Annotated in this window: 112 protein-coding genes, 1 tRNA gene and 1 pseudogene (2 of these 114 running past the window's edge); 63 read left to right on the forward strand and 51 right to left on the reverse strand. The window is 63.0% G+C overall.

Annotated elements, in window-relative coordinates:
- A protein-coding gene (locus O7A60_RS08480; protein ID WP_337105857.1) for a hypothetical protein crosses the window boundary here: on the forward strand, positions 1–1,677 show its 3' portion. Its footprint begins 396 nt before the window's first position; only the last 1,677 of its 2,073 coding nucleotides appear in the window; its start codon lies off the left edge, out of view; it ends in the stop codon at positions 1,675–1,677.
- A gap of 136 nt (positions 1,678–1,813) precedes the next feature.
- Here O7A60_RS08480 and clpS read toward each other — a convergent pair whose 3' ends face one another.
- The 4 genes from clpS to O7A60_RS08500 form a co-directional block, all read right to left on the reverse strand.
- Complete coding sequence (clpS, locus tag O7A60_RS08485) at positions 1,814–2,119, reverse strand: ATP-dependent Clp protease adapter ClpS (protein WP_027143390.1); 306 nt, start codon at positions 2,117–2,119, stop codon at positions 1,814–1,816.
- 129 nt (positions 2,120–2,248) lie between these two features.
- Positions 2,249–2,563, reverse strand: a complete 315-nt coding sequence (locus tag O7A60_RS08490; RefSeq protein WP_027143391.1) for a hypothetical protein — start codon at positions 2,561–2,563, stop codon at positions 2,249–2,251.
- A gap of 163 nt (positions 2,564–2,726) precedes the next feature.
- A complete protein-coding gene (locus O7A60_RS08495) occupies positions 2,727–3,020 on the reverse strand; it encodes a hypothetical protein (protein ID WP_140770006.1) in 294 nt (97 codons plus the stop codon).
- Positions 3,021–3,058: 38 nt separating this feature from the next.
- Positions 3,059–3,358 (reverse strand): hypothetical protein, encoded by a 300-nt coding sequence (locus O7A60_RS08500; protein ID WP_015316050.1) that lies wholly within the window; start codon positions 3,356–3,358, stop codon positions 3,059–3,061.
- Between the two features lie 281 nt (positions 3,359–3,639).
- Between O7A60_RS08500 and O7A60_RS08505 the strand changes: the two genes are divergently transcribed.
- Positions 3,640–4,356, forward strand: a complete 717-nt coding sequence (locus O7A60_RS08505; RefSeq protein ID WP_337105858.1) for a response regulator transcription factor — start codon at positions 3,640–3,642, stop codon at positions 4,354–4,356.
- Positions 4,353–5,762: an ATP-binding protein gene (locus tag O7A60_RS08510; RefSeq protein ID WP_027143394.1), complete on the forward strand. Its 1,410-nt coding sequence runs from the start codon at positions 4,353–4,355 to the stop codon at positions 5,760–5,762. The genes O7A60_RS08505 and O7A60_RS08510 overlap by 4 nt, the downstream gene beginning before the upstream one ends.
- Positions 5,763–5,786: 24 nt before the next feature.
- Here the strand turns inward: O7A60_RS08510 and O7A60_RS08515 are convergent, their stop codons facing one another.
- The 4 genes from O7A60_RS08515 to O7A60_RS08530 all read right to left on the reverse strand — a co-directional run bounded on the left by O7A60_RS08515 (position 5,787) and on the right by O7A60_RS08530 (position 9,226).
- On the reverse strand, positions 5,787–6,065 hold the full coding sequence (locus O7A60_RS08515) for a hypothetical protein (protein WP_337105860.1): 279 nt from the start codon (positions 6,063–6,065) through the stop codon (positions 5,787–5,789).
- Between the two features lie 58 nt (positions 6,066–6,123).
- Positions 6,124–7,305, reverse strand: a complete 1,182-nt coding sequence (choV, locus tag O7A60_RS08520) for a choline ABC transporter ATP-binding protein (RefSeq protein ID WP_027143396.1) — start codon at positions 7,303–7,305, stop codon at positions 6,124–6,126.
- Positions 7,302–8,156, reverse strand: coding sequence for a choline ABC transporter permease subunit (gene choW, locus O7A60_RS08525; RefSeq protein ID WP_337105861.1), 855 nt, complete (start codon positions 8,154–8,156; stop codon positions 7,302–7,304). The genes choV and choW overlap by 4 nt, the downstream gene beginning before the upstream one ends.
- 134 nt (positions 8,157–8,290) lie before the next feature.
- Positions 8,291–9,226 (reverse strand): choline ABC transporter substrate-binding protein, encoded by a 936-nt coding sequence (locus O7A60_RS08530; protein WP_140504874.1) that lies wholly within the window; start codon positions 9,224–9,226, stop codon positions 8,291–8,293.
- A 261-nt stretch (positions 9,227–9,487) separates the two neighbouring features.
- On the opposite strand from O7A60_RS08530, the gene O7A60_RS08535 reads away from it, so the two are divergent.
- From O7A60_RS08535 to O7A60_RS08575, 9 genes are all read left to right on the forward strand, one after another.
- Positions 9,488–10,099, forward strand: coding sequence for a thymidine kinase (locus O7A60_RS08535; protein ID WP_337105862.1), 612 nt, complete (start codon positions 9,488–9,490; stop codon positions 10,097–10,099).
- 129 nt (positions 10,100–10,228) lie between these two features.
- Positions 10,229–10,615 (forward strand): c-type cytochrome, encoded by a 387-nt coding sequence (locus tag O7A60_RS08540; protein ID WP_337105863.1) that lies wholly within the window; start codon positions 10,229–10,231, stop codon positions 10,613–10,615.
- A 317-nt stretch (positions 10,616–10,932) separates the two neighbouring features.
- A complete protein-coding gene (locus O7A60_RS08545) occupies positions 10,933–12,021 on the forward strand; it encodes a hypothetical protein (RefSeq protein ID WP_027143401.1) in 1,089 nt (362 codons plus the stop codon).
- A gap of 40 nt (positions 12,022–12,061) precedes the next feature.
- Positions 12,062–13,207, forward strand: coding sequence for a hypothetical protein (locus O7A60_RS08550; RefSeq protein ID WP_337105864.1), 1,146 nt, complete (start codon positions 12,062–12,064; stop codon positions 13,205–13,207).
- A gap of 48 nt (positions 13,208–13,255) precedes the next feature.
- Positions 13,256–14,047, forward strand: coding sequence for a Fic family protein (locus O7A60_RS08555; RefSeq protein ID WP_337105865.1), 792 nt, complete (start codon positions 13,256–13,258; stop codon positions 14,045–14,047).
- Positions 14,048–14,049: 2 nt separating this feature from the next.
- On the forward strand, positions 14,050–15,960 hold the full coding sequence (locus O7A60_RS08560) for an AAA family ATPase (RefSeq protein ID WP_337105866.1): 1,911 nt from the start codon (positions 14,050–14,052) through the stop codon (positions 15,958–15,960).
- 219 nt (positions 15,961–16,179) lie between these two features.
- Positions 16,180–17,484: a DUF6638 family protein gene (locus tag O7A60_RS08565; RefSeq protein ID WP_337105867.1), complete on the forward strand. Its 1,305-nt coding sequence runs from the start codon at positions 16,180–16,182 to the stop codon at positions 17,482–17,484.
- Between the two features lie 106 nt (positions 17,485–17,590).
- A complete protein-coding gene (locus O7A60_RS08570) occupies positions 17,591–18,715 on the forward strand; it encodes a DUF2333 family protein (protein ID WP_027143407.1) in 1,125 nt (374 codons plus the stop codon).
- 313 nt (positions 18,716–19,028) lie between these two features.
- Positions 19,029–20,708 carry a formate--tetrahydrofolate ligase gene (locus O7A60_RS08575; RefSeq protein WP_140504860.1) on the forward strand — a complete coding sequence of 560 codons (1,680 nt, stop codon included), beginning with the start codon at positions 19,029–19,031 and terminating at the stop codon, positions 20,706–20,708.
- Between the two features lie 66 nt (positions 20,709–20,774).
- Here O7A60_RS08575 and O7A60_RS08580 read toward each other — a convergent pair whose 3' ends face one another.
- Positions 20,775–21,419, reverse strand: coding sequence for a cysteine hydrolase family protein (locus O7A60_RS08580; RefSeq protein ID WP_337105869.1), 645 nt, complete (start codon positions 21,417–21,419; stop codon positions 20,775–20,777).
- 125 nt (positions 21,420–21,544) lie between these two features.
- Here O7A60_RS08580 and O7A60_RS08585 point away from each other — a divergent pair, with 125 nt between their 5' ends.
- The gene (locus O7A60_RS08585; RefSeq protein ID WP_337105870.1) at positions 21,545–22,573 is read left to right on the forward strand and encodes a GlxA family transcriptional regulator; all 1,029 of its coding nucleotides are present in this window, start codon (positions 21,545–21,547) and stop codon (positions 22,571–22,573) included.
- Here the strand turns inward: O7A60_RS08585 and O7A60_RS08590 are convergent.
- Positions 22,560–23,117, reverse strand: coding sequence for a sugar O-acetyltransferase (locus O7A60_RS08590; protein ID WP_337105871.1), 558 nt, complete (start codon positions 23,115–23,117; stop codon positions 22,560–22,562). The genes O7A60_RS08585 and O7A60_RS08590 overlap by 14 nt on opposite strands.
- Positions 23,118–23,361: 244 nt before the next feature.
- Between O7A60_RS08590 and O7A60_RS08595 the strand changes: the two genes are divergently transcribed.
- The 7 genes and pseudogenes from O7A60_RS08595 (at position 23,362) to O7A60_RS08625 (ending at position 31,868) form a co-directional block, all read left to right on the forward strand.
- A complete protein-coding gene (locus O7A60_RS08595; RefSeq protein ID WP_337105872.1) occupies positions 23,362–24,006 on the forward strand; it encodes a glutathione S-transferase family protein in 645 nt (214 codons plus the stop codon).
- A gap of 112 nt (positions 24,007–24,118) precedes the next feature.
- The gene (locus tag O7A60_RS08600) at positions 24,119–24,580 is read left to right on the forward strand and encodes a DUF4126 domain-containing protein (protein WP_337105873.1); all 462 of its coding nucleotides are present in this window, start codon (positions 24,119–24,121) and stop codon (positions 24,578–24,580) included.
- Complete coding sequence (locus O7A60_RS08605; RefSeq protein WP_337105874.1) at positions 24,577–25,953, forward strand: FAD-containing oxidoreductase; 1,377 nt, start codon at positions 24,577–24,579, stop codon at positions 25,951–25,953. Before O7A60_RS08600 ends, O7A60_RS08605 begins: the two co-directional genes overlap by 4 nt.
- Positions 25,954–26,123: 170 nt before the next feature.
- Positions 26,124–27,302 carry an MFS transporter gene (locus tag O7A60_RS08610; RefSeq protein WP_337105875.1) on the forward strand — a complete coding sequence of 393 codons (1,179 nt, stop codon included), beginning with the start codon at positions 26,124–26,126 and terminating at the stop codon, positions 27,300–27,302.
- A 148-nt stretch (positions 27,303–27,450) separates the two neighbouring features.
- Positions 27,451–28,505 (forward strand): annotated as a pseudogene (locus tag O7A60_RS08615) (M14 family metallopeptidase).
- 220 nt (positions 28,506–28,725) lie between these two features.
- Positions 28,726–30,915: an anthranilate synthase gene (locus tag O7A60_RS08620; protein WP_337105876.1), complete on the forward strand. Its 2,190-nt coding sequence runs from the start codon at positions 28,726–28,728 to the stop codon at positions 30,913–30,915.
- A 5-nt stretch (positions 30,916–30,920) separates the two neighbouring features.
- A complete protein-coding gene (locus O7A60_RS08625; RefSeq protein WP_337105877.1) occupies positions 30,921–31,868 on the forward strand; it encodes a cation diffusion facilitator family transporter in 948 nt (315 codons plus the stop codon).
- A gap of 111 nt (positions 31,869–31,979) precedes the next feature.
- Here O7A60_RS08625 and O7A60_RS08630 read toward each other — a convergent pair whose 3' ends face one another.
- Positions 31,980–33,077 (reverse strand): hypothetical protein, encoded by a 1,098-nt coding sequence (locus O7A60_RS08630; protein ID WP_337105878.1) that lies wholly within the window; start codon positions 33,075–33,077, stop codon positions 31,980–31,982.
- Positions 33,078–33,173: 96 nt separating this feature from the next.
- On the opposite strand from O7A60_RS08630, the gene O7A60_RS08635 reads away from it, so the two are divergent.
- From O7A60_RS08635 to O7A60_RS08645, 3 genes are all read left to right on the forward strand, one after another.
- A complete protein-coding gene (locus O7A60_RS08635) occupies positions 33,174–33,611 on the forward strand; it encodes a DsrE family protein (RefSeq protein ID WP_337105879.1) in 438 nt (145 codons plus the stop codon).
- 72 nt (positions 33,612–33,683) lie between these two features.
- On the forward strand, positions 33,684–34,469 hold the full coding sequence (locus O7A60_RS08640) for an SDR family NAD(P)-dependent oxidoreductase (RefSeq protein ID WP_337105880.1): 786 nt from the start codon (positions 33,684–33,686) through the stop codon (positions 34,467–34,469).
- A gap of 58 nt (positions 34,470–34,527) precedes the next feature.
- A complete protein-coding gene (locus tag O7A60_RS08645; RefSeq protein WP_027146406.1) occupies positions 34,528–34,836 on the forward strand; it encodes a putative quinol monooxygenase in 309 nt (102 codons plus the stop codon).
- Here O7A60_RS08645 and O7A60_RS08650 read toward each other — a convergent pair.
- Entirely contained in the window at positions 34,833–35,723 is an 891-nt protein-coding gene (locus O7A60_RS08650; RefSeq protein ID WP_337105882.1) for a LysR family transcriptional regulator, read from the reverse strand. The genes O7A60_RS08645 and O7A60_RS08650 overlap by 4 nt on opposite strands.
- A gap of 148 nt (positions 35,724–35,871) precedes the next feature.
- Here O7A60_RS08650 and O7A60_RS08655 point away from each other — a divergent pair, with 148 nt between their 5' ends.
- Positions 35,872–37,407: an MFS transporter gene (locus O7A60_RS08655; protein ID WP_337105884.1), complete on the forward strand. Its 1,536-nt coding sequence runs from the start codon at positions 35,872–35,874 to the stop codon at positions 37,405–37,407.
- A 39-nt stretch (positions 37,408–37,446) separates the two neighbouring features.
- On the opposite strand, the gene O7A60_RS08660 is transcribed toward O7A60_RS08655, so the two are convergent.
- Together O7A60_RS08660 and O7A60_RS08665 are read right to left on the reverse strand one after the other, a co-directional pair.
- Complete coding sequence (locus tag O7A60_RS08660; protein WP_337105885.1) at positions 37,447–38,223, reverse strand: esterase family protein; 777 nt, start codon at positions 38,221–38,223, stop codon at positions 37,447–37,449.
- Between the two features lie 5 nt (positions 38,224–38,228).
- Complete coding sequence (locus O7A60_RS08665; RefSeq protein ID WP_337105886.1) at positions 38,229–39,395, reverse strand: ATP-grasp domain-containing protein; 1,167 nt, start codon at positions 39,393–39,395, stop codon at positions 38,229–38,231.
- Positions 39,396–39,789: 394 nt separating this feature from the next.
- On the opposite strand from O7A60_RS08665, the gene leuA reads away from it, so the two are divergent.
- The 4 genes from leuA to O7A60_RS08685 all read left to right on the forward strand — a co-directional run bounded on the left by leuA (position 39,790) and on the right by O7A60_RS08685 (position 45,266).
- On the forward strand, positions 39,790–41,529 hold the full coding sequence (gene leuA / locus O7A60_RS08670) for a 2-isopropylmalate synthase (protein ID WP_337105887.1): 1,740 nt from the start codon (positions 39,790–39,792) through the stop codon (positions 41,527–41,529).
- A gap of 239 nt (positions 41,530–41,768) precedes the next feature.
- Positions 41,769–43,541, forward strand: a complete 1,773-nt coding sequence (locus O7A60_RS08675) for a tetratricopeptide repeat protein (protein ID WP_337105888.1) — start codon at positions 41,769–41,771, stop codon at positions 43,539–43,541.
- A gap of 199 nt (positions 43,542–43,740) precedes the next feature.
- Positions 43,741–44,541 carry an alpha/beta fold hydrolase gene (locus tag O7A60_RS08680; RefSeq protein WP_337105889.1) on the forward strand — a complete coding sequence of 267 codons (801 nt, stop codon included), beginning with the start codon at positions 43,741–43,743 and terminating at the stop codon, positions 44,539–44,541.
- Between the two features lie 110 nt (positions 44,542–44,651).
- The gene (locus tag O7A60_RS08685; protein WP_337105891.1) at positions 44,652–45,266 is read left to right on the forward strand and encodes a hypothetical protein; all 615 of its coding nucleotides are present in this window, start codon (positions 44,652–44,654) and stop codon (positions 45,264–45,266) included.
- On the opposite strand, the gene O7A60_RS08690 is transcribed toward O7A60_RS08685, so the two are convergent.
- Complete coding sequence (locus O7A60_RS08690) at positions 45,250–46,179, reverse strand: metallophosphoesterase family protein (RefSeq protein WP_337106052.1); 930 nt, start codon at positions 46,177–46,179, stop codon at positions 45,250–45,252. The genes O7A60_RS08685 and O7A60_RS08690 overlap by 17 nt on opposite strands.
- 53 nt (positions 46,180–46,232) lie before the next feature.
- On the opposite strand from O7A60_RS08690, the gene O7A60_RS08695 reads away from it, so the two are divergent.
- On the forward strand, positions 46,233–46,730 hold the full coding sequence (locus O7A60_RS08695; RefSeq protein WP_337105892.1) for an NUDIX domain-containing protein: 498 nt from the start codon (positions 46,233–46,235) through the stop codon (positions 46,728–46,730).
- A gap of 1 nt (position 46,731) precedes the next feature.
- On the opposite strand, the gene O7A60_RS08700 is transcribed toward O7A60_RS08695, so the two are convergent.
- Complete coding sequence (locus O7A60_RS08700; protein WP_337105893.1) at positions 46,732–47,724, reverse strand: glutathione S-transferase family protein; 993 nt, start codon at positions 47,722–47,724, stop codon at positions 46,732–46,734.
- A gap of 267 nt (positions 47,725–47,991) precedes the next feature.
- Here O7A60_RS08700 and O7A60_RS08705 point away from each other — a divergent pair, with 267 nt between their 5' ends.
- The 5 genes from O7A60_RS08705 to O7A60_RS08725 all read left to right on the forward strand — a co-directional run bounded on the left by O7A60_RS08705 (position 47,992) and on the right by O7A60_RS08725 (position 51,675).
- Entirely contained in the window at positions 47,992–48,516 is a 525-nt protein-coding gene (locus tag O7A60_RS08705; RefSeq protein WP_027146394.1) for a GNAT family N-acetyltransferase, read from the forward strand.
- Positions 48,517–48,616: 100 nt separating this feature from the next.
- A complete protein-coding gene (locus O7A60_RS08710; protein WP_337105894.1) occupies positions 48,617–49,378 on the forward strand; it encodes a 3-hydroxyacyl-CoA dehydrogenase in 762 nt (253 codons plus the stop codon).
- A 106-nt stretch (positions 49,379–49,484) separates the two neighbouring features.
- Positions 49,485–50,252, forward strand: coding sequence for a HugZ family pyridoxamine 5'-phosphate oxidase (locus O7A60_RS08715; RefSeq protein WP_337105895.1), 768 nt, complete (start codon positions 49,485–49,487; stop codon positions 50,250–50,252).
- Between the two features lie 164 nt (positions 50,253–50,416).
- Entirely contained in the window at positions 50,417–50,761 is a 345-nt protein-coding gene (locus O7A60_RS08720) for an ArsR/SmtB family transcription factor (RefSeq protein WP_027146391.1), read from the forward strand.
- Between the two features lie 119 nt (positions 50,762–50,880).
- A complete protein-coding gene (locus tag O7A60_RS08725) occupies positions 50,881–51,675 on the forward strand; it encodes a TrmH family RNA methyltransferase (RefSeq protein ID WP_337105896.1) in 795 nt (264 codons plus the stop codon).
- 40 nt (positions 51,676–51,715) lie between these two features.
- On the opposite strand, the gene O7A60_RS08730 is transcribed toward O7A60_RS08725, so the two are convergent.
- Both O7A60_RS08730 and O7A60_RS08735 read right to left on the reverse strand, forming a co-directional pair.
- A complete protein-coding gene (locus O7A60_RS08730; protein WP_337105897.1) occupies positions 51,716–52,870 on the reverse strand; it encodes a coiled-coil domain-containing protein in 1,155 nt (384 codons plus the stop codon).
- 155 nt (positions 52,871–53,025) lie between these two features.
- Positions 53,026–53,562: a DUF1134 domain-containing protein gene (locus O7A60_RS08735; RefSeq protein WP_245262388.1), complete on the reverse strand. Its 537-nt coding sequence runs from the start codon at positions 53,560–53,562 to the stop codon at positions 53,026–53,028.
- A gap of 384 nt (positions 53,563–53,946) precedes the next feature.
- Here O7A60_RS08735 and chpT point away from each other — a divergent pair, with 384 nt between their 5' ends.
- Together chpT and O7A60_RS08745 are read left to right on the forward strand one after the other, a co-directional pair.
- Positions 53,947–54,576 (forward strand): histidine phosphotransferase ChpT, encoded by a 630-nt coding sequence (chpT, locus tag O7A60_RS08740; RefSeq protein WP_027146387.1) that lies wholly within the window; start codon positions 53,947–53,949, stop codon positions 54,574–54,576.
- 244 nt (positions 54,577–54,820) lie between these two features.
- Positions 54,821–55,189: a response regulator gene (locus O7A60_RS08745; protein WP_027146386.1), complete on the forward strand. Its 369-nt coding sequence runs from the start codon at positions 54,821–54,823 to the stop codon at positions 55,187–55,189.
- A gap of 147 nt (positions 55,190–55,336) precedes the next feature.
- On the opposite strand, the gene ctrA is transcribed toward O7A60_RS08745, so the two are convergent.
- Positions 55,337–56,032, reverse strand: a complete 696-nt coding sequence (ctrA, locus tag O7A60_RS08750) for a response regulator transcription factor CtrA (protein WP_006203583.1) — start codon at positions 56,030–56,032, stop codon at positions 55,337–55,339.
- A gap of 451 nt (positions 56,033–56,483) precedes the next feature.
- Here ctrA and O7A60_RS08755 point away from each other — a divergent pair, with 451 nt between their 5' ends.
- Positions 56,484–56,861: a flagellar export protein FliJ gene (locus O7A60_RS08755; protein WP_027146385.1), complete on the forward strand. Its 378-nt coding sequence runs from the start codon at positions 56,484–56,486 to the stop codon at positions 56,859–56,861.
- A 111-nt stretch (positions 56,862–56,972) separates the two neighbouring features.
- On the opposite strand, the gene O7A60_RS08760 is transcribed toward O7A60_RS08755, so the two are convergent.
- A complete protein-coding gene (locus O7A60_RS08760; protein ID WP_140770061.1) occupies positions 56,973–57,371 on the reverse strand; it encodes a winged helix-turn-helix transcriptional regulator in 399 nt (132 codons plus the stop codon).
- 89 nt (positions 57,372–57,460) lie between these two features.
- Here O7A60_RS08760 and O7A60_RS08765 point away from each other — a divergent pair, with 89 nt between their 5' ends.
- Positions 57,461–58,387 (forward strand): NADP-dependent oxidoreductase, encoded by a 927-nt coding sequence (locus O7A60_RS08765; RefSeq protein WP_337105899.1) that lies wholly within the window; start codon positions 57,461–57,463, stop codon positions 58,385–58,387.
- Between the two features lie 62 nt (positions 58,388–58,449).
- Here O7A60_RS08765 and sciP read toward each other — a convergent pair whose 3' ends face one another.
- A complete protein-coding gene (sciP, locus tag O7A60_RS08770; protein ID WP_006203587.1) occupies positions 58,450–58,725 on the reverse strand; it encodes a CtrA inhibitor SciP in 276 nt (91 codons plus the stop codon).
- Positions 58,726–59,011: 286 nt separating this feature from the next.
- Between sciP and mnmA the strand changes: the two genes are divergently transcribed.
- On the forward strand, positions 59,012–60,202 hold the full coding sequence (mnmA, locus tag O7A60_RS08775; RefSeq protein WP_027146757.1) for a tRNA 2-thiouridine(34) synthase MnmA: 1,191 nt from the start codon (positions 59,012–59,014) through the stop codon (positions 60,200–60,202).
- Positions 60,203–60,244: 42 nt separating this feature from the next.
- On the opposite strand, the gene O7A60_RS08780 is transcribed toward mnmA, so the two are convergent.
- Positions 60,245–61,210 carry a Gfo/Idh/MocA family protein gene (locus tag O7A60_RS08780; protein WP_337105901.1) on the reverse strand — a complete coding sequence of 322 codons (966 nt, stop codon included), beginning with the start codon at positions 61,208–61,210 and terminating at the stop codon, positions 60,245–60,247.
- 239 nt (positions 61,211–61,449) lie between these two features.
- On the opposite strand from O7A60_RS08780, the gene O7A60_RS08785 reads away from it, so the two are divergent.
- Positions 61,450–61,526, forward strand: a tRNA-Met gene (locus O7A60_RS08785).
- Positions 61,527–61,882: 356 nt separating this feature from the next.
- Here O7A60_RS08785 and O7A60_RS08790 read toward each other — a convergent pair.
- The 15 genes from O7A60_RS08790 to O7A60_RS08860 all read right to left on the reverse strand — a co-directional run bounded on the left by O7A60_RS08790 (position 61,883) and on the right by O7A60_RS08860 (position 79,161).
- Positions 61,883–62,860 (reverse strand): hypothetical protein, encoded by a 978-nt coding sequence (locus O7A60_RS08790; protein ID WP_337106054.1) that lies wholly within the window; start codon positions 62,858–62,860, stop codon positions 61,883–61,885.
- Between the two features lie 266 nt (positions 62,861–63,126).
- On the reverse strand, positions 63,127–64,488 hold the full coding sequence (locus O7A60_RS08795; RefSeq protein WP_337105902.1) for a hypothetical protein: 1,362 nt from the start codon (positions 64,486–64,488) through the stop codon (positions 63,127–63,129).
- Positions 64,455–65,306 (reverse strand): hypothetical protein, encoded by an 852-nt coding sequence (locus tag O7A60_RS08800; RefSeq protein ID WP_337105903.1) that lies wholly within the window; start codon positions 65,304–65,306, stop codon positions 64,455–64,457. Before O7A60_RS08800 ends, O7A60_RS08795 begins: the two co-directional genes overlap by 34 nt.
- 12 nt (positions 65,307–65,318) lie before the next feature.
- The gene (locus O7A60_RS08805; protein WP_337105904.1) at positions 65,319–66,899 is read right to left on the reverse strand and encodes a PAN domain-containing protein; all 1,581 of its coding nucleotides are present in this window, start codon (positions 66,897–66,899) and stop codon (positions 65,319–65,321) included.
- Between the two features lie 61 nt (positions 66,900–66,960).
- Positions 66,961–67,851, reverse strand: coding sequence for an SH3 domain-containing protein (locus O7A60_RS08810; protein ID WP_337105905.1), 891 nt, complete (start codon positions 67,849–67,851; stop codon positions 66,961–66,963).
- 41 nt (positions 67,852–67,892) lie between these two features.
- Positions 67,893–68,960 (reverse strand): OmpA family protein, encoded by a 1,068-nt coding sequence (locus tag O7A60_RS08815; RefSeq protein ID WP_337105906.1) that lies wholly within the window; start codon positions 68,958–68,960, stop codon positions 67,893–67,895.
- A gap of 579 nt (positions 68,961–69,539) precedes the next feature.
- Complete coding sequence (locus tag O7A60_RS08820; RefSeq protein WP_337105907.1) at positions 69,540–70,610, reverse strand: helix-turn-helix transcriptional regulator; 1,071 nt, start codon at positions 70,608–70,610, stop codon at positions 69,540–69,542.
- Positions 70,611–70,883: 273 nt separating this feature from the next.
- Complete coding sequence (atzF, locus tag O7A60_RS08825) at positions 70,884–72,683, reverse strand: allophanate hydrolase (RefSeq protein WP_337105908.1); 1,800 nt, start codon at positions 72,681–72,683, stop codon at positions 70,884–70,886.
- A complete protein-coding gene (locus O7A60_RS08830; protein WP_337105909.1) occupies positions 72,680–73,030 on the reverse strand; it encodes a cupin domain-containing protein in 351 nt (116 codons plus the stop codon). Before O7A60_RS08830 ends, atzF begins: the two co-directional genes overlap by 4 nt.
- Positions 73,023–73,691, reverse strand: a complete 669-nt coding sequence (locus tag O7A60_RS08835; protein WP_337105910.1) for a cysteine hydrolase family protein — start codon at positions 73,689–73,691, stop codon at positions 73,023–73,025. Before O7A60_RS08835 ends, O7A60_RS08830 begins: the two co-directional genes overlap by 8 nt.
- Complete coding sequence (locus tag O7A60_RS08840) at positions 73,691–75,220, reverse strand: ABC transporter ATP-binding protein (protein WP_337105912.1); 1,530 nt, start codon at positions 75,218–75,220, stop codon at positions 73,691–73,693. Before O7A60_RS08840 ends, O7A60_RS08835 begins: the two co-directional genes overlap by 1 nt.
- 10 nt (positions 75,221–75,230) lie before the next feature.
- Positions 75,231–75,932 carry a biuret amidohydrolase gene (biuH, locus tag O7A60_RS08845; RefSeq protein ID WP_337105913.1) on the reverse strand — a complete coding sequence of 234 codons (702 nt, stop codon included), beginning with the start codon at positions 75,930–75,932 and terminating at the stop codon, positions 75,231–75,233.
- A 14-nt stretch (positions 75,933–75,946) separates the two neighbouring features.
- A complete protein-coding gene (locus O7A60_RS08850) occupies positions 75,947–76,873 on the reverse strand; it encodes an ABC transporter permease (protein WP_337105914.1) in 927 nt (308 codons plus the stop codon).
- The gene (locus O7A60_RS08855; protein ID WP_337106055.1) at positions 76,873–77,988 is read right to left on the reverse strand and encodes an ABC transporter permease; all 1,116 of its coding nucleotides are present in this window, start codon (positions 77,986–77,988) and stop codon (positions 76,873–76,875) included. The genes O7A60_RS08850 and O7A60_RS08855 overlap by 1 nt, the downstream gene beginning before the upstream one ends.
- Positions 77,989–78,033: 45 nt before the next feature.
- Complete coding sequence (locus O7A60_RS08860) at positions 78,034–79,161, reverse strand: BMP family ABC transporter substrate-binding protein (RefSeq protein ID WP_337105916.1); 1,128 nt, start codon at positions 79,159–79,161, stop codon at positions 78,034–78,036.
- Between the two features lie 309 nt (positions 79,162–79,470).
- Here O7A60_RS08860 and O7A60_RS08865 point away from each other — a divergent pair, with 309 nt between their 5' ends.
- On the forward strand, positions 79,471–80,145 hold the full coding sequence (locus O7A60_RS08865) for a GntR family transcriptional regulator (RefSeq protein ID WP_337105917.1): 675 nt from the start codon (positions 79,471–79,473) through the stop codon (positions 80,143–80,145).
- 80 nt (positions 80,146–80,225) lie between these two features.
- Here the strand turns inward: O7A60_RS08865 and O7A60_RS08870 are convergent, their stop codons facing one another.
- Together O7A60_RS08870 and O7A60_RS08875 are read right to left on the reverse strand one after the other, a co-directional pair.
- A complete protein-coding gene (locus O7A60_RS08870) occupies positions 80,226–80,828 on the reverse strand; it encodes a general stress protein (RefSeq protein ID WP_337105918.1) in 603 nt (200 codons plus the stop codon).
- A 21-nt stretch (positions 80,829–80,849) separates the two neighbouring features.
- A complete protein-coding gene (locus tag O7A60_RS08875) occupies positions 80,850–81,593 on the reverse strand; it encodes a DUF4142 domain-containing protein (RefSeq protein WP_337105919.1) in 744 nt (247 codons plus the stop codon).
- Between the two features lie 365 nt (positions 81,594–81,958).
- Here O7A60_RS08875 and O7A60_RS08880 point away from each other — a divergent pair, with 365 nt between their 5' ends.
- Together O7A60_RS08880 and O7A60_RS08885 are read left to right on the forward strand one after the other, a co-directional pair.
- Positions 81,959–82,135, forward strand: coding sequence for a DUF982 domain-containing protein (locus tag O7A60_RS08880; protein ID WP_337106056.1), 177 nt, complete (start codon positions 81,959–81,961; stop codon positions 82,133–82,135).
- Between the two features lie 65 nt (positions 82,136–82,200).
- Complete coding sequence (locus O7A60_RS08885; RefSeq protein ID WP_415926810.1) at positions 82,201–82,518, forward strand: hypothetical protein; 318 nt, start codon at positions 82,201–82,203, stop codon at positions 82,516–82,518.
- Positions 82,519–82,547: 29 nt separating this feature from the next.
- Here the strand turns inward: O7A60_RS08885 and O7A60_RS08890 are convergent, their stop codons facing one another.
- The 7 genes from O7A60_RS08890 to O7A60_RS08920 all read right to left on the reverse strand — a co-directional run bounded on the left by O7A60_RS08890 (position 82,548) and on the right by O7A60_RS08920 (position 86,545).
- Positions 82,548–82,880: a hypothetical protein gene (locus tag O7A60_RS08890; protein WP_337105920.1), complete on the reverse strand. Its 333-nt coding sequence runs from the start codon at positions 82,878–82,880 to the stop codon at positions 82,548–82,550.
- 2 nt (positions 82,881–82,882) lie between these two features.
- Positions 82,883–83,242: a hypothetical protein gene (locus O7A60_RS08895; RefSeq protein WP_337105921.1), complete on the reverse strand. Its 360-nt coding sequence runs from the start codon at positions 83,240–83,242 to the stop codon at positions 82,883–82,885.
- Positions 83,242–84,462 (reverse strand): NRAMP family divalent metal transporter, encoded by a 1,221-nt coding sequence (locus tag O7A60_RS08900; RefSeq protein ID WP_140712588.1) that lies wholly within the window; start codon positions 84,460–84,462, stop codon positions 83,242–83,244. Before O7A60_RS08900 ends, O7A60_RS08895 begins: the two co-directional genes overlap by 1 nt.
- On the reverse strand, positions 84,459–84,920 hold the full coding sequence (locus O7A60_RS08905) for a hypothetical protein (RefSeq protein WP_051442699.1): 462 nt from the start codon (positions 84,918–84,920) through the stop codon (positions 84,459–84,461). The genes O7A60_RS08900 and O7A60_RS08905 overlap by 4 nt, the downstream gene beginning before the upstream one ends.
- A 390-nt stretch (positions 84,921–85,310) precedes the next feature.
- Positions 85,311–85,538: a hypothetical protein gene (locus O7A60_RS08910; protein ID WP_337105923.1), complete on the reverse strand. Its 228-nt coding sequence runs from the start codon at positions 85,536–85,538 to the stop codon at positions 85,311–85,313.
- A 290-nt stretch (positions 85,539–85,828) separates the two neighbouring features.
- Entirely contained in the window at positions 85,829–86,122 is a 294-nt protein-coding gene (locus O7A60_RS08915) for a hypothetical protein (RefSeq protein WP_337105924.1), read from the reverse strand.
- A gap of 204 nt (positions 86,123–86,326) precedes the next feature.
- Positions 86,327–86,545: a hypothetical protein gene (locus tag O7A60_RS08920; protein ID WP_027144351.1), complete on the reverse strand. Its 219-nt coding sequence runs from the start codon at positions 86,543–86,545 to the stop codon at positions 86,327–86,329.
- 201 nt (positions 86,546–86,746) lie between these two features.
- Between O7A60_RS08920 and O7A60_RS08925 the strand changes: the two genes are divergently transcribed.
- Positions 86,747–89,047, forward strand: a complete 2,301-nt coding sequence (locus O7A60_RS08925) for an FdhF/YdeP family oxidoreductase (protein WP_337105925.1) — start codon at positions 86,747–86,749, stop codon at positions 89,045–89,047.
- A 302-nt stretch (positions 89,048–89,349) separates the two neighbouring features.
- On the opposite strand, the gene O7A60_RS08930 is transcribed toward O7A60_RS08925, so the two are convergent.
- A complete protein-coding gene (locus O7A60_RS08930) occupies positions 89,350–89,616 on the reverse strand; it encodes a hypothetical protein (RefSeq protein ID WP_337105926.1) in 267 nt (88 codons plus the stop codon).
- A 254-nt stretch (positions 89,617–89,870) separates the two neighbouring features.
- Here O7A60_RS08930 and O7A60_RS08935 point away from each other — a divergent pair, with 254 nt between their 5' ends.
- Positions 89,871–90,365 carry a hypothetical protein gene (locus O7A60_RS08935; protein WP_337105927.1) on the forward strand — a complete coding sequence of 165 codons (495 nt, stop codon included), beginning with the start codon at positions 89,871–89,873 and terminating at the stop codon, positions 90,363–90,365.
- 21 nt (positions 90,366–90,386) lie between these two features.
- Here O7A60_RS08935 and O7A60_RS08940 read toward each other — a convergent pair whose 3' ends face one another.
- A complete protein-coding gene (locus O7A60_RS08940) occupies positions 90,387–90,764 on the reverse strand; it encodes a response regulator (RefSeq protein ID WP_140503998.1) in 378 nt (125 codons plus the stop codon).
- Entirely contained in the window at positions 90,761–93,871 is a 3,111-nt protein-coding gene (locus O7A60_RS08945) for a CheR family methyltransferase (protein WP_337105928.1), read from the reverse strand. Before O7A60_RS08945 ends, O7A60_RS08940 begins: the two co-directional genes overlap by 4 nt.
- A gap of 211 nt (positions 93,872–94,082) precedes the next feature.
- Between O7A60_RS08945 and O7A60_RS08950 the strand changes: the two genes are divergently transcribed.
- Positions 94,083–94,802, forward strand: a complete 720-nt coding sequence (locus O7A60_RS08950) for a response regulator (protein ID WP_337105929.1) — start codon at positions 94,083–94,085, stop codon at positions 94,800–94,802.
- Positions 94,803–94,989: 187 nt separating this feature from the next.
- Here O7A60_RS08950 and O7A60_RS08955 read toward each other — a convergent pair whose 3' ends face one another.
- Positions 94,990–95,262: a hypothetical protein gene (locus O7A60_RS08955; protein WP_337105931.1), complete on the reverse strand. Its 273-nt coding sequence runs from the start codon at positions 95,260–95,262 to the stop codon at positions 94,990–94,992.
- 213 nt (positions 95,263–95,475) lie between these two features.
- On the opposite strand from O7A60_RS08955, the gene O7A60_RS08960 reads away from it, so the two are divergent.
- From O7A60_RS08960 to O7A60_RS09000, 9 genes are all read left to right on the forward strand, one after another.
- Positions 95,476–96,582 carry an NAD-dependent epimerase/dehydratase family protein gene (locus O7A60_RS08960; protein ID WP_337105932.1) on the forward strand — a complete coding sequence of 369 codons (1,107 nt, stop codon included), beginning with the start codon at positions 95,476–95,478 and terminating at the stop codon, positions 96,580–96,582.
- A complete protein-coding gene (locus O7A60_RS08965; protein WP_337105933.1) occupies positions 96,579–97,658 on the forward strand; it encodes a GDP-mannose 4,6-dehydratase in 1,080 nt (359 codons plus the stop codon). The genes O7A60_RS08960 and O7A60_RS08965 overlap by 4 nt, the downstream gene beginning before the upstream one ends.
- Positions 97,655–98,947, forward strand: a complete 1,293-nt coding sequence (locus tag O7A60_RS08970) for a TIGR04295 family B12-binding domain-containing radical SAM protein (protein WP_337105934.1) — start codon at positions 97,655–97,657, stop codon at positions 98,945–98,947. Before O7A60_RS08965 ends, O7A60_RS08970 begins: the two co-directional genes overlap by 4 nt.
- The gene (locus O7A60_RS08975) at positions 98,932–100,032 is read left to right on the forward strand and encodes a glycosyltransferase family 4 protein (RefSeq protein WP_337105935.1); all 1,101 of its coding nucleotides are present in this window, start codon (positions 98,932–98,934) and stop codon (positions 100,030–100,032) included. Before O7A60_RS08970 ends, O7A60_RS08975 begins: the two co-directional genes overlap by 16 nt.
- 2 nt (positions 100,033–100,034) lie before the next feature.
- Positions 100,035–101,165, forward strand: a complete 1,131-nt coding sequence (locus O7A60_RS08980) for a CgeB family protein (RefSeq protein ID WP_337105936.1) — start codon at positions 100,035–100,037, stop codon at positions 101,163–101,165.
- Entirely contained in the window at positions 101,162–102,256 is a 1,095-nt protein-coding gene (locus O7A60_RS08985; RefSeq protein WP_337105937.1) for a CgeB family protein, read from the forward strand. Before O7A60_RS08980 ends, O7A60_RS08985 begins: the two co-directional genes overlap by 4 nt.
- Positions 102,253–103,356: a CgeB family protein gene (locus tag O7A60_RS08990; protein WP_337105938.1), complete on the forward strand. Its 1,104-nt coding sequence runs from the start codon at positions 102,253–102,255 to the stop codon at positions 103,354–103,356. Before O7A60_RS08985 ends, O7A60_RS08990 begins: the two co-directional genes overlap by 4 nt.
- A gap of 23 nt (positions 103,357–103,379) precedes the next feature.
- A complete protein-coding gene (locus O7A60_RS08995) occupies positions 103,380–104,426 on the forward strand; it encodes a UDP-glucuronic acid decarboxylase family protein (protein ID WP_337105939.1) in 1,047 nt (348 codons plus the stop codon).
- 95 nt (positions 104,427–104,521) lie between these two features.
- Complete coding sequence (locus O7A60_RS09000) at positions 104,522–104,707, forward strand: hypothetical protein (protein WP_337105940.1); 186 nt, start codon at positions 104,522–104,524, stop codon at positions 104,705–104,707.
- A gap of 10 nt (positions 104,708–104,717) precedes the next feature.
- Here the strand turns inward: O7A60_RS09000 and O7A60_RS09005 are convergent, their stop codons facing one another.
- Positions 104,718–106,460: a hypothetical protein gene (locus O7A60_RS09005; protein WP_337105941.1), complete on the reverse strand. Its 1,743-nt coding sequence runs from the start codon at positions 106,458–106,460 to the stop codon at positions 104,718–104,720.
- A gap of 156 nt (positions 106,461–106,616) precedes the next feature.
- Here O7A60_RS09005 and O7A60_RS09010 point away from each other — a divergent pair, with 156 nt between their 5' ends.
- The 8 genes from O7A60_RS09010 to O7A60_RS09045 form a co-directional block, all read left to right on the forward strand.
- Entirely contained in the window at positions 106,617–107,720 is a 1,104-nt protein-coding gene (locus tag O7A60_RS09010; RefSeq protein ID WP_337105942.1) for an inositol-3-phosphate synthase, read from the forward strand.
- Entirely contained in the window at positions 107,717–108,313 is a 597-nt protein-coding gene (locus O7A60_RS09015) for a histidine phosphatase family protein (RefSeq protein ID WP_337105943.1), read from the forward strand. The genes O7A60_RS09010 and O7A60_RS09015 overlap by 4 nt, the downstream gene beginning before the upstream one ends.
- Positions 108,314–108,327: 14 nt before the next feature.
- On the forward strand, positions 108,328–109,428 hold the full coding sequence (locus O7A60_RS09020) for a CgeB family protein (protein WP_337105944.1): 1,101 nt from the start codon (positions 108,328–108,330) through the stop codon (positions 109,426–109,428).
- Positions 109,428–110,231, forward strand: coding sequence for a sugar phosphate nucleotidyltransferase (locus tag O7A60_RS09025; protein WP_027144331.1), 804 nt, complete (start codon positions 109,428–109,430; stop codon positions 110,229–110,231). Before O7A60_RS09020 ends, O7A60_RS09025 begins: the two co-directional genes overlap by 1 nt.
- 2 nt (positions 110,232–110,233) lie before the next feature.
- Complete coding sequence (locus O7A60_RS09030; protein WP_337105945.1) at positions 110,234–110,995, forward strand: TIGR04290 family methyltransferase; 762 nt, start codon at positions 110,234–110,236, stop codon at positions 110,993–110,995.
- Entirely contained in the window at positions 110,988–111,920 is a 933-nt protein-coding gene (locus tag O7A60_RS09035; RefSeq protein WP_337105946.1) for a glycoside hydrolase 5 family protein, read from the forward strand. The genes O7A60_RS09030 and O7A60_RS09035 overlap by 8 nt, the downstream gene beginning before the upstream one ends.
- A 102-nt stretch (positions 111,921–112,022) precedes the next feature.
- A complete protein-coding gene (locus O7A60_RS09040; protein WP_337105947.1) occupies positions 112,023–113,087 on the forward strand; it encodes a glycosyltransferase family 4 protein in 1,065 nt (354 codons plus the stop codon).
- Positions 113,084–113,650, forward strand: the 5' portion of a protein-coding gene (locus O7A60_RS09045; RefSeq protein ID WP_337105948.1) for a GNAT family N-acetyltransferase. It continues 426 nt past the right edge of the window; the window shows 567 of its 993 coding nt (coding positions 1–567); the start codon lies at positions 113,084–113,086; its stop codon lies beyond the right edge, outside the window. The genes O7A60_RS09040 and O7A60_RS09045 overlap by 4 nt, the downstream gene beginning before the upstream one ends.

A 113,650-nucleotide genomic window follows, 5' to 3' on the forward strand; every position in this document is an offset into this window, starting at 1 on the left:
GCTTTCCGCGACGTGCCGCCCTCGCGTATCGGTGGCGCCATCATGATCACCGACGGCGAGGTGCATGACACGCCTTCGGGCACGCCCGATTTCAACGCCCCGCTGCATGCCCTCATCACCGGCAACGACCACGAGAAGGACCGCCGCATACGTTTCGAGAACGCGCCACGTTTCGGCCTTGTCGGCAAGCCGCTCGACATGACATACCGCGTCATCTCGACCGAAAACGAAACCGGGCCGGTCGATGTCCGCGTCTCCGTCAACGGCGAGCAGGTTTCGGTCGAGCATGCCACCGTCGGCCAGACCATGCCGCTGCAGGTGACCATCCCGAGTGCCGGCCGCAACATCATCGAACTCGCCATCGACCGCGAACCGGGCGAACTGACCGATGCCAACAACCGCGCCATCGCGCTGGTCGACGGCATCCGCGAAAACCTGCGCGTGCTGCTCGTATCGGGTGAACCGCATGCGGGCGAGCGCACCTGGCGCAATCTGCTGAAATCCGACGCCTCGGTCGATCTCGTCCATTTCACCATCCTGCGGCCGCCGGAGAAGCAGGACGGCACGCCGATCAATGAATTGTCGCTGATCGCCTTCCCGACCCGCGAGCTGTTCGTCGAGAAGATCAAAGATTTCGACCTCATCATCTTCGACCGCTACCAGCACCGCGACGTGCTGCCGATCCTCTATTACGATTACATCTCCGAATATGTCGAAAAGGGCGGCGCGCTGCTGATCGCCGCCGGCCCCGAATATGCCGGCGAGGCTTCGATCGCGCGCACGCCGCTGATGTCGGCCCTGCCGGCCATGCCGACGGGCGAAGTGGTCGACAAGGCGTTCTACCCGCGCCTGACCGAACTCGGCCAGCGTCACCCGGTGACGCGCGGCCTCGACGGTTCGGCCACCGAGCCACCGCACTGGAGCCGCTGGTTCCGCACCATCGGCGTGCAGAACCCGCAAGGCGAAGTGGTGATGAAAGGTGCCGACAACCGGCCGCTGCTGCTGCTCGACCGCAAGGGCGAAGGCCGCGTCGGCATGCTTCTGTCCGATCAGGGCTGGCTCTGGGCGCGCGGCTTCGAGGGCGGCGGTCCGCATGTCCAGCTCTACCGGCGCATTGCCCACTGGCTGATGAAGGAGCCCGAGCTCGAGGAAGAACGGCTGACCGCCGAGGGGCGCGGCATGGTGCTGGAGATCCGCCGCCAGACGATGGCCGACGATCCCGGCCCGGCGCAGATCATCACCCCGTCCGGCAAGACGCTCACCGTCAAGCTCGACAAATCCGAACCCGGCGTCTTCCTCGGCAGCGTCCAGACGAGCGAGATCGGCCTCTTCCAGGTTGCCAATGGCGATCTCACCGCGCTCGCCCATGTCGGACCGGTCAACGCGCCGGAATTCGCCGACGTCGTCTCCACGCAGGAGCGGCTGAAGGCGCCGGCGGAAGCCACTGGCGGCAGCGTGCGCCGGCTGGCCTCGTCGACGGCCAGCGACGTGACGCTGCCTTCCATCGTACCGGTGCGTTCGGCCGGCGAAGCGTCGGGCAGCGACTGGATCGGCCTGCGCACCACCGACGACAGCGTCTTGAAGGCCGTGTCGCGCGTACCGCTGTTCGGCGGCTTCCTCGGCCTCGGCCTGCTGCTTCTGGCAATGGGCTCGATGTGGTACCGCGAGGGACGGTAGAGCGGGGCGCACTTCCCTTCTCCCGTTGTGGGAGAAGGAAAAAGCGCCCTGCTCCTGCCCTCCGCTATGGCTCCGGGCGTTCGTCGCTTTAGTCGACAAATCGTTGTCGACTAATCGCCCTGCGGGCGACCGCTCCTCACTCCTCCGGTTCCGTCGTGAACAACAGCGGATAGCCCTTGGCCTTGCCGGCGTCGGTGGCCCGTGTCGCCTTGGTCTCGGCGACATCCCTGGTGAAGACCGCGACCACGCAGACGCCGCGCTGGTGCGCGGTGATCATGACCCGGTGCGCCTGGTCCTCACTGAGCTTGAACTCGCCCTTCAGCACCGTCACCACGAATTCGCGCGGCGTGAAATCGTCATTGATGAGGATGACCTTGTAGAGCTTCGGCCGCTCTGTCTGCGGCTTCACCTTGACGCGCGGTTTTGTGGTGATTTCAGGCATTCGAACCGACTGTTTCGCGATCAAACTTAAGCCCGCATTTTGCCACGGGTGGCTGCGACCGTCCATTTGCGGACCGTCGGCGGGCACGCCCAGTCCTTCACGATCATGTGGGAAATGGTCTGTCGCGGTTCAACGGCCCTGACGGCCGAAGATCCGGCGACTTGCGTCGGCATCCGCCCGGCGTTCCAGCCATGCCGCGATCGGCCATCCGGCAACGCAGATCAGCGTCACGCCGGCGAGCACGATCAAAAGCCACGCCTGCACGGGCGTGATGTAATCCCAGTTGCTGGAAATCGCCGGCGCGAACAGCGAAGGCTCGGTGCGCCCGCTTGCAGGGTCCGGCACAGGGCTGGCGGTGAGCAGAATCAGCACCCTGGCGACGCCGGTGGCAACCAGGCCGCCGATCACCATGGAGCGAAAAATGGACGAAAGCCGCTTCTTCATGCGGATTGTCCTACAGGGCCGGCATTGCAAACGGGTTAAGCACGATCGAGATGCGTGGCTGGAAGCCGCCGGGTGTTCAGCTTATCGACCGTGCCCTTGGCAGAAGGCCGCCCCAGCCGGTTTGCGGCTGGGGCGGCCTTGGTTGAACTAACCTCGAAGCTGATCAGGGCTTCTTGGGAGCAGCCTTCGCAGGGGCCGCCTTCGCGGGAGCAGCCATCGCGGGAGCCTTCTTGACCGGGCACTTGTGCTTCGTGGTCACCTTGCAGACGGTCTTCTTGGCGACCTTCTTCGGAGCAGCCTTGGCCGGAGCGGTGGTCATCGCGGCAGCAGCCGGAGCGGTGGTCGTGGTGGCGGCAGCCGGGGCAGCGGTCGTGGTGGCGGCTGCGTTGCCGAGAACCGGCATCGAGAAGGCGAGAGCGACGGCGAGACCAAGGGCGGACAGGATGGACTTGTTCATGGCTTCATTTCCTTTTTTCTGCGGGTCGTTTTTGAGTGTCACTGGACCGGGTCGTTCGGTGTCACTCCAAGCAGCTTCAAAGCATTGGCGAGCATCCGGATGCCCTGCGCCTGTTTCTTGGCGGCGCAGTACCGGTTGCCCTTTCTCTGAAGTGCCTTTGCCGCGGTGACCTGCGTTGCCGTGGCATGGGTTTCGAGGGCTTCATCAAATTGGTGGCTGAGATTGGCGCACCGTTCGCTCCGGGTGAGCGGCGCCTTTGCATCCGATTGGTCGACAGCGGCAGTGAGCAGGCCAAGGCCCAGCAGAACTCCCAACAAACTGATCGACAATCTTGGCATTGGTTAATCCGTAAACCCGGAGACTAGCGTCGCAGCCGATGACCTGACCGCCACGGCACCGTTATGCCGGCCTACTTTTTCAGGAGTTTTTCCCGATTGTAGAATTTTGTTTCTGGATTGTGTCTGGCCAGGCCACGCCAAGCTGACCGTCGCTTTCCATGTGGGGAAGGCGGAATTAATTCTCCCTTGAAAAGCAAGGTACTGGCCAACATATGGCCCGAATTCTATCGTGTGGCTGACCAGCCAATCATGGCTTGGCCGGCAACCGGGACAGCGCACCTGTGAAATCCGAGACACACATACTGATCGTCGACGACGACAAGGGCATCCGCGACCTGCTTCAGGAGTTCTTCCAGAAGCGGGGCCTGCACACCTCGGTTGCCGCCGACGGCGCCGAGATGGAGGCCATCCTGCGCCGTTCCCAGGTGGATCTCATCGTGCTCGACGTGATGCTGCCCGGTAGGAGCGGGCTGGAACTGTGCCGCGACCTGCGCGCCCAGTATACGACGCCTATCATCATGCTGACCGCCGTCACCGAGACAACGGACCGTGTCGTCGGCCTCGAGATGGGCGCCGACGACTATGTGCCCAAACCCTTCGACCCGCGCGAGTTGCTGGCCCGCATCCGCGCCGTGCTGCGGCGCAACGGCGCCGCCGAGCCGAAGCGCGCCACCACAAAACAGATTTACCATTTCGCCGGCTGGACCATGGACTGTTCGCGCCGCCGGCTGACCGCGCCCGACGACGTCAGGGTCGAACTGACCATGGCCGAGTTCAATCTCCTGCAGACCTTCGTCAAGAGCGCTCAGCGCGTGCTGACCCGCGACCAGCTCATCGAACTGTCCGGCGGCGACAGCGACTATTCCTTCGACCGCAGCATCGACATCCTGGTCAGTCGGTTGCGGCGCAAGATGGAAGATGATCCCAAGACGCCCAAACTGATCCTCACCGTGCGCAGCGGCGGCTACCAGTTCCTGCCCGAGACGACCTCCGAATGAGACGTTTCCTGCCGCAGACCTTGCCTGTCTGGGTGCTGCTGATCGTCATTGCCGGCCTGCTGATCAGCCAGGTCGCGACGCTTTACATCGTGTCGCGCGACCGCGCCGCCGCCAATGACGTGGTCGACCTCTACCGTCTCAACGACCGCGCCTTCTCGCTCGTGCAGTTGATGAGTGGCGCCACGCCGGAGGAGCGCAAGGCGACCGCCGCGGGCCTGTTCAACTCGACATACGCGCTCACCGTGTCGGACACGCCCGCCGTCACCTCCTCGATCGCCGGCGATGACGAACTGGCCGAGCTCGAGGACATCCTCGTCGGCCGGCTGTCGAAGTTCGGCATCACCGACGCGCGCGTGCGCCGCGATCCGGCGACGCGCGAAGCAGACGATGCCAGCGGCGCGGCGCCGGGGCCCGATATCGGCCAGGTCGAGCGGGACCTTCTGGTGCTGGCCGCCGATTTCGCCCAGAGCGACAAGCTGACGGCCTCGCTGCGCTTCGCCGACGGCCAATGGCTGAACTTCACCGAACCGATCACCCCCGTCGGCCCGATCCTGAGCGTCGACAGCCTGCCGCTCTATGCGCTGATCGCGGGGCTGGTGGTGATCATGTCGATCTGGTCGCTGCGCCGGCTGACCGCGCCCTACCGGATGATGGAAACCGCCGTGAACAGGATCGGCAAGGACCTGAAGAGCCCGCCGATCGCCGAGAGCGGCAGCCGTGAGGTGCGTGCCGCCGCCAGGGCGATCAACGCCATGCAGACCAGGCTGCGCGAATATGTCGAGGACCGCGAACATCTTGCCGCCGCACTCGCGCATGACCTGCGCACGCCGATGACGCGCATGCGGCTGCGCCTGGAGCTGTTGCGCAAATCGGCGGTTCGCGAGGCGCTGGCGCATGATCTCGCCGATGTCGAGAGCATCGCCAGTTCGGTGATCGACTTCGCCACCTTCGAGGTGAACGAGGAAAAGAGCGAACGCATCGACTTCTGGTCGCTCGTGGAATCGATCGCCGACGCCTATCCGGACGTCTCGTTCGACAATGACGACACCCGCTCACGCGGCCTGATCTGCATGGCGCGGCCGGTGGCGCTGAAGCGCTGCGTCACCAATCTGGTGCAGAACGCCGTCACCTATGGCAAGAAGGCGCATCTCAGCCTGCGCCGCTCCGACGGCACGATCACGCTCGCCATCCGCGACGAAGGGCCGGGCATACCCCAGGCCCAGATCGACGCCGTGTTCGGCTCCTTCGTGCGCCTCGAACAGTCCCGCAACCGCCAGACCGGTGGGCTCGGGCTCGGGCTGACCATCGCCCGCAACATCGCGCGTGCGGCGGGTGGCGAAGTCCGCCTGTCCAACCATCCGGACGGCGGCCTGCTGACGGAGCTGCGCCTGCCGCTGGCGGCTTGAGGACTGATCAGGCCACATCGAACGTCAACTTGTCGCGATGATCTTCCAGGCCAACAGCGCGATGATGACCGCCGCCGTGAGCATTGTTGCCCAGCGGTGCCGCCCGGATGCATGCAGAACGAGAACGGCCAGCGCCGCGATCGACGCGGCAAGGGCCCCTTCGACATAGAGGAGCTGTGCGCCGTCAATCGGCCCGCCGTTTGCGCCTCCGACACGGAAGAACTCCAGGATCGACCGGATCGCGATCACGATCAGCAACCCGAGCGCCGCCTGCGCCGCACGCGCCGTCGACAGCCAGTTCAATATCCGTTTCAAGGCGCCTCCCGATGCGACCCGAATGCCTTCGGTTGACGTTGCCGGCCTACCGCCGCAGCACCGCGCTCAGCACGTCGCGAATGCCGATGGCGCCGACGAAGCGGGACTGATCGTCGAACAGCGCCACGGGTGCCGTCTGCGAGCGGTGCATGGCCAGCATCACGGTCTTCAGCGAGGTGCCGGGATTGGCCCAGAACACCTGCGCCAGCTCCTCCGGCTGGCCCTCGACATCGGCGCAGGACACCCATACGGCCGGCTTGCCGTCGCGCTCGGCCGCCGCCACCAGCCCGTGCTCGTCGATCTTGAAACGCGTCGTCTTGCGCCGGTCGAGCCACACCCAGCCATTGTCGCCATGCTCGAGGTCGCGACGGTCGCGCATGACGTTCCAGGCGGTGAGCACCGAGAGCGGGTTCACATTGGCGATGAAGTCGCGGACATAATCGTTGGCGGGGCGCAGCACGATGTCTTCCGGCGCGCCCGTCTGGACGATACGGCCGCCCTCCATGATGGTGATGTGGCTGCCGATCTTCAGTGCCTCCTCAAGGTCGTGGCTGACGAAGATGATGGTCTTCTTCAGCTCCGCCTGCAGCTGCAGAAGTTCGTCCTGCAGCTTGGTGCGGATCAGCGGATCGAGGGCCGAGAAGGGCTCGTCCATCAGCAGGATAGGCGCCTCGGTGGCGAAGGCGCGCGCCAGGCCGACGCGCTGCTGCATGCCGCCCGAGAGCTCATGCGCGTATTTGTTCGACCATTGGTCGAGGTTGACCAGCTTGAGCTGCCTGTGCACCCGCTCCTTGCGCTCGGCATCCGGCACGCCGGCGAGTTCGAGGCCGAGGCCGACATTCTCCTCCACCGTGCGCCACGGCAACAAGCCGAACTGCTGGAAAACCATCGCCACCTGCTTCTGCCGCAGCCGCCGCAAGGTCGGCTCGTCGCAAGTGACGACATCGACCGTGCGGTCGCCGTCCTTGACCAGCACCTGGCCGCGCGACACCACGTTGAGCCGGTTGACCGCCCGAAGCAGCGTCGACTTGCCCGAACCGGACAGGCCCATCAGCACCGAGATTTCCCCCTCATGCACGGTGAGGCTGGCTCCGGCGCAGCCGAGCACATTGCCGGTCTTCTCAAGTATCTCGGCCCGGGTAGCGCCCTTGTCGATCATCGCCAGCGAGCCGGCCTGGTCGGCGCCGAAGACGATATCGACATTCCTGAAATCGACGGCGACGGTCATTTCTTGCCTCCAACGCCAATGCGGGTCATCCGGTCGAGCACGATGGCGAGCACGACGATGGCGAGACCGGCCTCAAGGCCAAGGTCGATGCGGCGCGAACCGAGCGCCCGGTTGATTTCCGTGCCGAGCCCGCCGGCGCCGATCAGGGCGGCGAACACCACCATCGACAGTGACAGCATGATCGACTGTGTCAGGCCCGCCATGATGGTGGGCAGCGCCGAGGGCAGCTCCACCTTCCACAACAGCTGGCTCTTGGTGGCGCCGAAGGCCTCGCCGGCCTCGATGATCGATTTCGGCACCGAGACGACGCCGAGATGGGTGAGCCTGACCGCGGTCGGGATGACGAAGATGATGGTGACGATAAGGCCGGGCGCGTTGCCGAGGCCGAACAGCGTCAGCACCGGGATCAGGTAGACGAAGGTCGGCAGCGTCTGCATCAGATCGAGCACCGGCAGCATGATGCGATAGACCTTCGGCTTGTGCGCCGCCCAGATGCCGAGCGGCACGCCGATGGCCATCGCCGCCGCGGCGGCCGCGACCACCAGCACCAGCGTCTGCACCGTCTGCTTCCAGAGGTTCTGGTTGATGATGAAGATCAGGCCGAGGAAAACCGCGATGGCGAGCGGCCGCGAGCGCTGCAGCAGCCAGGCAATGACGGCGATCACCAAAGCGAGCAGCACCGGCGGTACCATCAGCAGGATGTTGACCAGCCCGTCGAGCAGGAAATTGAGGCCGTTCGAGAAGGCCCTGAACACGGTGTCGAAATTGTCGGTGAGGAAGCCGAAGAACGCCTTTCCCCAGGCGCCGATCGGGATCTTGTGATCGACCATGAATTTGGAAATCGGATCCATCTCACCCCTCGTTTGCCAGAGCTCTGCCTTCGGCCCCGTATTGTCGCAACGTCATCTTGTCACAGGATACGAAAAAGGGCAGCCTTTCCACAATGGCTGCCCTCTGTTTCGGTCACGCCGAAATCAAAGTCGGCTCAGCTCCCGAGCGCGGTCTTGACCGCCGCCGCCGCGTCGCCGCCGTCGAAGGTGGTCACGCCGGCGATCCAGGGCTTGACCGCATCCGGATTTTTCTTCAGCCAGTCGGTTGCCACCGTGTTTGCATCGCTGCCCTTCAGGATCGCGTCCATCATCTGGCCTTCCATATCAAGATTGAATTTCAGGTTGGCGATGAACTTGCCGACATTCGGGCACTCGGTCATGTAGCCCTTGCGCACATTGGTCGAGACGGTGGCCGCGCCAAAACCGCTGTCGCCCATGCCATCGAGATAGGTGATCTTCATGGCGCCCATCACAGGATGCGGCGTCCAGCCGAGGAAGGCGATCCACTCATTGTTCTTCATCGACTGCTCGGCCTGCGTCAGCATGCCGGCCTCCGAGGATTCGACCAGTTCGAACCCGTCGAGATTGTCCTTCGGGTTCTTGATCATGTCGAGGATGATGCGATTGCCGTCATTGCCGGCCTCGATGCCGTAGATCTTGCCGTTGAACTTGTCCTTGAACTTGCCGAGATCGGTCAGCGACTTGACGCCGGCATCCGCGACATAGGTCGGCACGACGATGCCGTAACCGGCACCGGCCAGGTTTTGGCTGACGGTCTCGACCGAACCGTCGGCCGTGTAATCCTTGATGTCGTTGGTCATCGACGGCATCCAGTTGCCGAGGAAGACATCGAGGTCCTTGTTCTTCAGCGACGCATAGGTCACCGGAACCGAGAGCTGGATCACCTGCGGCTCGTAGCCGAGCGCGGTGAGCAGCACGGAGGCCAGCCCGGTGGTGGCCTGGATGTCGGTCCAGCCGACATCGGAGAGGCGAACCGCCTTGCAGCTTGCCGGATCGCCGGCGAAGGCGGCACCCGTGGACAGGAAAGCCGCCAAGCCTAGGCCGGCGACGAAGGAATTCATACGCGACATCTGTATTCTCCCATTTCGATTCTTTGGCGAAGCGAAGTTACGGTTTTTGTGCCCGCCTTGTTTCGTCAGCCAAACACCATTCTGGAGTGGTTTCAAGCACTAAGACAATCACGATCAACGGCGCTGGCTGGCCAATCAGCGACACCGCTGACGCTTTCCGTGCCAGGCCCAAGCGCAATCTGCCTCGGCAATGGCGGCTTTTTCAGGGGAATGCGGCGCCGACCCTCCCCGCGCGGCGGCAAGTCGGCTTAAAAGGGCGGCATGGCCAAGCTTTACTTCCACTATGCGACGATGAACGCCGGCAAGACCACCATGCTGTTGCAGGCATCTTACAATTACCGCGAGCGCGGCATGACGACGATGCTGTTCGTCGCCGGTCACTACCGCATGGGCGACACCGGCCTGATTTCGTCGCGCATCGGGCTGGAGGCGGAAGCCGAGATGTTTCGCGATGGCGACGACCTGTTCGCCCGCGTCGCCGAGCATCACCAGCACACGGCGGTGCATTGCATCTTCGTCGATGAGGCGCAGTTCCTGGAGGAAAAACAGGTCTGGCAGCTTGCCCGCATCGCCGACCGGCTCAACATCCCCGTCATGTGCTACGGCCTGCGCACCGATTTCCAGGGCAAGCTGTTTCCCGGCTCGCGCGCGCTGCTGGCCATCGCCGACGATCTGCGCGAGGTGCGCACCATCTGCCGTTGCGGCCGCAAGGCCACGATGGTCGTGCGCCTCGGTCCCGACGGCAAGGTGGCCCGGCAGGGCGAACAGGTGGCGATCGGCAAGGATGTCTATGTCTCGCTCTGCCGCCGCCATTGGGAAGAGGAAATGGGCCGCGCGGCACCCGACGACTTCATCGGCTTTGTCAGCGGCTGAAACGAGGGCCCGCTGGACACCGGCATCGGTAGCCGGCTGCCACCTCTTGCAGCCACGCCATTCCATGTTGCCTTTGTTAAGGTCGGCGCCCTATTTTCCCGCCTCAGCCAGAACTCCCCGGGGTCAGCCATGCTTCGAGCCGTCTTGTCCGCCAGCCTTCTTCTCCTGGCCACCTCCGTTGCCGAGGCCGGAGGCGATCCTGTGCTGGGCAAACATGTTTTCAACCGGTGCATGACCTGCCATGAGGCGGCCACCGACCGCGACAAGGTCGGCCCGCATCTCATGGGCGTCGTCGGCCGCACGGCGGGAACCGCCGAAAGCTTCCTCGGCCATTATTCGGAGGCAATGAAGAGCGCGGGTGCTGCCGGTCTCGTCTGGGACGAGGCAAATCTTGCCGAATACCTCAAATCGCCCAAGCTGAAGGTGCCCGGCAACAGGATGGCCTTCAGCGGCCTGAGCAATGACGACGACATCGCCAATGTCATTGCCTATCTGAAGGCCGATCCCAAGCCCTGAGCAGACGCCGTCCGGAGTGGGACGGACCGGCTTGCGCCGGCCTGTGGGACTGCAAGGGTCAGTTGTTGTCAAGTTTCGGAGCCGTCCGCTTCGGCGTGGACTGATTGCTTTGCCGACATGAAAGTTCAAAATCAGCTGAACCAGGCTTGGCCGGCCAGTTGATCACGCCATGACCACGGCTCCATTGCCTTTCAAGGGTTCGGCCGAATATTTGTTTCGCGCAGCGCACTGTTTTCACGTCTTTCAATCCCCTGATACCCCACATATATTCGCCGCTGTTCGCAACCAGCGAGCGGAAGCCGAAGCGGGAGGCCCCTATGGCGACATTGCAGAATTTCGATGCCGAAATTGCCAAGACCAAGCAGGTCGTCCAGGATATGCGCACCAAGATCGAGCAATCCGGCACCGTGCTCGACACGCTCGCAACCGCCGACAAGAAGATCGGCGACGCCAATTTCGACATCGAGAACGCCCGCATCGAGGACGTGCTGAAGCAGCAGAAGGTGATGGAAGGCAACATCGCCGACCTGATCATCGGCCTCGAGGACGCCACCAATGTCTTCGGCGCCGAGTTCGAGAGCATGAAGAACTATACCGGCTGGGAAAACTTCGTCGGCGTCTTTTCGGCGCAGCGCAAGCAGCGCATGCGCACCGACCGCGTGCGCAACATGTCGCTCGCCGGCAATCTGCAGGAACTGCTGGCCAAGTCAGACACTATCGTCGGCATATTGAAGGCGCAGAAGGAAGTTCTCGACCAGCGCTACAAGACCTCCGAAGCCAGCCTGTCGCAGGTTATCGAGCGCCGCAAGACCACGATGACGAACCTCGAAGCCGTGCAGAAGCGCATCGAGGAGCTCAATCCGATGCTGCTCGACATCGAAAACAAGATCGCCGCCTCGACCAGCCAGAAAGACCGCACGCAGCTCGAGGGCGAGCGTTCCAAGCTCGCCACCGAATATAATGAAAAGCAGGCCAAGGAACAGGAGCTGCTGGCCGAAAGCCAGACGCTGGAGCGCTACACCTCGATGTTCCAGACCTTCGTCGATTCGCTCAACAACCAGATCGCCGCGCAGTCGACGCTGATCAACAAGCTGACCATCGATACCGAGCAGCGCATCGTGCTCTACAAGGCGCTGGAGGATTCACTGAAGACCGCCGCGCAGCAGGACGTCGCCCACAAGATCAACACGCTGGGCAGCCAGGTCGACAACACGGCCGAGGAAACCATGGCCGGCATCGGCGCAGCCTCGCAGAAGCACATCGGCGACCTCTTGGAGATGCACGAGAAGAACATGGTGGCCAGCGCCGACATCCAGCGCCGCAAGAAGCTGGCCGACGATGCCTTCGCCCGCCGCTTTGACGAGGTGCTGAAGAAGCACAATTCGGCCAACTACGTGCAGTCATAATTGCCGCGCGCACCGGTGCGACAATCGCAGGGCTGACAGCATGACACCCGAAAACGACGCGGCGGCGCGGTATTTCTCGGCAATCAAGGCCGCGCTCGGCGGCCTTGAAGTGTTCATGCGCGACGACCGCTCGCCGCTTTACCGGCATGGCATTGTCGCCAGGATCGTTGCCGAATACATCGCCCGGCTCGACAAGTCCTTTTCCTGCTGGCGCAACCGGCTGGGCTTCATGGACACGTTCCGCATTTCGCGCGCCGAAAGCGGCTACCCGGTGTTCCAGAACCTGCTCGAACTGGAAAACGACCGCCGCCAGGCCGACGGCCGGCTGGCCAACATTCCCCAGGCCGGCGAGCTGCGCGAAGAGATGGCCGACTTCATCCTGCGCCACAAGCAGTTCCCCGACGCGCTGCAGAAATCGATGGCCGAGCGGCTCTATCTCGAGGACGTCAAGAGCGAGCAGACCTTCGGTCCGTTCACGCTGGCGCAGACGGCCAAGGTGTCGGTCAATCCGAAGACGGCGCGGCCCTATTATCTGGTCCACTGGGCCACCTTCGACGGCAGCGCCAACCTGCCTTTGGTCTACATGGTGACGGTGGAGGATTCATCGGACAGCATGGTCAGCCAGCTTGTCGACCGGAGCGGCAAGCTCAACGACAAGGTCGACATTCCGCTGCCGGTCGACGGCCTGCTCAACCCCGAACTTGCCCATCGTTTCGACGATTTCACCGAGAAGAATTCGGCCTATACGCTGTCGCCGGCGACCATCGCCGTCAACCTCGACAAGGACTTCGAGCCACTGCACCCCAAGCAGCTGAGGCGGGTGGTGCTCGGTCCCTTCTACTCGGCAGGCATCACCGACAACAATTCGACGGTGACGGAAGTGCTGGCCAAGGTGCGCAAGCCCGAAAACGCCTGGCTTTTGACCTGGACCATCCAGGAAGTCTATTCCAAGGGCGAGAAGCCGGGCCGCAAGGGCCTGTTCTCAAGCGAGAAGACGACGCAGGAATTCTTCATCAACACCGATGACCTCGAGGCCGCTCGCCAGGGCGTATCGAGCTACGAAAACCACGCGCTGATCCCGCACGAGGCTTACCAGGCGCTTTACGCCGCGGGCGAAGCACAAAAGATATTTGCCGGCTACAAGGTTCACATCCTGTCGAATGGGCAGGTGATATCGGATGTCTAGGAACCTGCTTTGCGTCATTGAAAGCCACGCAGCACTGAGGCGCCAGCAATGACCGCCTCAGCTAGTGTCTCCAGCAAGAAGCGGCAGCTCGATGCGCTGAAGAGGAGAGTTCGGCCCGGCGCCCTGGAAGGCTTGGAACACAGCCAGCGTATCGACATAACGTACACGTCAAACGCGATCGAGGGAAACACACTGACGGCGGGCGAGACGGCCCTGGTTCTGGAAAAAGGCATCACGATCAGTGGCAAGCCGCTCAAGGACCACCTCGAGGCAATCGACCACGCGCGCGCATTGAGTTGGGTACTCGAAATCGCTTCAAAGGACGACCATCCGATCATGGAGGCGGACATCCGTAATCTTCATCATCTGGTCGTGGCGAACTCCAAGCCGGAGATAGCTGGCCAATACGCCGACAGCGCCCGTTACGTGAATACGAATGTCGGCGTATTCAATTTTCCCGCCCCTGTGGAGATTCCAGGGCTGATGGAAGTTTTTTGCCGGTGGTTGAGCGCGGCGCCAAGCACGCCACGTACTGCCTTCGAGGCTCATCGGCGTTTCGTCGCCATTCACCCGTTCAATGACGGCAACGGACGTACAGCACGCCTTTTGATGAATCTGGTGCTGGCGCGCGGTGGATACCCGCCGGTAGCGATCCGTCCCGAAGATCGCCCCGATTACATTGCCGCGCTCGAGATCGACCAGAGCGGCGGAGGGCACGTCGCTTTCGACAAGCTGCTTTTCGAAAGGCTGGATCAGACTTTGGACATCTATCTGGACGCAGCGCGTCAGGCGCAGGATCGTTCTGCGGAAGGCGGGAAAGTAATCCCGATAAGGAGCTGATCATGGATACCGGCCTGACCACCATCCCGGAAGCGGCTATCGAAAAGCACCGCGCCACCGCGCAAAGCTTCATCACCCGCATCGTCGTGCTGGAAGATCCCTCGCGCGAATCCGGCACCGCGCTTGCCGGCACCAACCGGCGCTTCGTTTCCACCGTCTCGGTCGGTTCGGTGCGCCGCACCCGCGAGGTCGAGCTGTCGAAGACCGTCGGCGCCGTCCATCCCGACGACCAGTTGCTGACCATCCCGCAGCACACGCTGCTCTTTCGCGCCCGGCGCGGCACGGCGATCGCGCTGGCGGTCTCGGACGTGTTCGCCGAAGGCTCCGATCTCGAAAGCCTGCAGGCCAGGAACTCCCGCGCCCCGCTCGAAGGCGAGGAGGCGTCCACCTTCAAGAAACTGCTGTCGGCCTCGGCCTATATCTCGGCCTTCAGCCTTGCCTCCTACCTGTTCCAGCTCATCGACAGTGACGGCGAGGCGCCGAACGACATCCCCGAACCGGACTTCCTGTTCGACACACCGCAGGACGCGGTGAAATCGATCCTGGCCGGTCTCGACAAGGCTATATCGGGCTCGACAGACGATGCCGACCTGATGACCCGTGCCCGCGCCTTCGCCCGCGTCGCCATCGACGGGCTTCTGGCGCGCAAAGGCCGCTTCGGCGGCATCGGTCCGTTCGAGAACGCCCATATCCGCATCGACGCCGACGACTTCACCCTCGACGGCTTCGATGTCGCGCCGGGCAAGCGCTCCAAGCCGCTGGTGATGACTTTCAAGACGCCGGAAGAGGTCGTCGGCAACCACATCGCCAAATACCAGTCGGTCAAACTGGCCAAGATGCTGATGGCTTACGACTTCGAGCGCGAGCTGAACCCGTTCGTCGAGCTTGGCGGCTTCCTGTTCACCTTCATCGGCGACGGCGCGCCCGGCACCGGCAAGACGACGCTGATCCAGATGATCGCCGGCCTCGTCAACGGCTATTGCCAGGTCGCCGGCTATCCCTTCGCCTACGAGAATTTCGGCGTCGACCAGATCTCGTCCTACCAGGGCAAATCAGGCCAGAACTGCCGCCAGTTCATCAACAATGTCTTGAACCCGCGCGTCATCGGCTTCGGCACCATCGACGATATCGACCAGGTGGCCGCTAGACGCTCCGACGACCGCGCCTCGGCCGGCCAGCAGGAGATCACCGGCGTGCTGATGGATGCCTTCGCCGGCGCCGCCACCGTGGTGCGCGGCAATTGCTCGTTCGGCATGTTTTCCAACTATCCCGAAAACGTCGACGACGCACTGCGCCAGCGCGCCGGCGCCCGCTGGCTGGTCGACGGGCCGCAGACCCGCGACGACTATATCGACATTTTCGTGCTGCTCGCCGGCAAGAACCATGAGATCCCTTTGGGCAAGCACGAGCTCTACGCCGCGCAGGAGATCCAGCGCGCCGTGACCGAAGCCTATGAGGAGCATGAAAAGCCGCAGGAGGATGGGCTGATGCGGGTCTATGAGCGCTACATGAAGGAAAACGGCGCGCCCAAGACCATGGCCGACATCGGCACCTACCTGCACCTGATCAAGGACGCCGAACCGCGCTTCACCGGCCGCGCCATCAAGAACGTCACCGACGCCATCAAGATGCGCGCCATGGACATCGAGCTTCCAGACGATTGGTTCGAGAAGCCGGAAGCCTTCATGCACAAGAGCTACGACGACAAGAAGGCGATGATCGAGGAACTGCGCGGCCCGTTCTCGATGGAGATGGTCATGCAGGAGATCAACCGCTACGCCGATTCCGAATTCCGCTATTCCGACAAATCCGACGACGCCGCGGTCGAAAAACTGCTGCGCGACGCCCGCCTGCGCGAACGCGCTGCGCGTGAGATGGAAGATATGAAGAAGAAGGGTCTGTGGAATGCGTGAGGCGCGCCAGCCTTCCCTTCTCCCCTTATGGAAGAAGGTGTCGCCGAAGGCGACGGATGAGGGGTGCTCCAGCTTGGCAAGGACGGCGATCCTTCGCGCACCCCTCATCCGTCTCGGCGCTGCGCGCCGATCCACCTTCTCCCACAAGGGGAGAAGGAAGAGCCGCGCCCCTCATCCGCCCTTCGGGCACCTTCTCCCCGTAAACGGGGAGAAGGAAGATTGACCCACGCCCGCAAACCCGACCTCCTTCGCGACAACGAGCTCATCTACGGCCGTTTGCTCACCGTCGACGAGGCGCATCTCATCCAGCGTTACAACAAGGCGCTGGCTGCTTTCGGCCTCAAGCCCACCAGGCTGAAGAGCTTCCAGATCGACCGCACCGGCTTTTCGCCCGAAGTGGCCGAGGAGTGTGGCGACTACGACTATCTCGATCCCAACGAGGTCAACCGCCGCTTCATCATCCTGACGCCGTCGCAGATCGACCTGCCGGTGGTGCACACCGCCTTCTCCAACACCTCGCAGCTGATGTTCGAGTTCATGTCCAGGAACCAGCGCGCCATCGACGCGCTGACCATCAAGGACGTCATCTACGGCGAGATCGAGGATTCCGTTCCCAAGGTCAACGACATCGAGGACCTGCTGTCGATCAGCCAGGTCGAATTCAAGGTGCTGTCGGCGGAAGACGTGCTGGGCAAGGCCGCCGAACTCGGCAAGCTCGTCGACCGGCTGAAGCAGGAGCCCGACGCCTGGCGCGACGATGCCATGCTGACCCGCATGGTCGAGTTCGCCAAGATCTGCGGCGACATCCGCGAGAACGCGCTGGTGCCGGACCAGGTGATCTTCCGCCACAATGCCTACTGGACCAGCCATTTCGGCGGGCTTTATGTCTTTGTCGATCCCGACATGACGACGGTGATCAGCGATCCGGCCGCCCCCGGTTTTCGCCGCTCGCGGCCCTGGCAGGTGAGCTATCTCTCGATCAAGGACGCCGACAAGGTGTTCAAATTCCTGGCCGCCACCGGCCGCATCGAACTGCCGCGCGCCTCCTGGATCGAGGCCTCGGGCTATCTCGAGCACCGCGCCGAAATGGTGGTGCGCGCGCTGATCCGCGACGCCGAGCCGGACCGCAATTTGACCGACGTCGACAAGGTCTGGCTGCAGACATGGATCCAGAGCCATGCCGACCTGATCACCTCGGACGGAAATTTTCCTTTCCTCAACGCCGCCAAACGCGAGATCGCCCAGCTCGGCCATCTCAAGGTCGAGGACGTCTTCCCGCAGCAGCGTTTCCTGGTGGTCCGCGCCAGGCCCGACCATCCCGACGCCTGGCTGACCAACCGGCTGATCTCGGATTTCGTGCCGTCGGACTTCGTCTCGCGCTACATCTTCAACAAGGACGGCTTCTACAAGGACTATGACGGCTTCAGCGACGCCTGGCGATCGCATGTTGTGGACGTTCTGAAAACCACATATTTGAAGGACAAGGTGGCGTTTCGCACACGCCTCTACGGCCTGACCGACTAGAACGAAATGAAACCGTCATTCCGTTCTAACTTGTTGTTTTGGTGCATGAGGTTATCCAAAAAGGTCTGCAACTTTTTGGCATCATGTTGAGGGGGGTGACACAGCCATGCTCGATCCGATCGTGAATTTCTTCACCCGGATTTTCCAGTGGATCGGCCGCGGCATCGGTCTTCTGATCGGCGTGATCCTGTGGCCCTTCATGTGGGCCGGCCGCTGGTACACGCAGCGCGGCTGGATCCTCAAGGCGATAGTCGGCCTTGCCGTGCTGGTGCTGATCGGCCTTTACGCAAACTTCTTCTACGCCACCCAGTGGTGGAACAACTTCAACCCGAACTACCCGGACACCTATACTTTCGAGAAGCGCAACGTTTCCGCCGGTGAGCAGGTGGCCGCCGGCGCAGGCACCGACACGGCCAAGACCTGCGGCAACTCCGGCATCGCCCAGGTGGCGGCCGACCTGACCGACTTCAACGTCAACCAGAACGCCTGGATCTCGTCGATGATCCTCTACAAGCTCGGCCTGTTCGGCATTGACTGGGACAACACCCCGTGGATGGACAACAAGGCCTCTTTCCAGCGCGGCATCAACCAGGCGGTGCGACGTACCGCGACCGAGCTTGCCGACAATCTCGGCCGCGTGCGTACGACCTCGCAGATCGATGCCGACCTGCAGGACGCGCGCGGCAATCTGCAGTTCGACGAGTATACCTGGTACTTCGGCGTGAGCCCGTTTGGACCGAAGACGCCGACGCCGAGCTACTATCGCGACGCGGTGCGCAAGCTGCGTTCGTTCAATGCCCGGCTTGCCACCTGCCAGGCCACTTTCGATGCCCGCGCCGACAATTTGAAGCAGTATATCGACCGCATCGCCAGTGACATCGGCTCGACTTCCGCCATCCTCAAGGAGCGCGCCGAGAACCACAACAATGGCTGGTTCGACACCCGCGCCGACGACCGCTACTGGTTCGCCTATGGCCAGCTCTATGCCTATTACGGCCTGATGAAAGGCGCCCAGGCTGACTTCGAGAACGTCATCAAGGAAAAGCACCTGCAGAGCCTTTGGGATACGATGGACGCGCAGTTCGTGTCGGCCCTGCGTATCCAGCCCTTCATCATCGCCAACGGCCGCGAGGATGGCTGGCTGCTGCCGACCCATCTGACGACGATGGGCTTCTACGTGCTTCGGGTGCGCTCCAACATGGTCGAAATCAGCAACGTGCTGACGCAGTAGCGCTGTCCCACCGCAACACCAGCGATGGCGAATTTGCGCCGTCGCGTCTGTCGCATTCCGTGCATTGTGCGGCTGTTTTGAGACGGCGGAAGCGCCCCTGCTCTGGCTTCTATACGGCGCGGCAAGCGGAGCCATAAAGAACCGGGAATAGGCCGGCCCGCCGCAGAGGAATTTTCTCTATAGGAAACATAGTTGCATGAAAGTTGACGCCGCCGCAGCGACAGGGTTAGATGCCCCGCGCGTCCGGCTCCAGCCTTCTTGCGAGTAAGATCAACCCCGTCCCCTCCACCGTCCAATCCAGAGGAACGCCGTCATGGCCGAAGTGAAATCCGACATCGAGATCGCGCGTGGCGCCAGGAAAAAGCAGATCCAGGAGATCGGCAAGAAGATCGGCATCCCGACCGAACATCTGCTGCCCTACGGCCACGACAAGGCCAAGATCTCAGCAGAATTCATCAAGTCGGTGAAGGGCAACAAGGACGGCAAGCTGATCCTCGTCACCGCCATCAACCCGACGCCGGCCGGCGAAGGCAAGACCACCACCACCGTCGGCCTCGGCGATGGCCTGAACCGCATCGGCAAGAAGGCGATCGTCTGCATCCGCGAAGCTTCGCTCGGCCCGAATTTCGGCGTCAAGGGCGGTGCCGCCGGCGGCGGTTACGCGCAGGTGGTGCCGATGGAGGACATGAACCTCCACTTCACCGGCGACTTCCACGCCATCACCACGGCACACAATCTTCTGTCGGCTCTGATCGACAACCACATCTATTGGGGCAATGAGCTCGGCATCGACACCCGCCGCGTGGTGTGGCGCCGCGTCATGGACATGAACGACCGGGCACTGCGCGAGATCATCTGCTCGCTCGGCGGCGTCGCCAACGGTTTTCCGCGCGAAGCCGGCTTCGACATCACCGTCGCCTCGGAAGTGATGGCCATCTTGTGCCTTGCCACCGACCTGAAGGATCTGGAAAAGCGCCTCGGGGACATCATCGTCGCCTACCGCCGCGACAAGTCGCCGGTCTATGCCCGCGACCTCAAGGCCGACGGCGCCATGGCTGTCCTGCTCAAGGACGCCATGCAGCCCAACCTCGTGCAGACGCTGGAGAACAACCCGGCCTTCGTGCATGGCGGCCCGTTCGCCAACATCGCGCATGGCTGCAACTCGGTCGTCGCCACCACGACGGCGCTCAAGCTCGCCGACTATGTCGTCACCGAAGCCGGCTTCGGCGCCGACCTGGGTGCCGAGAAATTCTTTGACATCAAGTGCCGTAAGGCGGGTCTCAAGCCGGCGGCGGCCGTCATCGTCGCCACCGTGCGCGCCATGAAGATGAATGGCGGCGTCAAGAAGGAAGACCTCGGCAAGGAAAACGTCGAGGCGGTGAAGAAGGGCTGCGCCAACCTTGGCCGCCACATCGAGAACATCAGGCAGTTCGGCGTGCCGGCGGTGGTTGCCATCAACCACTTCTATTCCGACACCGATGCCGAGATCCAGGCGATGAAGGACTATGTCGCCTCGATGGGCGAAGAGGCGATCCTGTGCAAGCACTGGGCCAGGGGCTCCGCCGGCATCGAGGATCTCGCCAACAAGGTGGTGGCGCTGGCCGAATCCGGCGCCTCGCAGTTCGCGCCGCTCTATCCCGACGCCATGCCGCTGTTCGAGAAGATCAACACAATCGTCCAGCGCATCTATCGCGGCTCGGAAGCCATCGCCGACAAATCGGTGCGCGATCAGCTCAAGGCCTGGGAAGAGGCAGGCTATGGCAATTTGCCGGTCTGCATGGCCAAGACCCAGTATTCCTTCTCGACCGACCCGAACCTGCGCGGCGCGCCGACCGGCCACACCGTGCCGGTGCGTGAGGTCAGGCTTTCGGCGGGCGCGGGCTTCGTCGTCATCATCTGCGGCGAGGTCATGACCATGCCCGGCCTGCCCAAGGCGCCATCTTCGGAAAAGATCTTCCTCAACGAGGCCGGCCAGATCGAAGGCCTGTTCTGATCATTTGTCCCGATAATCAAGAAGGGCGCCGCATCGCTGCGGCGCCCTTTTTGTTTGCCGATCGTCCTACGCGGCGCTGCGCGCCAGCGCCCGCTGGTTGGACGCATGGATCGTGTCGCGTTCCGGCAGCGCGCCGGTCTTAAGGCAGTCGATCCATTCGGCGGTCTTGAGCACGGCGGCGAAGCGCGACTGCAGGATGATGCTCACCACGCGATGGATCTCCTCGGCAGAGGCATAGCCGGCGCTGTTGGCATAAGGCACCGAACCGGTCGCATCGGACAGGAACTCGACCGCGAAGCCCATATGCACGGCGTGGATGATGGTCGACAGGTCGCAATTATGCGTCATGTAGCCGATGACCGCGATCGTATCGACGGCATTGGCGCGCAGCCAGTCCTCGAGGTCGGTGCCGGTGAAGGCGCTCGGCAATTTCTTCTCGACATAATGGTCGCGGCCACGCTTGGCGATCTCCGGATGCAGTTCGCCGCCATGGCTGCCCTTGGCGAAGATCGGCGACGTCTCGGGCGCCATCTGCTTGACGACCACCACCTTGATGCCGGCGGCCGCCGCGGCATCCATCGCGCGCGCCACGTTGACGACGCTGTCGCGGAACGGCGGATGCTGGATGGCCAGATTGCCGCCGTCATAGTCGTTCTGGACGTCGATGACGACGAGCGCGCGGCGCGGCGCGGTGTTGGCTGGGTCAGACATGATGTTTCCTTTCAGGCTTGAATGCGATGGGCCGAAAATAACCTGCTGGCTTGGGCGCCAACAGTGGCCCGATTGACATCGTCCGAAAGAATTGGGACAATCCACACTTACACTGGAAACGCCCCATGACTGCTCCCATCATCGCCGTCCTCGCCTTCGATGGCATCAGCCCGTTCCATCTCTCCGTGCCTTGCCTGGTGTTCGGCGCGGACCGCACCAACCTCGGCCTGCCACGCTTCGACTTCCGCGTCTGCGGGATCGAGGAAGGGCCGATCCGGACCGATGCCGGGCTGAGCATCCTGGTCCCGCACGGGCTTGCCGCGCTCGAAGACGCCGATATCGTCATTATCCCGAGCTGGAAGGACCTCGAAGCGCCTCTGGCCAAACCGATCGAGGAAGCGCTCGGCCGCGCCCACCGGCGCGGCGCGCTGATCGTCGGCCTGTGTCTCGGCACTTTTGCCCTCGCCGCCGCCGGCCTGCTTTCGGGCCGAACCGCCACCACGCATTGGGCCTATACTGACCAGTTGCAGGCCCTCCACCCCGACATTTCAGTCGATGCCGACGTCCTCTACGTCGACGACGGCGACATCGTCACCTCCGCCGGCGTCGCCGCCGGGCTCGACTGCTGCCTGCACATCGTGCGTGCCCGCTATGGCGCCGAGGCGGCACTGCGGCTCGCCCGGCACGTCGTGCTTTCGCCGCACCGGCAGGGCGGACAGGCGCAGTTCATCGAGCGTCCCGTGGCAAAAAGCGCCAATGCCGACCGTTTCACCGAGGCGCTCGACGCGGTTCGCGCGACATCGGGCGAAACACACAGCCTCGACAGCGTCGCCGACGCCGCAGGCCTGACACGACGCACTTTCACCCGCCGTTTTCAGAAATCGATCGGCACCAGTTTTGGCGATTGGCTGACCAGCCAGCGGATCGAACTGGCGCAACGGCTGCTGGAAACCACGGACAAATCGATCGACATCGTGGCTTTCGAGGCCGGCTTCGGCAGCGCCACATCGCTGCGCCAACACTTTTCCGCGCGGCTCCGGACCTCGCCGGCGCAATACCGGCGTGAATTTTCCAGGCGGGCCGATGTCGGCGAGCGCATGGCGCATCTCCCGGCTGCATTGATTGGGCACGTGAGCGCACTCAGCCCCGACTGACCACCCGCGCCGGATTGCCGACCACCGTCGTGTTCGCCGCCACGTCGCGCGTCACCACCGCCCCGGCGCCGACAATGGCGCCTTCGCCAATGCTGACGCCGCCAAGGATGGCCGCGCTGCCGCCGATCCAGGCATTGTCGCCGATCGTGACCGGCCTGGCGATCTCCAGTCCCGCCTGCCGCCCTGCCGGCTCCTTGTGGTGCTCGGCACAGTAAATCTGCACATTGGGGCCAAGCAGCGTCCCCTTGCCGATGCGCACCGGCGCGGTGTCGAGAATAGTGCAGCCGGCATTGAGGAAAGCGCGGTCGCCGAGGAAAATGTTGAATCCGTAGGCACAGTGAAACGGCGCCTCGATCCGGACCCCCTCGCCCACGCCGCCCAGCAGTGTCCGCAGGGCTGGCCCGAGGCTCCCGCGTTGACGGGGCGGGAGCGTATTATGCTCGAACACGGCATCCGCGGCCAAGCCGCGCAAAGCGCCAAGACCGTCATCCAGGCATGTATACCATTCGCCGGCCGCCATTTTCGCCCGTTCGCTCTGAACCATGGCAGTGCCTCCGTTTGACATCATTGCGAACAGCGCCGAGGCAAGGACCAGGACGTGAACTTATAGACCGGGATAGCGGCTTGACGGAACTGGTCACCGTGCCGTCACGACCTTCGATCGCAAGCGGACATTCGCGATCCGCGCCCGGCAATGAAATAGTTCAAGACCACTGTCGATTTCCGGACAACTCATTCGTCCTCGGCAGGAAGCCGAAGAAATTCGCCAAAGCAAGGAAACGACTGCGATGACAATCACCATCACGGCATTTGAACGATCGCCCGATGGCGGCAAGGGACTGGCGCGCGATACCCGCGTTCGCTGGGCGCTGGAAGAGGTGAGACAGCCCTACGAGGTTCGTTTTGTTTCCTTTGCAAGGATGAAGGCGCCTGACCATCTGGCTATCCATCCCTTCGGGCAGATCCCCACCTATGAGGAGGGTTCTCTCTCGCTGTTCGAAACCGGCTCGATCGTGTTTCATCTTGCCGAGCAGCATGCCGGCCTGCTGCCGAAGGATCGCAATGCCCGCGCCCGCGCGATCACGTGGATGTTTGCCGCACTGAACACCGTCGAGCCGCCGATCCTCGAATTGACCACGGCAAGGATATTCGAAGCTGACAAGCCCTGGAGCGAGGCGCGCTTGCCGCTGGTTAAGGACCGTGTTCGGTCCCGGCTGGACAGTCTCTCGGCTCACTTGGGCGTCGCCGACTGGCTCGATGATGCGTTCAGCGCCGGCGATTTGTTGATGGTGTCCGTGCTGCTGCGACTGAGAATGTCAGGCATTCTGGACGAATATCAAAACTTGGCCGCCTATGTAGCGCGCGGGGAAGCTCGGCCCGCTTATATCAGGGCCTTCGCCGCGCAATTTGCGATCAACGCTCCACCAGGCTGACTCGCCTCTATCCGCTGTGGCTGCGCGCATGAGTCTGCGGCCTAGCCAAATATCCGACCTATGGTAGCTTGCCGTTTCAGGGCTGTTCCGGCCCGGCATCGAGGGGATCGGCATGCTCTACATTCTCGCACTTCTGATCGGCGTCGTAGCCGGCCTGCGCGCCATGACGGCACCTGCCGCCGTTGCCTGGGGCGCCTATCTCGGCTGGCTTCCGGTTGCCGGCACCTGGGCGAGCTTCATGAGCCATTGGGCGGCAGCCGGCATCTTCACAATCCTGGCCATTGTCGAACTGGTCACCGACCAGCTGCCGTCGACGCCAAGCCGCAAAGTGCCGCAGCAGTTCGGCGCCCGCATCCTGCTCGGCGCCTTTTCCGGCGCGGTGCTCGGCGCGGCCGGCGGCGCCACCATCGTCTGCCTGATCGCCGGCGCCATCGGCGCGGTCATAGGCACGCTGGGTGGTGCCGAAGCGCGAGGCCGGCTGGCGGCCGCTTTCGGCAAGGACCCACCCGCGGCTTTTGTCGAGGACGCGGTGGCGATCATCGGCGGCCTGCTGATCGTGGCGGCGGTGGCATGACGGCGAAAACCTTCGACACCATCATCATCGGCGCTGGCCAGGCGGGGCCGCCCTTGGCGGGCCGCCTGACGGCCGCGGGCATGAGCGTGGCGCTGATCGAGCGCAAGCTGGTCGGCGGCACTTGCGTCAACACCGGCTGCATGCCGACCAAAACCATGGTCGCCAGCGCCTATGCCGCGCATCTGGCGCGGCGCGCCGCCGACTATGGCGTGACGCTTTCGGGCCCCGTCGGGGTCGATTATCACAGGATCAAGGCGCGCAAGGACAAGGTCACCAACGACGCCCGTGGCAATCTGGAGACCTGGATCGCCGGAATGGAGCGCTGCACGCTCTATCGCGGCCACGCACGCTTCGAATCCGCCAACACGGTGCGTGTTGGCGACGACCTTTTGACCGCCGAAAAGATCTTCCTCAACACGGGCGGCCGCGCCTCGGTGCCGGACCTGCCTGGCATCCACGACATCGACTATCTGACCAACTCGTCGATGATGGATCTCGACGTTTTGCCGCGCCACCTTATCGTCGTCGGCGGCAGCTACGTCTCGCTCGAATTCGCGCAGATGTTCCGCCGCTTCGGCTCGGAAGTTACCGTCATCGAAAAGAGCCCGCGCCTGACCGGCCGCGAGGACGAGGACGTCTCGGCCGCCATCCTGTCGATCCTCGAAAACGAAGGCATCGCGGTCCATGTCGGCGCCGACAACATCGGCTTCGTCAAACATGGTGGGGATATTGCCGTGACCTTCTCCGCCGGCAAGCCGCCCGCGATTGGATCGCATGTGCTGCTGGCGCTGGGCCGAACGCTCAATACCGACGATCTCGGCCTCGACAAGGCGGGCGTCGAGGTCGACAGACGCGGCGCGGTTGTCGTCGACGACCAGCTGCGCACCAGCGTGCCAGGCATCTGGGCGATGGGCGACTGCAACGGCAAGGGCGCCTTCACCCACACCTCCTACAACGATTATGAGATCGTCGCCGCCAATCTGCTCGACAATGATCCGCGCAAGGTCAGTGATCGCATCGAGGCCTACGCACTCTACATCGACCCGCCGCTCGGCCGCTGCGGCATGACCGAGACCGCTGTGAAGAAATCGGGACGTCGCGCGCTGGTCGGCCAGCGGCCGATGACCCGCGTCGGCCGCGCCGTCGAAAAGGGCGAGACGCAAGGCTTCATGAAGATCCTCGTCGATGCCGAGACCAGGGAAATCCTCGGCTGCTCGGTGCTTGGCCCCGGCGGCGACGAGGCGGTGCATTGCGTGCTCGACCTGATGTACGCCAAGGCGCCGGTCGACACGCTGGCGCGCGCGATGCACATCCACCCGACGGTTTCGGAACTGCTGCCGACGATAGCCCAGGAACTCAAGCCGCTGGCCTGAGACTGGAGCGGTTCAGCGTTGGCAAACTGCCGAGCCGCTCTACGGGCGCCTCGGCGCCCGTTTTCAATCAGCTCCACGCTTTCTGCATTGCTGCATTGCGGCAATGTCTGTTGCGCCCAGTCGGGATCGTCGCGCAGTCTCCAAATTGAACCGATTCAGTCTGGCCCCCCATGCCTTTGCCAATCCTTGCGCTTGCCATTGCGTCCTTCTGCATCGGCACCACCGAATTCGTCATCATGGGCCTGCTGCCGGAAGTAGCCGCCGATCTCGGCGTGACGATCCCCGCCGCCGGCCTGCTGGTCACCGGCTATGCGCTGGGCGTCGTCTTCGGCGCGCCTGTCGTGGCCATGGCCACCGCGCATTTGCCGCACAAGCCCGTGCTGGTGGGGCTTGCGGCCCTGTTCGTCGTCGGCAATCTCTTCTGCGCCATCGCGCCCAATTACTGGCTGCTGATGGCCGCGCGCGTCTTCACCGCTTTCGGCCATGGCGCCTTCTTCGGCATCGGCTCGGTCGTCGCCGCCAGCCTGGTGCCGCGCAACAAGCGCGCCAGCGCCATCGCGCTGATGTTCGCCGGGCTGACGCTGGCCAATATCCTCGGCGTTCCCGCTGGAATGGCGCTTGGCGAAGCCTTTGGCTGGCGGGCCACCTTCCTGGCCGTGGTCGGCATCGGCCTGATCTCGGTCGCGGCCATCGCCTGGCTGGTGCCGTCCGACGTCACGGAACCGAGCGGCGGCGGCCTACGCGCCGAGGTCCGCGTGCTCGGCAAGCTGCAGGTCTGGCTGGCGATGCTGATCGCGGCGCTGACCTCTGCCAGCCTGTTCGCCGTCTTCACCTACATCAAACCCTACCTCACCGACGTGTCGGGCCTGTCGACCGCGGCGGTCACCTGGGTGCTTCTGCTGTTCGGCGCCGGCATGACCATCGGCAACATCGTGGGCGGCAGGCTGGCCGACTGGAAACTAATGCCGACGGTGATCGCCACCTTGCTGTTGATGGCCCTGCTGTTCGTCGGTTTCATGCAGTTCGGCGCGATCGCCAGTGTTGCCGTCGGCATCGTCTTCCTGTGGGGCCTGCTCATCTTCGTCGTCGTGCCGCCGCTGCAGATCCGCGTCGTCGAGGCAGCGTCGGAAGGCCCGAACCTTGCCGCCACGTTGAACCAGGGCGCCTTCAACGTCGGCAATGCCGGCGGCGCGTGGATCGGCGGCGTGGCGCTGTCCGCGGGCATTTCCTACGCCAATCTGCCGCTGGTCGGGGCGGTGCTCGCCCTGCTGGCGGTCGCCGTCGCGGTGCTGTCGCAGACGCTTGACCGGCGCGCGCCGGTCGCCGCCCTTCAGCCTGCCGCGGAGTAACTGCCTGTCGCCCAAAAGTGCGAAGCGGTTTTGGGACAACGACATCAGCAAGGCAAAGACTAGCTTGCGCCCATGGCGCGGCGGGCTGGACCAATCGACATCGGCACCTTCACATGGGCATGTCTTCTCGCGCTTGATGGAGGATGTCATGCAGAAATCGATCGAACGCATCGCCGGGGACAGCGAAGGCGTTTCCTACGAATTCCCGGTGTTCCGCTTCGCCGGTGCCGACAAGGCAGCACCTTCGGGCTATCTGCAGGCGGCGCTCCATGCCGGCGAATTGCCTGGCGTCGTCGCCATCGATGCATTGATGCCGATGCTGAACAAAGCCGAGGCCGAAGGTCGCATCAAGGGCAACATCACCATCGTGCCCTGGGCCAACCCGATCGGCCGCGCGCAATATCATTTCGGCGAGCACCAGGGCCGCTTTCATCTGGGCACCCGCACCAATTTCAACCGGGCTTTCCGCTGCTTGCCGCGCCCGACACCAGGCTTTTGCCGGACGCCTCTTTTGGCGGCGCCGACCAGCGGCTGAAGTCGCGGCTGGTGCAGCTTTCGCTGGGCCACGACATCGTGCTCGACCTGCATTGCGACGATGAAGGCCTTGCCTATCTCTACGTCCACACCAGCCTGTGGCCTGAAATGGCCGATTGCGCCGCCGCCATGGGCGTCGATGCCGTGGTGCTGTGGAGCGAGGACACCGACGGCACCTTCGAAGGCGCTTCGATCATGCCCTACCAGAACGCTGCCGCCGATGTGGCGAAGTTCGACAGGCGCGTCGCCACCACCGTCGAATATCGCGGCATCCTCGATATCGATGGCGCGCTTGCCTCGGCCGACGCGGCAGGCCTCTACCGGCTGCTGGCGGCGCGCGGCGTGATATCCGACAGCGCGCTGCCGGCACCCGGCCCGTTCAAGGGTGTCGCGGCACCGCTGGAAAACATCGACATGATGCCGGCACCCCGGGGCGGCGCCGTCCTCTACGACGTGAAGCCTGGCGACCGCGTCACCAGGGGCGCGCGCGTCGCCACCATCGTCCACGCGCCGGGCGAAGCCGACGGCCGCACCGAAGTGTTCGCGCCGCAGGACGGCATCATCCTGACCCGCCGCTCGCGCCGCATCATCCGCGCCGGCGAAGACCTGTTGAAACTGGTCGGCGACAGGAAGAGCACCGACGCCCGGTCGGGTACGCTGGAGGATTAGCCTCCGTCGAATCCAGTTGCGCGGCCGCCCAATCGCCGCTAAGGGAATCGCCATGAACATGCGTTCGATCAAGACCATTTGGTGGTGGGCCTGCTGACAGCGGCCTGTTCGAACGCGTGCGCGTGAAAATAGAGGGTGGCCGCAACGGAATGTCCGGGCGGCCATTTGTTTTTCAAAGCCATTCCCGGGTCCGTTGCCCAAGTAGCTGATGGAGACGGCAATGACGTTGAAGGTTCTGGAAACCGGCGCTGAAAGCTTCGTGACGGGGGGTGGCATCACCATCACCCGCGAGCGCCATGGCCGGCCCTATGAAGGTGCGATCGACGCTTATGTCGACGGGCTGAATTCGCGCCGGGGCGCGGTATTTTCCTCGAACTACGAATATCCCGGCCGCTATACGCGCTGGGATACGGCCATCATCGATCCGCCGCTGGTCATCTCCGCACGCGGTCGCGCCATGCGCATCGAGGCGCTGAACGGCCGCGGCGAGGCGCTGCTGCCGGTCATCGGCAGGACACTGGGCGGTCTCGCCGAAGTCACGATCGCCGAGACCACCAAAAAGCTGATCCGCCTCGACGTCGCCAAGCCCGGCCGTGTCTTCACCGAGGAGGAACGCAGCCGCGTTCCCTCCGTCTTCACCGTGCTGCGCGCCATCACCGCTCTGTTCAGGACCGCCGAAGACGCCAATCTCGGCCTCTACGGCGCCTTCGGCTACGACCTTGCCTTCCAGTTCGACCCGGTCGAGCACACGCTCGTTCGCAAGGAAAGCCAGCGCGATCTGGTGCTGTTCCTGCCCGATGAGATCCTGGTCGTCGACCATTATTCGGCCAAGGCCTGGACCGACCGCTACGACTATGCGGGCGAGGGTTTTTCGACCGAAGGTCTGCCGCGCGATCAAATCGCCGAGCCGTTCAAGACCGCCGACCGCATCCCGCCGCGCGGCGACCATGAGCCGGGCGAATACGCCAATCTGGTGCGCCGGGCGATGGACAGCTTCAAGCGCGGCGACCTGTTCGAGGTCGTCCCCGGCCAGATGTTCTACGAACGCTGCGAGACGCAGCCATCCGAGATTTCACGCAAGCTGAAGTCGATCAACCCGTCGCCCTATTCCTTCTTCATCAATCTGGGCGAGAACGAATACCTGATCGGCGCGTCGCCCGAAATGTTCGTGCGCGTCAATGGCCGCCGCGTCGAGACCTGCCCGATCTCCGGCACCATCAAGCGTGGCGACGATGCCATTTCGGACTCTGAGCAGATCATCAAGCTGCTCAACTCCAAGAAGGATGAATCCGAGCTCACAATGTGCTCGGACGTGGACCGCAACGACAAGTCGCGGGTCTGCGATCCAGGTTCGGTGCGCGTCATCGGCCGCCGCCAGATCGAGATGTATTCGCGCCTGATCCATACGGTCGATCACATCGAGGGCCGGCTGCGCGAAGGCATGGACGCTTTCGACGCGTTTCTGTCGCATGCCTGGGCGGTCACGGTCACCGGCGCGCCGAAACTATGGGCGATGCGCTTCATCGAGCAGAACGAGAAGAGCCCGCGCGCCTGGTATGGCGGCGCCATCGGCATGGTCAACTTCAACGGCGACATGAACACCGGGCTCACCTTGCGCACCATCCGTATCAAGGACGGCATCGCCGAGGTGCGCGCCGGCGCTACATTACTCTTCGACAGCGTTCCCGAGGAAGAAGAAGCTGAAACCGAACTGAAGGCATCCGCCATGCTCTCCGCCATCCGCGACGCCAAGATGGGCAATTCGACCAGCACCGAGCGCACCACGGCGCGCGTCGGCGACGGCGTCAACATCCTGCTGGTCGACCATGAGGACAGCTTCGTCCACACGCTGGCCAACTACTTCCGCCAGACCGGCGCCAATGTCTCGACCGTGCGCACGCCGGTGCCGGAGGAAGTCTTCGAGCGGCTGAAGCCCGACCTTGTCGTGCTGTCGCCCGGACCCGGCACGCCGAAGGATTTCGACTGCGCGGCGACCATCAGACGAGCGCGCGCGCGCGACCTGCCGATCTTCGGCGTCTGTCTTGGCCTGCAGGCATTGGCCGAAGCCTATGGCGGCGAACTCAGGCAGTTGCACATTCCCATGCACGGCAAGCCGTCGCGTATCCGCGTCTCGAAGCCGGGCATCATTTTCTCCGGCCTGCCCAAGGAAGTGACCGTCGGCCGTTACCACTCGATCTTCGCCGATCCGGTGCGCCTGCCTGAGGATTTCGTGGTCACGGCCGAGACCGAGGACGGCGTCATCATGGCCTTCGAGCACCGCAAGGAGCCGATTGCCGCGGTGCAGTTCCACCCGGAATCGATCATGACGCTCGGCCACAATGCCGGCATGCGCATCATCGAGAACATCGTCGCCCACCTGCCGCGCAAGGCCAAGGAAAAGGCAGCCTGACGGTAATGGCCGAAGCCGAGAACACCATGGCGATCGCGGCGAAAGCCGCCGCGAAGCGCAAGGTCGCCAACCTCGCCTTCTGGTCGATCGTGGTCGCCTTTGTCGTGCTCGCGCTCAAGGCCGCCGCCTGGTACGTGACTGGATCCGTCGCGCTCTATTCGGACGCGCTGGAATCGATCGTCAATGTCATTGCCTCGATGGCCGCTTTCTGGGCGATCCAGGTCAGCTACAAGCCTGCCGACCAGGATCACCCTTTCGGCCATCACAAGGCCGAGTATTTCTCGGCCGTGCTCGAAGGCGTGCTGATCGTGGTCGCCGCGCTTTTGATCCTGAGCGAGGTCTGGCGCTCCTGGCAGACCCCGGCGCCGCTCGAACAGCCTTGGGAAGGCCTTGCCGTCAACGGCGTCGCCACCGCCGTCAATGCTTTCTGGGCCTGGACGCTGATCCGCGCGGGCCGAGCCGAAAAGTCACCGGCGCTGGTCGCCGACGGCAATCACATCATGACCGATGTGGTGACCTCGGTTGGCGTCTTCGGCGGCCTGGTCGGAGCGATCCTGACCGGCTGGCAGATCCTCGACCCGGCATTGGCCGTCATCGTCGCGCTCAACATCCTGTGGCAGGGCTGGCATGTCATCGGCTCGTCGATGAACGGCCTGATGGATCGGGCCGTCGACACGGCGGAGCACATGCGCATCCGCGACATCATCTCGGCCAATTGCAAGGGCGCTCTGGAGGTGCATGATCTCAAGACCCGCATCGCCGGCCGCGCCACCTTCATCGAGTTGCATCTGGTCGTCGATGCAGACATGTCGGTTGGCGCCAGCCATATCATCTGCGACCGCATCGAGGACGCGCTGAAGGCCGACATTCCCTCGGTGCGGGTGACCATCCATGTCGAGCCCGACGACGAGGCCAAGCTGCCCAAGGGCACGACCGCAGTGCCGTTTGCTTGATGCGGTTAGGACGGCTGGAAGATTGGCCGAAGCCCTTCCTCCTTCGTCATCCAGGGCGAAGCAGGAGCGAAGCTCCGCCGCGGAGACCCCGGGATGACGAAGCGCCAGATCTCAAGGCGCGCAGGCCGATTGCGGCATCGCCTCGAGCCGATAGACCTTGTCGTCGGACGCGGTCTTGCCATCGGCCGCTTTCGAACAGAGGTCGACAACCGCCAGGCTACTATTGGGATTGGCCAGCATGATGGTGCCGTTGGCGCCGCGCTTGAGGAAGATTTCCTTTTGCGCGATGTCGCAGGAAAAATTGCTCGTCCTCGAACTCGCAGCACAACGCCACTGGTCGGCTTCGCCCTGGCACGAATAGGTCTGCGTGACCTTGGCGCCCTTCTGCCGCGTGGTGACGGAGACGGCAATGTCGGCGCCGTCGGGCCAGTTCGCGACATCGTCCCCGGAGGCGAAGGAGGCCAGTTCCACCGGCCCGCGGAACACCCGGATCGACTGGGTCAGTTGGTCGGGATGCGAACTCATATGCGCCGCGTCATAGTCGCGCCCGTAGCAGAACGCCTGGTCGGGTTTGAACCGCTCGCGCAGCGGCGGCCCGAGCGCCGGATCGATCGGATCGACCCGCGCGAACTCCGCCTTGCAGGTTGCGGGGGGCATCGGGTCGAGGTGGAAATTGTCGTCTTCCTTGCCCAGCGCCTGCCTGTCGTATTCAGCCGTGCCGAGTTCTTCTTCCGAACCGGCGTCGAGATAGATATCGGACGACAGGTTCGACAGGATCAGCCTGCCCCTGTCGTCGACCTTCAGCGACGCCAGCGTGCGGTCGCACTCCATGCCGCAACGGATCGGGCCCGATTTGCCGTCCTCGGACTCGTGATTGCACCAGCCGCCGGCCCATTCCGGCGCCTTGGCGCCGCGCACCGTGGTGATGAGGAAACCATTGTAGGATGTATCGGAATTGGCGCCCGGTTCCTCATTGGGACGGCTGACCGGATCATGGCCGTAGTAGAAGAAGATCCGCGCCACCTTCTGCTTCGGATGGGCCTTGAGATGCGCCGGGTCATAGACCCGGCCGAAACAGGCATCCGCCCCGTTAGGGCTGAGTTCGGTGAGCTTGAGCCCGTCGCCAGCAAAAGCAGAACCCGTAAGTCCGCCAAGCAGTGCGGCGCCGAACCCGGCGCCGGCGAGCGTCTTCCATTCCCTGAACGCCATGTGACCCCCACCTCCGCATCGACAGGACGTAACGTCAATTTATGCTAGTATTGCGGCTTGAGCCACGCAAATCGCGGTGAAATCTGAGGGGACGCCATGCGCCGACGTGACATGTTCCAGGCGGTTCTCGCCGGAGCCGGAACGCTTCTCGGCCTGCGCGCGGTACAGGCAGCGACCACCGAGCCTGTCAGGTTGAAGGTCGCCTATCATCTTAGCGATCTAGACAAGGTCAATTTCGTGCTCGGCAACATCAAGAACCATTATGAGGGCACCAGCGGCAATGTCGAGATCGCGCTGGTCGTGCATGGTCCGGCGCTTGCCGCCTTCAAGTCGAAGGGCATATCGGCGGCGATTTCGGGGCGCTTTACCGGTCTTGTCCAGCAAGGGCTCGACCCGCATGCTTGCGGCAACACCATGCACGGCATGGACATCACGCTCGCCGACCTGCTCGACGGCTTCCGTGCCGCCGACAAGGGCGGCGTCGTCAAGCTCGCCGAATTGCAAAGCCAGGGCTATGTCTATCTCAGGCCTTGAAGCGGCACTGACTTGAATGCAAGGGTGGCAAGACCCACCACCAAGGTGTCGGAAATCCCCGGAGGAACAGCAGTGCCAGAGACAGCCCTCGGTCTTGTCATCCCCGATCTCGCCGGCAAGGCGGTGCTGGTCACCGGTGCCTCGACCGGCATCGGCGCGGCGCTCGCGCTCGCCTATGCCGAGCAGAAATGCAAGGTGGCGCTGCACTATAATTCCAGCCACGACGCCGCCGAGAAACTCGGCCGGACCATTCGCGACGGCGGCGGCGAGGTCTTCCTTGTCCAGGGCGATTTTTCTCTCCCCGCCGATGTCGAACGCGTCGTCGAGGACAGCGCGCGACATTTCGGCCGCCTTGACGGGCTGATCAACAATGCCGGCGGCATGCTTGGCCGCGTGCCCTATGCCGAGCAGACCGAGGCGCATTACGACGCGGTGATGAACCTCAACGCCCGCTCGGTGCTGACCGCCTCGCGCAAGGCGATGCCATGGCTGAAGATACAGGGCGGCTTCATCGTCAACACCTCGTCGATCGCCGCGCGCAATGGCGCCGGCGGCGGTGCCGGCCTCTATGGCTCGGCAAAAGCTTTCGTCTCCAACGTCACGCGCGGTATGGCCAAGGAACTGATCGGCTTCGGCATTCGCGTCAACGCCGTGGCGCCGGGCACGATCCTCACCCCCTTCCACGAACGCTATTCGACCGATGAGCAGGTGAAGGGCATGGTCGCAACCATTCCGCAGGGCCGCGCCGGCACGGCGCAGGATTGCGTCGGCGCCTATCTGTTCCTCTCATCGGACCTGTTGAGCGGCTACATCACCGGCCAGGTGATCGAGGTCAATGGCGGCCAGTTGATGCCTTGACCGGCGACCGGCATACTGGACACACTCCTTTCGCGCCAACCCTGGGGGAGACGAGGACATGTACGGACTGATCGGCAAGATGCGGGCGGCGCGCGGCCAACGCGACGCGGTCATGACTGTGCTGCGTGAAAGCACCGGCGCCCTGCCCGGCTGCCTGAGCTATATCGTCGCCACCGACCCTGCCGACGCCGACGCGATCTGGGTGACCGAAGTGTGGACCGATCAGGCAAGCCACAAGGCATCCCTGCAGCTTCCCGAGGTGCAGGCGGCGATCGCCAAGGCACGGCCCTTCATCGCCGGCTTCGAGTTCCAGGTGGAAACCCATCCCGTCGGAGGCTTCGGCCTGCCAGCGAGCAAAACCGGCTAAGGCGCGCGCGCTGCAAGGCGCTCGGGCAGGAAATCGACGAAGACGCGCACCTTTGGCGACAGGTGGCGATTGGAGGGCCACAGCATCCGGAACTGGCCACGACCGTCGACATGATCGTCCAGCACGGTGCGCAGCCTGTCCTCGCGCAGCGCCTCCCGCACCAGGAAATCGGGCATGCAGGCGATGCCGAGTCCGGCGATCGTGGCGCCTTTCAAAGCTTCCATGTTGTTGCAGGTCAGCATCGAACGGATCAGCGGCTGGGCGCTCCCGGTAATGAATGGCCAGTCCAGCAGCCTGCCGCTGTTGAGATAGCGGAAATTTATGCCGAAATGCCCGATGAGATCCGCCGGCACGCCGGGTATGCCATGGCGATCGAGGTAGGAGGGTGCCGCGCACAGCAGCATGCGGAAGGACGCAATGGGTTTCGACACCAATCGTGAATCGGGCAGCTCGCCGCTGCGGATCGCGACGTCGATGCCTTCTTCGATGACGTCGACGATCCGGTCGTTGAAATCGATATCGAGCTCGATCTCGGGATAGCGCGCCATGAACTCCGACAGCACCGGCAGCAAAAGATGGTAGGTGACGATCGGGGTCGAGACGCGCAGCCGCCCACGCGGCGTCTCCCGTGTCCGCGACAGCATCGCCTCGGCATCGTCGATGTCGTCGAGAATGCGTCGCACGCGCTCGTTGAACAGCTTGCCCTCCTCCGTCAGGCCGATCCGCCGCGTGGAGCGCTGCAGCAGCCGCACGCCGAGCTCCTGTTCGAGCCGCGCCACACTTTTGCCGACCGCGGAAGCGGAGATGCCGAGCGCCCGCCCGGCGGCGACGAAGCTGCCGAACTCGGCGGTGCGGGCGAAGGCCAGAAGGCCGCTGAGGCGATCCATCATATGGCTCCATTCGAGCGTTTCGTTCCGTTATGTCGAGATATTTGATACCATTCTTCCTGATCTGTCTCTGACCTATCTTGGTCGTCATGACCGGGCGCCGCGATTGAGCGGCATGCCGGCGCAGACTACTCAGATAGGAAAATCCATGACCTTGAAGATCACCGCCGGCCCGGCCGAGAGATGGCTCGTGCTCTTGTCCGTATGCCTTGCCGCCATGACGATGCCCCTGACCTTCACCGGCCCGGCCGTCGCGCTCTCCCGTATCGCGGCCGATCTCGGCGGCAGCCCGATCACGCTCAATTGGGTGACCAACGCCTTCATGCTGACCTTCGCCGCCAGCCTGATGGCGGCGGGCGCTCTGGCCGACAATCATGGCCGCAAGCGGGTCTTTCTCGTGGGTCTCGCCCTCTACATCCTCGCTTCGCTCGGCGCGATGCTGGCTCCCGACATCGCCTGGTTCGATATCTTCCGGGCCGCGCAAGGGCTCGGCAGTGCCCTGGCCTTCGCCGGCGGCGCCTCGGCACTTGCCCAGGAATTCGAGGGACCATTGCGGCTGCGCGCCTTCTCCTTTCTCGGCACCAGTTTCGGCATCGGGCTGGCCTTCGGCCCGATTGCCTCGGGCCTGCTCATCTCCGTGTTTGGCTGGCGGTCGATCTTTGTTCTGGTCGCGGCACTCGCGGTTGCCTCGGCAATCCTTGGCCTGCGCACCATCAGGGAATCGCGTGACCCGGATGCGACCGGCCTCGACTGGGCGGGCGCCGGCACGTTCACCGTCGCGCTGGCCGCGCTGACCTATGGCGTGTTGCAGGCGCCGCAGAGCGGCTGGGCCGATCCTCTTGTGGTAACGCTTCTCGGCGCGGCCGTCCTTTGCTTTGTGCTGTTCGTCGTCGTCGAGCGGCGCGTGCGCCGGCCGATGCTCGATCTCACCCTGTTTCGCTATCCGCGCTTCGTCGGTGTCCAGTTCCTGGCTGCGGCGCCCGCCTACGGCTTCGTCGTCCTGCTCGTGCTTTTGCCGATCCGCTTCATCGGCATCGAGGCGATGGGCGAGATCAAGGCCGGGCAATTGATGATCTGCCTCTCCGGGCCGTTGCTGGTCCTGCCCTTGCTCGCCGGCCAGCTGGCGCGCTGGATCGCTCCGGCGACGATCTGCGGCGTCGGCCTGCTCGTCGCGGCGGCCGGTTTGGTCTGGCTGAGCCTGACGCCATCGAGCGGCGTCGCGCTGGTCGCGCCGCTGATCCTGATCGGCGTCGGCATCGCCTTGCCCTGGGGATTGATGGACGGGCTCGCCGTCAGCGTCGTGCCGACCGAGCGGGCCGGCATGGCGGTCGGCATCTTCAACACCACGCGGGTCGCTTGCGAGGGTGTGGCACTGGCCATCGTCATGGCGACGCTGTCAGGCTTCACCGCGGCGCAACTCGCCGCTCGAGGCGCTGCGTCTTCCAGCGATGCGGCCGCTTCGGCGCAGTTGCTGGTGACCGGCAATGTCGGCGGAACCGCGCAACATTTGCCGATGGCCGGCGCTACCGTTCTGGTCGAGGCCTACGAAACGGCGTTCGACAGGCTGCTGATCGTGCTGGCGGCAATCACCGTCGTCACCGCCCTCGTCGTCTTCCTCGGCCTGCGTCGCGGATCGGTGCCCGAACACGAGACCGTGCCGCTGCCGGCATGCCAGGAAGGATAGGCATCAGCCATTTGCAGGCCAGCTGGATATCGATGCACCTTAGTCCAGCCTGTGCATCAAATCGTCATCAAGCCAGCGGCCGAAGAAATAGGCCAGCTGCTTGTGCCACCACGGCCAGTCGTGGCTAACGTCGCCACCCCAATAATCGACCCAGGCGGGAATGGATTTGTCGCGCAGGATCTGTTCCAGCTGGCGCGTCTCGACCAGCATGCGTTCCTCCCAGGCGCCCTGCCCGCAGCAGAAGATCAGCCTGAGCGCCTTCAGCCGCGCCAGCAGCTTCGGGTCGACGATCCCTGGCAGATAATCGAGCGGCGAGTTGTAGAAGATGTCCCCGTCGAGTGCCTTGCCGAAGAAATCGCGCGCCGAATAGACCCCCGACAGCGAGATGACGCCGCTGGCGAGTTCGGGAAAACGCAAGACGAAGTTCGAGGAATGGTAGCCACCCATCGAACAGCCTGAAAACAGCGGCTTCAGACGCCGTCCGCCATTGGCTTGCGCCGCGGTTTCCAGAAATTCCGGCAGTGCTTCCTCTCGCACATAGCGGAAATAGGCCTCGTGGCGGGCGATACGGTGCGCGGCACCGACATGCCTGGCGAAGAAGGACTCTGAATCGTTGCCGTCGACGGTGAACAGCTGGATGCGGCCGGTGTCGATGAACTCGGCGAGCGCGCCCACCCCGCCGGAATCCTCGAACTGGTAGAACCGGCCCTGCGAGGTCGGGAACACCACAACCGGCCGGCCGGCATGGCCGTAGCGCTTGTATTCCATGTCGCGGCCGAGATTGCGGGCGAAAGCCTTGTGATAGGAGACGTCCATGGGCCTCAAGCCTTTTCCGCGTGGATATAGGCCACCGCCTCGCGCAGCTCCGCCTGATCCTTCGAGCGCATCTGATAGGCGTAATTCCCCATGGCGCGGCTGAAAACCTCTTCTATCGGCTGATGATGGACGATCTTGTCGCCGTGCGCGGCTAGCACGTCCGCATGGCTGTGCAAATAGTCGAGGTGGCGCTTGCGGCTGGCATAGGCGGTGAAATACTTGCCCTCATAAGGGCCGCCGGCGGCGTCCTTGACCACCATGTCCGCCCACGCCGCGTAGACATCGATGTCGAACGTGTAGTTGATCGCGTCGGTCATCCAGGCGCCGGGCGGGCGCATGTTGACCTCCAGTGCGATGATGCGGTCATCCCTGGTCTCGAACAGCTCGATGTGGAAAAAGCGTTCGCGCACGTCGAATGCTTTCAGGATCTTGCGGCCGGCTTCCTCGACGACAGGCCTGATCCGGGGAAAGCAGGTGTAACTCATGTGGCGGTCCTTGTTGACCACATCCATGACGCTCTGGTCGTAGCGGTGGCTGGCCGCCAGCACCACCTCGCCGTCGCGGTTGACCAGCCCGTCATAAGTCACCACCAGCCCCTCGATGAACTGCTCCATGACGAAGGTCACATCCTCCGGCTTGTCCCGGAAGAACTGGTCGAGCTCTTTCGCATTGGAGATCTTGAACGTGTTCGAAGCGCCGGAGCCTGAATCCGGTTTGACCACCACGGGATAGCCGACGCGGCGGATGAAGGTCATGGCTCCGGCCCGGTCGGAACATTTGCGCTGCGCGATGGTCTCGACGCCGCTCTTGCGGAAGAAGGCGCGCATGCGGCTCTTGCGCTTCAGATTCTTCACAAAATCGAGTTTGGTGCCGTAGATGTTAAAGTCTGTGCGGATGTTGGCTTCCAGTTCCAGCCAGTGCTCGTTGAGCGATTCGAACCGGTCGATGCGGCCCCATTTGTGGATGAAGTGCCCTATCGCCCGGAACACCGGCTCATAGTCCTCCATGTCGGCGACGCGGTAGTATTCGGAAAGCGCCGCCTTCAGCTTGCCGTCCAGCGCATCATAGGGTGCGTCGCCAATGCCGAGCACCGTTGCGCCGGCCTTCTTCAGCCGGTCGCAGAAATCGGCGCCATTGGCGGGAAAATGCGGCGAGAAGAACACGAAATTCATGGACAACCCCCTGCCAGCGGCACCCCGCCACAGGTCAAGTCTGGCGCATTTGCAGCGCGCGGGGAAGAGCACCCACGCTAGGGATAAAATTCGGCCCCGCTTGCCTCCAACAGGTCGCTCCTGTATGAGAACGGCCATGAACACGCGCGCCACCACCGCTTCCCGTCAGACCGGCTTTGCCGGCGAGACCGTGCGCGCGCTTGCCTCGACCCTGCTTCTTCTCGGCCTTATCGGCGATCGCCGGGTTCGCTGAAGGAGCGCCCGGCGGTCGAGCCGCCGCGCAAGCGCATGCTCCTTGGCAAATCATATCAAGCGAACGAAATTCTGGTAAAGGCGCCGCTTGGCACCACATCCGCCTGAAAGGTGGACCCGCCAGCCGCCGGGAGAAATGACGATGAACGCACGAGAAGACATCCGCGCCAGCGAGGCCGCTACCGGCAAGCAAGGTGGCCGAGGCATGCCGGACGCAGCCCGAAAATATCAGCCCTACCCTACCGTAGGCCTCACTGACCGGACCTGGCCCTCGAAGATCATCGACAAGGCGCCTATCTGGTGCTCGGTCGACCTCCGCGACGGCAACCAGGCGCTGATCGATCCGATGGGCCACGAGCGCAAGGCGCGCATGTTCGGCCTGCTGCTCGACATGGGCTTCAAGGAGATCGAGATCGGCTTCCCGTCGGCTTCGCAGACCGATTTCGATTTCGCCCGCTGGTGCATCGAGGAAGGCAATGTGCCGGCCGATGTGTCGTTGCAGGTGCTGGTACAGTGCCGGCCCGAACTGATCAGCCGCACCTTCGAGGCGCTGAAGGGCGCCACCAACCCGATCGTGCATTTCTACAACTCGACCAGCGAGTTGCAGCGCCGTGTCGTCTTCGAGAAAGATGTCGTCGGCATCAAGCGCATCGCCACCGACGCCGCCAAGATGATCACCGAGATGGCGGCCAAGGCCGGCGGCGGCTATCGCTTCGAATATTCGCCGGAGAGCTTCACCGGCACCGAACTCGAGGTCGCGCTGGAGATTTGCAACGCCGTCACCGAGATCGTCAGGCCGACGCCTGACAACAAGCTGATCATCAACCTGCCGTCGACGGTCGAGATGTCGACGCCCAACATCTATGCCGATCGCATCGAGTGGATGTGCCGCAACCTCGACAACCGCGAAAACCTGATCATCTCGCTGCATCCGCACAATGACCGCGGCACCGGCATCGCCACGACCGAACTCGGCCTGATGGCCGGCGCCGACCGCGTCGAAGGCACGCTGTTCGGCAATGGCGAGCGCACCGGCAATGTCGACATCGTCACGCTGGCGCTCAACATGTACACGCAAGGCGTCGATCCCGGCATCGACTGCTCCGACATCAACCGGATGAAGGACGTCTACGAATATTCGAACCAGCTGAAGATTCCCGAACGCCATCCCTATGTCGGCGAGCTCGTCTACACCGCCTTTTCCGGCTCGCACCAGGACGCCATCAACAAGGGCATGAAGGCCTTGAAGAAGGCCAACACGCCGCATTGGGAAGTGCCGTACCTGCCGATCGATCCCGCCGATGTCGGCCGCAGCTACGAGGCCATCATCCGCATCAACTCGCAGTCGGGCAAGGGCGGCATCGCCTATGTGCTGCAGGCCGATTACGGCCTCAATTTGCCGCGCAACCTGCAGATCGAGTTCAGCCAGGCGATCCAGGCGATCACCGACGCCGAAGGCAAGGAAGTGCCGGCAAAGCGTATTCATGACCGCTTCCTCGAAACCTATGTCGACCAGCCGGGCGCCCGGCTGAAATTCCTCGACCACCACACCTATCCGGATACCGAGGTGAAGGGCCGGCGCGTGGTCGAGGCGGTCATCCTCGACAATGGCAAGGAAACGACGATATCCGGCACCGGCACCGGCCCGATCGACGCCTTCGTCGATGCGCTGTCGCGCCATGTCGGCGTCGAGATGTCGGTGCTCGATTATTCCGAGCATTCGATGCAGCGCGGCTCGAATGCGTCGGCCATCTCCTATGTCGAGATGGAATATCCCGGCGGTAAGCTGTTCGGCGCCGGCATCAACACCAACATCGTCGCCGCTTCGCTGGAAGCGGTGACGTCGGCGGCCAACCGTATCGTCGGTCGCAGAGCGCGATAGCATCGGTCGTCGGCGGCGCGGGAGCAGCTCCCTCGCGCCGCCATTTTTTCAAGCCCGCACAAGGCTTTGGCCTCGACTGGCTCCCACGACCATCCCGTGACCGACACCGGCCGGGCCGTTAACCACCGGAAAAATATCCGGTGAGGTACGCGATCACATAATGCGTGTATACTTGTATGGCGGTGCGGGCATTATATGATCCGTGCCTTAACCTGTGCCGACTTCGAGAGGATCGACACTTGCAGCATGCCACGCCTGCCGCCCCCGCAGTGCGCGAAACATTGGAGCGACTGCTTGCCAGCGAAACGTTCGGAAGATCCGAACGGGCACGCAAGCTGTTGCGTTATCTTGTCGAACGCGAACAGGCAGGCGAAGCCGACAGGCTCAAGGGCTTTTCCATCGCCATGGATGTCTTCGGCAAGGATGGCGATTTCGATCCTTCGACCGACGCGGTGGTGCGGGTTCAGGCCGGCCGGCTGCGCGATTTGCTGCAGCAGTATTTTGCCAATGAAGGTGTTGCCGAGCCTGTCCGCATAGCCATTCCGCGCGGCGGCTATGTCCCGGCCTATGAGCTCAACGCAATCCGCTTGCCGGAGACGTCCCAATCCGCCATCCAGAACGGAGCGGCGGTGGCGGCTCCATCGGCGCAACGCGACACTGCCGAAAGTGCCATCCCGGCCGCTGCCTTGCCGGCACCGATGGTCGCGTCGGCGCCGGCGGTGGCACGTCACCTCAGATTTTTCTGGATGGCGATCGCCGTCGTCATTGCCATGCTCGGCGTTTTGATCCTGCGTCAGGGCAGCGGTGCGCTGCTGGCAGGCGGCGACCTTGCGGCCACGCTCGAGACCGCGGGCCTGACCGGCAGCGTCGCGTCGTCCAGCGAGGCCTTGCCGCTCGTCTACATCGCCGTCAAGGCCAGCGGCACGGATGCCAGCCGTGTCGCCGCAACGCTGCGCGCCGGCCTGAGCGGCTTCGATACGATCGACTTCATCGGTCGCGACACGGTCGACACGACCGATCCGGTCACCAATGCCACGAGCTTCATCTTCGACATTCTGCCTGGACCGGATACCGGTGACATCACTATCGAACTGCAGAGCGTGGCGACCGGACGGGTGCTTTTGTCGCGCAACCTGACCGCCGCCGACAGCGCACCCACCGCCGTCGAGAGCCGTATAGCCGGCATCTTGACGTCCGCTCTTCCCGATTCCGGCACGATCTATAGCTATCTCGAACAGAGCGGCATACAAGCCGGCCTGACGCGGTGCCTGTTGTTCAACGGCAAATACTATCTCGACCAGAACGCCAGGACCCACGAGGCCGCCTATCGCTGCCTCGAAAACCTCGCCGAAAACGGCGCCAAATCGTCGCTGGTTTATTCCGAGCTCGCTTCGTTGCAGCTTGAGGCCGTGAACGACCACTACGCCTACCCGCCGGATGCGACGATCGACAAGGCGCTTACATTCGCCCACCGCGCCGTGCAGATGGGACCGACCAGCCCCAACGCGCATCGCGCCTATGGCTACATCTATTCGCGACTTGGCAATGCCGACGAGGCGCTGCGCTGGATGCGCAAGGCCTATGACCTTAATCACTACGATATAGCCATGGCTGCCGCCTACGGTTACGGGCTGATTTTCGCCGGCCGGTATGCCGAGGGGACGCCGATCCTGGCCCAGGCCGTGGACGCCTCCAGCGGTCATCCGACATGGTGGGATTTTGGACTTTTCGCCGGCGAACTCATGCTTGGCGACACGAACAAGGCGGCGATCGCCAGTTCCTCTCTGAGAACAACCGCAACGAAATCGCACTATCTTGCCGCCCGGCTGATCGGCGCCAAGATCGCCGGTCAGGACAATCTGGCGCTCAAGCTGCTCGACGAGCTGAACGCCAAATTTCCGAAATTCGCCGCCAATCCGCGCGCGACCTTCATTGACCGAAAATATCCGGCCGATCTGACCGAGCGCTTGGTCGGCGCGTTACGCGCCGCCGGACTCGGCAGCGCTGGCTAACGCCAAGCGATATCGACGGCGCTGAGCATTGTCGATTTCGTACGCACCGATCATCGAATATCGGTTAGCCGGCGAGTTCTGTCATCAACCGTACAAATCGCGAAAATTTTACTGGCCATCCCACTAGACGAGGCGCAATCCAGCCGCAATTGACTGTGGTCTCGCGTTTCTCATAGCCCTGCAACAAGCCCCCAGCTTCATGATTTCATCGCTTCATGCCACCGAACAAGGTGCCGGTTCGAAGACCATCGTCCTACTGCATGGTTTCGGCGGCTGCCACGATATTTGGCACGAAGTGGTCCCGTCGCTGTCGCCTGCCGCTCGCACACTCGCTTATGACTTGCCGGGGCACGGGCTGTCGCTTGATTTCCCCGGCGCCGGCCCGGCCAAGGTGGCGGCAAGGGCCGTCCTGGCCGATCTCACCGCGCGATCTCTGAAGCGCGTTCATCTGGTGGGCCACTCGATGGGCGGCGCGGTGGCGGCGCTGATGGCGCTGGCCGAGCCCGAGAAGGTGGCATCGCTGACGCTTCTGGCGCCTGGCGGCTTCGGTGCGGAGATCAATGGCCCGCTGTTGCGCCGCTTTGCCGCCGCGAGGGACCCATCCGCCATCCGGGCGTGCCTCGTTGCGATGTCGGGACCACTGACGCGGCCCATCGATCACACCGTGGACGCCCTCGGGGACATGCGCGAGCGACCTGGCCAGGTGGGGAAACTCATCGAGATTGCTGCCGCCATGACCAGCGACGACCGGCAGGGCGTCATCCCGCGCGACCGGTTGGACACCCTGACCATGCCGGTGATGGTGGTATGGGGCAGCGACGACCCTGTGCTGCCCGTTACCCACACGGATAATCTGCCCGCGCAATTTCATGTGCACCACGTGCTGGGGGCTGGCCATATGCTGATCGAGGAGGCGCCGGGGCTGGTTGCCACGATCATCCGGCGCAACATGAACCGCCGCGCCAGGCCCTTGCGCCCGAAACTCGCCGCGACCGGTTGACACGTCCCCGGGCGACCTCGCCCGGACGCCTCCCCGCCTTGATCTCGCCAGTGCATTTTGCCGGCGGCTGTGTTAACTGCATGTTAACCAAACCCGCGAGGCCGACGCCGATGAAGGACGCAGGCGAGAAGATCGATCCATCTAGCAAACTGTCCGACGCCATCCGTGACGTGAAGAACGCCTTCGCTGACCGCGACGATGTCGTCGTCGACATGCGCGAGGCGCACCGCATGCGCCTCGACCTCCTGGCCGCGGACCTCGCACCCGTCTTTGCCGATGTTCCAGCCGACATGGACAATTTCGACTTTGTCGTCTCCTCGGGGCTACAGCCGCGCCTGTGGATCGACGCCGTCAGCCATGTCGCGATGGGGCGCGACCGCCGCACTTACCGCTTCCTCAAGGACACACGCGTTGGCCGGGTCGTGCTTGCCGAATCGACCGAGATGAAACCTGTCGCCGATTCCGTGACGCGTTATGTCGCCGAGCGCATCGTCGAGCGCCGGAGGATGATGGAGGGGGGCGTCGAGCCGGCGGTCGCCGGCATGAGACGCGCCAAGGTCGCGGAAGCCGAGCCGCCGCTGCGAGCGTCGGCGCAAGGCAGGGGCTGGTCGGCCTTCCTGTCCGGCCTTGGGCTGATCGCCGCCGGCGGACTGGTTGGTCTCGCGGTGTCGGCTGCGCTGTTCTGGGACCGCCTCGCGGCCATGGTTCTCAACTGGCGGCCATAGCCGCGTCGGCCTCGACACCGAGCTCCAGGGTCTGCAGATCGGCAGGCGGTAGGGACGGCCCGGTCAAGCCGCGCCGCGTCAGGTGGATGCGCCAGTTTCCCTTTTCGCCGTCGATCTCGAACAGATTGTACTGCGCGGCGGGATGTTTGCCGCCCGGCGCCTGGCCGGCGGCGGCGACGCCGACGAACGGGACCTTCGCGCCGCGGAGCCCGATCTGGAACAGCGATGGCAGATGCGAATGGCCGTGCAGCACAAGCTCCGCGCCGTGGCGGCGGACGATCTTGTGGAAGCGGGCGATGCCGAACAGCCGCTTGTGTTGGGAGACGGCGCCCCGCACCGGCGGGTGATGGATCATGATCGCACGGAACAGCCCCTGCTTCGCTGTGCTCTCAAGGATCTTGCCGAGCCGAGCCGCCTGCTCCTCCATGAAGAAACCATTGGCCATGAAGGGCGCCGTGGCGCGCGCCGTCGAGACGCCGATCAGCGCGACATTGCCGCGCACGCGCAGATAGGGGAAGGCATTGCGATCGACCGGCGTGTTGACACCGTCGCCGCTCATCCAAGCCGCCCATGACCGGCAGATCTTGTCGAAGGCACCGGGCACATAGGCATCATGGTTTCCCGGCACGACCGAAACATCATGCGGCGCCCCAAGCGTCTCGAGCCAATGTTTGGCCATCTCGATCTCGCCGTCGAGCGCCAGGTTGACGAGGTCGCCGGTGACGGCGAGATGGTCCGGGTTTTGCGCCTTGATGTCTGCGACGATGGCATCGATGACGGCATCGTGCATGTGGCGGCGGCGATTGCGCTGCCAGTTGACATAGCCGAGCACGCGCTTGGACGCGAGATCGCGATAGGATACATCGGGGAGCGGCCCCAGATGGACATCGGAAATATGCGCGAGCCTGAACATTCCTCCTTCATAGGCGACGCGCACGCGGCTTTCCACCCACGGTTTCGCTACTGATGGCGACCGATGAGGAGGCTCCGTTCCGCCAGACCGGCTGGCCGGGTTTCAGGGCCCGGCTGTTCCATCTCCATTTCGTGCTGCGGCGGCCGATGACGCTCGGTGTGCGCGGCCTGATCCACGATGCCGCCACCAATTCCGTCTTCCTCATTCGCCACACCTATGTGCCGGGCTGGCAGCTTCCCGGCGGCGGCGTCGAGATCGGCGAGACGATGACCGAGGCGCTGGCCCGCGAACTCGCCGAGGAAGGCAACATCGCGCTGGCCGCGCCACCGGTTTTCAGATCGATGCATTTCAACCGCCGCGCCAGCCCCCGCGACCATGTCGGCTTCTACCTGGTCGAGCATTTCAGCCAAACCGCGCCGAAACTGCCCGACCATGAAATCGCCGAGGCCGGCTTTTTCCCGCTCGATCGCTTGCCGGAAAGCACGACGCCGGCAACGCTGCGGCGGATCGCTGAGGTTTTTAGGGGCGAGCCGGCATCGGCTTACTGGTAGGTCAGGCTGCAGCCTTCCTGAACCGCCCCCGATCATGCCGCGCACCATAGTCGAGCGCCGGCCCGACCGGTATGATCCGGGTCGGATTGATGATCGCGTGGCTGCCGTAATAATGCGCCTTGATGTGGTGCAGGTTCACCGTCTCGGCGACACGAGGCACCTGATAGAGGTCGCGCAGATAGTTCGACAGGTTCGGATAGTCGGCGATGCGGCGCAGGTTGCACTTGAAATGGCCGACATAGACCAGGTCGAAGCGCACCAGAGTGGTGAACAGCCGCCAGTCGGCCTCGGTAATGCGGTCACCAACCAGATAACGTTGCCTGGAAAGGCGATCTTCCAGCGCATCGAGCGTCGAAAACAGCTCGCCGAACGCCTCCTCATAGGCCGTTTGCGTGGTGGCGAAACCGGCGCGATAGACGCCATTGTTGATGGCGGGATAAACCAGCGCGTTGATTGCGTCGATCTCGCCACGCAAGGCTTCCGGGTAAAAATCGAGGCTGGCATCACCCCATTCGTCGAAGGCCGAATTGAGCATCCGAATGATCTCGGAGGATTCGTTGGAGACGATGGTCTGTTCCTTTTTGTCCCATAGCACCGGCACCGTCACCCGGCCCGAATAGGCCGGATCGGCCTTGGTGTAGATCTGGTGCAGGAAGTCGAGGCCGTAGAGCGTGTCCCCTGTCGCACCGTCCTCGGCCAGGAACGTCCAGCCATCAGCACCCATGAAATGGTGCACCACCGATACCGAAATAATGGCGTTCAGCTTCTTCAGCGCGCGAAAGATCAGCGTCCGGTGCGCCCAAGGACAGGCGAGCGAGACATAGAGGTGATAGCGGCCGGGCTCCGCCTTGAAGCCGCGGCTGCGGCCTCCGGCCGGTGTGCCGTCGCGCGTGATCCAGTCGCGCCACTGCGACTGCGCCCGCACGAACTTGCCGCCACTGTTTTTCGTGTCGTACCAGCGGTCCTGCCATTTGCCATCGACGAGCAATCCCATGAATTGTCCTTTCGCGTTTCCCGTCATGTAGGGCGCGATGCGGCAAGGCGGAAATCATCCAGGGCTGAACAGATCGTCAATCGGTAGGGCCAGCGAAGGCATCGATTGCGGCGGGCGAAAATTGATGCTAGCGGACACTCCGCATGTTCGATTTTGCCTTGATCCGGTTTGACCGACGACGAAAGGGCGCCCGCGCTTGATGAAGCGCTGACTGGCGAATGCTGCCGTTTGCAGCAACCTTTCCTCCTCTACCGGAACGCAAAGACCATGAGCCTTGCCGACGTGAAGTACCTGCCGGAAACTCCGGCGCACGATCCTGAAATCGAAGCCATCAACGACGAGGCCTTCGGCCCCGGCCGTTTCGTGCTGGCCGCCTACAAGATCCGCGAGGCCGGAGGCCACGAGCGCGCACTGTCCTTTGTCGCGGTCGACGGCGATCTCGTCGTCGCCTCGGTGCGTATGACGCGCATTGCGGCCGGTGCCGGCCGAGCGCTGATGCTTGGGCCGCTCGCGGTGCGGCCCGCCTTCAAGAATCTCGGCATCGGCCGCCGGCTGGTGGCAATCGCGCTGGAAGCGGCCGCCAAGGCCGGTGCGCCCGCCGTGATGCTGGTCGGCGACGAGCCCTATTACGGGCCGCTCGGCTTCAAGCGCATTCCACGCGGCCAGATCTCGATGCCGAGGCCTGTCGACCTCGACCGCCTTTTGTCGCACGAGATCACGCCGGGCGCGGTTGCCAGGCTCATGGGCGAGGTCGGTCACGCCAGCCAGGCCAGGGTCGCCGAGCACGCCTAGGGCGACGGCGAACTGCTCCATCTTGACCTTGTCGGTCGATCCGGGCCTGATCCGTCCCTGTTTTCATAGAAAAGCCCATACTCACAGGAAGGATGACGCCATGACCCCCAACGGCCAGATCGCGATCGTGACCGGCGGCGGCTCCGGCCTCGGCGAGGCGACCGCTCGCGCGCTTGCCGCCAAAGGGGCCCGCGTCGCCATCCTCGATGTCGGCATCGAGCGCGCGGCCAAGGTTGCTGCCGAGGTCGGCGGCATCGCCGTCCAGTGCGATGTTGCAAGTGCCGACAATGGCGCCGCCGCCCTCGCCGATGTCGCCGCCAGGCTGGGCGAGCCGCGCATTCTGGTCAATTGCGCCGGCATCGCCATCGGGGTGAAGACGATCGGCAAGGATGGACCCCATCCGCTCGACCAGTACCGCAAGGTGATCGAGGTCAATCTGATCGGCACCTTCAACATGATCCGCCTGGTTGCCGACCGCGCCGCGAAACTCGAGCCGCTGCAGGGCGGCGAGCGCGGCGTCATCGTCAACACCGCCTCGGTCGCGGCCTATGACGGGCAGATCGGCCAGGCGGCCTATTCCGCCTCCAAGGGCGGCGTGGTCGGCATGACGCTGCCGGTGGCGCGTGATCTCGCCCGTTCCGGCATCCGGGTCTGCACCATCGCGCCCGGCATTTTCAAGACGCCGATGATGGCCGGCATGCCGCAGGAAGTGCAGGATTCGCTGGGCGCCGCCGTGCCCTTCCCGTCCCGCCTCGGCGAACCATCCGAATATGCCGCGCTTGCCCTGCACATTGTCGAAAACCAGATGCTGAACGGCGAGACCATCCGCCTCGACGGCGCCATCCGCATGGCGCCGAAATAGGGCGTGTCGCCCAAAGGTGCGAAATGCGGCGGGTGCCTCCCCTTGCCAAGTTCGGCACGTCGGCTGATAAGTGGAATAGGAAAATCAACTTAGCAGGACGAGAACCTTGGGCGACCGGAAGAAGGATGTGATCCGCGAGACCGACGCCGAGGCGATCCGGTTGGCGAAAACGCTTCTGCGCAGCGCCCGCTTCGGCGCCCTGGCGGTGCTGGAACCAAGGACCGGATCGCCACTGGCGAGCCGGGTCGGCATCGCCACCGACATCGACGGCGCACCGCTTGTCCTGGTGTCGATGCTCGCGGCGCACACGTCAGCCCTGCTTGCCGATCCGCGCTGTTCCCTGCTGCTCGGCGAGCCCGGCAAAGGCGATCCGCTGGCGCATCCGCGGCTGACGCTGGCCTGCCAGGCATCGCGGCTGGAGCGCGGCTCGCAGGCGCATGCCCGTGCCGAGCGCCGCTATCTCAACCGCAATCCCAAGGCGAGCCTCTATGGCGGGCTCGGCGACTTTTCGATCTTTCGCCTTGAGCCGCAACACGCCAGCCTCAACGGCGGCTTCGGCAAGGCCTATCAGCTCGAACGGCTCGACCTTCTCACCATTGGGCCCATCATCGAGGAACTCGCCGGAAGCGAACAATCGGCCGTCGAGCACATGAATGCGGACCATCTCGACGCGATCGCCGTTTACGCCCGTCATTTCGCCAAGGCACCCGGCGACGGCTGGACTATTGCCGGTTTGGATGCCGAAGGCATCGATCTGGTGTCGGGAGACAATATTTGCCGGGTATTTTTTCCGCAACCATTGGTAATGGTCTCGGAACTGCGTCCCGCTCTGGTTGCCATGGCCAGGGCCGGCAGGGCCGCATCGGAGATATAAGGTGCGACTAAATTGCATTTGATCAAAAGCAACGCTTGAGATTTGAAAGAAATGTTCTAGGCTTAGATGTGGTGCTGACTCGTCGGCACCTTCACAAGTGAATTTATGGATTCAGGCACCATTGCCCCCATGGCGCCTCGATGAGCAAACAGCATGGGGCATCAATGGTCTCGACAAAGCTAATCGCCAACGCCGAATCGGCTGCCGAATTTCTGATGCTGATGGGCAACGAAAAACGGCTGTTGATCATGAGCTATCTGATCGACGGTGAAATGTCGGTCGGCGCCATCGCCGAAAAGGTGATGCTCAGCCAATCCGCTCTCTCGCAGCACCTGGCCAAGTTGCGAGCGCTCGACATCGTGGACACCCGGCGCGATCGTCAGATGATCTACTATTCCTGCAAATCCGATGCGGTGCGCGAACTGCTCACCATGCTGGATGGCATTTTCGGCAGCGGCAAGGAAGATCTGTCCCAGATGGCGCAGAGGTTGCGCCGCGCCGGGACTTGACCGCACGCTGCCGCGGCCGCTTACCTCGCTGACGATCTCCGGAGCGTGGCTCGTGTGTCTTTCCCGGCACACGAGCCACGCTCTTTATTGTTGAGCGGGACATGATTGTTGAGCGGGACATGGACCCAATACGCATCGACGATCCACGCGACCCGCGTGTCGCTGCCTATCTCGATATCCGCGAGCGCGATCTGGCGGGCCGGCAAGGCCGCTTCGTCGCCGAAGGCAAGGTGGTGCTCGACCTGCTTTTGTCGTCGCGCCGCTTCAGCGCCGAATCCATCCTGATCCTGGAAAACAGGCTCGGCGGCCTGGAGGACATGCTGCGCAAGGCACAAGCGGACCTGCCGGTCTACGTCGTCGCCGGTGCGGTGATGGACGCGATTGCCGGATTCCATATGCATCGCGGCATCCTGGCCATCGGCCGCAAGGAGACGCCGCACCCGGCCGCCTCATTGCTGGATGCCTTGCCCGCTCAAGCCTTGGTCGTCGTGCTTGTCGGCATCGCCAACCATGACAATATGGGTTCGATCTTCCGCAATGCCGCCGCTTTCGGCGCCGACGCGGTGCTGATGGACACGACATGCTGCGACCCGCTGTACCGCAAGGCGATCCGGGTTTCGGTCGGCGCCGCGCTCAAGATCCCTTTCGCGTCCTTCGCCGACACGGCTGAGTTCACGGCGGATCTCGATCGGCGGGGCTATGACCAGTTCGCACTGTCGCCGCGCGGCCGGATCGACATACGCGATGCACCGCGCCGCGAGCGGCTGGCGCTCTACCTCGGCACCGAGGGCGAAGGCCTGCCCGAAAGCCTGCTTTCCCGCTTGCAAACGGTACGGATCACCATGTCGAAAGGCTTCGACAGCTTGAACGTCGCTGCCGCCTCGGCCATTGCCTTGCATCATTTCTCGCGCTGACGATGATTTGAGTGCGACGAAGGCGGCCAGCCCACACCCGTCAGCTGGCTTCTGCCTTCTGCAAGGCGCGCACGCGGTCGGCGAGGCTGCGGTCATGACCGGCGGAGCGGTTTTCCTGCGGTGCCGCCAGCGCCTTGGCGATCTGCGAATCGGGGCCCTCGAGCTTGGCAGTCAGATGGACGACCTCCGCAGCCAGTTCGTTCATCTGCTCACGCAGCGCGGCGCCATTGCCATTCGTCAAACCCGACGATGCCGCGGCGCCGAGGTCCGCCTTCAGGCGCTTGTTCTCACGCGCCAGCGCCATAAGCCTGGCCTCCAGCCGCTCGCGGTCGCCGTCGAGCCTGGCAATCGCCCGGTCCACGTCGTCGCGCTTGCCGGCCTCGTCGTGCCGACCCGCTTCATCGGGCTTGCCGACCAGCCGCAAGGCCGATGCGCCGTCCTCGGCTGTCGCTTTTTCCCGCAACCGCGCCAACTCCTTTTCGCGCCGATCAAGCTTGTCCTCACGGTCGGCGAGCGTTGCGAGCAGCCGCTCGACCTTCTTGTCGAGTTCGGCGGTCCTTCTCTTCTCGGCCTTCAGGGCATCGCGCGCGGCCTTGCTTTCGGCGGCGATCTCCTGGCTGCGCCGGTCCGCTTCCTTGCGCTGGCCGCGCAGCAGCGAGATGTCGCTGGCGAGCTTCTGCAATTCGGATTCGCGGGCCACGAGCTCGATCTGGCGGCTGCTGGAGGCAAAACTGGCCTCGTCATACATGTGCTCCAGCTTCTGGATATCGAGCACCCGCCTTTCCAGTTTTCGTTCGGTTTCCTTGAGCCGCTCCGAAAGCTGATGCAGTTCCTCTTCGCGTTGCCGCAGCGCTTCGTTCTTGGCGCCGAGTTCGGCGAGCGCATGGTTCTTGTCCGTGCGCTCGACCGCCAGCCCCTTCAGCGCCTCGTGGCCGCGATTGATCTCGACGAGTTGTTCGGCCACTTTCTCGCGCAACGCCTTGACGTTGATTTCAAGTCGGCGCGTCGACATGGCGTACTCTGCCCGGATCCGGTCCTTGTCGGCTTGGATTTCAGCTCGCGTCAGCGGGATGGAGGCTTCGATGCGCCTGCGGGTCAGGGCGACGGCACGCCGCCAGACGGCCGGAGCCACCATCAGCGCCAGAAAGCTGGCACAGAGAAAGCCGAGGGCAAAGAACAGGACCGACTGAACCAAAGGACTACCCGTTATCGACGACAACTTGGAAGGCTGGACCGTGCCATCTTGGCATGGCGGAAATCCGGCACCGCGGCAAGGGCTTGCCGCGGCTCATTCGGGTCGTGGCTCGGGAATCCGGTCGAACGGTCCGGGTCTCCATCATATCGGACGGATCAGAACGGATTCCAGGTCGCCCGCTCGGTCAGTTTCAAGTAGCCGAGATTGACGCCGAGCCGGGCGCCGACGCCGGTACGGATCGGCACCAGCAGCACATTGTTGTTCTTCAGCACGTTGAAGCCGACACCCGCCACCACATAGGCCGAACCGGCGACGCCGCCATAGCGATTGTAGAGATTGCCGACATCGTCGAGATTGTAGACCAGCATCATCACGCGTGACCCCTCGCCGCCGAAATCCCAGCCCAGCGACGGGCCTTGCCAGAACACTTTGTGGTCGCCGGCATTCTTGGTGTAGAGCGTGCCTTCGCCATAGGTCAGGCCGCCGATCAGCGCACCGGATCCCTCCTCGCCGAGCAGATAGCCGTTGGGCAAACCGTAGGAGGCGAAAATCTTCTCCACGACCGTGGCCAACCCGCCCGACGTCGCGCCGAAGAACTTGTGGCCGGAATCGACAATCTCCTGAGCGGTGTACTCCTGGGCCCGCAAGGGCGATGTCGTGAAGACGAGAACGCCCATGAGCGTGAACGCCATTGAGAGGGCACGGAGAAAACTCCGGTCATACAATCGGGAAAACATGCTTCCAATCTCCGTCATGAAGCACTTTCGCCGACGCCTCGCATCCGTACGGCTCTTTAGGCGGCCGTTAAGGATGACTGTTAGGGGCAAACTATGCCGTAATCCTTTTTCAACCATTAAACTCCCACATGAAGATGGCGGTTCGAAGGCTGTTTGGCCGCTCAGGGGACACGCAGCCTGCGTGAATGCGCCATATGCCATGACGACAATTTGGATTTGTTGCTGCACGCGCGGGCGCTGTGTATTCAGAAAGCCTTGGGTTGAAGCGTGATTCGTGTGGGCAGGCGCGAAGATCGATCGCTCGGCCACGAACTGGAAGATTTTGCAGGGATTTCGCCGATGGCCGAACTGTTCACCCTTTCCGCTCCCGACCTGGCGGCGCTTTTGTGCAGCCGCGTCTGCCACGACATCATCTCGCCGGTCGGCGCGATCAATAACGGGCTTGAACTGCTCGACGAGGGCGGCGCCGACGAAGACGCCATGCGGCTCATCCGCCAGAGTGCGAAGAACGCCTCGGCCCGCTTGCAGTTCGCCCGGATCGCCTTCGGCGCCGCCGGCTCGGCGGGCATGATGATCGACACCGGAGATGCCGAGGCCGTCGCCATCGCCTTCCTCAAGAACGAAAAACCGGAATTGGTCTGGAACGGAATCCGAGCGCTGCTGCCCAAGAACAAGGTCAAGCTGCTGCTCAACCTGCTCCTGGTCGCCAATGCCGCCATTCCGCGCGGCGGCAAGCTGGTGGTGACGCTCGAAAATCTCGAAACCGAGCCGCGTTTTTCGCTTTCGGCAAGCGGGCCGATGCTGCGTGTGCCGCCGAAATTCCTCGAACTGCATTCCGGTCACAAGCCGGAGGAGCCGATCGACGCTCATTCGGTGCAGCCCTATTACACGCTGCTGTTGGCCCGCGAGGCCAACATGACGATTTCGATCCATGCAACGGCTGAAGAAATCGTCCTTTCGGTGGTCTGAGATCGGCATGGCAGCGCGACCGAACAAAGTATTTCAATCTGAAATATGTTATTGACACGGCAGTCGGGCGCGATGACCTTTGACACGCCGGCAACGTCGAAGCATCCGCAAGGAAAAATTAGCCTAGCGGCATCTTTGCAAAAATTTTACCTAACTGCTTTTCAGCTTCTTTACCAGATCGGTCTAGGCTGCGCCGCAGATGCCCCGCACGACCGGATTGTCCAAGGGCAAAGAGGACCCGGAAATGAAACGCTGCATGTTCGTCGACGATTCAAGCGTCATCAGGAAGGTTGCGAAACGCATCCTGGGCGGTTCCGACATGATGGTCATCGAGGCAGCCAGCGGACTTGACGCACTGGAGATGTGCGCCGCCGACATGCCCGACATCATCGTCATCGATGGCGCCCTGCCGGACGTGCAGGCGATCGACCTCATCCGGCGCCTGCGCGCCATGGAAAGCCCGATCAGGCCGCAGATCCTGATCTCACTGGTCGAGCTCGATATCGCGTCGATCATGCGGGCCAAGCGCGCCGGCGCCCAGGGTTATCTGTTGAAGCCCTTTAATCGCCCGCAACTGCTCGAACGCTTTCGCGCCTTGAAGATCGCTGCCTGAACGGAAGCTATTCAGGCAACCCGCGTGGCGGTCCGCCGACCCGCGGTGCATATCGGCCCACAATGCAAAACCCCCGAAGGTTGCGTCCAACTTTCGGGGGTCAGTTCACATCGCCAGGTTTTTTAAGAAAAGCTCTGCCGGCCGCGCTCAGGCGCTGACGCGGATGTCTTCCGGTTCGCGCAGCACATAGCCGCGGCCCCAGACGGTCTCGATGTAGTTCTGGCCACCGGACGCCGCGTCGAGCTTCTTGCGCAGCTTGCAGATGAAGACGTCGATGATCTTCAGTTCCGGCTCGTCCATGCCGCCATAGAGGTGGTTGAGGAACATTTCCTTGGTGAGGGTGGTGCCCTTGCGCAGCGAGAGCAGCTCCAGCATCTGGTATTCCTTGCCGGTGAGGTGCACGCGCTGGCCACCGACCTCGACGGTCTTGGCGTCGAGGTTGACGACCAGATCGCCCGTGGTGATGACCGACTGGGCGTGACCCTTGGAGCGGCGCACGATGGCGTGAATGCGCGCCACCAGTTCGTCCTTGTGGAACGGCTTGGTCATGTAGTCGTCAGCACCGAAACCGAGGCCGCGTACCTTGTCCTCGATGCCGGCCATGCCGGAGAGGATCAGGATGGGCGTCTTCACCTTGGAGAGGCGAAGCGTTCTCAAGACCTCGTAGCCGGACATGTCTGGCAGGTTGAGGTCGAGAAGGATGATGTCGTAGTCGTAGAGCTTGCCCAGATCGACACCCTCTTCGCCGAGGTCTGTCGTATAGACGTTGAAACTTTCCGATTTCAGCATCAACTCGATGCTTTGTGCGGTTGCACTGTCATCTTCTATCAGCAGAACACGCATTTCATTCCCCTTTTCTGCCGCCGGACCATTTCACGACCCGTCCTGCCCCGGAGCAGTGGTTGCCTTGTATAGAGGCTGCCATCGAATGGTTAACAAAACCTAATTTCCCGTCCAGTACGGTATCAGATTTTTTAACCCCTTTCTACACCCTCTTGAATCTAATAACGAATCACAGACCAAAATTCCTAATGCGACACATTAATAACCTGGACTAAGTGACTCCAGGGACTCATCGACGCGGCTTCGCTTCGGCGGCCGGAATTTTTACCCGGCCTTAAGCCCTGACACGTATGATTAACAATGCCCGTAAACGAATGGTTACCGTCGGCAAAAAACTTTAGGGTTTTGTTTCCTATAGTGCGGGGAAAGCCGGTGGATACGGGCAGCGCTTGGGCCTTTCCAAGTGGTTTGGACGATATGTGCGGGTGTGCGTTTCCGGGAGTACCGAATCATGAAGTCACGTGAAAACCTCGTTCGGCTGAAACAGTTTCAGGTGAATGAGAAGCGTCGCCAGATGCTGCAACTCGACATGATGATCGCCGAGTTCGAGCGCATGGCCGTCGAACTGGAGCTTCAGATCACCGCCGAGGAAAAGAAAGCCGGCATCACAGATATCAATCATTTCGCCTATCCGACCTTCGCCAAGGCCGCGCGCCTGCGCCGCGACAATCTCAGGAACTCGCAAGGCGACCTCGCCCAGCAGCGAAGCGCCGCCGAATCATTACTCGGCGAAGCTGAAGCGGAGCTTTCCAAGGCTGAGATGCTGGAATCGCGCGATACCAAGATTCGCGAGGCCGAAACCGGTGGCCGCAGCGCCATGATCGGCTGAACCAGCCGACATCGGCGCTATTTGGCGCGCGCACAAGCGCGCACACTGTCGGGCGACAGCCTGAATTCCGGCGCCGGCGGCCGCCACGAAAGCGCGGGTGGCACGCAAGACCTAGGCCGCCCAGTCCACCTCGTTTCCGGCGATCGCCCTTGCGCGGGCATCCTTGATATCGGGGGCATGCTGCTCCGCCCATGATCTGATCTGGGTAAGCAGTCCCGCCAGGTTCAGGCCGAGCTCGGTCAGTTCATATTCGACGCGCGGCGGAATGACCGGATAGACCTCTCGCCGCACCAGGCCATCACGCTCCAGCACACGCAAGGTCTGGGTCAGCATCTTGGGCGTGATGCCTTCGAGCTTGCGGGCAAGCGCGCCATTGCGCTGCCGGCCGTTGCGCAGCGCGCAGACCACCAGATAGACCCATTTGCTGGCCAGCATCTCCAAAACGGTATGCGACGGACATGTCCGCCGGAACGCGTCGTAGCCAAGGGGGGAGTCGCAATCACTATCCATGAGGTGCCTATATATCAAAAAGGTGCATACTGGACAATAGGCCCTTACTCTCCAAATGATAGTGGCGTTAATCAAGCAGGAGAGATTTCATGCGTGCCGTAACCCAGAATTCCGTTGGCGGGCCGGACGTTCTTGTCACCGCCGAATTGCCCGATCCCACACCGAAGGCCGGCGAGGTGCTGGTCCGCGTCAAGGCGGCCGGCATCAATCCGGTCGATGGCGCGGTGCGCGCGGGCAACTATCCGCTGCTCGGCGAGCCACCCTTCATCCTTGGCTGGGATATTTCGGGGACGGTCGAGGCACTGGGCGCCGGCGTTACCAGCTTCAAGGTCGGCGACGAAGTGTTCGGCATGCCGCGCTTCCCCAAGCAAGCGGCGGCCTATGCCGAACTGGCGGCCGTGCCGGCCGATGAGATCGCGCTGAAGCCGACGCGGGCGGACCACATCCAGGCCGGCGCATTGCCGCTGGCCGGTCTCACCGCCTGGCAAGGTCTTGTCCGCCATGGCCGACTGAAATCAGGCCAGCGCGTGCTGGTGCACGCCGGAGCTGGCGGCGTTGGCCATCTGGCCGTGCAGATCGCCAAGGCGCGTGGTGCTTACGTCGTCGCCACGGCCAGCCCGGGCAAGCTCGACTTCGTACACAAGCTCGGCGCCGATGAGGTGATCGACTACACCAAGGGTGATTTCACCAGCCAGATCAGCGACATCGACCTGGTGCTGGAGCCGGTGGGCGGCGACCATGCCGATCGCTCGCTGAAGGTGCTGAAGCCCGGCGGCGTGCTGGTATCATTGCTCAACGTCAACGACGCCACGCGCGCCGACGCCAGTTCGCGCGATATCAGGGTCGAGCGCATGTCGGTCGTGCCCGACCGAGAGGGCCTGGTTGAGCTCGCCGGGTTGATCGACGCGCAAAAGCTTGCGGTCCACGTGGCCAGGATTTTTCCGCTCGATCAGGCTGGAGCCGCCCACGCCTTTCTCGCCACCAAGCCGATCGGCAAGGTAGCGCTGACGGTCTGAGCGGCGACGCCGAAAGCAAAAGGGCGCGGCATGCCGCGCCCTTCGATCATGGTGAGACCGGCCTAGTGCCGGTATTGCTGGATGCGCGTGGTGCGCAGCCCGGCAAGGCCGTATTCGTCGATCGACGCTTGCCAGGACAGGAATTCCTCCGTGGTCAGCTTGTAGCGCTGGCATGCCTCTTCAAGGCTCAAAAGTCCGCCGCGCACCGCTGCAACCACTTCCGCCTTGCGCCGGATAACCCAGCGACGCGTGTTCGTCGGCGGCAGATCGGCAATCGTAAGAGGGCTGCCGTCAGGCCCGATAACGTATTTGACTCTAGGTCTAACCAGATCGGTCATCGTACTCTCTACAAAAAACTCAAAGACCCAATCCCCGCCACGTTACCGCCACAGCTTTAAAAATTGCCTAAGCAGACCCTAATGACTAGGTAAGGATCGTGAACGCCGCGTTAGTCTTTTAGCGGGCATTTGAAATATCCGGCTGGAAACCCTGTTTAGCCGGAAGGAATGTACCCACTCACAGCGTCCGCCACGCGCCGCGGGTTGTCCTGCAAGCTGGCGCCGCATGAAAGCTTGACCTATATTCTCGACATTGGCATTTGAGCTGCCGCAGAATGAAAGCACCATGAACAGTCTCGACCTTCCCAGACGTCCCGAAGAGACCCGCATTGTCGTCGCCATGTCGGGCGGCGTCGATTCATCCGTGGTCGCCGGCCTGTTGAAACGCGAGGGCTATGATGTCGTCGGCGTCACCTTGCAGCTCTACGATCATGGCGCGGCAACGCATCGGGCCGGATCATGCTGCGCCGGCCAGGACATCGACGATGCCCGCCGCGTCTCCGAGACGCTGGGTATTCCGCATTATGTGCTCGATTATGAGGAGCGGTTCCGCAAGGCGGTCATCGACCCCTTCGCCGAAAGCTATGTCGCCGGCGAGACGCCCATTCCTTGCGTTTCCTGCAACCAGACGGTCAAATTCGCCGATCTCCTGGCCACGGCCAAGGATCTCGGCGCCGACGCGCTGGCCACCGGCCACTACATCCGCTCCGGGGCCAATGGCGCCCACCGCGCCCTCTACCGGCCGGTCGACGCCGACCGCGACCAGAGCTATTTCCTGTTCGCCACCACGCAGGCGCAGATCGATTATCTGCGCTTTCCGCTCGGCGGCCTGTCGAAGCCGCAGGTTCGCGCCATCGCCGAGGAGATGGGGCTGACGGTCGCCGCCAAGCAGGACAGCCAGGACATCTGCTTCGTGCCGCAGGGCAAATATTCCGACATCATAGCCAAGCTGAAGCCGGCTGCCGCCAACCCGGGCGACATCGTCCATATCGACGGCCGCGTGCTCGGCCGCCACGAGGGCATTCTGCGCTACACGATCGGCCAGCGCCGTGGCATCGGCATCGCGTCCGGCGAGCCGCTCTATGTCGTCCATCTTGACGCCGAGCGCGCCCGTGTCGTGGTCGGCCCGCGCGAGGCGCTGGAGACGCACAAGATCTATCTGCGCGACATGAACTGGCTGGGAGACGGCGCGCTCGCCGATGTGCCCGCCGGCGGCATCGAGCTGTTCGCCAAGGTGCGCTCGACCAGACCGCCACGGCCGGCCGTGCTGCGCCACGAGGCAGGCGTGACCTCGGTCGAGCTGGCCGATGGCGAATCGGGCATCGCGCCCGGACAGGCCTGCGTGCTCTATTCCGACGATGGCAACGAGGCCCGCGTTTTCGGCGGCGGCTTCATCGTGCGCTCAGAGCGCGGCGCCGAAGCCGAAGCGATGCTGAGCCGGCTCGCCGAAAAGCCGGCGCAAATTCCCGCCGAGTAGCTCTCCCTGTCCGTCGCACCAGAGGTACGACGCGGCCCTCCCTCAGGATGTGGATTTGGTGTGGGTGACGGTGCCCGCCGTCAGGATGCGCAACACCCTGATCGCCTCCTCGCCGCTGGTGCGTGGTTCGGCGCGCGTCCCGATGCACTGGATGAAATGCTCCAGTTCGCGCGTCAGCGGCATGCCCTGGGCAACCGCGACATAGGACGGCTCATTGGTGGTGAACGCCCACTGGCCGCTGTCCTGCCACACGGCGTGGCGATAGACGGCGAGCTTGCGCTCCCATGGCTCGACATCGTCGAACACCGCCATCGCCTTGGTGCCGACCACGGTCAGCCGCCGCTCGCGATAGGGGTTGAGCCGCGACGTGAAAAGATGGCTGCGCAGGCCGTTGGGAAAGCGCATATGCAGATGCGCGAAATCGCTGAGATTGTCGAGGAGTGCCGCCCCCTCGCCGCGCACCTCGATCGGCTCGGTGCCGGTGATGGCCAGGATCATCGACAGATCGTGCGGCGCGAGGTCCCATAGCGCATCGTTCTCGGTGTGGAACTTGCCGAGCCCCAGCCGGTGCGAATGGATGTAGCGTACCTCGCCGAGTTCGCCCTTGTCGATCAGCTGTTTGAGCGTCTCGAAGGCGGGATGGAAACGCAGGACATGACCGACCATGAACACGCGGCCATTGTCCTTGGCCGCCCGCACCGCGCGCTCGGCATCCGGCACCGTCAGCGCGATCGGCTTTTCCACCAGCACGTCCTTGCCATTCTCGACGGCGCGCACGGCAAGATTGGCATGGAACTGCGGCGGCAAGGCCATGATGATGGCGTCGATGTCATCGCGGACAAACAGCTGGTCCGGCGCGATCGCCAGGCAGTCCTGTTCGCTGGCGAAACCTTCGGCGCGGGCACGATTGGTGTCGGAAACCGCGTGCAACGCGCCGAGCGCCTTGAGGGTGCGGATGTGGTTGGAGCCCCAGTATCCGCAACCGAGGACTGCAATGCGCGGCTTCATCTGTTTCAAACTCTAAAAACTCGTGGCCGAGACATAGCGACGTGCCCCGTCGAACTCAACCCCGGCGGCTGCAAGCAGGTGTTCGCGCGGCAAAGCTTTTCTCCATGGAGAATATGCGCCGATATCGAATGCATCGAAGCTTGACAGGCTCGCCCTCCCAACCTTATATCCGCGCGACCTTGGCGAACGCCTCGAAATGCCTTTCGATTTAAGGCGGATTTCGGGCCTGTCGCCGCCCTGGCGGGGTAGCTCAGTTGGTTAGAGCACGGGAATCATAATCCTGGGGTCGGGGGTTCAAGTCCCTCTCCCGCTACCACTTCAAACCTGTACGGCCCGGAGACATAGGTAACAGTTTGTACCTAAGACATGCGGCTGATGGCTTGATCTCGCGGTCAGTCGGGCGCTTTTTTCGGCAGTGATGAAGGCGGTCGGTACAATCCAACTGCATGGGGCCGAGGAGCGCCCCGGTGTCCTAGAATAGTGCACGTCGGACGCAACCATGTGAAGCGGGGCAGGCCCCTGCCGATCAACCACGACTGACGTCACCCATCGTTGGCGAATAGCCCCGCACTCTGATAGCGTCCAGCTATTTTTCTCCTCAAGGAAGCCGCCGCGGTAGAAGACGGTGGTCGAAGCGATGCCGCCGATAAATGCCAGCATGACATTGATCCCTCATATCCTCGGCTGCAGCGCTGGCCCTGCCGGCCTTCCGCCGAAAGGCGACATCGCCTTTTCTTTCAACTCGCGGAACTGGCGCGACGCCTCGGAGAGCCTGTGGTCCCATTCGGGATTGGGTGTCTGGCCCTCGATAGTCTTGAAATAAACCTGCATCAGCGAGGCGATGGCGAAGGGCTCCACAAAAGCCGCCTTCAGCGCCCAGGCGAAAACGATGGCCAGAACGAAGCCCCAGCCGCTTAAATGGCTTGGCAGGAAGTAGACGACCGCGCCCGCCGGTGCCAGCATGAGCAGGAAGATGACGAAGGTGACGCCCCACAGGATCAGCGCCAGCCACACCGCGTTCTTGACCATCTTCGTGCCGTTCTGGGCATAAAGCACCACGCCCTGCCGGGCAGTCTCGAAGGGCGAGGACGAGTCCATGCGGATATTGTAGCCGAGGATGATCTCGTCGACATAGGTCAGCGAGATGCGGATCACCGTATTGGCGAAGCGCACCAGCCCGTCGAGCCCCGGCAGGAAGGCGGCGATGCCGCCGAGCAGACTGGTGACGGCGCGGATCGCTCCCTTTACCAATTGGTCGACGGCGAAGAGGATGTTGGCTTCCGCGAAGCGCTGCGTCACGACCGCTTTCGCATAGGCGATCTGGGTCTGTCCGCCCGGCACATCGCGACCGTCGAGCAGATGGACCATGACGGCGATGTGGCTAGCCTTAAGCACATAGAGGATGTATTCGCGGATCCAGTAGACTGCGATGGAAACTAGTGCGAAGCCAAGGATGCCGCCGCAAAAGGCCGTGCCTTCCGGCCCGCCATCGGCGAAGATGTGGCCAACACCCCAGCCGATGCTGGCGCCTGCGCCCGTCGCCGCTATATAGGCGAGCGTCATGGCGAAATAGACGATCATGCGGAAAAGAATGAATGGCCATGTCCTGAGCATGATCGCCCCGGATCTGGCGACCGAGAAGTCCCACATCACGCTACCCTCCGGATAAGGCGGCGAGCGCAGGAAGCCGCGAAGAGCCGCATAGTCCGCCCGTCACGGCCACCGTTGAACTCTGCGCAACCATTTCGATCACCCGAGCCTTCAGCGATTACGCCGACCCGCGAGCCGGCCGCGTCATTGCGGCTCCCATCATAACCACCGGCCAGCTCGGGTGAGCTCGCAAGCGCATAGATGCAGGGCATCACAAAGATCGCCGCGAGCCTACCCATGACTTGCCGCCTCCCCTTGCAATGCGGCTACTGCCGCGTTCCGTTCCAGCTGCCTTCGACGGTGTCGGGATTGTTGCCGAAATCGTAGCCGCCCGCGAACGACTGGCCGTCGCTGGAGAGCACGAACTTACCGCTGCCTCTGGTGCCGTCCTTCTGGACCCAGGAGAAGCGCAGCACGTTGCCGCTCACCTTGCCGGTGATTTGCCCGGCGCTGCCGTCATTACCTTGGTAGCGGCCGGAGACGCCGTTGCCGTTCTGCTGCAGCGAGAGGCTGTAGGCGACGTTATCGGCGTTGGCGCTCCAGCTTCCGCCGAAGCCGGCCGTCGCCGATGCCTGCGTTCCCTTCGACTTGGCGAACCCCGCCGCGCTCTTGGCGAATCCGGCTGCCCCGCCGCCGAACTTCAGGAACCGGGCAGAGACGCAGCCGGACACCGGCGCGCTGATCCGGCACCAACCGCCATCGCCGCCGCCTTGCTTGTTTGCGATGATGCCTGCAGCGCCGCCGGTCTTGCCGCACGGACCGGCCACCGACACAGCCTGGCCTTCCGGAACCGTGCCGGTCACCTGGCCATCGGGAGCATTGCGGACATTGAGCTTATCCAGCCCCGGCTGGTTGATCACCACCGTCGCCGTCCCGCCGCCACAGGAGGCATCGGCCCCGCCACCACCGTCACCCGCCGCGGCGGCGCTACTTCCACCGCCGGCCTTACAGTCATTCAATCGCTGCTTGAACCTAGCCTCTTCGGAATCGGCGACACCGTCGCCGGAATGCGCCACGCATCGCTGCAGCCAATAGGCGTGGGGATTGTTCCAGGGGGCGGTCTGGACGAATTTACAGCCAAGGCCGCGCGCCTCGCTGGCAATGGCCGACATGCGATCGCCATAGGCGACACACGCGTTGCCCCTGCCGGTGTGCTTGATTGGCTTCTCCGGCAGCGGAGGGGGTGGCGGTGCGGCCAGAGATCCTGTCGTGATACAGGATGTGCCCGACCAATTCGCCGAAACAACGTCGTCAGATTTCCTCCGAGCTCTGACTCTGAAGCAGTATTTGGTATTTGGATCTACATCACTGATCCTGAAGCCGACTCTATTGACTGTGCCCTCGTTGTTCGGAGCGGGTATGGTGTGGAAATCAAAACAAACCGGGCACCAACAGGCTACCTGCTTCGCCAGGCACTCAAGCGAATACGACGGCGGCGCATACTTGTTGCCATTTTTAGTGATCTCAACCTCGAAGCCGACCAATTCGGGAAAGTATCCAGGGTGTCGCTCGGTGGCTGTTCCGCTGATTTTAAATTCCTTCCCCGCCGTGTTTCTCCACAGCAGGCCAATGTCAATTGTTTCGCGCCACCCTTTCACATCTTGTGTTTTATTCCGAGATTCGCCCATTTGCAGATCCGTCGGCGTTCCCGGACGATCGCGAGCGGACGCTGAGGTGGCGATTGCCACGCATGACATGACCATAAGGCTGACGATCGATGTCCGTAGAACTGAGATGAGGGGCATGATGCACTCCAAGTCCGGTTGAATTGGTGCGTTGATAACCGCAGCCGAAATCCAGTCAGGTTGTGGGCGAAGCTCCCACTCGTCACCTGTTCCCCAGGGCACGTCACTTTTCCAAAAGGCATTGAGCTGGAAGAGGCTCGACCGTTATCGCGCCGTCTGGCGCCCGACTTTCCCCCCTCGTATTTGAGTCTGAGATCCACAAAGCCGTCCTCGCCGCTCGACTCGCCCTTGTCGGCGAGCAATCCGATGCTCAGTCCCTCTACCACATCGGCGCCCGCCGGCGCCGGGGCGCGCTTTTGCAGGCACGCATCGCGCGCGTTGAGGAAAGCATCGTTGTCGTCCGGCTTCGACGCCGGATCGCTGGTTTGCTCGATGCACGCTTCAAGGTCGGCGAGAGTTGGCAGCTTGACACGAACCTTCGCGGTGCCGTCCAGAGCCTCGCCGGCCTCACCCTGAATTGACGTGAAGGATCGCTTAACAGCGATCGAAAAGTCCTCGAATGGTCCGGTGACCGTAACGGGGCCGGCGTCGCCGCCTGGATAAGCAAACGTCATCGGCAGACTCCACCTAGGGTTCATGACATCGGCGCGCCCACATGTGAGCTTGAGGGCTCCGGCCAGCGTGCCGTCCGGCAGCAGGAGAACGCCAAATGTTGCCAATGGCGGCAGGAATCGACTGATGATGTAACCTATCTCGATCATGCGCTCCCTTGCCTACTGCCGCGTTCCATTCCAGTTGCCCTCGACCGCGTCGGGGTTGTTGCCGAAATTGTAGTTGCCCGCGAACGACTGGCCATCGCTGGAGAGCGTGAACTTGCCGCTGCCGCGGGTGCCGTCCTTCTGGACCCAGGAGAAGCGCAGCACGTTGCCGCTCACCTTGCCGGTGATTTGCCCGGCGCTGCCGTCATTACCTTGGTAGCGGCCGGAGACGCCGTTGCCGTTCTGCTGCAGCGAGAGGCTGTAGGCGACATTGTCGGCGTTGGCGCTCCAGCTTCCGCCGAAGCCGGCCGCTGCAGACTCCGATGTCTGCTTTCCCTTCGACTTCGCGAACCCCGCCGCGCTCTTGGCGAACCCGGCTGCCCCGCCGCCGAACCTCAGAAACCGGGCTGAGACGCAGCCGGGCACCGGCGCGCTGATCCTGCACCAGCCGCCATCGCCGCCGCTTGGCTTGTTTGCGATGATGCCTGCAGCGCCGCCGGTCTCGCTGCATGGACCGGTCACCGACACAGCCTGGCCTTCCGGAACCGTGCCGGTCACCTGGCCATCGGGACCATTGCGGACATTGAGCTTGTCGAGCCCCGGCTGGTTGATCACCACCGTCGCCGTCCCGCCGCCACAGGAGTTATCGGCTCGGTCACCACCGCCATCTGCCGCGGCCGCGCTACTTCCACCGCCGGTCTTACAGTCATTCAATCGCTGCTTGATTTTAGCCTCCTCGGAATCGGCGACACCGTCACCGGAATGCGCCACGCATCGTTGCATCCAATAGGCGTGGGGATTGTTCCAAGGAGCGATCTGGACGAATTTACAGCCAAGACCGCTCGCCTCGCTGGCAATGGCGGACATGCGATCGCCGTAGGCGACACACGCGTTGCCCCTGCCGGTGTGCTTGACAGGCTTTTCCGGCGGCGACGGAGGGGCCGAGGCTGTTCCCGCCTTCACACCCGAGACGCAACAGCCGTTCGGCGTTGGCGGCGGCACAGCCGATTTCAGCCAGCATATTGGTTTCGGACCCTGAACGCCGGGCTTGATGTAAGTCCAAGCCTTGCAGTTTGCGTCGGATTCGCACGCCGATTTGCAGGGTCCGAAGCCTGCGATTGTAGCCTCCAAGTCGAACCGGTCGTAATCGTGTCCCGGTCGATCGACACCCGTTTCGGCAGTCGAGTCTCCTCCGCTTCCGCCGGTGCTGGCAGAATGGAGGGGCGGGAATCGTCGCGTGACCTGGCGCCAATTCCCGCAACTTGACGAGAGTCCATATTTGCCGCCGTAGCAACCCTGTGCCGAATAGCTCACGGTGCCATCCGGCTGAACCGCCAGCCTTAGGACTGAACCAGTTTTCCATTCCGTCTGGGGTTGTCCGGGCACGATAATGTTAAAGACGTCAGTATTTCCATCTGGCCACAGGGTAATCTCGAGGATGCGTGAGTTCCCGTTGAACGTCAGGCGCTCATCCACACAGACGCCTGAGAATGACGTGCAGTCGCTGGCATGCGCCGGGTCTGGTTGGGGAAGAGACATCAGCGTCAATACCGCGAGGAGCCCCCACAAGCGGCGCGCCGTTCGCTCGAAAGACATGGCTCAACTCCTTCGGGTACCGGTTGAAGCTGCGTCCGACGAAAACATCTGGTCCTCGCGATCATTGCCGCGTCCCGTTCCAACTGCCCTCGACGGCATCGGGGTTGTTGGAGAAGTTGTAGGTGCCGTCGAACGACTGGCCGTCGTCGGCGAGCACGAACTTGCCGCTCCCGCGGGCGCCGTCCTTCTGGACCCAGGAGAAGCGCAGAATGTTGCCACTCATCTTGCCACTGATATTTCCGGCGCTGCCGTCGGCGCCCTGATAGTTGCCGGAGACGCTGTTGCCCTTCTGCTTGAGCGAGAAGCTGTAAGCGATGTTGTCGGCATTGGCGGCCCAGCGTCCCGAGAAGCCGGCCGCCGCCGCCGCGGGCACCTGCGGCTTGCTCTTCGGCTTCGCGAAGCCGGCCGCACCCCCGGACAGGCCGGTGTCGCCACCGAACGCAAGAAACTGGGACGACACGCAACCGTGCACCGGCGCGCTGATCTGGCACCAACCTCCGGCGCCGCCGCCTTGCTGCGTCTTCGGCTTGGCGAAGCCCGCCGCCCCGCTGATCGCACCGCACGGGCCGACCACCGACACGGTGCCGCCTTCCGGCACTGTGCCGACCACCTGGCCACCGGGACCGCTGCGCACGTTGAGCTTGTCGAGGCCCGGCTGGTTGATGACCACCGTCGCCATTGCATTGCCATCGCCGCAGGTGCCATCCGCCTGCTGCATCGGCGGCATGTCGCCCATATCCGCCGGCGTTTGAGGCGTGCCGCCTCCCCCGGCCTCATCGCCGCCGGCCGGTCTGAGCGTCTTGTGCTTGTTGCCGCTGCTTGTGCCTGCCGCGGGCACGAAGTCGACATTCGAAGCAGCTAAAGCCGGCGACTCCAAGATAAGCAGGGTAGCTATGCAAAGGAGAAGGAGCCGGAACCCGCCGGCACCAGTCCGGCATTCTTTGGCAGCCATTTGACGGTCCTTCTCGCTTACTGTCACGTGCCTTGTCCTGCCTAACCGGCGTTGCTTGACTTGGCCGCGGCGCCGCCGCTACCGCCAGAAGCACCACCGCCCAGGTCGTCCCGCTGTAGTTCGACGCGGCGGTTCTTGGCACGCCCTTCTTCGGTGTCATTGGATGCGACCGGTTGCGTCATGCCGGCGCCATCAGAGGCGAGGCGATCGGCGGCGATGCCGTATTGGGAGACAAGCGCCGCAACGACGTTGGCAGCGCGCCGCCGGGACAGATCGAGATTGTAGTCTGCGCCGCCCTGGCTGTCGGTGTGGCCGACGACGCGCAGCTTCAGGTCCGGCTCCGACGTCAGTAGCTGCGCGATCTCGTCGAGCGCCGGCTTGGACTCAGGCTTGATGACGTCCTTGTCGAAGTCGAACAATATCCCATAGACCGCAATCTTTCCGGTGTCGGAGAGTGCCGTCCCGATCTCCTTCGCGGTGACCACCCGGATCTTGCCGGTCTCCATCTCCTTGGTCTCGACGACCCGGACGACGGCGACGTTGCCGCTGCTGCTTTCACCAAGATAGAGAGCCGCGTAGACCGCTCCCTCCTGGCGGTCGAGCCGGGCGAGGAGGTAGCGTCCGCCTTCCTGGAACCAGTTCTGAACGTAGTCATCCGCAAGCTTGGGAACGGTGAGCGGATCGCCCACGGCCTGGCCGAGAAGATATCCACCTTCGGGCTGGCCGGATTCGAAGCAGGAGCCATTCTTGGTGGCGCAGGTGAAGACCTCCGAGAAGCCCTTCGCCTTCAGGCCTTCCTCGTAGTTGCGGAGCACCTCGAGCGTCGAACGGCCTTGTGGCAGTGTGTAGTAGATGAGCGTGATGTGGCCTTCGACCGTCTTGAAGCCAGTGCCGCCATTGGTGCTCGTCGGCGAAAAGGGAGCTTCGACGAGGTTTGCCTCGTCGAATTCCGTCGTCTTGTAACCGACGATCTCGGAGCCGTCGTAGCGCCCGACCAGCGGGTGATCGGAACTACCTTCGACATCGGCCGCCCGTACAGGCAGCGCGATGCCCAGACCGCCTATGATCAGCAGCACGGCGATGGAGCCGATCCCCTTCGCGCTGGCCATGGTTCTCATCGTCTTATACCTCGAGGCAAACGGGATTGGTGGACTGCTGCGCCGACAAACCGCAGACCGGAACCGCCAACGCGACGCGCAGCGGAGACATTCGGCCGAAAGCAGCTGTAGCGCTGCTCCCATTGCTGGGGCCGTGATCTGATTGGGGAAATTGAATGATTGTATGCCGGATATTGGCGCCATGACTTGGCCATGTTCGATCCCAATCTGCTGCGCGTTTCGGCGTGATGACACAGGGGGGATCGCCTGCTCGAATATGCCGGCGTGCTTGGGATCCTCTTGCAGGTCACAAGGATGGGCATTAGCTCGACGCCAAGCACGATGATTGTCGTCCCGCTTCAGCAGGCTCTCAGCGGATTGTGAACCGCGGACAATGCTTCCCAGCATCGTCACTCCCCCTTGCCGACGGGCCTTGCTTTGGTGGACGAATTGCGGCGTCGCTCTCGTCTGCGGGACAGCACCAAGCGTCGCAGGAGAAATTGCCGCGAAAACCGGGCGTCGCCTATCATCATATGATGATGGAAAGCGGCGGACTGCGTTCGAAGGAAGGGGCCCCCTCTGGAAGGCTCGTCAGCGCGGGAGCGGGTGCGCCGACTTCAGGAGGGCAACCAGCTGGCTTTGCTGGTTTGTACCGGTCTTGCGAAAAACGCGGTTGAGGTAAGTGCGCACGGTTGAGAATTGCAGCCCGGCTTCGGCTGCCGCCGCCTTGAGGCTATGTCCCTTGGCCAACGCGATCACAAGATTTACCTCGGCAGGTGTCAGGTCGAACAGCCCGGTCAAGATGGTCGGGGACGGGACGAGAGCGCTTGCCGAGATCGCCGTCGCCACGACAAGCAGATCACCTCCGTCGAAAAGGTCATGCGCGCTCCGTTTGAGCGGAAGGACATGCACCACCGCCGGCGGTGTGCCCCGGACAGGGATAGATCGCGGGGGCAGTTCGCCACGCATCGCCTGCAGCGCGGCCTGGAACAGACGGTTGCTCTCAGTGTTGGCGAGGGCGACGCCGCCGAATGCCGTCGGCAGAAAAAGCGACTTCTCGCGGTCGAACAGGCTGTTGGTCACCCGAACCCGCCCGTTGGCGGCGAGAACAGCGGCCGGAAGCCCGATCCTGGCTAACGCGTCGACGGCGCCGCGCGCCTGCACAAGACCAAGCCGGGCTGCCGCGAGCGTGGCGCGCGCCATGTCGGGTCGGATCCTGTCGAGGACTTCAAGCTGGTGCTCTTCGTAGCCTCCTTCGTCGAGCCCGCGCTGGAAAACAAACATCGCGATCTCACCTGTGGGCATGGCAATAGCCGCGCAAGCATTCACGCCCAGGCCACGCTCGCGCAGCCGAATGCGCATAGGATCATCCCGCACCTCGTCGGCCGTCATGAATCTGTCTACATCCACGAAGCTTGCCGGACGAACGGCCCCCATACGCGCAGCGGCTGTGGACAAGCGCAAGCTTTCGTCCTCAAGGAACTCGTCCATCAAATCCTGCAGCTGTGCCACGGCCTTTCCCCGAATCGGCATGCCATCCGCGAATACAAAGAGCGCACCGCCTTTTGATGCCGACACATTGGTGATCTGCCCGAGAACAGCGGGCCACTTTTCCGCTATGAACGCAGCTTCATAAAGCGCATCGAGAATTTCTGTAAACATTCGCGCCCATCTTACGCAGCCTACTTATTGTGCTGCGAACGAGGACAATAGCAAATTGCCGGCCAAGGAGGTATCTCTCAGGCCGACCGCGTTCGACGCAGGGTCAGATGAAGACGCCGAGAAGCCGTTCGTCTCCGGGCTTCGTCGTACGCCGCAACACGTTGCGCAGAGAACTATCGACGTCTTGCTATCTGCCCAAATCGGTGTCGTCACTCGTTGCGTCGTCACCCATGTGTCCGGTACGATACGTCACCTATGTCTCGGGTCGCTCATTCAACTATTGCCGCGTGCGACAAAGCGGCGCCAGCCGCCGAATGAGGAGATGTCGGAGGCACCGTCCAAGCCCGCGCTTTCGACCAGAAAACCCCTGGCGGGGGTGCCGTCGTCGAGTTCGACCGTGCCGATGCCGAGCGGAGCCGGAATAGCGGCGACGAAACGGCCGAAAGCCTCAGGCCCAAGCCGCCAGACCTCGACGTCGATCCGCATGCCGCCATCGGCGACGCGGATCAGGCCGGGCTTGGGCACCGACTGGCCGGCCAACGCATAGAGCTTGTAAGCGGCGGCGGTCCTGGTCGCGCGCAGGAATTGCGCGCCGAGCTGGTTGAGCTGGCCGTTGAGCGGCATGCCCGACAGATGCGCGCCGACCACCACCAGGTCGATCATGCCGTCGCATGGCGGCACGGCGGCCGGCCGCGGGCCGAGCTGCGGCCAACCCGTTGCGCCGAGCGGCAGGCCGCTCTGCGCATGCAGGTCGCGGGCGAGCATCGCCGTCAGCGCATCGCGGCCGGCCGGCGCCAAGAACGTGACGCTCATCGGCAGGCCGTCGCCGCGTCTGCCTGTCGGCACGGCGACGCCGCACATATCGAGCAAGTTGACGAAGTTGGTGTAGGTGCCAAGCCGGCTGTTGGTCACGACCGGATCGGCAAGCACCGCGGCTGTGGTGTAATGCGTAGGCGCGGTCGGCACGCAGAAGAGGTCGACCGAGGCGACGACCGGGGCGAGCTTCGCCTTGTAGGCTTGCAAGGCATAGAGGCCGCGAAAGGCGTCGGCCGCCGAAAGACTTCTGGCGCCGCCGATGATCTTGCGCGTCACCGGATGCATGGCAGCCTCGTTGGCGTCCATGAAGTCGCTGATCGCCGCGTAGCGCTCGGCGACCCAGGCGCCTTCGTAGAGAAGATTGGCGGTGGCGTAGAAATCGCTGAACGGAATTTCGACCAGCCGGCAGCCAAGCGTTTCCAGAAGGCCAAGTGCTGCCTCGAAGCCGACCTGCATCGAAGCGTCGCCGAAGAACTTCAGGTCGCTTTTCGCCGGCACCCCGACGTTCAGCACGGGCGGCCGGGCGGCAAGCGCCGGCACCTTGATCGCGCGCGAATAGGCGTCGGCCGGGTCCTCGGCCGCCGCGACGCCGAACACCGTATAGGCATCTTCGACGGTGAGTGCGAACACGGAGACGCAGTCAAGTGTGCGGCAGGCTGGCACCACGCCGGCGGCCGAGAGCGCACCGACAGTCGGCTTCAGCCCGACGATATTGTTGAGGCCGGCGGGGATGCGGCCGGACCCAGCCGTGTCGGTGCCGAGCGCGAAGGAGACGATGCCACGCGCCGTCGCCACCGCCGACCCTGAGGACGAGCCGCCAGGCACAAGGCTGGCATCGACAGCGTTCCTCGGGATCGGGTAAGGCGTGCGAACGCCGACCAGTCCGGTGGCGAACTGGTCGAGATTGGTCTTGCCGACGACCAGCGCGCCGGCCGCCTTTAGCCGCGCCACGACAGTAGCGTCCGTCTCCGGCACATAGGCGTATTCGGCGCAGGCTGCTGTGGTCGGCATGCCGGCGACATCGATATTGTCCTTGACCGCGAACGGGACGCCCCACAGCGGTTTGGTCGCTGGATCGAACGGTCCGAGCTCTTGTGCCTGCGCCAGCATGTCCGTCTTCCCGGGCAGATGGATGAAGATGCCGGGATCGTCAGCCGCCACGATGCGGGCGTGCACGGCATCGATCATATCCGCGACAGTCACGCCGCTGGCATAGGCCGCGTGCAGACTGACGATATCGAAGCGGATCTCACTCATGTGGCCTCCCCCAGAATAATTGCCGGCAGGTCCCACTGGATCAGCACGACGCAGCCGTCCTTAGTCCACACCGAGTGCTCGGTCCCGACCGGGTTCAGGATGACGCTGCCCCGGGGATAATCGCCGTTCTCATCGCTCTGCGTGCCCTCGAGCACGACGATGGTTTCCAGCCCGACATGGCGGTGGCGTGGCACGCCGGCGCCGGCCCGGTAGTCGAGGATCGCCACCGACGGCTCGACCGGTCCGCCCTTGAGCAGCCAATGCACCGTGATGCCGTCGCGAAAAGGTTCGAACGCCAGCTCGCGCCAGCCGCCACTGACGAGACCGGCAAAACTCAGATTAGCCATTCGCAACTCCCTGCAGCACCTGGTCGGTCGTCGCCGTCCAGCCGACGATGGCGCCTTGGGCACGGATCATGGCAAGCGCCGCTGCCTTGAACTCCGGAAAATAGCTTTCCGTCGCATCTTCGGCGAGCAGGCACTCATAGCCGCGATCATTAGCCTCGCGCATCGTCGTCTGCACGCAGACCTCGGTGGTGACGCCGGCGAAAACCAGTTGCTGCGCGCCAAGCCGCTTCAGTTCGTCACCGAAGCTCGTCGCATAGAAGGCGCCCTTGCCCGGCTTCTCGATGACGATCTCGCCGGGCAGCGGCGCCAACTCGTCGAGGATCGCCGTTCCCGGTTCGCCTGATATCAGCACGCGGCCCATCGGTCCGACATCGCCGATACGGATCGACGGATTGCCGCGGTTGCGCTTGGCCGGCGGCAGGTCGGAGAGGTCGGCGCGGTGGCACTCCATCGTGTGGATCACAGGCAGGCCGGCGGCACGGAACCCCTCGATCAGCTTCTTCACTGTCGGCACGATCGCGGCGATGCGGCTGACATCGTTGCCGAGGCTGGCGCCAAAGCCGCCGGGCTCGGCAAAATCGCGCTGCATGTCGATGACGACCAGCGCCATCGTGTCGGGCTTGAACGAAAAGGCGAACGGCTGCGCGTCGATTTCCGCCATCAATGATGTCCCGCCATATGCTCGCCGATGGTCTGCACGCTCGCCCGGCCGATCGGCGTCTCATAGACCAGCGCGCCATCCGACATGACGAAAATGCGGTCGGACAATTCCAAGAGCTCGTCGAGGTCTTCCGACATCAACAGCACGGCCGCACCCGCGTTGCGCGCCTTCATGATGCGGGCGCGGATTTCGGCCACCGCCGAGAAATCGAGGCCGAAGCAGGGGTTGGAGACGATCAGCAGGTCGACCTCGCCGGTCAGTTCGCGGGCCAGCACCGCGCGCTGCACATTGCCGCCCGACAGCGAGGCGATGGGCGAGGACAGCGAGGCGGTCTTGACCTTGAACTGCTCGACCAGGCGGGCGCTGAAGGCGCGAATGGCGCCGGTGCTGATCCAGTTCACCCGCCTGCCATTGCCGTCCATGTCGAAGGTGCGGAAGGAGATGTTCTCGGCCACCGTCATTTTCGGCGCACAGGCATTCTTCAGCGGCTCTTCGGGAATGAGCCGCACATTGAGCGCCCGCGCCTCGGCACGCGTCGCGGCATAGGCGGCACCGCGCACCAACACCTCGCCGGCGTCACGCGGACGCTGGCCGGCAAGCACTTCCAGAAACTCCTTCTGGCCGTTTCCGGAAATGCCGGCGATGCCGACGATCTCGCCGGAGCGCACGCCGAGGTCCTCGATGCTGATCGACTTCAGCCCGGTTCGATCCGGCGCCTTCAGCGATTTGACCTTGAGCACGATCTCGGCATTGGGTTTCGGCGTCGCGCGGCTGTCAAGCGTGACGATCGGCTGGTCGCCGATCATCATCGCCGCCATCGCCTTGTGGTCGAGGTCGGCGACGCGGCCAGTTCCCGTCAGCTTGCCCTTGCGCAACACGCTGACATCGTCGGCGAATGCCGTGACCTCATGGAATTTGTGCGAGATCATCAGAACTGTGAGGTCGCCGGCCTTGGTCATGTCGCGCACCAGCCCCAGCACCTCCTGCGCTTCGCCCGGCGTCAGCACCGATGTCGGCTCGTCCAGCACCAGGAAGGAGCGGCCGAGATAGAGCTGTTTGATGATTTCGAGCTTCTGCTTCTCGCCGGCGGCAAGCTCCGCCACCTTGGCGTCGAGCGGCAGCTTGAACGGCATGCGCTCCATGAACACGGCAAGATCGCCCCGCTCCTTGCGCCAGTCGATGATGCCGGGCACCTTTTCCCGCGAGATGACAAGGTTCTCAGCTCCGGTCAGCGACGGCACCAGCGTGAAATGCTGGTAGACCATGCCAAGTCCGAGCGCCGAGGCATCCCTGGGGCTGGTGATCTTGACCTCCCGGCCATCGACCAGCATGTCGCCGGAAGTCGGGTGATAAAAACCCATCATGCATTTGACCAGCGTCGACTTGCCGGCGCCGTTCTCGCCGAGCAGCGCGTGGAACGAGCCTGCCGGCACCTTCACCGATACGGCGTCCAGCGCCGTGAAGGCACCGAAGCGCATGGTCATGCCGATGGTTTCGACGCCGAGGGCTTTTCTGACGCTGTCACTCATAGCGCCCTCCTCACGGCAGCTGCGCGATGAGCGCCTTCGAATTCGACACCGTGCCGAAGACGCCGCCCTGCATCGTGATCATCTTGATCGCCGCCAGATGGTTGCCGTGGTCGGTGGCCCCGCAGCAATCCTCCAGCATCATGCATTCATAGCCGCGGTCGTTGGCCTCGCGCATGGTGGTGTGGACGCAGACATCCGTGGTGATGCCGGTGAGCACGATGTTCTCGATGCCGCGCTGGTTGAGGATCAGCTCAAGATCGGTGGCGCAGAACGAGCCCTTGCCCGGCTTGTCGATGATCGGCTCGCCCTCGATCGGGTAGAGGTCGGGGATGATGTCCCAGCCCGGCTCGCCGCGCACCAGGATGCGCCCGCACGGACCTGGGTCGCCGATGCCGGCATTGATGCGGCGCGAGCGCCAGCGCTTGTTGGCCGGCAGGTCGGCGAGATCGGGCCGATGCCCCTCGCGCGTGTGGATGATGGTGTAGCCCTTGGCCCGCATCACCGAGAGCACGGCCTTGATTGGTTCGATCGGAGCCCGCACCAGCGACAGGTCGTAGCCCATGTGGTCGACATAGCCGCCCGGCCCGCAGAAATCGGTCTGCATGTCGATGATGATCAGCGCCGTGTTGTCGGGCCGCAGATCGCCGTTGTAGGGCCACGGATAAGGCTCTGCGTCGATCGTGTGCTGGGAGATTTCGGCTCTGGCGTTCACGGGCAAAACTCCAGTCATTTGGTGATCGACAATTCGCCTGGCGCGCCGGCGAGCGAGCGTGTCGGCGACGAGGTGGCGATCATGATGATGAGGGTGAGGATGTAGGGGGCGGCATAGAACAGATAGTAGCCCTGCGTCACGCCGACTGATTGCAGCGCCGGGCCGAGCGCGCCTGCCCCGCCGAACAGAAGGGCGGCGGCAAAACAGCCGAGCGGGTTCCAGCGCGCGAAGATGACCAGCGCCACCGCCATCAAGCCCTGGCCCGACGAGATGCGTTCTGTCCAACTGCCGGGATAGTAGAGCGACAGATAGGCCCCACCGATGCCGGCCAGTGCACCGCCGACCCCGGTTGCCAGCAGCCGCACCGTATTGGGGTTGAGGCCCATGGCGCGGGCAGCATCCGAACTGTCGCCGACGACGCGCACGATGAGGCCGGCGCGGGTGTTGCGGAACGCCCACCACAGGACGACCGACAGCACGGCCCCGATGAGGAACAGCACGTTGACGTCGAGCGCTGCCTGCACCTGCGGGACGTCGGACCAGCCGCCGAAGGGAATGGCAGGCAGGTTGGGCGCCTTCGGCTTGATGAACGGTTTGCCGACGAAGAAGGCGAGACCCGAGCCGAACAGCATCAGTGCAATGCCGATGGCGATGTCGTTGACCTTCGGGAATTTGCAGACCCAGCCATGGAACAGGCCGAAGCAGAGGCCGGCGCCGGCGGCGGCGACGAGGCCGAGCCAGGGCGAGCCGGTCATCACCGCGATCGCATAGGCCGTCATGGCGCCGAAGACGAGCGTGCCTTCGAGCCCGAGATTGATGCGGCCGGAACGCTCGGTGATCGCCTCGCCCAGCGAGACGAAAATGAAGGGCGTCGACACGCGGATGGCGCCGCCGAGGATGGCGAGCGGCACGCCCCAGAGGCCGATCTCGGTCGCGTCCATCAGGCAGTCCCCCTGGGGAGATCGGGCCTCGTCCAGAGATCGGGATTGAAGGCCTTGAAGCGGCCGTAGAAGGTTTCGCTGAACAGGATGACGATGAAGATCATGCCTTGCAGCACCAGCACGGTGGCATCGGGCAGGTCCATGCGGCGCTGGATCAGCCCGCCCGAGGCATCGATGCCGCCAAGCAGGATGGCGACCGGGACGATGGCCAGCGGATTGTGGCGGGCGAGGAAAGCGACGAGGATGCCGGTGTAGCCATAGCCGGCGGCGAGCGAAGCGTTGGCGCTGCCCTGCACGGCGGCGACCTCCAGCATGCCGGCGAGCCCGGCAAAGCCGCCGGCGAGTGCCGTGAAACCGACGATGAGCGGCCCAACGGCCAGCCCCTGCACTTGCGCTGCCCGCACATTGCCGCCGGCGATGCGCGCGGCAAAGCCCCAGCGCGTCTTTTCGATGAGCACCCAGGAGAGGAGGCAGGCGACGACGCCCACAATCAGTCCCCAATGCACATCCATGCCCGGAATGTTGCCGATGCGGTAGATGTCCGCCAGCGGCTGGGTCGACGGCTTGTTGAGCGAGGCCGGATCGCGAAGCGGCCCCTCCACCAACTGGTTCATCAGCGCGATGGCGATATAGGCCATCAGCAGGCTGGAGATGGTTTCGTTGACCGCCCGATAGTGGCGCAGCGCGCCGACGGCACCGATCCAGATGCCGCCGGCGGCCATGCCCGCCACGCCCATGGCAAGAATGACGATGAAGGAAGGCGCGCCGCTGAGCGCCACGCCGATGGCAGCGGCGGCGACGCCGCCGAGCACGATAGCGCCCTCGCCGCCGATGACAACGAGGCCGAGCCGAGCCGGCAATGCCACGCAAAGCGCCGCCAGCAACAGCGGTGCGGCCCGCGAAAGCGAGTTCTGGATGGAGAACCACGAGCCGAAGCCGCCCCGCCACATGGTCTCGTAGAGCAGGACCGGCGACTTGCCGACCAGGGCGATGAACAGGCTGAACAGCGCCATGCCGACGATCAGCGCCGCGAGCGGAATGACAATCGTCTCTGCCCGCCGCGCCATCCATTCCAGCACCGCCGGATAGCCCCTGGCGCCGAATAGTGCCGGCATGCCGGCCCCTGTCACCGTATCCGTCATCGCTCCGTTCCCCTCGGATCAGGCGGTCGAGCCGACGACGCCCTCGACCAGATAGTCCATGCTTTCGAGCTCGATGGCGGCCTCCGGGAACGCCTGGCCCGCGGTGGCGACCACAGCCCCTTTGTTGCTCTTCAGCGGTCCCTTGATGACGGCGAAGCCGCCCTTCATCATTTCGGCCAGCGTGGCGTCAAACTGCTTGCGCGCGGGCTCGCCGACGGCGGGGCCGAGCGGGCTCATCTTGACGAAACCGTCAGCCAACCCGCCGCGCGTGAAGTTGGGCAGCGGCGTGCCGGCGACGAGGTCGGCGACGAACATCTTATAGACTTTGGCCCAGTTCCACTCGGCCCCGGTCAGGTATTTCTCGGGCGCCAGCGGGCTCTGGTTGGCGTGATAACCGCAGACAAAGGCGCCGCGCCCGGCGGCCGTCTCGACCATCACTTTGGGGCTGTCGACATGACAGGTGATGACGTCGGCGCCCTGGTCGACCAGCGCGTTGGTGGCTTCCGCTTCCTTGACCGCCAGCGACCATTCGCCGGTGAAGATGACCTGGCAAGTGATGGACGGATCGACCGAGCGTGCGCCGAGCAGGAAGGAGTTGATGTTGAGCAACACCTGCGGGATCGGCTTAGCCGCGACGAAGCCGAGCTTCTTGGTCTTCGAGGTGTGGCCTGCGACCACGCCGTTGAGATACTGGCCCATGCCGATATAACCGAAATACGAGCCGGCATTCATCGGGTGCTTGGCCTTCTCCCACATGCCGCCGCAATGGCGGAACTGCACGTCGGGGAACTTCTTGCACATGGCCAGCATGTGGGGGTCGAAGTAGCCGAACGAGGTCGGGAAGATCAGCGAGGCGCCGTCGAGGTTGATCATCGATTCCATCGTCTTCTGAACATCGACCGTCTCCGGCACGTTCTCCTCCTGGACGACGGTGATACCCTCGATGCCCTTCAGCGCTGCGGCACCCTCGGCATGCGCCTGGTTGTAGCCGTAGTCGTCCTTCGGCCCGACATAGATGAAGCCGACGGTGGTGGCGGCGGCGAATGCCTTGCTGATGGGAAAGGCCGCGGAAGCAAGCCCTAAAGCTGCTCCAGCGGCGGAGGTCTTGAGCAACTGGCGACGGCTAAGCATGAATCTGTCGGTCATCTCTTATGCTCCCCTGCAGGACCCTTTCCGGGTCGGTTAACGCCTTCTCAAGAAAGTGCATGCAATCGCTGTGCCAATTCGATCGTCAAAATTTCATAAATAAAATCAATGAGCCTCATGAGGCAGCATGCACAAGCGAAAGGCAATTGCATGCACTTTTTGCCTTGAAAACAGACAATTTGACACGCAGATTAAAACATAGGCATAGAGGGTGCGGCCGAGTCGGGTCGTGCCGTTCGGCCGCAGGATTTCAGGAACCTGGAACACCGAAGCACGGGAGGCGAAGCAGTTTTGTCGGGAAAGCGCAGCTTGATCCGGACGGGCACGACGGTCGATCAGATGGTGAGGGCGATCGGCGACCGCATCGTCACCGGCGTGCTGCGTCCCGGCGAAAAACTCGACGAGGTCTCGCTTGCCGCCCGCTTCGAGGTTTCACGCACGCCGGTGCGCGAGGCGCTTGCCCAACTCAGCGCCATGGGCCTCGTCGAGCGGCGGCCCAACCGGGGCGCCATCGTCGCCGTCGTCACGCAGGAGCACCTCGCCTCGATGTTCGAGAGCATGGCCGAGTTGGAAGGCATATGCGCGCGCTTCTGCGCCGAGCGCATGACCGGCAGCGAGCGCCGCGCGCTCGAGACCGAGCATCAGGCCTCGGCGCGGCTGGTACGGCTGGGTGCCGAGGAAGACTATGAGTATTTCAACACCGAGTTCCACAGCCGGCTCTATCGCGGTGCCCACAGCACGCACATCTACGAGTTGACCGCGATGACGCGCAGCCGGCTGGCCCCCTTTCGCCGCGCCCAGTTCAGGCTGGCCGGACGCCTGGCGAAATCCTGGCAGGAGCACGACGCCATCGTCACCGCGATCCTGCGTGGCGATGGCCCAGCTGCGGGCAAGGCCGCCATGGAACACGTGTCCATCGTCAGTGAAGCGAGCGCCGTGTTTGTCGTTGACGACCAGGCGCGAGCCGCGCCGCTACACCCTTAGAGGCATATCGAGAAGAAATGGTTCCACCCGGCCGCACTGCGCGCTCATGGCCTCGTCGCAGCCAGGGCCGGGATCCGCTTTCAGGGTCGATTGATTGCGCGGCCGCCGTCGCGATCGACGTCCTTGGGTGCGTATTCGCCTGCATTGACGTCGAAGCCGGTCCAGCCGTCCGCCTCGTACATCCTGCGGCGTTCAGCCAGGTCGACCGATCGGGACTGACCCAAAATCTCCTCGGCATTCGGCACGAGTTCGTCGTCCACCTTGGCCGTCACCAGGGTGCCGCCGCGGCGTACACCTTCCGCATAGACGTGTGCGTCGCGCTCGGGCACACCCGACTCTGTCAGACCGCCGATAATGCCGCCGGCCGCTCCACCAGCCACGGCGCCAGCAACCGCCCCCGCGGCGGTGGCGGCGAGCCATCCGGCCGCGACCACCGGGCCGACACCCGGGATGGCCATGACGCCCAGCCCCGTGAGCAGGCCCCCGGCACCCCCGATCACAGCTCCGATTCCCGCGCCGCTGCCAGCGTCTTCGGCGGCCTCGGAACGGTTTGCCTCATACCAGTCATCCGAGTTGTTGGCGACGATGCTGATATTGGAATGTGGGACGCCCGTCGCCTCAAGCTCGCCGACCGCATCGGCCGCGTCGTCATAATTGTCGAACAGTCCGGTTACCGTCTTCATGTGATTTCTCCTGATCCATGCTCATTTGCTCGAGGCAACGACGTTGCCCTGGTAGTCGACCCCTACCTTGAGGTTTTCGCCTCCTTTGGCCGCCTGGCCGCGCCAGATGCCCTGGTCGTCCTTGGTAAGCTTCGATACGTTCGAATATCCCGCATTCTCGATCCGGCTCTTGGCCTGGGCTTCGGTGAAGCTGTTTGCGCCGGGGACGAGAGCGGCGGCGTTGGGAATATTGTCGGTCTTCACCGCCGGCGTTGTCGCTCCCGTGATGGCGTCTTGCCTGGCGGCGATCTTCTCGATCGTCTGCTGGTGCATCTTCAACGTACCGACCGTTTGCTGGGCAAAGGTCTTGAGTGCGGCGTTGTCACCGCCGCTGGCATAATTTTCAAACAGCTTGACGGCGTCGTCATGCGCGTTGCGCTGCAGGTCGACGTAAGCCGGATCGATCGGCCCCTGCGCATTCTTGAGCTTGTCCAGATCGCCCTGGTGCTGGGCATCGAGCGCCGGCGGTACTTTCAGTTTCTGTTCGCCCGCGATCGCTTCCAGCTTGGCGTTGGCGGCGCCGTGATCCCGGATCATCATCTGGGCAAAATCCTTGATGCGTTGGTCCTGAACCTTGTCCAGGGCAATCTGGCTCGAGTCGACCTCGAACTTGCCGCCGACGGCAGCCTTGTCGACGAAATCCTGGGCGCTGTCGGCAGCAAAGGCGGGCATTGCGAGAACAGCGCAAGCAACTGCGACGGAGGCGAGAAGATGTCGTGTTTTCATCGGCTTTGTCCTTGTCGGTGAGCGAATTTTCGTTGCGACCTAACAAGCCGGGATGCGCTTTGTTCCCCCATCGAAACGGCATGCCAGCGGACCATTCAGCGGCAAAATCCGTGAAGGAGCCGTCGGGCGTGGCTGCAAAAAAACGCCGTGAAAAACGAGTGATTCCAGGCATCGCTATTCCAACGCCAGGTACGCTGGAACAAATCGGCGGTCGCGGAGTTAGCGTGCGGTCTGCGCGGCTCGTCCTTGGGCAGGCTTTGTAAAGCAACGGGCAGGTCTTGGAGGGGCAAGTGCGTGCGGGCCATTTCAGAAAGCCGATCATCATTCAACCTGGCCGCATTGACCGAGACAGGGTCGTGGTCTCTGTGTCCGATGCCGCTGAAGTGCTGCTGCGGGACTGGCCAAAGCCGAAATCCGAAATGCGTCTTGCCGCGCTCAGGGCGTGCCTTGCCGTGATGCGTGGCGAAAAGCCTCCAAAGGTCGCAAGACAGGCGTTCATCGTTGCGGCCAAGGACGCCAGGATTCTGCTCGAGCAAATATAGCCGTCTCAAAACCACCGCTGCCGATTTGGCAGAGTTTGGTTCGAAAGAGAGAGGTCATGGCCAAGATGTCAAATCCTACCCCTGCCTCTGCCAGAGGCGAGATTGAGGCGGGAGCGACGCAGGACAAAACGCCAGGCTTCGATCCCGCCATTGTCCCGCTGGAGACCGACGCCGAGGCGGCCGACACACAAAATCCGGTCGCTGGAGCAGAGCCGCCACGTTCCCGGCCAAAATTCGAGAACGACGCCAGCTTCGCCAATGCGATGCGGCCGATCGAAAGCGAACCGGAACTGCGGCCTCGCGGCAACTGGCCGCTGTTTGTCATTGCAGCTGTCGTTTTGATAGCCGCCGCGGTCTTTCTGGGCGCGAGCATGCTGCGCTGAAAATGTTCACGACGATGCGCGGCGGCGACCTATTCGCGACGATCGGGTGCGCTCTTCATGCCGGAGAGTTCGGTCATCGGGCACAGCAGCCGCGGGCGCGCCGGGTCGGAGATGTCGAGCTTGTCCCAAGGGATGCGGTACAGACCATCGCGGCGGCGCAGCCGAACCAGATCGAGCACCGCCACGCCTATGGCTGACGCCGAAAGACGCTCGAAAGCAGCGTGGATCCCGACGTGGAATTCGGTAACGACGAAATCGTCGCCATCCCGTTCGGCGCGGATTTCCTCGATGTAGCCGATGCTCTTGCCTCGCTGCGAGAGCACGCGTCGCCCAGCCAGACGTTCGAGATTGACGATGGTCATCATCAAGCTCCCGGAATGCGTCCGATGACATGATCGCGCAACCAGTCCTGCCAGGCGAAGATCGACGTCTGACGCACATCCACATCGAACTCGATGTCGGTGCCGATATCCCTCACCTTGTGCCAGGCGATCCGATGCGGCTCGCCATGGCGCTTGCCACCCAGCTTTGCCGCGAGTCGCGCCATCCATCGCCCGGGTCCTGCGCCGAGGCGGCGCGCCAAAGTGATGGAGCCGAGTTCGATCGCAATGATCCTTGGCGGCTTGCCCTGCCGCAACTCCGCCACCAGCCCATCGATCTTGCCGATCTTGACCTGTTCGCGGTCAACCACCTGCTTGTCCAGGAGATCACGCAGCAATTTCATCATGTGCCTCCGAATATTTGCAGCGGGATCGTCACCACGGCCAGCACAAAGCCGAGCGCGATGATGAAGATGACCGCGGCGTTGGAGAGAATGCCGTTGCGATGCTCGCCGACGTAGCGTTTGTCGTTCAGCAGAAACAGGAATGGAACCACGGTCAGCGGCAGGCTGGCCGCCGTCAGCGCCATGGAAAAGATGGTGAGCCTCAGCGGATCGAGACCAAGCATGATGGGGATGGCGGCAAGAAACAACGATACCGTGTACACCGCGCTGAACCCTGGGTTGTCGCGCGGCTTGCGGTCCTCGCCCCACGTCCAGCCGAAGCCTTGAGCCACGAGGTAAGCCTGCTGCAGCCCGACTTCGAGCGTAGCGCCGAAGCAGGCAATGGCGAGAGAGGCTACGAACAGGACGAAACCCCAGAAGCCGAATACCGGGATCAGCATCAACGGCAATTGGTGATAATCGTCCACCTGGTCGATGCCGTGCGTCGCCAGCACGAGGGCGGCCACGATCAGCACGCCGACCGAAATGGTGCCGCCGAAAGACATCCCCAGTCCCGCTATGGCCCGATTGGCACCGAGATAGCTCTTGTCCCACTGGTCCTCAATGGCCCCGGAGGAATAGAACATGAACAGGTACGGCGATATCGAGGCGCCGAGAATGCTGACCGCCATGAACCAGTAACTGGCGGTATCGTGGGCTGGCAGCGACGGCACTGCGCCAGCGGCGACCGCTGTCCAGTCGGGTTTCAGCATCACGGCCGCGACGACGAAACACAAGGTCACCAGGCCGAGCATCGACACGCCTTTCTCGATAAGGCCGAACGTGCCTTTCCAGAGCAGCAGCCACGCCAAAAAAGCCACCGGCAGCGCCCACCACTGGAAGCCTATGCCGGTGGCAAGTTCGAGTGCGATGGCAACGCCGCCGATCTCGGCGGAGAGCACCATGAGACTGAGCAAGAAGGTGGCAAGCAACGGCCACACAAAGACGTTGAAGCCAAATCTCTCGCGAATGCCATCGCAGATCGTGTGATGGCTCACCGCCGCGAACCTGCCGGCCATTTCCACCAGAAAGATGATGCAGATGGTGCCGAGCACCACGGCCCAGATCAGTTGGAAACCGAAAGTCGCGCCTGCCTGCGCCGCCGTCGCCATCGATCCGACTTCGAGGAAGCCGCCAACGCTGGTAACGACGCCGAGCGATATTTCCACGAGCTTCTTCATGGCTTCGGCGCGAAATATTTTGCATAGGCGGCGGCAAGCGAGCGCGAGGCCAGTTGAAGATCCTGTTTTGCTTTTTGGACCCCCGCTCGATTGCCTGCCTGCAATCCCGCCCCGGCGTGAGCCACCGCGACCGACAGATCCTTGACCGCTGTCGCCAATGCAGCCTGCTCGGCGGGTTCGGCCGTTTCGGCCGATCGGATTTGCGCCTCGGCATCGGCCAGTGTCTTGCCGACCGATTGCAGCGTGCCGGCGGTGTATGCGAACGGCGCCGCACCGCTTGTCCAGGCATCGAGCACCATCGATACGGTCTGTGCGGCGGAGGCCGCAGTTTGTGATTGCTGCTCGATCCGATCGGAAGACGAGCATCCCGCCGAAACGCCCAGAAGCAACAGGGCGCACAGATAATCCAGCCTGAGATGACGGCCACTGAAGGTCAACGCCGGCGTTTGGTGCGCCACAGGAATAGTCTCCCCGCAACCGAAGCGAATTCGTGATCGGCATGAATTGATCTAGAGTGCCCCGTGTGCCCGTCAATCAATGATCGCACGGGTGCCATCGCAAGACATGGACCGTGACAGGGAACCGCCGGCCACGATTGAAACCAACTCAAGCGGAACAAACGATCGCTTGCGGTATTTGGAATACGAGGCGAACCGACCTCAACCCGTCCTGATCACCGCATCGACGTGGATGGACTGCTGGCACGGAGGATTCCGCAATGCCTCGTCTCATAGCCTGGATAGTGATCGTGGCGGTCGTGATCATCGCGGCCTGGTTGTGGTTCAGCGGCCACAAAGCGAGCAACGGGAGCCAACCCGCGCCCCACGCGATAGACCAGAACGGCTAGTTCAATCCTGCTCGGCCGCGCCTGGAGGGTTCTCGATCCTGTATTCGTGGACCAGGCCGAGAACCTGATTTCTCACTATCTCGCGCGCCTCGGGCTGAATGAAAGGCATCAGCCGCTCGACGGTTTCGACGACCGCCCGCGGCAGATCCGCAACGGCATCGGTAAGCGCGCTGCCATGTTCATACATGTTGTCCGTCAGCTTCTTGTCCAGATCGGAAAGTATGCCCATCACCACACTCCATGTCCGTGTCACCCTCTGATAATGGGCAGTCCGGCAGAGATGTTCCGCACAGGGCGCCAGCGCCCAGACGGCTGGGACATCGTTTCCGCTGAGCGCTTCACCGCAAGGTCGTCTGGCCCGGGTCGCGTCGTCTGGCTTTCGGTGGAATGAGCCTGCCGCCATTGGCACGTAACCCCCTGACGAATTCTTCCAGATAAGGGAGCAAGTCGAAAAGCAGGATCACGGCCATCACGCAGACGATATAAGTCACCGGCAGCGGCTGCGATTTCCAGGCAAAATCAAAGCGCGCGGGTTTCCCGTCCTGCCCCGAACAATGCGAGAAACTGTCCCCAATGAAGGGACACGACGCTGACCAGCCCCATCAGCGGGATCATCTCCAGAAAGCTGTGCAGATGCTGTTCGATCGGCGTTACCGTGCGCGCCGATGTGGCGTAGCGAACGTCCCACATCGCGGTGGCCTCATGAATGAAGAAGGTGACGATCATGATGGCTATGACCAGGGCGTTCACGTCGAGGAACATGGCGGCAAGCAGCGGTATGTCGACCTCGATGAACATCAGGAGATGGATCAACGATTGCTTGGCGCCGGTCGTCGATTCGATATGCGAAGCGCGATGGCAGAGCCAGTCTGCAAAACCAGCTACCAACCAGACCGGGAGAAGAAATACATCAGGATCAGAACGGTGGGATCTGACAGCACAACGTCCTCTCGTCCGAGTTCATATGAAGGATAGCGACACTGGTGAGCCAAGCTGGGGTTGTCTGGTAGTGGTCGATCACTGCTGCCCCGGCATTTCGGTATTTTCCTTGGGATTTTTCTGGACGCCCGCGGCCGGTGAAGTATCCGCGGGAGCGTTGCCGCCCTGGTTCTGCTCAGGCGCCCGTTTCAAGGGCGAAGTGCGCCAGCCCATGTCGACGTAGTGAAAGCCGATCAGGAAACCGATGATAATGACCGCGGCTATCGCCAGCGAGATTACCGCGTTGCGTCGCTCCATCGTGCTGCTCCCTTCCCTTGCCGAACAGCCAATGACCAAAATAGTTCCACACGCAGGCGCGAACCGATGCCGAGACACCGGTGATCGTCCGTACCAACCTGGCAAGCGCGGCCGAATTGCACCAGCGACGTTCGCTTCACGGACTCGGGAACAATCAAGCAAGGGCGAGGTTTGGTATTGGCATTCGCAAGGACGACCGTCATGGAACCCGCCGTTACCGATCATGTCGAAATCAAGAAATATGACCACCCGACGGGTGGATGGGGATCCCTGTCCTCCTTGATCCGCAAGGCATATGGCGAAGGCCTGCTGATGTCGGGGATATGGAGCACGCTGCTCAAGCAGAACAAGGCAGACGGCTACATGTGCGTTTCCTGCTCATGGGCCAAGCCAGCGGTGCCGCGGCCCTTCGAGTTTTGCGAAAATGGCGCCAAGGCCACCATGTGGGATCAGACGAAGCTGCGTTGCGTTCCGGACTTCTTCGCACGGCATTCGGTCACCGAACTGCTCGATTGGCCGGATCGCGACCTGGAAAAGCAAGGCAGGCTCACGGATCCGCTGCGCTACAACGCTGTCACCGATCGCTATGAGCCGATTTCCTGGGATGAAGCCTTTGCCGAGATCGGCATGGAACTTCGGCGGCTCGATCCGAAGTCGGTCGTCTTCTACACATCCGGCCGCGCCTCGCTGGAAGCTTCATTCATGTATCAGCTCTTCGCCCGCATCTACGGTTCGTCGAACCTGCCCGATTCTTCCAACATGTGTCACGAATCGACCTCGGTCGGGCTTCCCGAGTCGATCGGCTCGCCGGTTGGGACCGTGCAGCTCGAAGACTTTTCCAAATGCGACATGATGTTCTTCTTCGGCCACAACACCGGCGTGACGGCGCCGCGGCTGTTGCACCCGCTGCAGGAGGCTCGTCAACGCGACGTGCCGGTGTTCACCTTCAATCCCTTGCCGGAGCGAGGGCTCAAGCGCTTTAAGAATCCGCAGGATCCCATCGAGATGTTGTCGCCAGGCCCCGGCACCAAGATGTCCAGCGACTTCTTCCAGGTCCGCAGCGGCGGCGACATTGCCGCGATGACCGGGATTGCCAAGGCGGTGCTGGCACTCGATGACGCGGCTCGGGAGAATGGAAATTCGCGTGTCCTCGATGTCGAGTTCCTCGCCGAACACACGCATGGTTTTGCTGAGTTCGAAGCCTATTTACGCGCTGCCGAGTGGAAAGACATCGTCACACGGTCGGGCATCGCGCGAGCGGATCTGGAGCATGTGGCTGAAGTCTACGGCCGCTCCAATGCGGTGATCGGTAATTACGGAATGGGTCTGACGCAGCACAGGCACGGCACCGAGAACGTTCAGATGTTGTGCAATCTGCTGCTGATGCGTGGCAACGTCGGAAAACCCGGCGCCGGCATTTCGCCGCTGCGTGGCCACTCCAACGTCCAGGGCCAGCGCACCGTCGGCATATCCGAAAAGCCTGAACTCGTTCCGCTCGACAAATTCGCGGAATTCTATGCTTTCGAGCCCCCGCGCGAAAAAGGCCTCGATACGGTCGAGACCTGCGAAGGCGTCATTGCCGGCTCGGTGAAGGGCTTTATCGGCCTGGGGGGTAATTTCGTGCGCGCCGTGCCTGAAACCGGCCTGGTCGAGAAAGCCTGGCGGGGACTTGGCCTGCATGTCGAGATCGCGACCAAGCTCAACCGCAGTCATCTCATCCCCGGGGCGGTAACTTATCTGTTGCCTTGCCTGTCGCGGCTGGAGAGAGACCGGCAGGAAAGCGGCGATCAGACGGTTTCCGTGGAGGATTCCACCGCCTGCATCCATGGCTCCTTCGGATCGCGCCCGCCCGCTTCGCCAAATCTGCTTTCAGAGCCGAAGATCGTCGCCGAGCTGGCCAAGGCTACCGTACCGGGCACGAGCTCGATCCCCTGGGACGAGTGGGTTGCCGACTATTCCCGCATTCGCGATGAGATCGAACGCTGCATCCCTCAGCATTTTCGCCAGTTCAACAAACGATTCCTCACGCCGGGAGGCTTTCATCGCGACATCAAGGCGTCGAAACGAATTTGGGAGACGCCGAACAAGAAGGCCAATTTCAAGCTTCCGACGACGCTCGAGACGAATCCCGACATCGATATATCGGGGTACAAGGTCCTGACGCTGATAACGGTGCGTTCCAATGATCAGTTCAACACAACTGTCTACGGTTATGATGACAGGCTGCGCGGCATCCATGGCACACGCATGGTCTTGCTGATGAACGAGGCCGACATCCAGCGGTTCGGATTGACCGCGGGGCAGCAGATCGATCTCGAAACCCATGCGGATGACGGTGTCGAGCGGCGCGTCCGGGGCTTGCGCGTGACATCCTATTCGGTGCCTGAAGGCAACTGCGCCGGCTATTATCCAGAACTCAATCCTCTGGTGCCCCTCTGGCATCGCGCCAAGAAAGCCCACGTTCCCGCCGTTAAGTCCGTTCCAGTCAGAATTATTGGCTGAAACCAGACAGACGTCGCTTCGCATTTCCCGGCGGCGTCACAAACCCGGACAAGCAGCGGGCCCACCTGGACCGGATGGCTCTTAACCGCCAGGCGGCTTGGGCGATGCCGGCTGTGTTGGCTGCGTGCCTTGCTGGTCCCCGCCAGTACTGGTCTGTGGTGTCGGATTGGTATCCGTCGCCGGATTCTTGTCGACAGGCTGGCTGTTCGTCGTATCCGTCTTGGATTTGACGGGGTCGGCATTGTTGTTGCACGCCGCCAAGGCGAGCAACGCCGATGCCGCACACAGTGACCACAAGGCTCTCATACTGACTTTTCCCCAATGAGTTCGGGTAAAGCAGCCGACAAGTGACCTATTCGATCGAACCGCACGGAAAGTCCCTGCTTGACGGCACTTCGGGCCAGCAAATGATCGAGTTCGGTATCTTCGATCGGGCTGCGAACCACCTGACGGATGGCCTGGCACGCCAGCTCGGTCGAGACAAAATCATACCTCCTGCTTCTGGCGAGAACATATTGTTCGACCAGCATCTTCAGGCGCCTGAGCGCGATTTCATCGGCATAGTGCATTTCGGTTCTCCTGCGCGCCGAACTGCCGAACGAGTGGGTTGTTCCGCCCGAATTCAAAACACGATCGCTCGGCTGACGGAAAAGCCCGCGCCTCCCGGCAAGGGAGCGCGCGGGCTGATCAGGCTGAGGGGAACCCGATCGCGCAGCGTCAAACAAGGGGAGCGACGACGCCGCACGACACCGAACCTGCATCGACGTCAGTTGTTCCACTTCGCTTTATTCGAGTTGTTCGCGCCTGAACGGAAGATCCGCTTTTGGCCAAGGTCCAGAACGGCGCGATCGACGCGTCCTTCGTGATCACGCATGGGGCCAACCTCGAAGCCGTATCCGATCTCTGCAAGACGTTTGCAGCCGCATGGCTGGGACATCCACACGGGCACAAGAACCGCTCCGTCCTTACTCGTGCCGCCCTCGGCAGCGTGGTGTCGTTGCGGTCTCGGAACTTTCGATCGCGCCGACGATTGACCTGCCTACATGAGATGTTTTCCCTTGCAAGGAAAGGAGCCACAATGACCAAGGAAGGTTCAACCTCGAAACCCGCCGTCCGATCGCCGAATGCCGGTGGCCTGCCGCACCCAAGGCGGGATGCCAACGCAACGGATGCCGGCGCAAAGCCGGTGACGCCAAAGACCGCCGGCGCATCCCGGCCGTCGAGCGTTCCGCTGGATAATCCGGTTGCCAATCGAAATGCCGGCCGGCCACGCCAGGCGAGTACCACGCCCCGGCCTACCGACAAGCCGCTGGATTGATCGCGACCGGCTGGCCTGAAATCACGACCGTTTCTTGGCTGCGCGAAGCGACGCAAGGTCAGCCACGGCAGTGAGGATGGCCGCCTCGCTTGCGGGCTTTGCCACGAATTTGCAGTTTCGAAACGGGACAGGAACATCACGCTCCCCAAATCCCGTTACGAACGCGAACGGAGTGCCGCGAGCCAGCAAGACTTCCGCGACTGGCAGGCTCGTTTCGCCGTTGAGCTGAATATCCAGCAACGCCAGGTCGACCTTGTCCGCCTCGACAAGTTGAAGCGCGGCGGCAACGGACGAAACAGGGCCGACCACGGGATAACCCGCTGCAAGCAAGTCAGACGCGACGTCCTCTGCGATCAGCCACTCGTCCTCGACCACCAGAACGTGCGGTCTGTCGCTCATGGCGCGTCCTTATGGTTTGCCGAAAAAGCGATCTGAACCTCGAGACCGTCCTTGCGGAAGGAGGTCTCGACATCGCCGCCGAGCCTGTAGCCGATTTCCCCCTTCAACAGGTTCAGCCCAAAGCCATTGTTCAACGGCTCCCTGACGGGAGGGCCGTCCTTTTCGCGCCAGCCAAGCGTGAAATTGTCGCCATCCATCGCCCATTTGACGCCGATCCTGCCTCGGGGTTTGGACAGGGCGCCATACTTGGCCGCATTGGTGGCCAGTTCATGAATGGCCATGCTGAGGGAAAGCCCTTGCTGCGGGCCGAGTTTAACGTCGTCGCCATCGAGTTCGATCCGTTCGATGCCGAACGGTTCGAGTTCCTGGTGGAGCAATTCCTTGACCGAAGCCTCTTTCCACCTCTCGCGGGTCAGCAGTCCGTAGGCCCGGGACATGGCGTGCAGCCGACCGATCAACGCGTCCGCGAACTCTTCCTTCGTATCGGAACTGTCCCGCATGCGGTTGGCGATGCTGGCGATCACCGCGAGCATATTCTTGACGCGATGGTTCAGCTCCGAGATGAGCACCTGCTGATGCTCTTCCGCCCGCGCCAGGGTGGTAACGTCGACCAGTGTCACCACGACGCCCTGTATCCTGTTGCCCTTGTCCCGATAGGGGTTGATGCGGACCATGTGAAACAGGCCCCTGGAATCGCGCGCAAGATGGTGGTTCAGGGTCTCGCCTGTCTCGAACACCTTGTCGATGTGCTGCTTCAACTCGGGGTAATCGAGTTGGCTCGACAGATCCGTCAACGGCCGGCCGACATCGGAGGGGCGCAGGCTGAAGAAGGACGAGGCCGCCGGCGTGAAGGTCCGCACCACAAGACTACGGTCGAGAAAAATGGTCGCGATATCGGTGCTTTCGAACAGGTTCCGCAGATCACTGTTGGCGTGATCGAGCTCTTCTATCTTGCTGGTCAACTCCGCGTTGATGGTGTTGAGCTCTTCGTTGAGCGACTGCATCTCCTCCTTGGACGCTTCGAGTTCCTCATTGGTGGATTGCGCCTCTTCATTGACGGAGACGAGTTCCTCGTTCGAGGATTTCACCTCTTCGAGGGCCGTCTCGTATTCCTCTATGGTGGATTGAAGACGTTCTCTTGTGTCGCGCAGCTCCCGCTCGAGATCGGCGGTGCTGTCGCTGTCACGACTGCCGCCGTCCTCATCGGGTCGGGCCTGCGTCGGTCCCGACGGCTCGAAGAGCACAAGGTAAAGCGGCTCTCCATTGCCCCTCTCGGCGAGCGGCTCGATCGTCAGCCTGATCGGTTGGACGCGTTCGTCATCTTCCTCGACGGCGAGGTTGTCCCGCACGACAGTGCGGCGTGTCGTCGTCGCCTCCCTCAATGCGGCGCGCAGCTCCAGCCGAAGCCCGCGGCGCGCCATCGTCAGCAACTGCCGGCTGGGGATCCCTTGCGGCGCTTCGAGGTATCTGCCGGTCCTCGCCGAATAGTAGACGACGTCGCCTTCGGCGTTGACGAGGACATGCGGCGGCGCGAACCGCTCCAGCACCTGCGCCTCGACAGCCTGGCGCAGCGGATAGCCGACCGTTCCCTTCTTCAAGCCAGCGGTTTCGGCGGGAAAAACGCCGGAAGGAACATCGCCGATCAGGGCCGGCAGCCTGATGTGCGGCGAGACATGCTCCCGGGCCTGGAAGAGGCGATGTTTCTTGTCGACTGTGGCAAACAGATTTTCGTGCTGCCCGACGCTTTCAGACGTGCCGAGGAAAAGATAACCACCGGGCTTCAGCGAATAGTGGAAGACAGGAAGAACGCGGCTTTGAATGGCTGGGCCGAAATAGATCAACAGGTTGCGGCACGAAACCAGATCCATGCGCGAGAAGGGCGGATCGCGGATGACGCTATGTGGCGAGAAGATGCACAGTTCCCGGATCTCGTTGCTGAGGACGTAGCTTTCGCCATCGCCGTTGAAAAACCGCTGTTTGCGTTCCGGGGAAAGTCCTTGCATCAACGCTTCGGGATAGCGTGCCGCGCGCGCCACCGCCAGCGCCGGCTCGTCTATGTCGGTGGCGAAAATCTGGACGCGAGGCACGGCCGAAAGCGTTTCCATGTGTTCACGCAGCAGGATGCCGATGGAGAACACCTCTTCGCCTGTGGCGCAGCCGGGAACCCAGACCCTGACTGTATCGCTCGCCGTCTTGCCGTCGAAGAGCCGCGGGATGATCTTTTGTTCCAGCAATTCGAAGGCGTCGGGATCGCGGAAGAAGTTGGTGACATTGATCAGCAGATCGCGAAACAGGTTCATCACCTCGCGAGGGTCCTTCTTCAGCCAGTCGATATAGGCGCCGATGGACTGAATCTGGGCGATCTGCATGCGCCGCTTGATCCGGCGCAGGAAGGTCTTGGTTTTATAACCTGAAAAGTCATGACCGGAGTGGCTGCGCAAGATCCCGTATATCTGTTCGCGGACCTGATCTATGTCGGCCGTATGAACGTCCTCTTCGTTCGTCAGCCCGTCCAGCGCGTCGAAGCCGCGGGCGTAAGCCTCCAGCTTCGCCCCAATCTCCTCGGCGGGCACGGCGACGTCGATGAGCCCGCTGGCAATGGCGCTCTGCGGCATGTCGGGATTGCGCGGACCGTAGCCGTCAGCCGCTTGCGCCACGGTGAGCCCGCCCCGCTCCTTGATGGCCTTGACTCCCAAGGTTCCATCGGAATCACCGCCCGACAGAATGACGCCGACCGCGTATTCGCCCTGGTCGTCGGCCAGTGCGCTGAAGAAGATATCGACGGGTTTGCGCTCTTGGGTAAGCCCATTTGGCCGCCTAAGGCGCAGCATGCTATTCTCGATGACGAGAGTGACGTTTTCCGGCATCACATAGACGTGGTCCGGTTCAACAGCCACGCCGTCCTCCACCACCACGACAGGCATCTCGGTGTAGCGGTCGATAACCTCATGCAGCAGGCTGTTGCGCTTGGGACTGAGATGCGTGATGATCACGAACGCCATGCCGGGCTTACTGGTGATGCCCTTGAACAGCCCTTCCATCGCGGGAATGCCACCCGCGGACGCGCCGATGCCGACGATGGGGAACTTGATTGATCGGGCTGTCACGGCATATCCCTCTTCCCCCGACCCGACATGAACTCCCTCAAGGTCGGTTCGGACAGGACATAACCATATAGCGCGCGGACAGGATGGAACAAGACAGCACGGATGACGTTGAACCCGACATCCATGGTGGTTCAATGACGAAACGCTCTGCTGGCCTGAAGCTCCTGGCACCAATGGCGCCGGGGGGCGCCTCAATCAATCGAATATCTCCATGCAGGGCCCGTCGCGGATCGCATGCTGGTGCTTGCGAAAAGATTGCAGGCAGCGCTGGACGACAGAAAATGGGGAACAACTTCCCTGCATCCTAAACTCCGTTCGAAGAAAGGATGAGGACGTGCGCGATCTGCGGGGATTGCACATTCTGATTGTCGAAGACGAATGGGCGGTGGCCGGAGATCTCGCGCGGTTTTTCAGCAACATGGGCGCCATCATCCTCGGACCCGCGGCTACCGTCGAGCAGGCTTCCGAACACACCGATCAGGCCGAAGCTGCAATCCTGGACGTCAATCTCAACGGCCGACGCGTGTTTCCGATCGCGGACAAGTTGATGCGTCGGGGCATCCCTTTCGTGTTCTTCAGCGGCGACAACGACATCGCCATTCCCGAGCATCTTCGCTACGCCAGCAATTTGCGAAAATCCTCGGGCAGCAGGGCCGTGTTCAATGCCCTTTTTCCGGCGCCGGCGTCGGAACGAGCTGGCATCGCCGTGCCCCCTCCGCCAGACGACGTCTTCGCGCTTTTGCCCAAACTGCGGCTCGCGGCGCGTCTTTTGCTGGGAGACGTCAACGCATCCGACCGGCTGGTCGAGAGGACACTCGAGCAAGCGATCCGGAACGTCGACCACAGGCGGCTTGGCCAGTCGACCGAAAACTGGCTCAACGACATCATGCGAGAGGTGGTGAAAGACCACGGCGCAAAGCTGATGCATTGAATTTTGTCCTCCGAGCCCGAGGCTAAGTCGCTTCCCTTGGGGGGTTGCGATCGTCCGTCATCCGCAACTGTGTTCAGGGGCCTGATCTTGCCGGATCGCCTTTCTGGCTCAACGCCCGAAGCAATGGAGCCGTCGATTGTTCCATCGAATTTCGAGATTTCTGGATGGGTCAGGATCAGCTGCCCTCTCAGCCCTTGCGATCGCGATCGACGAATTTGTTGAAGCGGCTGGCTTTTCCGTCGCTGGTCTTGGCCTGATACAGGAAGGCCAGATCATTCTCGTCGAATATCCGGAAGAACTCGTCCCAATCGATGGGCTCGAATGCTTCCTCGGGCTCGCCGAAGTCGATCCGCAGGATACCGCCCTCGCCCTTGGTGCGAACCACCGCCGGGCGACCCTGCCGCTCCTCGGCCCATTTGCGAATTTCGTCGTGATTGGTGGTCGTCTGGGACTGCGACATTGAAATCTCCTTGATCATCGGCCTCGCCCTATCGGCGTCACGGCGGCTGTCGAGCGTCCTAACAGCACACCGGCGGCAATGTTCCAGCGTCAAGGGCTGACGGCGGTGTCTTGCTTCGCACGAAGGTCTGGAAGGGAACTTTGTTGAACCACAGGGAACAAACCTTTTGCCGAAAAGTTCGGGGCGCCGAGGTCACTCGTCTGAGGAGTCGTCGTGAAACGCATATTGGTTACAGGAGGCTGCGGCTTCATTGGTCGCCACGTCACACAAGAACTCATCGCCCAGGATTATTCGGTTCGCATTCTCGACGCCCTGCTGGAGCAGGTGCATGCGGGCGAAGCGATCGCGCTTCCTGCCGGAGCCGAACTGATCAAGGGCGACATCCGCGACCGCGAGGCCGTCGCCCAGGCGCTGGAAGGCGTCGACGCTGTCATTCACCTGGCGTCGGAAGTCGGCGTCGGGCAATCGATGTACGAGATCGCGCGCTATGTCGGCACCAACGATCTCGGCACGGCGACGCTGCTCGAGGCGTTGATCAAACACCCGGTCGAGCGGATCGTCGTCGCCTCCTCGATGAGCGTCTATGGCGAGGGCCTCTATGCCACCCCCGACGGTCGGCGCATCGACAATGCCCGGCGCAAGCCGAGCGACATCAAAAGCGGACAGTGGAATCCACTGTCGCCGGAGGGCGAACCCCTTTCGCCGGTGCCGACAGACGAAGAAAAACCGGTCGATCTCGCCTCGATCTACGCGCTGACGAAATACGCCCAGGAGCGCGCCGTGCTGATCTTCGGCGAAGCGTACGGCATCGATGCGGTCGCGCTGCGCCTGTTCAATGTTTTCGGTGCGGGCCAGGCGCTGTCAAATCCCTATACCGGCGTGCTGGCCAACTTCGCTTCACGTCTCGCCAATGGCCAACGGCCGATGATCTTCGAGGACGGCGAACAGAAGCGCGATTTCGTTCATGTGCAGGACGTCGCCCGCGCCTTTCGCCTTGCGCTGCAGCAACGTCAGGCAAAGGGCCACGTCATCAACATCGGCAGCGGCCGGGCCTATGCGATCAGCGAAGTCGCGCGATTGCTGGCAGAGGCCATGGGAACCCCGAACCGCTCGCCCGAGCTGCTCGGCAGGGCGCGCGCCGGCGATATACGCAACTGCTTCGCCGATATTTCCAAGGCACGTGAGTTGCTCGGCTTCGAACCGGGCCGCCGATTGGAGAACTCTCTCGGCGATTTCGTTTCCTGGGTGCGCAACACGGCGGCCATCGACCGCAGCGCCGAAATGAAGCGCGAGCTCGAAGAGCGTGGGTTGGTGTCATGAGCCCGGGCGCACGCAACCATCGCGAAGCGCCGGTCGCCATCGTCGGCGGCAGCGGCTTCATAGGATCGAACCTGGCCGACAGCCTGTTGTCGGATGGCGAACCGGTGCTGGTGGTCGACAATTTCAGCCGTCCCGGCGTCGAACAGAACCTTGAATGGCTGGCCCAGAAACATGGCGACCGCCTCGCCGTCGAGACCATCGATGTGCGAGATGCCAACGCCCTGGCGCCGGTTCTGATGAGGTCCAAGGCGATCTTCCATCTGGCCGCGCAAACGGCCGTCACCACGAGCCTGGTCCGGCCGGACGAGGATTTCGACATCAACCTTCGGGGAACGTTCAACGTGCTGGAAGCGGCGCGACTGAGCGGTGAGCGCATCCCGGTGGTTTTCGCCAGCACCAACAAGGTCTATGGCAGCCTTCCCGATGTCGCGGTTCGCGAGGACGGCGACCGCTACATAGCTTGCGACAACGCCATCCAGGCCGGCGGCATCGATGAGGCCCGCGGCCTGGATTTCTGCACACCTTATGGCTGCTCCAAGGGTGCGGCGGACCAGTATGTACTCGACTATGCCAAATCCTACGGCATGCCGACGGCGGTGCTGCGGATGAGTTGCATCTACGGACCGCGCCAGTTTGGAACCGAGGACCAGGGCTGGGTGGCGCACTTCCTGCTCAGCGCCCTGACGGGACGGCAAATCACCATCTATGGCGACGGCAGGCAGGTGCGCGACATCCTGCACGTCTCGGATGCGGTCGCCGCCTACAGGGCCGTGCTGGACCAGATCGAGACCGCCAGGGGCCAGGCATTCAATCTTGGCGGCGGACCAGAAAATGCGCTCAGCCTGCGTATGCTGTTGAGCGAGATCGGCGGCCTGACCGGCCGTGAGCTTTCGATCCGCCATGATGGGGAACGGACCGGCGACCAGCCCTTCTTCGTCGCCGATACCCGCAAGATCGAGGCCGCGCTTGGCTGGAAGGCGCAGGTCGCGTGGCGCGAGGGCATTCGCGATCTTGCCGACTGGCTGCGGCGCCACCGGCTTGAGCTTCGCCCTGAAGCCGTGAGGTACGTCGCATGAGAATAGCCCTGGTCAATCCTTTCTGGACGTATGACGACAGCATCTATTTCGGCTGCCGCCAACCGCATCTGCCGCTGGAACTCGGCTATTCGAAAGCCATGCTCGAAGCGGCCGGCCATGAGGTGCTGCTGCTGGACGGGCAGTTACAGAAGCTCGACAATTCCGAGCTCTGCGAACGCGTGGCTGAGTTCGCGCCGGCGATGACGGTTGTCAGCACCGCGCCGACCTATCTGTTCTGGCGCTGCGCACCGCCGGAGTTGCGCGTGCCGGCCGATTTCCTCAATCGTCTCGACGGGCGTGGCGGACGCACCGTCGCGGTCGGGCCGCATGGCTCGGCGACGCCGGCGCCGACGCTGCGCAAGCTTGGCGTCGACATTGTCGTGCGCGGCGAATGCGAGGAAATCGTCGCGGAACTTGCCCGGCGCGACGATTGGAGCGCGGTGCCCTCGACCGCTTATCTGCGGGACGCCAGTCTGGTTTCGAACGGCGGCGTTCATGTCAGTTCCTTTGTCGATCATCCGCCGCTTGATTGGCCATCCGACTGGATCGCCGCCCATTCGCATCACCATCACAGGTTCGATGACCAACAGCATGGGTTCGGCGCCGAGGTCGAGGCATCACGCGGCTGTCCCTACAATTGCAGCTTCTGCGCCAAGATCGATTTCCGCGACGCCTATCGCCGCCGGAACCACGAAGCGGTGGTGACCGAAATCGATCGGCTGATTGCCCAAGGCGTCGGCTATATCTACTTCATCGACGAAATTTTCCTGCCGCAAAAAGCGTTATTGGAGGCGTTGGTCGAGCGCGATGTGAAATTCGGCGTACAGACCCGCATCGATCTATGGAAGCCCGAGCTGCTGGAATTGCTGGGCGCGGCAGGCTGCGTCTCCATCGAAGCCGGCCTCGAAAGCCTGACGGTGGAAGGGCGGGCCATGCTGGCGAAGCGCTGCCGGCTGGGCACCGAGGAACTGGCCGCGCTGCTGGTCAAGGCCAGACGCCACATTCCCTTCGTCCAGGCCAATCTGATCGGCGTTGTCGAGGACGATCCTGCCCTTGTCGATTACTGGCGAGCCCATCTGATCGACAAGGGCGTGTGGGCCAATGAACCCGTACCGCTTTATCCTTATCCGAGTTCGCCTAGCTATCGCGAGCTTTGGGGCGAACCCGACGATCTCGCCTGGGAGCGCGCCCATGATCATTACCTCGCCTCGTTCCAGAAGTTCAGCGACATCCAGGAAAAGCGCCCGCGTCCGCTGGCGGAGCTGGAGGCGGCATGTTGCGGACACTAAGGCCGCGCAAGCGCCGCATCCTGATGACCGTCGACGCCATGGGCGGGGTGTGGCGCTATGCGCTTGATCTCGGCCGGGAACTGGTCAATGGCGGCGACAGCATCGTGTTCGCCGGGCTAGGACCGCAACCATCCAAGGAACAGGCCGAAGAGGCGCGGTCCTTCGCGACGCTGATCTGGCTGAACACGCCGCCGGATTGGATGACCCACGACGCCGGCGATCTCGACGGTTTGCCGGGGGAATTGCGTGCGCTGATGCGTGACCACGCCATCGACGTCGTCCATCTCAACGCGCCGACGCAGGCAGTGGAATTGGATGCGCCCTGCCCTGTCATAGCGGTCTCGCATTCATGCGTGACGACATGGTTCCACGCCGTCAGGGGACAGGCGTTGGACAGCGCATGGACCTGGCAGAAAGAGCGCAACAAGCGCGGCTTCGACAGGGCCGACGCCGTCATCGCGCCGAGCCGCAGCCATGCCGAGCTGCTCGAGACCTGCTATGGCCCGATCGCACGCCTGCATATCGTCGGAAATGGCGCCCGTCCGGTCCCGAACGTCGAAAACCGCCAGCCGCTGGTCTTCGCCGCCGCCCGTTGGTGGGACGAGGGAAAGAACGTGATGGCGGTCGACCAGGCCGCCTCGTTGACGCAATGGCCCATCTTTACAGCCGGTTCGATTCACGGCCCGAACGGCGAGCGTGCCACCGTCAATCACGCCGTTTCTCTCGGCGCGCTGCCGTATGACGAGGTGCGCTCCTTGATGGCCCGCGCCGGCATTTTTGTTTCGCCATCGCTTTACGAACCGTTCGGTTTGGCGGCGCTGGAAGCGGCTATGTCGGCAACGCCCCTGGTGCTCTCGGACATCTCGACCTATCGCGAGATTTGGGACGGGGCCGCGATGTTCTTCGACGCGCGCGACCCGCACGATCTCGCTGCCTGCGTCAATCGTCTTTCCAGCGATGCCGGGCATAGGCGAGAGCTCGGCCAAGCCGCCCTTCGCCGAAGCCGCGGGTACACGCTGGCGCGGCAGGCCGCGGCCATGCGAGATGTCTACGAAAAGGCGGCGCTAGCCGTGGCGGAGCGCTGATCATGCGCTTCTTGTTCTACACCCACTCGCTTGTCTCCGACTGGAACCACGGCAATGCCCATTTCCTTCGCGGCGTCATGCGCGAACTGGTGGCGCGCCGGCATCAGGCCATCGCTCTGGAGCCCGCGAACGGCTGGAGCCGGTCAAACCTGCTGGCCGAGAAGGGATCCTTCGCGATCGAACGCTTCCGCAAGGATTTCCCCGAATTGATGCCCGTGACCTATGATGCCGGGTTCGATCACGAAGCCTGGATCGCCGAGGCCGACGTGGTGATCGTCCACGAATGGACCGACCCGGAGCTTGTCGCTCGCATCGGCCATGCCCGGGCCGATGGCGGCAACTTCATCCTTCTGTTTCACGACACCCATCACCGGGCCGTGTCGGCCACCGAGGCAATCTCGGCGCTCCATCTGGAGCATTATGATGGCGTTCTCGCCTTTGGCGAAGCGTTGCGCGAGAGCTATCTGCGCGCCGGCTGGGGCAAGCGTGTCTTCACCTGGCATGAAGCGGCGGACGATCGCCTGTTCAAGCCGCACCCGGAAATCCACGCCACGTCCAATCTGGTCTGGATCGGAAACTGGGGCGACGACGAGCGGACCGCCGAACTCAGGGAGTTCCTGATCGAACCGGTGCGCGATCTCGGCCTTGAGGCCACTGTTCACGGTGTCCGCTATCCCAAGCCGGCACTTGCCGATCTGGCCGCCGCCGGTCTGCGCTACGAAGGGTGGATCGCCAATGCCGACGTGCCGAAGGCCTTCGCCACGCATCATGTCACGGTGCACATCCCACGGCGCCCCTATCGTGAAAGATTGCCTGGAATTCCGACGATCCGCATGTTCGAGGCACTCGCCTGCGGCATCCCGCTGATTTCAGCACCGTGGTCCGATGTCGAGCGGCTTTTCAGGCCCGGCGTCGACTTCCTGTTTGCCGAGAATGGCTCGCAAATGCGGCAACACCTACAGGCGGTGCTGGCCGATGCCGATTTCGCGGCGTCGCTGGTGGCCTCGGGCCTTGAGACCATCCGCTCGCGCCACACTTGTCGTCACCGCGTCGACGAGTTGTTCGACGTGCTCGGGCAATGCACGAACCTGCACACCGTGGACCCGACCGCCGCAAAGGAAGCCGCCGAATGAAGATCGCATTCTATGGATCGAGCCTTTTGTCGTCCTACTGGAACGGTGCCGCGACCTATTACCGTGGATTGCTGAAGGCGCTTTCGCAACTGGGCTATGAAATTACCTTCTATGAGCCTGACGTCTATGACCGGCAGAAAAACCGCGACATCGAGGCGCCGGACTGGTGCTCCGTCGTCGTCTATGAGGCGACCCGGCACGCGCTGATGGAGGTGGCGGCGCGGGCCGCCGAGGCCGATATCGTCGTCAAGGCGAGTGGTGTCGGCTTCGAGGATGAGGCGCTGCTGCGCGCCGTGCTCGACCACGCTCGCAGTGACGCGCTCACCGTATTCTGGGACGTCGACGCGCCGGCCACGCTCGCCCAGTTGCGCGACGAACCGGACCACCCGCTCCATCGTGCGCTGCAAGAAATAGACCTTGTATTGACCTATGGCGGCGGCGATCCCGTCGTCTGGGCCTATCGTGCCATGGGCGCGAACGAGTGCGTGCCCATCTACAATGCGCTCGATCCCGAAACGCACCACCCGGTCGCCGGCAATGCGCGTTTTGCCTGCGATCTGGCGTTCCTCGGAAACAGGCTGCCGGATCGTGAAGCCCGTGTCGGATCGTTCTTCCTCGATCCTGCGAGCCAACTGCCGAAACAACGCTTTCTGCTCGGCGGATCGGGCTGGGGCGACAAGCCGCTCCCCGCCAATGTCGGCTGGCTCGGCCATGTCGGCACCCGCGATCACAACGCCTTCAATGTCACGCCAAAGGCCGTCTTGAACATCAGCCGCGACAGCATGGCCGCGAACGGTTTTTCACCGGCCACGCGTGTCTTCGAGGCGGCCGGCGCCGGCGCCTGCCTGATCACCGATGCCTGGTTGGGCGTCGAGCTGTTCCTGAAACCCGGCGAGGAGATCCTTGTGGCGCGCGACGGCGACGATGTCGCCGAAATCATGCAGGCGCTTACCCCCCGTCGGGCAAAGGCAATCGGCCAAGCCGCGCTTCGCCGTGTTCTCGCCGACCATACCTACGCACTGCGCGCGGCCGTGACCGATGCAGTCTTCAAACGCCATTTGACGCAGGGGACCGTGGAGGCGGCCGAATGACCACGCAGCTCGACATCGTCTTTCTCGGCCTGTCGCTGTCCTCGTCCTGGGGAAACGGCCACGCCACTACTTTTCGAGGTCTGCTGAAAGGTCTTCACGAACTCGGCCATCGCGTGACTTTTCTGGAGCGCGATGTGCCGTGGTACGCCAATCACCGCGATTTGCGCGATCCGGACTTCTGCGCCTTGCGCTACTACGAAACCGTACTGGAACTTCAGGGCGACCATGCACGGTGCCTGGAACAGGCCGATATCGTGGTCATCGGCTCCTTCGTGCCGGAAGGGCGGGCGGTCATCGACATCGTCGCTTCACTTTGCAAAGGACAACTCTGCTTTTACGACATCGACACGCCGGTGACCCTGGCAAAGCTGTCGGCGGACGATTGCGACTATCTGGGCTGGCGCCAGATCCCCTACTTCGACATCTATTTCTCTTTCGCCGGCGGCCCGGTGCTTAACGATCTGGCGCAGACCTTCGGCGCACGCCGCGCCGAGCCGCTCTACTGTTCGGTCGATCCGGAACGGCATCACCGCACCGCCGACCCGGTCCGCTGGGATCTCGGCTATCTCGGCACCTATAGCGGGGACCGGCAAGCCACGCTCGACGCGTTCCTGCTCGAACCTGCACGGCGCATGCCGGACCGCCGTTTCGTCGTGGCCGGCTCGCAATATCCCTCCGACATCGATTGGCCCGACAATGTCGAGCGCATCGAACATCTGCCGCCGGCCGGGCACGCCGCGTTCTACAGCCGCCAACGCTACACGCTGAACGTCACCCGCCGTTCAATGATTGCAGCGGGATGGTCGCCCAGCGTGCGCCTTTTCGAAGCAGCCGCTTGCGGCACGCCGATCATCAGCGACCGCTGGCCAGGCCTCGACAGTTTTTTTCCCGCATCGACGATCCACACGGCCAAGAAGCCGGACGATGTCGTCGTCATTCTTTCCCGGGAATCGGCTCGTACACGTCTCGCCATGGCCGACCGGGCACGCGAACTCGTCCTTGCGTCCCACACCGGTGTGGCCAGGGCTCGCGAATTCATCACGGCGCTTACGCAAAAGGAGGCGGAGGTCCTCGACCTCGACATCGGAAGTGCAGCATGACTGGCAGACAGGAGAAAATCGCGATGCGACGAACAAAAAAGGCGCAAAGGGCAAAGACGGTGCTTGTCGCCGGTGGCGCGGGCTTCCTCGGTTCGCATCTTTGCGAAGCATTGTTACGCGATGGCTGGCGCGTGATCTGCGCCGACAACTTTCTCACCGGTCGCATGGAGAACATCAACGCGATCATGGACAAGCCGGGGTTCCGGTTGATCGAGCAGGATATCTGCCGTCCGTTGGAGCTTGGTGAGCCGGTGGATCGCATATTCAACCTGGCATGCGCCGCCTCGCCGCCGCGTTACCAGGCCGATCCGATCCACACCACGCGAACTTGTGTCATCGGAACATTGAATCTGCTCGAACTCGCCGCCCGCAACGATGCCCGATTGCTGCAGGCCTCCACGAGTGAAGTGTATGGCGATCCGGAGCAACATCCGCAGAGGGAAGATTACGTCGGCCATGTGAACTGCACCGGCCCGCGCGCCTGCTACGACGAGGGCAAGCGCACCGCCGAAACACTTTGCTTCGACTATCTGAGAGCCGCCAAGGCCGACGTTCGTGTCGCACGTATCTTCAACACCTACGGTCCGAGGATGGATCCGGCGGACGGCCGCATCGTCTCGAACCTGATCATGCAGGCGCTCGAGAAGCGCCCGCTGACGATCTTCGGCGACGGCTTGCAGACACGATCTTTCTGCTACGTCTCCGATCTGATCGACGGGTTGATGCGTCTGATGGACTTCGATCCCAATCCGGGCAAGCCGATCAATCTGGGCAATCCCGGAGAGTTCACCATCATGCGGCTGGCGGCATTGGTGAAGGCGATGACCGGCACCAAATCGGAGATGACGTTTCTGCCGCTGCCGCAGGACGATCCTCGACGCAGGCAGCCCGACATCTCGCGCGCGAAAGCGCTGCTCGGCTGGACGCCAAGAGTGCCTCTCAACGAGGGGCTCGCCCGGACGATCGGCTATTTCGCGAGCCTCGAAGGCGTTCCGATCGGCAACCAAATAGCAGGTCGCGCCACGAGGGCGAGGTCCACATCAGGCGGGCTGCAGAACCTCCCTGTCTGATGCTGGACCGCAGCCACCCCTTCGCGGTCGATTCCGGCGGAACATCCGCTCAAGCTTGTGGTTTGGCGAGAGGACCAGATATGGAGGACATCCTCATGCGACCCAAGCGATCCGCACCGGATATCGACAAGATGGCGGAACAGGAGACGGCCGCCTATTTGCGGCGAGCCTCGATCACCTATCTGGAGTGCTGCGTCAGCCTGATGATGACCCACCTGCAGCGGGAAGAAGTGGCCAGAATTCTCGAGCAGGAAGCCGACATGCTGCGAAGCCTGGATTGAGGGGGAACTGTCACGCCCTGGCCTTGTCCAGGAACCGTATCAGTCCTGCCTCATATCGGTTGGCTGTCCCTGCCAGCCTTGCTCGTTCCCGTCCGTCCTCGGATTGAGCGGCCATGCTCCACAGCCCCAGCTGAAACGCCAGGTAGCAAGGTTCGAAATACTCGACGAGCCCGACGTCAATGCGGTCACCCATGCCGCCGATCAACGTCGCCGCCTCGCCTTCGGACAAACCATATTCGACGTAGGCGCCGGCAATGTCCCATTCTATCGGCTGGCAGCCGATCAGATCGTGTCCCCGGCAATGGTCGACGGCATCCGTCTTGACCAGCGTGCCGTCTGCACCGATCAGAAACTCCCAGGGGTGAAGCCTGCCGTCGATCTCGACGCGTTCCAGTACCTGCTGGACAGCCTGTTTCGAGAACCAGTTCCATAGTTTCGCCGCCTGGTTTTTGCCCAAAGCCTCGGAAGCGTTGTGAACGGCCATCTCCGCGAGGGCGGGCAATGAAGCACCCGGTTCGCGGGTTCGCAGATTGGTCGCTCGCCAGGCCAGATAGCGTGTGAACTCCGCGACAAGTCTTTGTCTGGGCAGCGGCAGTTGATCCATCGTGGTGCCGTCGGCCCACCGTTCAACCAGGAAACCGTGGCAGAGTCCGGCGACTTGCGACCCGAATCCGGCCTGATGCAACATCGTCGCGACCCGCATCTTGCGCTGCCCGGTTTCGCCGAGGCCAACAAACTTGACAAGCCAGCGATCTGGACCCGCGGACGCCAGGAACTTTCGCCGTTCGGTGCCGCGAGTGCTCGGTGGCCAGCGCTTTTCGTCGGCATAGTGAAGGGTTCGCCACGCGCCGCCGAATATTTCGGTCAAACGCAATTCCGGACTGCCGACCGCCTCGGCTACCCAATCGCGCAGCGTTGGAATTTGCGAGCTTTCGGGAAAGGTGCGTTCAAACGTCATCGCCACATGTTTGCGGCAGCGCATCCATGTCTCCCGGACGTCCTGCGACGCTTCTGCGCCCGGATCGCCCGAATGGCTGGGGAACAGGTGAATGCGGCTCCTATCGATACCCAGGTCCCGCAGCCACGTGACGACGGCGTGGATAGAACTTCCCGACAGGCCGGGACCTTCGTCGACGACAGCGAACCGAGCCGACGGCTCGTTCCTCCAGGCAGCGACCAACCGCGGATCGGCATTGACCCGCCGATCGAAAGGATGGCCGATCGGACGCAGACTGATCGGCGGCGGCGCACCGATGGCGGCGGCCACCATGGCCGCAAGCCCCAAACCGATACTGCGGATGCCGATCACACATGTGTTCGCGTCGAGACCTGATTCCTGCGCCGCGCCCAGATAGCTCTCGGGATAAAGCGCATAATGCGCGTAACCCTCGGCCGAACCGGTCAAAACCTCTGTCTTGCAATCGAGCGCCGCCAGCGATTGGAGACGTCGCGGATCGATGCCACCGCCTAAGGCGAAACCGCTTCGCCACGACTTCGCCACCTCTGCCGCAAGCCCGACCAGCAACTCGGCGCCTTGCCGTTGCGAAGGCGAATTGGTGTCGACGCCCAGGACCTTGAAGTCGACATCGGCGAGCCCCTGAACCAGCTGTGACGCGCAGATGAATAGCCCGACCAATGCAGCATGGCGCCGGATGCCGCGAGACATCCGGTCGAGGCTTTGGGCCAGGTCGATCGCTGCCTCTTGAAGTTGTCGTGCGTTCTCGGTCCGCTTGTGGTCGCCGTAGACGATCATCGATCGATTTCCAATGCTTGCCGTGCGGGCAACGCGGCGGGTGCAGCTTCGATCCATGCCGTCTCGCGCAATTTTTCGAGCGACCAAGGAACATTCCGGCACGGTGGTGGTTCGGCGCAAGGAACTTACCTTTGAACAGCATAGGGCGGCAGTTTCGTGGGATCGAAAAAGGTTCGTGTTGGCATCGTTGGAGTCGGCAATTGCGCATCCTCCCTGGTGCAGGGCCTCTCCTATTATCGTCATGCAAAAAGCAACGAACCGATCCCGGGGCTGATGCATGCCGATCTCGGTGGCTATCATGTCGACGACATCGAAATTGTCTGCGCATTCGATGTCGCCAAAAGCAAGGTTGGCCGCGACGTCGCGGATGCGATCTACGCTGCCCCGAACAACACGTTCCGCTTTGCCGACGCGCCGACGACCGGTGTTCGCGTCGAACGCGGACCGACGCTCGACGGCATCGGCAAATACCTGCGCGACGAGATCGAAGAGGCGCCCGAACCGGTTGCCAATGTCAGCGATATCCTGCGCGACAGCGGAGCCGACGTGCTGGTCTCCTACCTGCCGGTGGGTTCGGAAGAGGCGACACGCTTCTATGCTGAATGCGCGCTCGAGGCCGGCTGCGCCTTCGTCAATTGCATTCCGGTTTTCATCGCGTCGCGTCCGGAATGGCGCCGGCGCTTCGAGCAGCGCGGGCTGCCGCTGGTCGGCGACGACATCAAGAGCCAGGTCGGCGCGACCATCGTGCACCGGCTGCTGGCCAACCTCTTTCGCGAGCGCGGCGTGCGCATCGATCGCACCTATCAGCTGAATTTCGGCGGCAACACCGATTTTCTCAACATGCTGGAACGTGAGCGGCTGGAATCGAAGAAGATCTCCAAGACACAATCGGTGACCAGCCAGCTCGATGTTCCGCTGGAGCCGGGCAACATCCATGTCGGACCGAGCGACCATGTGCCTTGGCTCACCGATCGCAAATGGGCCTACATTCGTGTCGAAGGCACCACCTTCGGCGGCGTGCCGCTGAATGCCGAGCTCAAGCTGGAGGTGTGGGATTCGCCCAATTCAGCCGGCGTGGTGATCGATGCGGTGCGCTGCGCCAAGCTGGCGCTCGACCGCGGCATCGCCGGGGCGCTGACCGGTCCTTGCAGCTATTTCATGAAGTCGCCTCCCGAACAGTTCACCGACGCCGAAGCCCGGCAGCGCACGCTCGCTTTCATCGCCGGCAAGGATGAGCCTTTGCTGGATGCCGCGGAATGACCACCACGTTCTTCCTGATCCGCCACGCGGCGCACGACAATGTCGGCTCCTATCTTGCCGGGCGCATGGCCGGCGTTAGCCTCGGCGAGGCCGGCAAGGCTCAGGCCGAGCAGCTTGGCCGCCGCATGGCCCAAGAGACGATTGCAGCCATCCTGTGCAGCCCGCGCGAGCGCACGCAGGAGACGGCACTGCCAATCGCTTTCGCCTGCGGCGTCGGCGAAATCGCGATCTGCGCCGAACTCGACGAGATCGACTTCGGCGACTGGTCGGGAAAGACTTTCGACGAATTGAACGGCGACGCCGGTTGGCGCGCCTGGAACGACCAGCGCCAGGAGGCTAGGACCCCGAGCGGCGAGACCATGCTGGATGTCCAGCAGCGCATGGTCTCGCTGATGAACGGCGTCCGCGAACTGCATCAGAACCAGTGCGTCGCCCTGGTCAGCCACGCCGACGTGATCAAGGCCGCCGTCTGCAATGTGCTTGGCTTGCCGGTCGGCGACTGCTTCCGCTTCGACATCGATCCAGCCTCGATCACGACCATCGTGTCAGGCGACTGGGGCTCCAAGCTCCTGCGAATGAATGAAGCGGCCTGACGAGGAAATTCCGGATGCGGATGGTCATTTTCGGTCTCACCGTCACGTCTTCATGGGGGAACGGCCACGCCACGCTGTGGCGCGGGCTGATCCGCGCTCTCGCCCGGTTGGGCTGGTCCATCACCTTTTTCGAACGCGACACTCCCTATTATGCCGGGGCCCGCGATCTGGATCAGCTCGACGGCGGCAACGTCGTCATCTATCCGGACTGGGAGGACATCCGCCGCGTTGCGGAGCGGGCGATGAAGCAAGCGGATGTCGTCGTCGTCACCTCCTACTGCCCCGACGCCGTTGAGGCTTCGCGCCTGGCCCAGCAGGCAAGTCGCGGGCTGCGTGTCTTCTACGATCTCGATACTCCAGTTACACTTGCCCGCGTCGAGCACGGTGAGCGTCCGCCCTATTTCGGACCAGAGGGCCTTGCCGATTACGACCTCGTCCTGAGCTACACCGGCGGCTCGGCGCTCGAGGCGCTCAAGACCGTTCTGGGTGCGCGCCAGGTGATGCCGCTCTACGGGCATGTCGATCCCGACCGGCACCGGCCGGCCGAGAAGCGGGCCGAATTCGCCGGCGATCTGTCCTATCTCGGGACCTACGCGGCGGATCGCCAGGCCGGCGTCGAAAAGCTGCTGGTCCGCCCGGCCATGCGCCTGCCCGATCAGCGCTTCATCATTGGCGGCGCACAGTATCCGCAGGAATTCCCGTGGAGCGACAACATCTTCTTCGTCAGGCATCTGCCGCCCGCCGACCATCCGGCGTTCTTCTCATCGTCGCGGCTGACGCTGAACGTCACCCGGGAAGCCATGGCACAAAAGGGCTGGTGCCCGTCGGGACGGCTCTTCGAAGCGGCCGCGTGTGGGGCTGCCATCATCACCGACGCATGGCCAGGCCTCGCGGACTTCTTCGAACCCGGCCGCGAAGTCCTGTTGGCGCATGACACGGATGACGTGGTCGCCGCGCTGCAATTGCCCGAGCACGAACTCGACGGCATCCGAAGGCGTGCCCGCGAGCGGGTCTTGAGCGAGCACACGTCCGCCAGGCGTGCAGCGGAACTGGATAGAATGCTGGCCGACGCCTTGCAAAATCCGGTCGGCGAACCGATCGAGGAAGCAGTCTGATGTTGGGCATTGTGCCCGCTGCCGGACGCGGCAGCCGCATTCAACCGCTCGGTTTCTCGAAGGAGCTGCTGCCGGTTGGCAGCCGGATCGACGGCCAGACCGAACGTCCCTGCGCTGTAAGCGAGTATCTGGTGCGGCGCATGGTCCAGGCCGGCGTCGACAAGATCTGCTTCATCATCGGATCGGGCAAATCCGACATTCTCGAATACTACGCAGCCGGCTACGGCGACGCGGCGGCGCTCTTTGTGGTGCAGCCCAACCCCATCGGTCTCTGCGATGCGATTTTCCGGGCAGCGCCCCTCGTGGCGCCCGACGAGGTCGTCCTGGTCGGCCTTCCAGATACGATCTGGTTTCCCGAGGACGGATTCTGTCATTTGCCCGACGATCAGCTTTCATTTCTGCTCTTCCCGGTGGACAGCCCGGAATTCTTCGATGCCGTCTGTACCGAAGACGACGAGCGCGTGATCGAAATCCAGGTCAAGCGACAGGATGCCTCCACGAACTGGGTTTGGGGCGCGTTCAAGATGCCCGGCCAGATCCTGCATCGGCTTGCGGCACTCTGGCGCGAGCGGGATGGTCGTGACGAATATATCGGTACATTGATCAACGCCTACCTTGCGGCCGGGGGTGTAGCCTACGGGATCAAAGCCGGCTCCGCTTATGTCGATGTCGGCACTTTCAACGGCTATCGCACAGCCCTGCGGTTGCTTGAAAACGGCGTCCCGTCAGCTCATCAACAGTCCGCAACGATCATGCCCGGCACGCATTCGCATGTACCCGTCGTTCCGGGCGAAGGAGCCTGAACATGTTGCATTCCCATGCCGAAATCCGCCGGCGCATCGACGCGCTCGGCCCGTGGTTCCACAACATGGAACTGGCCGGCGTCGAAACCGCGCCCGACCATTTTCTCGGCAATTACCCGCTGATCAAATGGCGCAAATTCGCCGATGCCATACCCGCCGATCTGGCCGGCAAGACCGTGCTGGATATTGGCTGCAATGCCGGCTTCTACTCAATCGAGATGAAACGGCGAGGCGCCGCCCACGTCCTCGGCATCGATTTCGACGAGGCCTATCTGGCGCAGGCCCGCTTTGCCGCCGAGATCGCGGACTGCGAGATCGAATTCCAGAAACTGTCGGTCTACGACGTCGGTGCCCTGCGCGAGACATTCGACGTCGTGCTGTTCATGGGGGTGCTTTACCATCTGCGCCACCCCTTGCTCGCCCTCGACCTGATCCGTGAGCACGTCGCCGGCGATCTGATGATCTTCCAGTCGATGCAACGAGGCAGCAAGGAGCTGCCCGAGCTGGAAGAGAACTATCATTTCTGGACGCATGATTTGTTCGACCGGCCGGAATTTCCCAAGCTGCATTTCATCGAACACCGCTATGCCGACGATCCGACCAACTGGTGGATACCGAACCGGGCCTGCACCGAAGCGATGCTGCGCAGCGCCGGTTTCGAGATCGTTCTACATCCCGAGCAGGAGGTCTATTTCTGCCGCGCTGCCGGCGCGCCGACCGGCGGCGGTGCGATTTACCCGTCGAAAGGAAAGCTCCGTGATTGAAGCCGCGATGATCTGGAACGAGCCCAACAACAAATCGCATTGGGACCCCGAGCTCGACCCCGATTGGAGCCGCTTTGCCAGGATGGCGGTCCTGTCGGCGGACGCGATCGCGTCCGAGAACCCGGCTCTGACAAAAGTGCTTGGCGGCATCTCGCCGATAGACCCCGGCTTTATCACGCGCATGAAGGAATACGGCGTGCTGGACCATGTCGATGCCGTCGCGGTGCACGGCTTTCCTCTCGACTGGAACCTGTGGCAAATTCAGGAATGGCCGCAGAAGATCGGCGAGATCGCGACCGTCACCAATCTCCCCATCTGGGTCAGCGAGGTCGGCGTATCGACCTTCGGGGCCGAGGAAATACAGGTCTGGGGACTGAAGCGCACCGCCGAATTGCTGCTCGGCAACGCACCACGTATCCAGTGGTACAGCCTCTACGACCTTCCGCGTGAATGGGAAGCGACGACGCGGCATCGCGAAGCGGAGGGATCCTCCTACTATCGTCATTTCCACATGGGGCTGCTGCGCCAGGACGGCACGCCGAAGCCGGCGCTGGAGGAATTCCTGCGCTACACACCCGCAATGGGGCTGGTGCAGTGGTTTCATTTCGAGGACCCGCGACTGGACGACGCCGTCGCCTGGATGAAGCGGCTCGGCGTCACCAACATGCGCACGGGGCTTTCCTGGGCCGACAGCTTCAGGCCGAATGCGTTGGACTGGTTCGATCGACAGATGGAGGCACTTGCCGATTTCGACGTCACGGTCACCTTCTGCTTCACGCCTGAGCATCGCGGAATGATGCCTCACCACACCAGTCCCCCGCTAGTGCCCGAGGAATTCGCCGAGTTCTGTGCAACGATGGTCCGCCGCTACGCGCCCGTCATGACATCCGCCTCGCGCCCGACGCAGCGGGCCTCGGCTGCGTGAGGCTCTCATGCGACCCGGTCCGCGATCATTGGATGCATTGACCGAAGTGGAAGCTCACGGGTCCACCAATTCACTGCCTCTGGCACCGTGGCTCGGCCGGCCATGACGCTTACCGTCCTCAATGTCGCCTATCCCCTCGCGCCTGTCGGACCGGATGCGGTCGGGGGTGCCGAGCAGGTCCTGTCGATGCTCGATCGGGCACTGGTTCGCACGGGTCACCGGTCGATCGTCGTCGGCTGCCGGGGCTCCAGCGCGAGCGGCACGCTTGTGGAGACACCGGCGGAAAGTGGCGTGCTCGACGAGGCGGCCAAGAGCCGCGCGCAGCAGGCTCATCGCGACGCGATCGCCGCTGCCCGCGCCAGTTGGCCGATCGATGTGGTTCATCTGCACGGCATCGATTTCGATGCCTATCTGCCAGACGATGGCCCGACCTTGGTGACGCTTCACCTGCCGCTGGACTGGTATCCGGCCGAGGCACTGCGCCCGACACGCGACGACCTGTGGCTCCATGCGGTCTCGGCCGCCCAGCAGAAAACCGCGCCATCAGGCGCCAGGCTGGCGGCGCCGATTCCGAACGGCGTCGACATAGAGGCGCTCAGCCTGCCGCTAGCGAAGCGCGACTTCGCACTGGTTCTCAGCCGTATCTGCCCGGAAAAGGGCATCCACCTGGCGCTGGACGCAGCCAAGCAAGCAGGTGTGCCGCTGGTTGTCGGCGGCAAGGTCTATCCCTATGAAACGCACGCGCGCTACTTTCGCGACGAGGTCCAACCTCGCCTCGATGGCCGCCGCCGCTTCCTTGGTCCGCTCGGTTTCACCGCCAAGCGGCGCTTTCTCAACGCAGCGCGCTGTCTGGTCATCCCGAGCCTTGCCGCCGAGACCAGCTCACTTGTCGCCATGGAGGCGCTGGCCTGCGGCACACCGGTGGTCGCCTTTCCGAACGGTGCGCTTCCCGATGTCATCGAGCACGGCAGGACAGGCTTTCTCGTCAATACGATCGACGAGATGGCGCAAGCCATCATTGCGGCGTCCAGCCTCGACCCCGAGACATGCCGGGCCGAGGCGCGGCGGCGGTTTTCGCTGGAACGAATGATCTCGTCTTACATGGACGCCTATCAAGCGCTGGCACGACTCGGCACCGATGCCGGGCGCCTCGCCGTCACACCGTGAGCAAGCCTGTGTTGCGCAGCGAGATCATCGATGATCCGGCGCGATTCGATACCCTTGCGCCGCATTGGTGGAGATTGTGGGAGCAGAGTTCCTCGGCGACGCCGTTTCAATCTCCCGCCTGGCTGTTGCCATGGTGGCGCACATTCGCGCCCGGCGACCTGGCGACGGTCGCGGTCTGGCGCGGAGGCGATCTGATTGGGCTGGCGCCGCTCTATCTCGAGCACGGAACCGCTGGGTCGAAACTTCTTCCGGTCGGCATCTCGCTCAGCGACTATCTGGACATCCTGTGTGTCCCCGGCACCGAGGCTCAGGTCGTCGCGATCATTGCCGAAAAGATCCTCTCGGTCGGCTGGTCGCAATGGATTCTGTCGGATTTGCCGGAAGGCGGTGCCGGTCTTGCGGTTACACACCCCGATCTGAAGGCGGGGCGGCCAGCCGCACATGGCGCTTGCCCCGTGCTCGCCATCGCCGGCGACGAAACCCTTGCGGGCTGCGTGCCCTCCCGACGCAGGCGGCAGTTGCGACGGGCGCACCAGGCGGCGTCCAGACGCGGCCGGACCGCG

Origin of the sequence: Mesorhizobium salmacidum (SeqCode) (genome assembly GCF_037179605.1) — a bacterium.
Classification (GTDB): domain Bacteria; phylum Pseudomonadota; class Alphaproteobacteria; order Rhizobiales; family Rhizobiaceae; genus Mesorhizobium; species Mesorhizobium salmacidum.

Bases quoted from the DNA above. Each gene is read 5' to 3' on its own strand.
- clpS (WP_027143390.1), bottom strand. From the start codon at position 2,119: ATGCCTGAAATCACCACAAAACCGCGCGTCAAGGTGAAGCCGCAGACA.
- O7A60_RS08490 (WP_027143391.1), bottom strand. From the start codon at position 2,563: ATGAAGAAGCGGCTTTCGTCCATTTTTCGCTCCATGGTGATCGGCGGC.
- O7A60_RS08495 (WP_140770006.1), bottom strand. From the start codon at position 3,020: ATGAACAAGTCCATCCTGTCCGCCCTTGGTCTCGCCGTCGCTCTCGCC.
- O7A60_RS08500 (WP_015316050.1), bottom strand. From the start codon at position 3,358: ATGCCAAGATTGTCGATCAGTTTGTTGGGAGTTCTGCTGGGCCTTGGC.
- O7A60_RS08510 (WP_027143394.1), top strand. From the start codon at position 4,353: ATGAGACGTTTCCTGCCGCAGACCTTGCCTGTCTGGGTGCTGCTGATC.
- choV (WP_027143396.1), bottom strand. From the start codon at position 7,305: ATGACCGTCGCCGTCGATTTCAGGAATGTCGATATCGTCTTCGGCGCC.
- choW (WP_337105861.1), bottom strand. From the start codon at position 8,156: ATGGATCCGATTTCCAAATTCATGGTCGATCACAAGATCCCGATCGGC.
- O7A60_RS08530 (WP_140504874.1), bottom strand. From the start codon at position 9,226: ATGTCGCGTATGAATTCCTTCGTCGCCGGCCTAGGCTTGGCGGCTTTC.
- O7A60_RS08535 (WP_337105862.1), top strand. From the start codon at position 9,488: ATGGCCAAGCTTTACTTCCACTATGCGACGATGAACGCCGGCAAGACC.
- O7A60_RS08540 (WP_337105863.1), top strand. From the start codon at position 10,229: ATGCTTCGAGCCGTCTTGTCCGCCAGCCTTCTTCTCCTGGCCACCTCC.
- O7A60_RS08545 (WP_027143401.1), top strand. From the start codon at position 10,933: ATGGCGACATTGCAGAATTTCGATGCCGAAATTGCCAAGACCAAGCAG.
- O7A60_RS08550 (WP_337105864.1), top strand. From the start codon at position 12,062: ATGACACCCGAAAACGACGCGGCGGCGCGGTATTTCTCGGCAATCAAG.
- O7A60_RS08555 (WP_337105865.1), top strand. From the start codon at position 13,256: ATGACCGCCTCAGCTAGTGTCTCCAGCAAGAAGCGGCAGCTCGATGCG.
- O7A60_RS08560 (WP_337105866.1), top strand. From the start codon at position 14,050: ATGGATACCGGCCTGACCACCATCCCGGAAGCGGCTATCGAAAAGCAC.
- O7A60_RS08570 (WP_027143407.1), top strand. From the start codon at position 17,591: ATGCTCGATCCGATCGTGAATTTCTTCACCCGGATTTTCCAGTGGATC.
- O7A60_RS08575 (WP_140504860.1), top strand. From the start codon at position 19,029: ATGGCCGAAGTGAAATCCGACATCGAGATCGCGCGTGGCGCCAGGAAA.
- O7A60_RS08580 (WP_337105869.1), bottom strand. From the start codon at position 21,419: ATGTCTGACCCAGCCAACACCGCGCCGCGCCGCGCGCTCGTCGTCATC.
- O7A60_RS08585 (WP_337105870.1), top strand. From the start codon at position 21,545: ATGACTGCTCCCATCATCGCCGTCCTCGCCTTCGATGGCATCAGCCCG.
- O7A60_RS08590 (WP_337105871.1), bottom strand. From the start codon at position 23,117: ATGGTTCAGAGCGAACGGGCGAAAATGGCGGCCGGCGAATGGTATACA.
- O7A60_RS08595 (WP_337105872.1), top strand. From the start codon at position 23,362: ATGACAATCACCATCACGGCATTTGAACGATCGCCCGATGGCGGCAAG.
- O7A60_RS08600 (WP_337105873.1), top strand. From the start codon at position 24,119: ATGCTCTACATTCTCGCACTTCTGATCGGCGTCGTAGCCGGCCTGCGC.
- O7A60_RS08605 (WP_337105874.1), top strand. From the start codon at position 24,577: ATGACGGCGAAAACCTTCGACACCATCATCATCGGCGCTGGCCAGGCG.
- O7A60_RS08610 (WP_337105875.1), top strand. From the start codon at position 26,124: ATGCCTTTGCCAATCCTTGCGCTTGCCATTGCGTCCTTCTGCATCGGC.
- O7A60_RS08620 (WP_337105876.1), top strand. From the start codon at position 28,726: ATGACGTTGAAGGTTCTGGAAACCGGCGCTGAAAGCTTCGTGACGGGG.
- O7A60_RS08625 (WP_337105877.1), top strand. From the start codon at position 30,921: ATGGCCGAAGCCGAGAACACCATGGCGATCGCGGCGAAAGCCGCCGCG.
- O7A60_RS08630 (WP_337105878.1), bottom strand. From the start codon at position 33,077: ATGGCGTTCAGGGAATGGAAGACGCTCGCCGGCGCCGGGTTCGGCGCC.
- O7A60_RS08635 (WP_337105879.1), top strand. From the start codon at position 33,174: ATGCGCCGACGTGACATGTTCCAGGCGGTTCTCGCCGGAGCCGGAACG.
- O7A60_RS08645 (WP_027146406.1), top strand. From the start codon at position 34,528: ATGTACGGACTGATCGGCAAGATGCGGGCGGCGCGCGGCCAACGCGAC.
- O7A60_RS08650 (WP_337105882.1), bottom strand. From the start codon at position 35,723: ATGGATCGCCTCAGCGGCCTTCTGGCCTTCGCCCGCACCGCCGAGTTC.
- O7A60_RS08655 (WP_337105884.1), top strand. From the start codon at position 35,872: ATGACCTTGAAGATCACCGCCGGCCCGGCCGAGAGATGGCTCGTGCTC.
- O7A60_RS08660 (WP_337105885.1), bottom strand. From the start codon at position 38,223: ATGGACGTCTCCTATCACAAGGCTTTCGCCCGCAATCTCGGCCGCGAC.
- O7A60_RS08665 (WP_337105886.1), bottom strand. From the start codon at position 39,395: ATGAATTTCGTGTTCTTCTCGCCGCATTTTCCCGCCAATGGCGCCGAT.
- leuA (WP_337105887.1), top strand. From the start codon at position 39,790: ATGAACGCACGAGAAGACATCCGCGCCAGCGAGGCCGCTACCGGCAAG.
- O7A60_RS08680 (WP_337105889.1), top strand. From the start codon at position 43,741: ATGATTTCATCGCTTCATGCCACCGAACAAGGTGCCGGTTCGAAGACC.
- O7A60_RS08685 (WP_337105891.1), top strand. From the start codon at position 44,652: ATGAAGGACGCAGGCGAGAAGATCGATCCATCTAGCAAACTGTCCGAC.
- O7A60_RS08690 (WP_337106052.1), bottom strand. From the start codon at position 46,179: ATGTTCAGGCTCGCGCATATTTCCGATGTCCATCTGGGGCCGCTCCCC.
- O7A60_RS08695 (WP_337105892.1), top strand. From the start codon at position 46,233: ATGGCGACCGATGAGGAGGCTCCGTTCCGCCAGACCGGCTGGCCGGGT.
- O7A60_RS08700 (WP_337105893.1), bottom strand. From the start codon at position 47,724: ATGGGATTGCTCGTCGATGGCAAATGGCAGGACCGCTGGTACGACACG.
- O7A60_RS08705 (WP_027146394.1), top strand. From the start codon at position 47,992: ATGAGCCTTGCCGACGTGAAGTACCTGCCGGAAACTCCGGCGCACGAT.
- O7A60_RS08710 (WP_337105894.1), top strand. From the start codon at position 48,617: ATGACCCCCAACGGCCAGATCGCGATCGTGACCGGCGGCGGCTCCGGC.
- O7A60_RS08720 (WP_027146391.1), top strand. From the start codon at position 50,417: ATGGTCTCGACAAAGCTAATCGCCAACGCCGAATCGGCTGCCGAATTT.
- O7A60_RS08725 (WP_337105896.1), top strand. From the start codon at position 50,881: ATGGACCCAATACGCATCGACGATCCACGCGACCCGCGTGTCGCTGCC.
- O7A60_RS08735 (WP_245262388.1), bottom strand. From the start codon at position 53,562: ATGGCGTTCACGCTCATGGGCGTTCTCGTCTTCACGACATCGCCCTTG.
- chpT (WP_027146387.1), top strand. From the start codon at position 53,947: ATGGCCGAACTGTTCACCCTTTCCGCTCCCGACCTGGCGGCGCTTTTG.
- O7A60_RS08745 (WP_027146386.1), top strand. From the start codon at position 54,821: ATGAAACGCTGCATGTTCGTCGACGATTCAAGCGTCATCAGGAAGGTT.
- ctrA (WP_006203583.1), bottom strand. From the start codon at position 56,032: ATGCGTGTTCTGCTGATAGAAGATGACAGTGCAACCGCACAAAGCATC.
- O7A60_RS08755 (WP_027146385.1), top strand. From the start codon at position 56,484: ATGAAGTCACGTGAAAACCTCGTTCGGCTGAAACAGTTTCAGGTGAAT.
- O7A60_RS08760 (WP_140770061.1), bottom strand. From the start codon at position 57,371: ATGGATAGTGATTGCGACTCCCCCCTTGGCTACGACGCGTTCCGGCGG.
- O7A60_RS08765 (WP_337105899.1), top strand. From the start codon at position 57,461: ATGCGTGCCGTAACCCAGAATTCCGTTGGCGGGCCGGACGTTCTTGTC.
- sciP (WP_006203587.1), bottom strand. From the start codon at position 58,725: ATGACCGATCTGGTTAGACCTAGAGTCAAATACGTTATCGGGCCTGAC.
- mnmA (WP_027146757.1), top strand. From the start codon at position 59,012: ATGAACAGTCTCGACCTTCCCAGACGTCCCGAAGAGACCCGCATTGTC.
- O7A60_RS08780 (WP_337105901.1), bottom strand. From the start codon at position 61,210: ATGAAGCCGCGCATTGCAGTCCTCGGTTGCGGATACTGGGGCTCCAAC.
- O7A60_RS08790 (WP_337106054.1), bottom strand. From the start codon at position 62,860: ATGTGGGACTTCTCGGTCGCCAGATCCGGGGCGATCATGCTCAGGACA.
- O7A60_RS08795 (WP_337105902.1), bottom strand. From the start codon at position 64,488: ATGGGCGAATCTCGGAATAAAACACAAGATGTGAAAGGGTGGCGCGAA.
- O7A60_RS08800 (WP_337105903.1), bottom strand. From the start codon at position 65,306: ATGATCGAGATAGGTTACATCATCAGTCGATTCCTGCCGCCATTGGCA.
- O7A60_RS08805 (WP_337105904.1), bottom strand. From the start codon at position 66,899: ATGTCTTTCGAGCGAACGGCGCGCCGCTTGTGGGGGCTCCTCGCGGTA.
- O7A60_RS08810 (WP_337105905.1), bottom strand. From the start codon at position 67,851: ATGGCTGCCAAAGAATGCCGGACTGGTGCCGGCGGGTTCCGGCTCCTT.
- O7A60_RS08815 (WP_337105906.1), bottom strand. From the start codon at position 68,960: ATGGCCAGCGCGAAGGGGATCGGCTCCATCGCCGTGCTGCTGATCATA.
- O7A60_RS08820 (WP_337105907.1), bottom strand. From the start codon at position 70,610: ATGTTTACAGAAATTCTCGATGCGCTTTATGAAGCTGCGTTCATAGCG.
- atzF (WP_337105908.1), bottom strand. From the start codon at position 72,683: ATGAGTGAGATCCGCTTCGATATCGTCAGTCTGCACGCGGCCTATGCC.
- O7A60_RS08830 (WP_337105909.1), bottom strand. From the start codon at position 73,030: ATGGCTAATCTGAGTTTTGCCGGTCTCGTCAGTGGCGGCTGGCGCGAG.
- O7A60_RS08835 (WP_337105910.1), bottom strand. From the start codon at position 73,691: ATGGCGGAAATCGACGCGCAGCCGTTCGCCTTTTCGTTCAAGCCCGAC.
- O7A60_RS08840 (WP_337105912.1), bottom strand. From the start codon at position 75,220: ATGAGTGACAGCGTCAGAAAAGCCCTCGGCGTCGAAACCATCGGCATG.
- O7A60_RS08850 (WP_337105914.1), bottom strand. From the start codon at position 76,873: ATGGACGCGACCGAGATCGGCCTCTGGGGCGTGCCGCTCGCCATCCTC.
- O7A60_RS08855 (WP_337106055.1), bottom strand. From the start codon at position 77,988: ATGCCGGCACTATTCGGCGCCAGGGGCTATCCGGCGGTGCTGGAATGG.
- O7A60_RS08860 (WP_337105916.1), bottom strand. From the start codon at position 79,161: ATGACCGACAGATTCATGCTTAGCCGTCGCCAGTTGCTCAAGACCTCC.
- O7A60_RS08870 (WP_337105918.1), bottom strand. From the start codon at position 80,828: ATGAAGACGGTAACCGGACTGTTCGACAATTATGACGACGCGGCCGAT.
- O7A60_RS08875 (WP_337105919.1), bottom strand. From the start codon at position 81,593: ATGAAAACACGACATCTTCTCGCCTCCGTCGCAGTTGCTTGCGCTGTT.
- O7A60_RS08885 (WP_415926810.1), top strand. From the start codon at position 82,201: ATGTCAAATCCTACCCCTGCCTCTGCCAGAGGCGAGATTGAGGCGGGA.
- O7A60_RS08890 (WP_337105920.1), bottom strand. From the start codon at position 82,880: ATGACCATCGTCAATCTCGAACGTCTGGCTGGGCGACGCGTGCTCTCG.
- O7A60_RS08895 (WP_337105921.1), bottom strand. From the start codon at position 83,242: ATGAAATTGCTGCGTGATCTCCTGGACAAGCAGGTGGTTGACCGCGAA.
- O7A60_RS08900 (WP_140712588.1), bottom strand. From the start codon at position 84,462: ATGAAGAAGCTCGTGGAAATATCGCTCGGCGTCGTTACCAGCGTTGGC.
- O7A60_RS08910 (WP_337105923.1), bottom strand. From the start codon at position 85,538: ATGGGCATACTTTCCGATCTGGACAAGAAGCTGACGGACAACATGTAT.
- O7A60_RS08920 (WP_027144351.1), bottom strand. From the start codon at position 86,545: ATGGAGCGACGCAACGCGGTAATCTCGCTGGCGATAGCCGCGGTCATT.
- O7A60_RS08925 (WP_337105925.1), top strand. From the start codon at position 86,747: ATGGAACCCGCCGTTACCGATCATGTCGAAATCAAGAAATATGACCAC.
- O7A60_RS08930 (WP_337105926.1), bottom strand. From the start codon at position 89,616: ATGCACTATGCCGATGAAATCGCGCTCAGGCGCCTGAAGATGCTGGTC.
- O7A60_RS08940 (WP_140503998.1), bottom strand. From the start codon at position 90,764: ATGAGCGACAGACCGCACGTTCTGGTGGTCGAGGACGAGTGGCTGATC.
- O7A60_RS08950 (WP_337105929.1), top strand. From the start codon at position 94,083: ATGCAGGGCCCGTCGCGGATCGCATGCTGGTGCTTGCGAAAAGATTGC.
- O7A60_RS08955 (WP_337105931.1), bottom strand. From the start codon at position 95,262: ATGTCGCAGTCCCAGACGACCACCAATCACGACGAAATTCGCAAATGG.
- O7A60_RS08965 (WP_337105933.1), top strand. From the start codon at position 96,579: ATGAGCCCGGGCGCACGCAACCATCGCGAAGCGCCGGTCGCCATCGTC.
- O7A60_RS08970 (WP_337105934.1), top strand. From the start codon at position 97,655: ATGAGAATAGCCCTGGTCAATCCTTTCTGGACGTATGACGACAGCATC.
- O7A60_RS08975 (WP_337105935.1), top strand. From the start codon at position 98,932: ATGTTGCGGACACTAAGGCCGCGCAAGCGCCGCATCCTGATGACCGTC.
- O7A60_RS08980 (WP_337105936.1), top strand. From the start codon at position 100,035: ATGCGCTTCTTGTTCTACACCCACTCGCTTGTCTCCGACTGGAACCAC.
- O7A60_RS08985 (WP_337105937.1), top strand. From the start codon at position 101,162: ATGAAGATCGCATTCTATGGATCGAGCCTTTTGTCGTCCTACTGGAAC.
- O7A60_RS08990 (WP_337105938.1), top strand. From the start codon at position 102,253: ATGACCACGCAGCTCGACATCGTCTTTCTCGGCCTGTCGCTGTCCTCG.
- O7A60_RS08995 (WP_337105939.1), top strand. From the start codon at position 103,380: ATGCGACGAACAAAAAAGGCGCAAAGGGCAAAGACGGTGCTTGTCGCC.
- O7A60_RS09000 (WP_337105940.1), top strand. From the start codon at position 104,522: ATGCGACCCAAGCGATCCGCACCGGATATCGACAAGATGGCGGAACAG.
- O7A60_RS09005 (WP_337105941.1), bottom strand. From the start codon at position 106,460: ATGATCGTCTACGGCGACCACAAGCGGACCGAGAACGCACGACAACTT.
- O7A60_RS09015 (WP_337105943.1), top strand. From the start codon at position 107,717: ATGACCACCACGTTCTTCCTGATCCGCCACGCGGCGCACGACAATGTC.
- O7A60_RS09020 (WP_337105944.1), top strand. From the start codon at position 108,328: ATGCGGATGGTCATTTTCGGTCTCACCGTCACGTCTTCATGGGGGAAC.
- O7A60_RS09025 (WP_027144331.1), top strand. From the start codon at position 109,428: ATGTTGGGCATTGTGCCCGCTGCCGGACGCGGCAGCCGCATTCAACCG.
- O7A60_RS09030 (WP_337105945.1), top strand. From the start codon at position 110,234: ATGTTGCATTCCCATGCCGAAATCCGCCGGCGCATCGACGCGCTCGGC.
- O7A60_RS09040 (WP_337105947.1), top strand. From the start codon at position 112,023: ATGACGCTTACCGTCCTCAATGTCGCCTATCCCCTCGCGCCTGTCGGA.